This window comes from Limnospira fusiformis SAG 85.79 (assembly GCF_012516315.1).
Taxonomy (GTDB): Bacteria; Cyanobacteriota; Cyanobacteriia; order Cyanobacteriales; family Microcoleaceae; genus Limnospira; species Limnospira fusiformis.
In genome coordinates, this window is record NZ_CP051185.1 from 2361254 (window position 1) to 2476596 (window position 115343).

Annotated in this window: 101 protein-coding genes and 6 pseudogenes (2 of these 107 running past the window's edge); 43 read left to right on the forward strand and 64 right to left on the reverse strand. The window is 43.8% G+C overall.

Going from position 1 to position 115343, the window contains the following annotated elements; genetic code table 11:
* The 9 genes from HFV01_RS11210 to HFV01_RS11250 all read left to right on the forward strand — a co-directional run.
* Positions 1-223, forward strand: partial view of a tetratricopeptide repeat protein gene (locus HFV01_RS11210; protein WP_193521091.1) — the 3' portion only. The gene continues 215 nt to the left of window position 1, outside the view; the window shows 223 of its 438 coding nt (coding positions 216-438); the start codon falls outside the window, past its left edge; its stop codon occupies positions 221-223.
* A gap of 17 nt (positions 224-240) precedes the next feature.
* Positions 241-708: a DUF29 domain-containing protein gene (locus tag HFV01_RS11215; RefSeq protein WP_193521092.1), complete on the forward strand. Its 468-nt coding sequence runs from the start codon at positions 241-243 to the stop codon at positions 706-708.
* Between the two features lie 37 nt (positions 709-745).
* The gene (locus HFV01_RS11220; protein WP_006625236.1) at positions 746-1216 is read left to right on the forward strand and encodes a DUF29 domain-containing protein; all 471 of its coding nucleotides are present in this window, start codon (positions 746-748) and stop codon (positions 1214-1216) included.
* 37 nt (positions 1217-1253) lie between these two features.
* Entirely contained in the window at positions 1254-1712 is a 459-nt protein-coding gene (locus HFV01_RS11225) for a DUF29 domain-containing protein (RefSeq protein ID WP_006670756.1), read from the forward strand.
* 34 nt (positions 1713-1746) lie between these two features.
* Positions 1747-2121: a nucleotidyltransferase family protein gene (locus tag HFV01_RS11230; RefSeq protein ID WP_006625238.1), complete on the forward strand. Its 375-nt coding sequence runs from the start codon at positions 1747-1749 to the stop codon at positions 2119-2121.
* Positions 2108-2614: a ribonuclease toxin HepT-like protein gene (locus HFV01_RS11235; protein WP_006625239.1), complete on the forward strand. Its 507-nt coding sequence runs from the start codon at positions 2108-2110 to the stop codon at positions 2612-2614. Before HFV01_RS11230 ends, HFV01_RS11235 begins: the two co-directional genes overlap by 14 nt.
* 208 nt (positions 2615-2822) lie before the next feature.
* Positions 2823-3125: a hypothetical protein gene (locus HFV01_RS11240; RefSeq protein WP_008051350.1), complete on the forward strand. Its 303-nt coding sequence runs from the start codon at positions 2823-2825 to the stop codon at positions 3123-3125.
* Entirely contained in the window at positions 3122-6790 is a 3669-nt protein-coding gene (locus HFV01_RS11245) for a TylF/MycF/NovP-related O-methyltransferase (protein WP_193521093.1), read from the forward strand. Before HFV01_RS11240 ends, HFV01_RS11245 begins: the two co-directional genes overlap by 4 nt.
* 11 nt (positions 6791-6801) lie before the next feature.
* Entirely contained in the window at positions 6802-9219 is a 2418-nt protein-coding gene (locus tag HFV01_RS11250) for a glycosyltransferase family 4 protein (protein WP_008051345.1), read from the forward strand.
* A 1596-nt stretch (positions 9220-10815) separates the two neighbouring features.
* On the opposite strand, the gene HFV01_RS11260 is transcribed toward HFV01_RS11250, so the two are convergent.
* The 4 genes from HFV01_RS11260 to HFV01_RS11275 form a co-directional block, all read right to left on the reverse strand.
* Positions 10816-12144: a class I SAM-dependent methyltransferase gene (locus HFV01_RS11260; protein WP_193521094.1), complete on the reverse strand. Its 1329-nt coding sequence runs from the start codon at positions 12142-12144 to the stop codon at positions 10816-10818.
* Positions 12145-12194: 50 nt separating this feature from the next.
* Positions 12195-14429, reverse strand: a complete 2235-nt coding sequence (locus HFV01_RS11265) for an O-linked N-acetylglucosamine transferase, SPINDLY family protein (RefSeq protein WP_193521095.1) — start codon at positions 14427-14429, stop codon at positions 12195-12197.
* A gap of 84 nt (positions 14430-14513) precedes the next feature.
* Entirely contained in the window at positions 14514-16742 is a 2229-nt protein-coding gene (locus HFV01_RS11270; protein ID WP_193521277.1) for an O-linked N-acetylglucosamine transferase, SPINDLY family protein, read from the reverse strand.
* Between the two features lie 231 nt (positions 16743-16973).
* On the reverse strand, positions 16974-17477 hold the full coding sequence (locus HFV01_RS11275; protein ID WP_193521096.1) for a type IV pilin-like G/H family protein: 504 nt from the start codon (positions 17475-17477) through the stop codon (positions 16974-16976).
* Positions 17478-17753: 276 nt separating this feature from the next.
* Here HFV01_RS11275 and HFV01_RS11280 point away from each other — a divergent pair, with 276 nt between their 5' ends.
* The gene (locus HFV01_RS11280; protein ID WP_235720273.1) at positions 17754-17918 is read left to right on the forward strand and encodes a hypothetical protein; all 165 of its coding nucleotides are present in this window, start codon (positions 17754-17756) and stop codon (positions 17916-17918) included.
* Positions 17919-17934: 16 nt separating this feature from the next.
* Here HFV01_RS11280 and HFV01_RS11285 read toward each other — a convergent pair whose 3' ends face one another.
* Both HFV01_RS11285 and HFV01_RS11290 read right to left on the reverse strand, forming a co-directional pair.
* On the reverse strand, positions 17935-18363 hold the full coding sequence (locus HFV01_RS11285; RefSeq protein ID WP_006670389.1) for a hypothetical protein: 429 nt from the start codon (positions 18361-18363) through the stop codon (positions 17935-17937).
* Positions 18363-18572 carry a hypothetical protein gene (locus HFV01_RS11290; protein ID WP_006625248.1) on the reverse strand — a complete coding sequence of 70 codons (210 nt, stop codon included), beginning with the start codon at positions 18570-18572 and terminating at the stop codon, positions 18363-18365. The genes HFV01_RS11285 and HFV01_RS11290 overlap by 1 nt, the downstream gene beginning before the upstream one ends.
* Before the next feature lie 112 nt (positions 18573-18684).
* Here HFV01_RS11290 and HFV01_RS11295 point away from each other — a divergent pair, with 112 nt between their 5' ends.
* A complete protein-coding gene (locus tag HFV01_RS11295; RefSeq protein WP_006625250.1) occupies positions 18685-19833 on the forward strand; it encodes an AI-2E family transporter in 1149 nt (382 codons plus the stop codon).
* Positions 19830-21005 (forward strand): homocysteine biosynthesis protein, encoded by a 1176-nt coding sequence (locus HFV01_RS11300; protein WP_006625251.1) that lies wholly within the window; start codon positions 19830-19832, stop codon positions 21003-21005. Before HFV01_RS11295 ends, HFV01_RS11300 begins: the two co-directional genes overlap by 4 nt.
* Positions 21006-21074: 69 nt before the next feature.
* On the opposite strand, the gene HFV01_RS11305 is transcribed toward HFV01_RS11300, so the two are convergent.
* The 10 genes from HFV01_RS11305 to patR form a co-directional block, all read right to left on the reverse strand.
* Entirely contained in the window at positions 21075-21257 is a 183-nt protein-coding gene (locus HFV01_RS11305; RefSeq protein WP_193521097.1) for a hypothetical protein, read from the reverse strand.
* A gap of 18 nt (positions 21258-21275) precedes the next feature.
* Positions 21276-21407 carry a hypothetical protein gene (locus HFV01_RS30480; protein ID WP_318286240.1) on the reverse strand — a complete coding sequence of 44 codons (132 nt, stop codon included), beginning with the start codon at positions 21405-21407 and terminating at the stop codon, positions 21276-21278.
* Positions 21408-21425: 18 nt separating this feature from the next.
* Complete coding sequence (locus tag HFV01_RS11310) at positions 21426-21608, reverse strand: hypothetical protein (RefSeq protein ID WP_108614861.1); 183 nt, start codon at positions 21606-21608, stop codon at positions 21426-21428.
* 168 nt (positions 21609-21776) lie between these two features.
* Entirely contained in the window at positions 21777-21959 is a 183-nt protein-coding gene (locus HFV01_RS11315) for a hypothetical protein (protein WP_072053698.1), read from the reverse strand.
* A 168-nt stretch (positions 21960-22127) separates the two neighbouring features.
* Positions 22128-22310, reverse strand: a complete 183-nt coding sequence (locus tag HFV01_RS11320; RefSeq protein ID WP_072053698.1) for a hypothetical protein — start codon at positions 22308-22310, stop codon at positions 22128-22130.
* Between the two features lie 280 nt (positions 22311-22590).
* On the reverse strand, positions 22591-22767 hold the full coding sequence (locus tag HFV01_RS11325; protein ID WP_193521098.1) for a hypothetical protein: 177 nt from the start codon (positions 22765-22767) through the stop codon (positions 22591-22593).
* Between the two features lie 168 nt (positions 22768-22935).
* Positions 22936-23118, reverse strand: coding sequence for a hypothetical protein (locus HFV01_RS11330; RefSeq protein WP_108614862.1), 183 nt, complete (start codon positions 23116-23118; stop codon positions 22936-22938).
* Positions 23119-23136: 18 nt separating this feature from the next.
* Complete coding sequence (locus tag HFV01_RS30485) at positions 23137-23268, reverse strand: hypothetical protein (RefSeq protein ID WP_318286241.1); 132 nt, start codon at positions 23266-23268, stop codon at positions 23137-23139.
* Positions 23269-23286: 18 nt separating this feature from the next.
* Positions 23287-23469 carry a hypothetical protein gene (locus HFV01_RS11335; RefSeq protein ID WP_108614862.1) on the reverse strand — a complete coding sequence of 61 codons (183 nt, stop codon included), beginning with the start codon at positions 23467-23469 and terminating at the stop codon, positions 23287-23289.
* Positions 23470-23661: 192 nt separating this feature from the next.
* The gene (gene patR / locus HFV01_RS11340; protein ID WP_006625255.1) at positions 23662-24597 is read right to left on the reverse strand and encodes a heterocyst master regulator PatR; all 936 of its coding nucleotides are present in this window, start codon (positions 24595-24597) and stop codon (positions 23662-23664) included.
* Between the two features lie 349 nt (positions 24598-24946).
* Here patR and HFV01_RS11345 point away from each other — a divergent pair, with 349 nt between their 5' ends.
* From HFV01_RS11345 to HFV01_RS11360, 4 genes are all read left to right on the forward strand, one after another.
* Positions 24947-25849, forward strand: coding sequence for a tetratricopeptide repeat protein (locus tag HFV01_RS11345; RefSeq protein ID WP_006625256.1), 903 nt, complete (start codon positions 24947-24949; stop codon positions 25847-25849).
* 3 nt (positions 25850-25852) lie between these two features.
* The gene (lgt, locus tag HFV01_RS11350; RefSeq protein ID WP_006625257.1) at positions 25853-26701 is read left to right on the forward strand and encodes a prolipoprotein diacylglyceryl transferase; all 849 of its coding nucleotides are present in this window, start codon (positions 25853-25855) and stop codon (positions 26699-26701) included.
* A 215-nt stretch (positions 26702-26916) separates the two neighbouring features.
* Positions 26917-27714 (forward strand): precorrin-4 C(11)-methyltransferase, encoded by a 798-nt coding sequence (gene cobM, locus HFV01_RS11355; protein ID WP_187758577.1) that lies wholly within the window; start codon positions 26917-26919, stop codon positions 27712-27714.
* A 1406-nt stretch (positions 27715-29120) separates the two neighbouring features.
* The gene (locus tag HFV01_RS11360) at positions 29121-30416 is read left to right on the forward strand and encodes an SDR family NAD(P)-dependent oxidoreductase (RefSeq protein ID WP_318286242.1); all 1296 of its coding nucleotides are present in this window, start codon (positions 29121-29123) and stop codon (positions 30414-30416) included.
* A 158-nt stretch (positions 30417-30574) separates the two neighbouring features.
* Here the strand turns inward: HFV01_RS11360 and feoB are convergent, their stop codons facing one another.
* The 6 genes from feoB to HFV01_RS11390 form a co-directional block, all read right to left on the reverse strand.
* A complete protein-coding gene (feoB, locus tag HFV01_RS11365; RefSeq protein WP_006670393.1) occupies positions 30575-32962 on the reverse strand; it encodes a Fe(2+) transporter permease subunit FeoB in 2388 nt (795 codons plus the stop codon).
* A 71-nt stretch (positions 32963-33033) separates the two neighbouring features.
* Positions 33034-34821 carry a sensor domain-containing diguanylate cyclase gene (locus HFV01_RS11370; RefSeq protein ID WP_006625264.1) on the reverse strand — a complete coding sequence of 596 codons (1788 nt, stop codon included), beginning with the start codon at positions 34819-34821 and terminating at the stop codon, positions 33034-33036.
* A 116-nt stretch (positions 34822-34937) separates the two neighbouring features.
* Complete coding sequence (locus tag HFV01_RS11375) at positions 34938-36605, reverse strand: ATP-binding protein (RefSeq protein ID WP_006625265.1); 1668 nt, start codon at positions 36603-36605, stop codon at positions 34938-34940.
* A gap of 323 nt (positions 36606-36928) precedes the next feature.
* Positions 36929-37687 carry a M23 family metallopeptidase gene (locus HFV01_RS11380; RefSeq protein ID WP_006625266.1) on the reverse strand — a complete coding sequence of 253 codons (759 nt, stop codon included), beginning with the start codon at positions 37685-37687 and terminating at the stop codon, positions 36929-36931.
* A 106-nt stretch (positions 37688-37793) separates the two neighbouring features.
* Entirely contained in the window at positions 37794-39407 is a 1614-nt protein-coding gene (locus HFV01_RS11385; protein WP_193521099.1) for an NAD(P)H-hydrate dehydratase, read from the reverse strand.
* Positions 39408-39433: 26 nt separating this feature from the next.
* Complete coding sequence (locus HFV01_RS11390; protein ID WP_231296372.1) at positions 39434-40411, reverse strand: hypothetical protein; 978 nt, start codon at positions 40409-40411, stop codon at positions 39434-39436.
* A gap of 142 nt (positions 40412-40553) precedes the next feature.
* Here HFV01_RS11390 and ctpA point away from each other — a divergent pair, with 142 nt between their 5' ends.
* A complete protein-coding gene (ctpA, locus tag HFV01_RS11395) occupies positions 40554-41774 on the forward strand; it encodes a carboxyl-terminal processing protease CtpA (RefSeq protein WP_046319500.1) in 1221 nt (406 codons plus the stop codon).
* 59 nt (positions 41775-41833) lie between these two features.
* Here ctpA and hisB read toward each other — a convergent pair whose 3' ends face one another.
* The 3 genes and pseudogenes from hisB to fabI all read right to left on the reverse strand — a co-directional run bounded on the left by hisB (position 41834) and on the right by fabI (position 43927).
* Entirely contained in the window at positions 41834-42481 is a 648-nt protein-coding gene (hisB, locus tag HFV01_RS11400) for an imidazoleglycerol-phosphate dehydratase HisB (protein ID WP_006625270.1), read from the reverse strand.
* Between the two features lie 26 nt (positions 42482-42507).
* Positions 42508-42900, reverse strand: a pseudogene (locus HFV01_RS11405) (zinc ribbon domain-containing protein); the annotation flags it as partial.
* Positions 42901-43150: 250 nt separating this feature from the next.
* Positions 43151-43927, reverse strand: a complete 777-nt coding sequence (gene fabI / locus HFV01_RS11410) for an enoyl-ACP reductase FabI (RefSeq protein ID WP_006670396.1) — start codon at positions 43925-43927, stop codon at positions 43151-43153.
* A gap of 462 nt (positions 43928-44389) precedes the next feature.
* On the opposite strand from fabI, the gene ntcA reads away from it, so the two are divergent.
* The 4 genes from ntcA (at position 44390) to HFV01_RS11430 (ending at position 47857) form a co-directional block, all read left to right on the forward strand.
* Complete coding sequence (ntcA, locus tag HFV01_RS11415; protein ID WP_006670397.1) at positions 44390-45055, forward strand: global nitrogen regulator NtcA; 666 nt, start codon at positions 44390-44392, stop codon at positions 45053-45055.
* Between the two features lie 509 nt (positions 45056-45564).
* Positions 45565-47040 carry a DUF3084 family protein gene (locus tag HFV01_RS11420; protein WP_187758586.1) on the forward strand — a complete coding sequence of 492 codons (1476 nt, stop codon included), beginning with the start codon at positions 45565-45567 and terminating at the stop codon, positions 47038-47040.
* Positions 47034-47432 (forward strand): pre-16S rRNA-processing nuclease YqgF, encoded by a 399-nt coding sequence (locus tag HFV01_RS11425; RefSeq protein WP_008051305.1) that lies wholly within the window; start codon positions 47034-47036, stop codon positions 47430-47432. The genes HFV01_RS11420 and HFV01_RS11425 overlap by 7 nt, the downstream gene beginning before the upstream one ends.
* Before the next feature lie 101 nt (positions 47433-47533).
* The gene (locus tag HFV01_RS11430; protein WP_006625277.1) at positions 47534-47857 is read left to right on the forward strand and encodes a DUF760 domain-containing protein; all 324 of its coding nucleotides are present in this window, start codon (positions 47534-47536) and stop codon (positions 47855-47857) included.
* Positions 47858-48333: 476 nt separating this feature from the next.
* On the opposite strand, the pseudogene HFV01_RS11435 reads toward HFV01_RS11430, so the two are convergent.
* Positions 48334-49211, reverse strand: a pseudogene (locus HFV01_RS11435) (IS630-like element ISAtsp1 family transposase).
* Between the two features lie 50 nt (positions 49212-49261).
* Here HFV01_RS11435 and HFV01_RS11440 point away from each other — a divergent pair.
* Entirely contained in the window at positions 49262-49495 is a 234-nt protein-coding gene (locus HFV01_RS11440) for a hypothetical protein (protein ID WP_035759725.1), read from the forward strand.
* Between the two features lie 225 nt (positions 49496-49720).
* Here HFV01_RS11440 and HFV01_RS11445 read toward each other — a convergent pair whose 3' ends face one another.
* Positions 49721-50056 carry an antibiotic biosynthesis monooxygenase gene (locus tag HFV01_RS11445; protein WP_006615878.1) on the reverse strand — a complete coding sequence of 112 codons (336 nt, stop codon included), beginning with the start codon at positions 50054-50056 and terminating at the stop codon, positions 49721-49723.
* Between the two features lie 655 nt (positions 50057-50711).
* Here HFV01_RS11445 and HFV01_RS30490 point away from each other — a divergent pair.
* Positions 50712-50864 (forward strand): annotated as a pseudogene (locus HFV01_RS30490) (ISKra4 family transposase); the annotation flags it as partial.
* A 63-nt stretch (positions 50865-50927) separates the two neighbouring features.
* A pseudogene (locus HFV01_RS11450) lies at positions 50928-51803 on the forward strand (IS630 family transposase).
* A gap of 186 nt (positions 51804-51989) precedes the next feature.
* On the opposite strand, the gene HFV01_RS11455 reads toward HFV01_RS11450, so the two are convergent.
* Complete coding sequence (locus HFV01_RS11455) at positions 51990-52238, reverse strand: tetratricopeptide repeat protein (RefSeq protein ID WP_006625279.1); 249 nt, start codon at positions 52236-52238, stop codon at positions 51990-51992.
* Between the two features lie 150 nt (positions 52239-52388).
* Here HFV01_RS11455 and HFV01_RS11460 point away from each other — a divergent pair.
* From HFV01_RS11460 to HFV01_RS11470, 3 genes and pseudogenes are all read left to right on the forward strand, one after another.
* Positions 52389-52780: pseudogene (locus HFV01_RS11460) on the forward strand (zinc ribbon domain-containing protein); the annotation flags it as partial.
* 86 nt (positions 52781-52866) lie between these two features.
* A complete protein-coding gene (locus HFV01_RS11465) occupies positions 52867-54003 on the forward strand; it encodes an AAA family ATPase (RefSeq protein ID WP_006625280.1) in 1137 nt (378 codons plus the stop codon).
* The gene (locus HFV01_RS11470) at positions 53994-54830 is read left to right on the forward strand and encodes a hypothetical protein (protein WP_193521100.1); all 837 of its coding nucleotides are present in this window, start codon (positions 53994-53996) and stop codon (positions 54828-54830) included. Before HFV01_RS11465 ends, HFV01_RS11470 begins: the two co-directional genes overlap by 10 nt.
* Positions 54831-54920: 90 nt before the next feature.
* On the opposite strand, the gene HFV01_RS11475 is transcribed toward HFV01_RS11470, so the two are convergent.
* The 3 genes from HFV01_RS11475 to HFV01_RS11485 all read right to left on the reverse strand — a co-directional run bounded on the left by HFV01_RS11475 (position 54921) and on the right by HFV01_RS11485 (position 58188).
* Complete coding sequence (locus HFV01_RS11475; RefSeq protein ID WP_006625282.1) at positions 54921-56483, reverse strand: tetratricopeptide repeat-containing S1 family peptidase; 1563 nt, start codon at positions 56481-56483, stop codon at positions 54921-54923.
* A 93-nt stretch (positions 56484-56576) separates the two neighbouring features.
* The gene (locus HFV01_RS11480) at positions 56577-56834 is read right to left on the reverse strand and encodes a hypothetical protein (RefSeq protein ID WP_006625283.1); all 258 of its coding nucleotides are present in this window, start codon (positions 56832-56834) and stop codon (positions 56577-56579) included.
* 157 nt (positions 56835-56991) lie between these two features.
* Complete coding sequence (locus HFV01_RS11485) at positions 56992-58188, reverse strand: GNAT family N-acetyltransferase (protein ID WP_006625284.1); 1197 nt, start codon at positions 58186-58188, stop codon at positions 56992-56994.
* Positions 58189-58397: 209 nt separating this feature from the next.
* On the opposite strand from HFV01_RS11485, the gene HFV01_RS11490 reads away from it, so the two are divergent.
* Positions 58398-59525, forward strand: coding sequence for an RNA-guided endonuclease InsQ/TnpB family protein (locus HFV01_RS11490; RefSeq protein WP_006670465.1), 1128 nt, complete (start codon positions 58398-58400; stop codon positions 59523-59525).
* Positions 59526-59562: 37 nt separating this feature from the next.
* On the opposite strand, the gene HFV01_RS11495 is transcribed toward HFV01_RS11490, so the two are convergent.
* Complete coding sequence (locus HFV01_RS11495; protein WP_006625286.1) at positions 59563-60267, reverse strand: RibD family protein; 705 nt, start codon at positions 60265-60267, stop codon at positions 59563-59565.
* A gap of 147 nt (positions 60268-60414) precedes the next feature.
* Here HFV01_RS11495 and HFV01_RS11500 point away from each other — a divergent pair, with 147 nt between their 5' ends.
* Positions 60415-61263, forward strand: a complete 849-nt coding sequence (locus tag HFV01_RS11500) for an alpha/beta hydrolase (RefSeq protein WP_006670466.1) — start codon at positions 60415-60417, stop codon at positions 61261-61263.
* Between the two features lie 55 nt (positions 61264-61318).
* Here HFV01_RS11500 and HFV01_RS11505 read toward each other — a convergent pair whose 3' ends face one another.
* Both HFV01_RS11505 and HFV01_RS11510 read right to left on the reverse strand, forming a co-directional pair.
* Complete coding sequence (locus HFV01_RS11505; protein WP_006625288.1) at positions 61319-63271, reverse strand: methyl-accepting chemotaxis protein; 1953 nt, start codon at positions 63269-63271, stop codon at positions 61319-61321.
* Positions 63272-63520: 249 nt separating this feature from the next.
* Positions 63521-64669, reverse strand: a complete 1149-nt coding sequence (locus HFV01_RS11510; protein WP_006625289.1) for an AAA family ATPase — start codon at positions 64667-64669, stop codon at positions 63521-63523.
* Positions 64670-64808: 139 nt separating this feature from the next.
* On the opposite strand from HFV01_RS11510, the gene HFV01_RS11515 reads away from it, so the two are divergent.
* Together HFV01_RS11515 and rpmF are read left to right on the forward strand one after the other, a co-directional pair.
* Positions 64809-65312, forward strand: a complete 504-nt coding sequence (locus tag HFV01_RS11515) for a 2TM domain-containing protein (protein ID WP_008051289.1) — start codon at positions 64809-64811, stop codon at positions 65310-65312.
* Positions 65313-65445: 133 nt separating this feature from the next.
* The gene (gene rpmF, locus HFV01_RS11520; RefSeq protein ID WP_006618712.1) at positions 65446-65622 is read left to right on the forward strand and encodes a 50S ribosomal protein L32; all 177 of its coding nucleotides are present in this window, start codon (positions 65446-65448) and stop codon (positions 65620-65622) included.
* Between the two features lie 58 nt (positions 65623-65680).
* On the opposite strand, the gene queA is transcribed toward rpmF, so the two are convergent.
* Entirely contained in the window at positions 65681-66808 is a 1128-nt protein-coding gene (gene queA, locus HFV01_RS11525) for a tRNA preQ1(34) S-adenosylmethionine ribosyltransferase-isomerase QueA (RefSeq protein WP_006625292.1), read from the reverse strand.
* A gap of 327 nt (positions 66809-67135) precedes the next feature.
* Between queA and HFV01_RS11530 the strand changes: the two genes are divergently transcribed.
* Positions 67136-67525, forward strand: a complete 390-nt coding sequence (locus HFV01_RS11530) for a hypothetical protein (protein WP_006670471.1) — start codon at positions 67136-67138, stop codon at positions 67523-67525.
* 42 nt (positions 67526-67567) lie between these two features.
* On the opposite strand, the gene HFV01_RS11535 is transcribed toward HFV01_RS11530, so the two are convergent.
* A complete protein-coding gene (locus HFV01_RS11535; RefSeq protein ID WP_006625295.1) occupies positions 67568-68158 on the reverse strand; it encodes a YraN family protein in 591 nt (196 codons plus the stop codon).
* Between the two features lie 7 nt (positions 68159-68165).
* Between HFV01_RS11535 and HFV01_RS11540 the strand changes: the two genes are divergently transcribed.
* Positions 68166-68579, forward strand: coding sequence for a pentapeptide repeat-containing protein (locus HFV01_RS11540; protein WP_006670473.1), 414 nt, complete (start codon positions 68166-68168; stop codon positions 68577-68579).
* A gap of 20 nt (positions 68580-68599) precedes the next feature.
* Here HFV01_RS11540 and HFV01_RS11545 read toward each other — a convergent pair whose 3' ends face one another.
* The gene (locus tag HFV01_RS11545) at positions 68600-68746 is read right to left on the reverse strand and encodes a hypothetical protein (RefSeq protein ID WP_193521101.1); all 147 of its coding nucleotides are present in this window, start codon (positions 68744-68746) and stop codon (positions 68600-68602) included.
* Between the two features lie 430 nt (positions 68747-69176).
* Between HFV01_RS11545 and HFV01_RS11550 the strand changes: the two genes are divergently transcribed.
* Positions 69177-69377, forward strand: a complete 201-nt coding sequence (locus HFV01_RS11550; RefSeq protein WP_071533550.1) for a hypothetical protein — start codon at positions 69177-69179, stop codon at positions 69375-69377.
* A gap of 204 nt (positions 69378-69581) precedes the next feature.
* Here HFV01_RS11550 and HFV01_RS11555 read toward each other — a convergent pair whose 3' ends face one another.
* The 4 genes from HFV01_RS11555 to HFV01_RS11570 all read right to left on the reverse strand — a co-directional run bounded on the left by HFV01_RS11555 (position 69582) and on the right by HFV01_RS11570 (position 72673).
* A complete protein-coding gene (locus HFV01_RS11555) occupies positions 69582-70682 on the reverse strand; it encodes an RNA-guided endonuclease InsQ/TnpB family protein (RefSeq protein WP_008051281.1) in 1101 nt (366 codons plus the stop codon).
* A gap of 167 nt (positions 70683-70849) precedes the next feature.
* Positions 70850-71023: a hypothetical protein gene (locus HFV01_RS11560; protein WP_006670474.1), complete on the reverse strand. Its 174-nt coding sequence runs from the start codon at positions 71021-71023 to the stop codon at positions 70850-70852.
* Positions 71024-71280: 257 nt separating this feature from the next.
* Complete coding sequence (locus tag HFV01_RS11565; protein WP_193521102.1) at positions 71281-72324, reverse strand: glycerate kinase; 1044 nt, start codon at positions 72322-72324, stop codon at positions 71281-71283.
* 13 nt (positions 72325-72337) lie between these two features.
* Positions 72338-72673, reverse strand: coding sequence for a DUF565 domain-containing protein (locus HFV01_RS11570; protein ID WP_006625300.1), 336 nt, complete (start codon positions 72671-72673; stop codon positions 72338-72340).
* A gap of 193 nt (positions 72674-72866) precedes the next feature.
* Here HFV01_RS11570 and menD point away from each other — a divergent pair, with 193 nt between their 5' ends.
* Positions 72867-74609, forward strand: coding sequence for a 2-succinyl-5-enolpyruvyl-6-hydroxy-3-cyclohexene-1-carboxylic-acid synthase (menD, locus tag HFV01_RS11575; protein WP_193521103.1), 1743 nt, complete (start codon positions 72867-72869; stop codon positions 74607-74609).
* Here the strand turns inward: menD and HFV01_RS11580 are convergent.
* Positions 74606-74794, reverse strand: coding sequence for a CPXCG motif-containing cysteine-rich protein (locus HFV01_RS11580; RefSeq protein ID WP_035759523.1), 189 nt, complete (start codon positions 74792-74794; stop codon positions 74606-74608). The two genes, menD and HFV01_RS11580, sit on opposite strands and share 4 nt — an antisense overlap.
* Positions 74778-75239: an SRPBCC family protein gene (locus tag HFV01_RS11585; protein WP_006670478.1), complete on the reverse strand. Its 462-nt coding sequence runs from the start codon at positions 75237-75239 to the stop codon at positions 74778-74780. Before HFV01_RS11585 ends, HFV01_RS11580 begins: the two co-directional genes overlap by 17 nt.
* A gap of 109 nt (positions 75240-75348) precedes the next feature.
* Between HFV01_RS11585 and HFV01_RS11590 the strand changes: the two genes are divergently transcribed.
* Entirely contained in the window at positions 75349-76344 is a 996-nt protein-coding gene (locus HFV01_RS11590; protein WP_006625304.1) for a LysR family transcriptional regulator, read from the forward strand.
* Between the two features lie 85 nt (positions 76345-76429).
* Complete coding sequence (locus tag HFV01_RS11595) at positions 76430-77479, forward strand: anthranilate phosphoribosyltransferase family protein (protein ID WP_006625305.1); 1050 nt, start codon at positions 76430-76432, stop codon at positions 77477-77479.
* A gap of 54 nt (positions 77480-77533) precedes the next feature.
* Here the strand turns inward: HFV01_RS11595 and pruA are convergent, their stop codons facing one another.
* Positions 77534-80512 carry an L-glutamate gamma-semialdehyde dehydrogenase gene (pruA, locus tag HFV01_RS11600; protein ID WP_006670479.1) on the reverse strand — a complete coding sequence of 993 codons (2979 nt, stop codon included), beginning with the start codon at positions 80510-80512 and terminating at the stop codon, positions 77534-77536.
* Between the two features lie 432 nt (positions 80513-80944).
* Between pruA and HFV01_RS11605 the strand changes: the two genes are divergently transcribed.
* Entirely contained in the window at positions 80945-81133 is a 189-nt protein-coding gene (locus HFV01_RS11605) for a hypothetical protein (protein ID WP_155839156.1), read from the forward strand.
* Between the two features lie 202 nt (positions 81134-81335).
* Positions 81336-81830, forward strand: coding sequence for an SgcJ/EcaC family oxidoreductase (locus HFV01_RS11610; protein ID WP_006625308.1), 495 nt, complete (start codon positions 81336-81338; stop codon positions 81828-81830).
* A 198-nt stretch (positions 81831-82028) separates the two neighbouring features.
* On the opposite strand, the gene HFV01_RS11615 is transcribed toward HFV01_RS11610, so the two are convergent.
* Complete coding sequence (locus HFV01_RS11615; protein ID WP_193521104.1) at positions 82029-84164, reverse strand: HEAT repeat domain-containing protein; 2136 nt, start codon at positions 84162-84164, stop codon at positions 82029-82031.
* A 108-nt stretch (positions 84165-84272) separates the two neighbouring features.
* On the opposite strand from HFV01_RS11615, the gene HFV01_RS11620 reads away from it, so the two are divergent.
* On the forward strand, positions 84273-84575 hold the full coding sequence (locus HFV01_RS11620) for an acylphosphatase (protein ID WP_006670482.1): 303 nt from the start codon (positions 84273-84275) through the stop codon (positions 84573-84575).
* Between the two features lie 34 nt (positions 84576-84609).
* On the opposite strand, the gene HFV01_RS11625 is transcribed toward HFV01_RS11620, so the two are convergent.
* Entirely contained in the window at positions 84610-85797 is a 1188-nt protein-coding gene (locus HFV01_RS11625) for a pyridoxal phosphate-dependent aminotransferase (protein ID WP_046319524.1), read from the reverse strand.
* A 273-nt stretch (positions 85798-86070) separates the two neighbouring features.
* Between HFV01_RS11625 and HFV01_RS11630 the strand changes: the two genes are divergently transcribed.
* A complete protein-coding gene (locus HFV01_RS11630) occupies positions 86071-88689 on the forward strand; it encodes a M1 family metallopeptidase (RefSeq protein WP_035760173.1) in 2619 nt (872 codons plus the stop codon).
* 58 nt (positions 88690-88747) lie between these two features.
* Here HFV01_RS11630 and HFV01_RS11635 read toward each other — a convergent pair.
* From HFV01_RS11635 to HFV01_RS11675, 9 genes and pseudogenes are all read right to left on the reverse strand, one after another.
* Positions 88748-89278, reverse strand: a pseudogene (locus HFV01_RS11635) (Rpn family recombination-promoting nuclease/putative transposase); the annotation flags it as partial.
* Entirely contained in the window at positions 89253-89759 is a 507-nt protein-coding gene (locus tag HFV01_RS11640) for a DUF4351 domain-containing protein (protein WP_193521106.1), read from the reverse strand. The pseudogene HFV01_RS11635 and the gene HFV01_RS11640, both read right to left, overlap by 26 nt.
* 34 nt (positions 89760-89793) lie before the next feature.
* Complete coding sequence (locus HFV01_RS11645; RefSeq protein WP_006670195.1) at positions 89794-90732, reverse strand: Rpn family recombination-promoting nuclease/putative transposase; 939 nt, start codon at positions 90730-90732, stop codon at positions 89794-89796.
* Positions 90733-90883: 151 nt separating this feature from the next.
* A complete protein-coding gene (locus HFV01_RS11650; protein ID WP_193521107.1) occupies positions 90884-91402 on the reverse strand; it encodes a DUF4351 domain-containing protein in 519 nt (172 codons plus the stop codon).
* Positions 91403-91436: 34 nt separating this feature from the next.
* Complete coding sequence (locus HFV01_RS11655) at positions 91437-92387, reverse strand: Rpn family recombination-promoting nuclease/putative transposase (RefSeq protein ID WP_193521108.1); 951 nt, start codon at positions 92385-92387, stop codon at positions 91437-91439.
* A gap of 151 nt (positions 92388-92538) precedes the next feature.
* On the reverse strand, positions 92539-93393 hold the full coding sequence (locus HFV01_RS11660) for an Rpn family recombination-promoting nuclease/putative transposase (RefSeq protein ID WP_193521109.1): 855 nt from the start codon (positions 93391-93393) through the stop codon (positions 92539-92541).
* Positions 93394-93544: 151 nt separating this feature from the next.
* Positions 93545-93991, reverse strand: a complete 447-nt coding sequence (locus tag HFV01_RS11665; protein ID WP_193521110.1) for a DUF4351 domain-containing protein — start codon at positions 93989-93991, stop codon at positions 93545-93547.
* 34 nt (positions 93992-94025) lie between these two features.
* Positions 94026-94940, reverse strand: a complete 915-nt coding sequence (locus HFV01_RS11670; RefSeq protein WP_193521111.1) for an Rpn family recombination-promoting nuclease/putative transposase — start codon at positions 94938-94940, stop codon at positions 94026-94028.
* A gap of 19 nt (positions 94941-94959) precedes the next feature.
* Positions 94960-95679, reverse strand: a complete 720-nt coding sequence (locus tag HFV01_RS11675; protein WP_006625314.1) for a lysophospholipid acyltransferase family protein — start codon at positions 95677-95679, stop codon at positions 94960-94962.
* Positions 95680-95892: 213 nt separating this feature from the next.
* Between HFV01_RS11675 and HFV01_RS11680 the strand changes: the two genes are divergently transcribed.
* The gene (locus tag HFV01_RS11680; protein WP_008051258.1) at positions 95893-96531 is read left to right on the forward strand and encodes a pentapeptide repeat-containing protein; all 639 of its coding nucleotides are present in this window, start codon (positions 95893-95895) and stop codon (positions 96529-96531) included.
* A 67-nt stretch (positions 96532-96598) separates the two neighbouring features.
* On the opposite strand, the gene HFV01_RS11685 is transcribed toward HFV01_RS11680, so the two are convergent.
* The 9 genes from HFV01_RS11685 to HFV01_RS11725 all read right to left on the reverse strand — a co-directional run bounded on the left by HFV01_RS11685 (position 96599) and on the right by HFV01_RS11725 (position 114049).
* A complete protein-coding gene (locus HFV01_RS11685) occupies positions 96599-98701 on the reverse strand; it encodes a M3 family metallopeptidase (RefSeq protein WP_006670200.1) in 2103 nt (700 codons plus the stop codon).
* Positions 98702-98879: 178 nt separating this feature from the next.
* Positions 98880-100940: a single-stranded-DNA-specific exonuclease RecJ gene (gene recJ, locus HFV01_RS11690; protein WP_006625317.1), complete on the reverse strand. Its 2061-nt coding sequence runs from the start codon at positions 100938-100940 to the stop codon at positions 98880-98882.
* Positions 100941-101012: 72 nt separating this feature from the next.
* Positions 101013-102254, reverse strand: coding sequence for an MFS transporter (locus HFV01_RS11695; RefSeq protein WP_006625318.1), 1242 nt, complete (start codon positions 102252-102254; stop codon positions 101013-101015).
* A gap of 94 nt (positions 102255-102348) precedes the next feature.
* A complete protein-coding gene (locus HFV01_RS11700) occupies positions 102349-105552 on the reverse strand; it encodes a PAS domain S-box protein (protein WP_193521112.1) in 3204 nt (1067 codons plus the stop codon).
* 58 nt (positions 105553-105610) lie between these two features.
* Entirely contained in the window at positions 105611-111448 is a 5838-nt protein-coding gene (locus tag HFV01_RS11705) for an AAA family ATPase (RefSeq protein WP_187758367.1), read from the reverse strand.
* Between the two features lie 4 nt (positions 111449-111452).
* Positions 111453-111602: a hypothetical protein gene (locus HFV01_RS11710; protein WP_193521113.1), complete on the reverse strand. Its 150-nt coding sequence runs from the start codon at positions 111600-111602 to the stop codon at positions 111453-111455.
* A gap of 118 nt (positions 111603-111720) precedes the next feature.
* The gene (locus HFV01_RS11715; RefSeq protein ID WP_006670204.1) at positions 111721-112668 is read right to left on the reverse strand and encodes a glycosyltransferase family 2 protein; all 948 of its coding nucleotides are present in this window, start codon (positions 112666-112668) and stop codon (positions 111721-111723) included.
* A gap of 58 nt (positions 112669-112726) precedes the next feature.
* Positions 112727-113557 (reverse strand): hypothetical protein, encoded by an 831-nt coding sequence (locus HFV01_RS30495; protein ID WP_318286243.1) that lies wholly within the window; start codon positions 113555-113557, stop codon positions 112727-112729.
* Between the two features lie 60 nt (positions 113558-113617).
* The gene (locus tag HFV01_RS11725) at positions 113618-114049 is read right to left on the reverse strand and encodes a nucleotide-diphospho-sugar transferase superfamily (protein ID WP_006670206.1); all 432 of its coding nucleotides are present in this window, start codon (positions 114047-114049) and stop codon (positions 113618-113620) included.
* Positions 114050-114132: 83 nt separating this feature from the next.
* Between HFV01_RS11725 and HFV01_RS11730 the strand changes: the two genes are divergently transcribed.
* Positions 114133-115343 carry the 5' portion of a glycosyltransferase family 4 protein gene (locus HFV01_RS11730; protein WP_006670207.1) on the forward strand. The gene runs 4 nt beyond the window's last position, so 1211 of the gene's 1215 nt are visible here — the first part of the coding sequence; its start codon is at positions 114133-114135; the stop codon falls past the right edge of the window.

The window sequence follows — 115343 nt, forward strand, 5'->3', positions numbered from 1 at the left end:
ACAGTTAGAACGCCAAGAACAGGGTTATCAGTCGGTTTTGCAACGGGAACCGGAAAATCAAACAGCTTTGGAAGGGTTGGTGATGGTTCGCTTACAACAAAATAAACTGGAAGAGGCGATCGCACCTTTGGAAAAGTTGGTGAGTTTATATCCCGATATTGAGGATTATCAAAATCTCTTGAAACAGTTAAAAGCTGATACACAGACAGCGGTTGAAGATTAGTTAATATCTGGCTACTCATGAATCAACTCAGCGAGGAAGCGAGCTTATATGATAGGGATTATCATCTCTGGGTTCTGGAAACGGTTAAACATCTAGAAACAAGCGATTTCGAGGCTCTGGATTTGGAGAACTTAATCGCGGAAATTCTAGGCTGGGCTGCGATGGACAAAAGAGAGTTAAGGAATCTTTTAAGGCTGTCATTTGAGCATTTGCTAATGTGGCAATACGGGGAGGCGGAAAGGTCTAATAATTACGGACATTGGCGGGGAGAAGTTACTAATTTTCGCAAGCAGATTAAAGATGAATTAGAAGATAGTCCGAGTCTGAAACCTTATTTACAACAAATATTTGAGCAGTGTTATCAAGATGGTCGGGAAATTGCCTCAATGCGATCGCAACTTCCCCTAGAGACTTTCCCGGAAAAGGCGATCGCCAACTTAGACCAGGTATTAGATGAAAATTGGTTTCCTCGGGTGAGTAAGTAGTGATTAAAGGCTGAGATAATGGAGGCATAACTTAACGATGCAACAGTTAAGCGAATCACTGAAAAGTCTATATGATACGGATTATAATCTCTGGGTTCTGGAAACGGTTAAACACCTAAAAAAAGGTGATTTTGAGGCGGTGGATTTAGAGAACCTGATCGAAGAGGTGCTAGACTTGAGTAAAAGGGATAAAAGAAAGTTAGCCAGTCTGTTGACTCTTTTATTTGAGCATTTGCTAATGTGGCAATACTGGGAGGCGGAAACGGAAAGAAATCGAGGACATTGGGAAAGAGAAATAACTAATTTTAGATTGCAGATCGTCAGACTGTTAGAAGATAGTCCTAGCCTGAGAAATTACCTAGATGAGCAACTCAGCCAATGTTATCAAGATGGTTGTAAATTGGCGAGTAGACATTCGCAACTTCCCCTAGAGACTTTCCCGGAAAAGGCGATCGCCAACTTAGACCAGGTATTAGATGAAAATTGGTTTCCTCGGGTGAGTAAGTAGTGATTAAAGGCTGATATAATGGAGGCATAACTTAACGATGCAACAGTTAAGCGAATCACGGAAAAGTCTATATGATACGGATTATAATCTCTGGGTTCTGGAAACGGTTAAACACCTAAAAAAAGGTGATTTTGAGGCGGTGGATTTAGAGAACCTGATCGAAGAGGTGCTAGACTTGAGTAAAAGGGATAAAAGAAAGTTAGCCAGTCTGTTGACTCTTTTATTTGAGCATTTACTCAAACTCAAATATTGGCATTCTGAAACAGACAATAATCAAAATCACTGGCGGCGAGAAATCCGTAATTTCAGGAAACAGATTAAGCGACATTTAAAGGATAGTCCCAGCCTCGAAAATTACCTATCCCAGGAATTAGTTGATATCTACGAAGATGCGCGAGAGTTGGTTTCTGAGATTTCGGGTTTATCGGTGAGCGATTTTCCCACGACTCCGATCGCCAACTTAGACGAGGTATTAGATGAAAATTGGTTTCCGTAAATCAAGGATATTAGGGTAGAATTGTGGGGGAAAGATGATGAATCAGGAATTTGTGAATAGCGATCGCCTAGCCTATTGGAAACAACGAATGACGCAGCAGGCGGCGCAAAATAAAAAATTAGTCAACCAGGCGCGATCGGATGTGGATACAATTGTAGAAATGCTGGTGAGTCAGTTTGGAGTGAGGCGGGTTATCCTATTCGGGTCGTTAGTTAGGGGGAGGTTTAGGGAAACTTCTGATATTGATTTGGCGGTGGAAGGGTTGAGAAAAAAAGATTATTTTTTGGCGGTGGCGGAGGCGAATGACTTAACGCGGCGATGGGTGGATTTGAAACCTTTTGAGGATTTAGAGCCACATTTTCGCGATCGAGTATTGCAAACAGGGGAATGTGTTTATGAGGCAGGTTAGTCCCAGTGAGTTACAGGAGTTAGCGACGGATATTGAACTAGAGTTAGCGCGTTTGGGAGAGTTGGAAAATGCGATCGTTCAAGTGCGCCAGGAAATCGATCGCTATCCGACACTATCGGGGGTTTTTTATGAGAGTTTAGCACTGAAATTGCATAATTTTTATACAGGCTGCGAGAGGATTTTTCAATTGATTGTTTCTGAACTCAATGGCGCGTTACCTTCGAGTTTTGATTGGCACAAGCGACTGCTCAACCGCATGAGTGTGGAACGAGAAGGACTCCCCCCAGTTCTGAGTTCGGAAACGGTGCAGAGTCTCCGGGAGTATCTCGGTTTTCGTCATATCGTCCGCAATATCTACGGTTTTGAACTGGAGACGGAACGGGTGGAAGATCTTGTGCAAGGCTATTCTCAAGTCTGGCATTGTTTCGAGTCGGAAGTGCGGCAGTTTGTCCAGGGGTTACGAGAGTTGGCGGAAAGGTTGGAGGAATGTTAAGTGTTGTTTCAGTGGCGGGAAGGCGATCGCTTTTTTGCCATGGTGTGGTAGAATAGCCAGGTATGTGATTTTAGCTACTCAAGGTAGTGAAAGCAGTCATAGTTAAGGAGGAATAATTTTCGTGGTATAATTTGTAACAGCTATTCTGACTAGCTATATCATAAAGAAAGACTATAACCAGTTTATGTAGAATCATAAAATGTAACAAATGATCCATAAATTAACTGAATCTAACATTGCTGAATGTCAAGCTAAGTTTAATCTTAGTTATCACGTTTCTTTTGCTCACATATGCCAAAATATAGTTGGTTTTGAAGGTAAAGATGTTCTGGAAGTGGGAGGGAGCTTACCAGAAGAGTTTGTGTTTAATTATCTAGGTGTTAAATCTTGGTCAGCCATAGAAACTCCAGATTACGAAAAGTCCCTAAAGGAAGCTGGAGGACTATCTCATAAAGGAACAATTATTCCTCATCACAGCAACATCAAAGTAAACAGGAACAAAAAATTATGAATTATTCTGAGGAATCAAAAATGTCAGAGGATCGAGTATTAGGTGAATTAGAAAAAGCTCAAGAATTATTTAAGCAAGGCAAATTTAAAGAAGCAGCGCAATTATATAAAGAATTAATTACTAATCACTCTGATTTACTCAAGAGTGGAATGGGTATTAACCTAGCCCATAGTATTATTTTGTCTGTAGATTGGTCTGAAGTTTCAAAAAACTTACCTTCAGGTATAAATTATTTAGAATCATCAGGCTGGATCAAGTCTTTAGCGACTGGCGTTCCTATCAATTTTGATTCGCAACCTATTCCTTGGTACACCTATCCGGCGATAGAGTTTATAGAAAACAAGATTTCATCAGATTTTAAAGTTTTTGAATACGGCAGCGGGCAATCAACATTGTGGTGGGCTGAAAGAGTATTAAAGGTAATTTCGGTTGAAAGCGATCGCAATTGGTTTTCTTATATTCAAGAAAAAATGCCTAAAAATGTAGAATTAAGTCTCAGCGCTCAAGAAGAAGAATACGCAGCCGAAATCAGTAGATATTCAAATAACTACTTTGACGTAATTATTATAGATGGTAAGAATAGAAATAAATGTGTAGAATTAAGCTTAAGCAAGCTGAAAGATACGGGGTTTATTATTTTTGACAATACTGATGATTACAGCTACGATCGAGGAATCGAGTTCTTGGCATTTAATGGATATAAAAGAATAGATTTCTACGGCACCATCGCGGGCTACACTTACAAAAACTGTACTTCAGTATTTTTTAAAGATACTCAGTTATTAGAGAGAGGAGAATTACCTAGCGAGAAGGAGTCTTGTTTGGGACCTGCCTGTTTTCAAGTGACTCATCCTAGACCTAAAAATAATTATACAAGTATGGATAAGAAATGGCAGTTAAATAGACCAGTGTGCTTAATCCTATTCAATAGACCGGAGACCACAGAGAAAGTCTTTGAAGCAATACGGGAGGTTAAACCTCCTAAGTTATTTGTTATTGCCGATGGCCCGCGTCCAGAAAAAACTGGGGAAGCTGAGAAATGTGCGGCAGCGAGGGCTATCATTAATCGCGTTGACTGGGATTGCGAAGTTTTCACTAACTATTCTACGGTGAATTTAGGGGTAAGGAAACGAATATCGAGCGGTTTGACATGGCTATTTAACAATGTAGAGGAAGCCATTGTTTTAGAAGATGATTGTTTACCCCACCCCACCTTCTTTCGCTTTTGTCAGGAATTGTTAGAACGATATCGCGACGACGAGCGAGTAATGTTTATTTCGGGTGACAATTTTCAGTTTGGACAAAATCAAACTGAATATAGTTACTATTTTTCTTACTATGCCCATTGTTGGGGTTGGGCAAGTTGGCGACGGGCGTGGCAGAAGTATGATAGTGAAATGAGCTTGTGGCCACAGGTAAAAAATGCTGATTTGCTTTCTAACATTTTACAAGATAATGATGCCCAAAGATTTTGGTCTAATATTTTTCAACAGGTTTACGAAGGATTTAACACTTGGGATTATGTTTGGCAATTTACTTGCTTAGTTAATAATGGTCTAAGCATTCTTCCAAATGCTAACTTAGTTTCTAATATTGGCTTTACTTCTGATGCTTCCCATACCAGAGACGTAGGAAGTAAATTGGCGAATATGCCCACAGAAGCCATGAATTTTCCTCTCAAACATCCTCCATTTATAATCCGCAATACTAAAGCAGATAATTTTACCGAAAAAACTATTTTCGGTGGTAAAGCTTCTCAGCAAAAACCGCAAGAATCTAAAGAAATTTTAATAGAAGAAGCTGTTAAAGAATTAAATGCTAACAACAATCAACAGGCTTTGATGTTGTTTGAAGAAGCGATCGTTAGTTTTCCAGACAGGTTGTATATTAACTATGGGAAAGCAGTTGCTCTAGCTAAACTAGGACAACCTAATCAAGCCGTCGGCATCCTGGAACGTTTGTTAGCTGTCATACCTGACCACAGAAAAGCTAAATTGTTACTCCAAGAAATTAGACCTGGAAAAGTGGGAGATTTAATGCAACAAGCGGTTCAGGCGATCAATAATGATGAAGTGGTTCTAGCTTTTAATTTATTGAACCAAGCAAAATCATTAAAGCAACCAACAGTAGGACTAGATTATTTACGGGCTACCTGCTTCATCAAAATGAATCAACCAGCAGCAGCGTGGCAATCTTTATATGAAGAACTACGATATTTCCCAAATAATACTGAAGCTCAAAATCTTCGCAACCAAATTCAGGAACAATACCCGCAAATCCTTTCAAGCCGGGTAGGAGATACAGAATTTCAGGAATTATTGGGATTAATCCGTCCCTACACTATGTTAAGCGAAGCACGCTTATATTCTTTGTTCTGTTTAACAAAGCGTGTATGCTTAGAAAACATTCCGGGTAACTTTGCCGAATGTGGCGTGGCGGCTGGAGGTTCCACTGCATTAATGGCTGCAGTTATCAAACGATATACCAAACAACCCCGTTGGTTATATGCTTTTGATTCTTTTGAAGGGATGCCTAGCCCCACAGCAGAAGATAAGTCTTATGGCGTGTCTGCTGAGTTAACGGGTTGGGGAACAGGAACTTGTGCGGCTCCAGAAGCTAGTACGCGAGAAATTTGTTCTAAACTGGGGGTGGGAAATCTTGTACAAACTGTGAAAGGGTATTTCCAAGATACTCTGCCCATTATGCGAAACAGAGTCGGTATGCTTGCTCTTTTGCACATGGATGGTGATTGGTACGAATCGACAAAAGCAATTCTCCATAACTTATACGATCGCGTTTCTGATAATGGGTTCATCCAAGTAGATGACTACGGTCACTGGGAAGGTTGCCGCCAGGCATTCCATGAATTTGAAAGCGATCGCCAACTTAAGTTTAACATTAACCCAATTGATGGTACAGGGGTTTGGTTCCAGTGTCCCAACAAGTACCCGGTCAATCCAGTATTTCAACCTTTGTTGGTGGAAGAGTTTAAGGAAGACGATCCGGTGGTATATGGAATTCAAAGTCAAATGTCGCGCAACGAGCGCTTTCAACTGTACTATTCCCTACGCCAACTGCTGCCAGAAACGTCATCTCCTTTACGGTTTATTGAAATTGGGTCTTTTGCTGGCAGTTCCTTATTTTTAAATTACAGGGCATTGAAGCGGTCTCATACTGAAATACAAGGTTTTGCGATCGAGCCGGGACTACATCCACAGTTGCAACAAGTTCTCCAACAGTTGCAAAATGAAGTTACTCACCTACGGATGTTTTCTCACCAAGCTGTAGATCAACTGAGACAACTGTGCGAGATAGATGGTAATTTTCCGCCTTTTATCTTTGTAGATGGCGATCATACTTATGAAGGAGTACGACAAGATATTGCCAATTACTTTACCATCCTAGCACCAGGTGGAATCATGGTTTTTCACGACTATTTACCCCCTCTTAATGAGGAAAATCGTGAGGCTATCTTGTTTCATCATGGCGGCAAGGAACCGGGCATCAGGCAAGCCTGTCAGGAATTAATGGAAGATGAATATGGTTGCGAAAAGATTGAAATTCCATTATTATATCCGACAGACCCAACCCAAAGTCAAGCTTATTTGCCGATTATTCCACGAGTATTTTCGACAGTCAAAGTCTATCGCAAACCTTATAATTAAATTTTCAAAGTATGGAACCTATTAAAGTCCTTCATATCATTCCCTGGCTATGCAATGGTGGTGCTTCTCGCGCCACTATTGCAACGGCTAAATATTCCTTGAAACTAGCTAATTTTCAACACAGTGTAGCTTCTCTAACTGAAGCCGATCCATTTATGGCTGACATGGCTATAAAAGAAGGGCTAAGTGTGGTCAATACAACCAAGCGAGAAGAAATTTGTTCGGAAATGGAAAAAGCAGATATCGTACATATTCATTATTGGAATAATCCCCAAATGTGCGAGTTTCTGCGCTCGGAATTGCCCGCAACGCGCTTATTAATTTGGTTTCATATTGCCGGAGAACACCCACCGCAAGTTATTACTAGGGATTTAGTAGATTATGCAGATTTTGCCATACCTTGCAATCCCTACTCGCGCAAACTGCCAGTATTCGAGAACTTACCCCCCGAAGTGAAATTAAAAAAAGTGGGTATGGTTTATGATGCTGCCGATTTTGCTAGAGTTGCTGACGTGCAGCCCAAACCACACGATACCTTTAATGTTGGCTACATAGGTAGTGTCAGTTTTAGCAAAATGCACCGCAATTATGTCTCAATGAGTGCGGCTGCTAACATTCCTCATGTGAAGTTTGTAGTATGTGGCGGAGGTATTCACAACTTCTTGAAACAAGAAGCGGAGCAACTCGGTGCTTCGGAAAAATTTAATTTCCGTGGCTTTGTTGAAGATATCAAATCAGAAATAGAAAAGTTTGATGTTTATGGGTATCCTCTTTGCGAAGATACTTATGCAGCGGCTGAATTAAATTTGCAGGAAGTAATGTATGGGGGAGTGCCACCTGTAGTATTTCCTCATGGTGGCATCAGAAGTTTGGTCATGAATAATTATACAGGTTTAGTGGTTGATAGCGAATTAGAATATAGCCAAGCACTTGAATATTTATATCATCATCCAGAAGAACGATCTAGATTGGGAGATAACGCCAGAGAGTATGCCAAGCAAATTTTTGGTGCTGAAAATGCTGCCAAGGAACTCAATCCCATTTACGAAAAACTAATGGAATTACCTAAGCAAACTAGGCAGTGGGGGTTTCCCAGAGAATATAGTTTTCTGGATAAACCTGTTTCTATTTTAGATGTAGTGGGAGTTGACCAGAAGTTTTTAGGGTCCCAATTATTTGTCGAATCTATTGATGAAATAGTTACTGATTTTAGCATCAGTATGACATCACAAAACATTCAAAGGCTATTTAAGGCAGAAAAAAATATTGCCCAATCTTCAACATTGCTTTCCAGAGGTGAGGGGAGTTTTTCTCAATATGCAGATCATTACCCAGAAGATGGTTATTTAAGATTATGGCGCGGATTAGTTATGCACGCTCTTAGTCTCAATCAACAGGCAATTTCAGAATTTGCGGCAGCTATTGAGAACGGATGCAATCATTGGCGTGTGTTTTGGTATTTAGCACAGGTAGCAGCCAAAATAGACGCTCTGGATTTAGCCCAACGCGCTTTATTTGATGTCTTAAATTTTGCACCCGATTTTGCACCTGCCCAACAAATGCTGCAAGGCATAGAAGCTGCTATATCAGAGCAATCTCAGGCACTTGATCACCTCAATCTTAAAGATATTAACTTAATTGTCTTTCCAGATTGGAATCAACCAGAAGATTCTGTGGCGGAAGATTTGGCTCAAGTCATTAAGGCGATCGCCACTCATCCAGATAAAAGTCAGATGTGTCTTTTGATAGACAATAGCAACATTTCCGATGAGCAGGCAGATATAGCCCTATCTAGCATAATTATGGGTCTTCTTATGGAGGAAGATTTACAGGTTGAAGGGGGACCAGAGATTCAATTGTTAGGAAAGTTAACTAAAACGCAGTGGGTATCTTTGATAAATTGTTTGGATGCTAAAATCACGCTGGAGTCTGAGAATAAAGAAATAACTCAACAAGTTTCACTAGAAGGTATCCAAGAGTTCCAAATTGATTATATTAAACATTGTCAAGCAGTTGAGCTAGAGAATGGTACTTGGGAACTCTTCAAACTTAGTAATCTGAATTTTATCATTTTCCCCGACTGGTCACAACCAGAAGAAACTGTCGGATTAGAATTACAAGCGGTGATTAAAACCCTGGTTAATCATCCCGATAAAGCCGAGATGACCCTATTGATAGATAACAGCAACATTACCCCAGAAGAGGCTGATTTAGTGTTATCTAGTGTGGCTATGAACTTGTTAATGGAGGAGGAAATAGAATTTGATGGCGGGCCAGAAATTTTGTTAATTGGCGAGTTGAGTCCCATGCAGTGGTCGGCTTTAATGTCTAAGTTACAGGGTCGGATTAAATTAGACCATGAAAATCAGGAAGTAATTAATAACCTCAAGGCTGATATTATTCCGGTAGTTGAACCGGATAATAATTAATAATTAATAATTAATAATTAATAATTAATAATTAATTGTAGGGGCGGGTTCTGCCGTCAATTATCAATTCCCCACGACTATATTCATAAACCCGCCCCACCGTTTATATTGTAGGGGCGGGTTCTGCCGTCAATTATCAATTCCCCACGACCATATTCATAAACCCGCCCTACCGTTTGGCTGAGAAACCCGGTTTCTTTGAGAAACCGGGTTTCTTGACCTCTGGGGGAGAAAGCGGTGCGTCTACGATATGTGTAATAATTAATAATGAATAATTAATAATTAATTGTAGGGGCGGGTTCTGCCGTCAATTATCAATTCCCCACGACTATATTAATAAACCCGCCCTACCGTTTATATTGTAGGGGCGGGTTCTGCCGTCAATTATCAATTCCCCACGACCATATTCATAAACCCGCCCTACCGTTTGGCTGAGAAACCCGGTTTCTCAAAGAAACCGGGTTTCTTGACCTCTGGGGGAGAAAGCGGTGCGTCTACGATATGTGTAATAATTAATAATGAATAATTAATAATTAATTGTAGGGGCGGGTTCTGCCGTCAATTATCAATTCCCCACGACTATATTAATAAACCCGCCCTACCGTTTATATTGTAGGGGCGGGTTCTGCCGTCAATTATCAATTCCCGACGACTATATTCATAAACCCGCCCTACCGTTTCGGCTGAGAAACCCGGTTTCTTTGAGAAACCGGGTTTCTTGACCTCTGGGGGAGAAAGCGGTGCGTCTACGATATGTGTAATAATTAATAATGAATAATTAATAATTAATTGTAGGGGCGGGTTCTGCCGTCAATTATCAATTCCCCACGACTATATTCATAAACCCGCCCCACCGTTTATATTGTAGGGGCGGGTTCTGCCGTCAATTATCAATTCCCCACGACCATATTCATAAACCCGCCCTACCGTTTGGCTGAGAAACCCGGTTTCTTTGAGAAACCGGGTTTCTTGACCTCTGGGGGAGAAAGCGGTGCGTCTACGATATGTGTAATAATTAATAATGAATAATTAATAATTAATTGTAGGGGCGGGTTCTGCCGTCAATTATCAATTCCCCACGACCATATTCATAAACCCGCCCTACCGTTTGGCTGAGAAACCCGGTTTCTTTGAGAAACCGGGTTTCTTGACCTCTGGGGGAGAAAGCGGTGCGTCTACGATATGTGTAATAATTAATAATGAATAATTAATAATTAATTGTAGGGGCGGGTTCTGCCGTCAATTATCAATTCCCGACGACTATATTCATAAACCCGCCCTACCGTTTCGGCTGAGAAACCCGGTTTCTTTGAGAAACCGGGTTTCTTGACCTCTGGGGGAGAAAGGGGCGGGTTCTGCTGTCAATTATCAATTCCCGACGACTATATTCATAAACCCGCCCTACCGTTTCGGCTGAGAAACCGGGTTTCTTGACCTCTGGGGGAGAAAGGGGCGGGTTCTGCTGTCAATTATCAATTCCCGACGACTATATTCATAAACCCGCCCCACCGTTTCGGCTGAGAAACCCGGTTTCTTCACCAGTTGATATGATGTTGGGTTTCACTGCGTTTCACCCAACCTACGGTTTGTAAGAGTTTAGCCACAACGTTCTAACAGCACATATAAAAATGGGTCTAGGGTGTCTAATAACTCCTTAATTTCATCCCTGGCTTTTTCCTGGCTAACAGGTTCTAGGGTAATGGGGTCTATGGGTCGAATTTGCTGCCACCGCTGCACTAACTCCTCAATAGTGCAAACCCTCTCCCACAGTGGCAATAAACAAGCTGCTATGCCACTATCCAGATGAATTGGTAGAAAAACAGGTAACCTGATATACTTGCTAATCTCAAAGGGTTTGTGGTTGGTAATGCAATTAATTAAATCTTCCCGGGACTGGGGGTTAGCTAACTGAGGATGTAGGCTGACTCTGGCGGTTTCCCAGTCCGAATCACTCCATTCCGACACGGGGATAAAATCTTTACCCTGGTGAGGATGACCACACCAAAAATCTAATAAACGGTGCATGGGTTGCAGGAGTTCAAATAAATGTAACCTGTCTTCCGTAGACATTTCCGCTAAACCCAACCCGAGAAAAACAGGTAAATCATCTTCATCCTTAAACAAATCCATAATTTCCCAATGTCGCCAATTTAACATACTGATAAACTCTAAATCAGCAGCTTTCAAAGCCGCAAAAACATCCGGGATAGTGAAACCTTTATCACCCAGCAATAGATGATTACTTAAAAGACATTCTTCGGATTCTGTATTTTGTGTATTCCAGGCTTGCTGTTTAAGCAATACCTGGTCTTTCAGAGATTTCATGGTTTCTCGCGCCATTTCCATCTGCATTTCTCCGGGTTGTTCATCCATTAACCCAATCATTTTAAAAAATTCCTGGAATTTCAAATAGTTTTGGCGTTGGAAAGCACTGTGTAGATTGGTTCTAATAATACCATCGGGTTTCAGCACCGATTTCATGGCTTGCAACCCTTCTACGATATCCGGTAGTAAGTAGAGAACTTCATCGTTATTGATATAGTCAAACTCCCAACCCAAGCTGGGTAGTTCCTCAATATACATAGCATGAAATTCGGCATTTTCTATGCCATGATATTTCAATCTATCGCGGGAGGCTTCTACGGACTTTTCGGAGATGTCAATACCCACGATTTTCGCACCAGGATTAGCTAATGCTAATGCCAACGCCTTATATCCACTACCACAGCCAGCATCTAAAATAACTTTACCTTCGGTTTGAATAACCTGTTGGTTTCTCAGATAATAGGGAGTCAGCAAGTTATGAATATAAAGGCGTTCATAATCAGTCTTGGGGGATGTCTCTATAGGGATTCTAGGATACAGGGTAAAGTCGAACTGCTCGCGAATTTTCCGTTGTAGGTCCGATTCATTTATGGTTGACATTGGGATTGAATCTCCATATAATTTAACAGAGAGCTATAATAGCGTATATGCTAACAACTGCCACCGTCAATATACCGCTGCCACATTTCCTGATAGGCTTTTTCCATGTCGCGGGTAAACTGCTTGCCATTCCACAAAGGAGCAGTCCGCCTAGACTTGCGTAGTTTCCAGGAGATATCTTGGCGCAACCTTTCATCCGTTCCCAGACGAACCCCCCACTCCACATATTCCTCATCAGTCCAAGCAATACCCTCGGTGATACCAGCATTCATCATCATGGTATAACTATTGCGGGCTGCAAACTGTTCCCCTACCCTAGTCACCAGAGGAATACCCATCCACAGGGTTTCCATGGTGGTGGTTGCGCCGTTGTAGGGGTAGGTATCCAGCACCACATCTGCTATAAGTAAATTAGCACGATGTTCTTCTTCCAATTTTACGGGCGTAATAAATTTAATTCTCTCCCTAGTTATTCCTTGTTGATTGGCGATGTCAAAAAAGAACTGATTTAAAGAATCTTGTTGACCAAATCCCTTGACCAGAAAATAACTATTGGGAACTTCCCTTAAAATCTCCAATTGCAACTTGGCGATGTGGGGATTGTACTTAGGGCCTCTTTGCAACCCTAGATAAACTATTGCATCATCAGGAATTTCTAAATCAGCACGGGTCATGGTGGGTACAGATACTTCAAAACCATCCACAGCTAAATAGGTTTGAGGTAGCCTCCAGATAGTTTCCTGATAATATTCTTGAGCATTTTCTGGCAACACATAGGGATCAGCAATAAAATAATCAACTGTTGGCACTGCTGAAGCATCCCAACCGAGCCAAGTCACTTGTATGGGAGCTGGTTTGAGTGCCATTATCGCACTCATATTGGAAGTGGTCAAGCTATCCATATCCACTAGGATATCTATTTGATCAGCATAAATTTGCTCGGCTAAGTCTATCTTGACAGAACTATATTTATGTATGTGGTCAGAGTTAGCAATATACCATTCTTGAATCGGATCGTAAAAAACTCTGTATTCGGTCATGTAAGTGTAAATTTCAAAGTTATGGCGATCGCCATATTTCCATAAACTACGAGCCAGCCAACCGACCGAGTGCCTCCTCAAACAAGATGAAACATACCCAATCTTTAGTTTCCTTGGGGATGGTTGTACCCCCTGCCGCAAACTTGTATGGCGACCCCGAAATTTGGTAATTAGCTGCGGAAAGGCTATTTCCACGTTAGATTGACATACCTGACAAATTTGTTTTCTCATCGAGAGATTTTCCCGAGGATTATCGACTATATAGGGAAAATAAAAAGAGGTTGTATAAAGACCAACCCCCATTGATGAAGTTCCCAGATTCTTAGGATGTTCAACAATCAATTGGTCAATTAATAACTTGTGTTGTTCAACAACATCCCACAGTTCATCCCAGTATCCACCCGCAGTGAGTAGGGCTTTGAGAATGGTGAAACTTTGGCACAGTTTTTCCGGTATAGTTTCCACCACTGAATAGGCACGTTTAGCATATTCTATGCCTTGGGGATAGTCCCCTATATCAGTAAATAGTGCAGCAAGAGAATTCAGTAATTCTCTACTTCTTGGTGCTAACTGTAAACCTATCTGGCATAACTCTATGGCTTTTAAATGTTGATGTGCGGTACGGGCTAAATCAAAGGTCATATCTATAATGACTCTGATAAATTTTTCCTCACTAGTAACATAAGGTATCATCGCTGTTAGCAACTCTAAAGATGAGGGTTCTAGGGTGGCAACCTGCAAGACTTTTTCGGTAACTCTGATTAATAACTCCTGATTAATATTTGCACTCAAGGAGCTATTTTGTAAGATGTCAATAATTCCATAGTCTTTGATGATATCTGGGGTATAGGCATTAATGGCAATTGACAAATCAATTAAAGCCAGCAAATTATGAATGTCTGTGGGATTCAGTTCTCTAAGATGTTGGCGAATCACCCAGGCTAATTGATGATTTTCTAATTGGGCTTGCCGATTAGCTTCTTGGTAGAGAATATTACTTAATTCATTACTCCAATACTCAACCGGTTCTATATCTTCCTCATTGATAGCTAACAACCAGGTGATTTGGGCTTCTTCCTCTTGACCTTCTAGCAGCAACATCAAACCCAGATAAAAATAATAATACTTATTATTAGGTTCTGCCTCAATAGCTGCTTCATAATATCTAATCGCCTGCTGGTATTGGCAATTATGGAGATACTTTTCGGCTTGCTGACGAATCTCGGCTACTAAATCACTGGTCATTTTCACAATACCTATTATCCTTGAATTCAATTGATGCTGGCTCATCAACTCCTGGGAGTCATTAGCCCATGAAAAATTGATAATTTATGATTGTCCGCTAGTATATATTGTCCACATTTCCTGATAGGCTTTTTCCATCTCCCGCGTGAACTGCTTACTATTCCACAAAGGAGCAGTCCGCCTAGACTTGCGTAATTTCCATGAGATATCCTGGCGCAGTCTTTCATCGGTTCCCAGACGAACCCCCCACTCCACATATTCCTCATCAGTCCAAGCAATACCCTCGGTGATGCCAGCATTCATCATCATTGTATAACTATTGCGGGCTGCAAACTGTTCCCCTACCCTAGTCACGAGAGGAATACCCATCCACAGGGTTTCCAGGGTGGTGGTTGCGCCGTTGTAGGGGTAGCTATCCAGCACCACATCTGCTATAAGTAAATTAGCGCGATGGGTTTGCTCCAGCCACACTGGACTTGTCAGTCGCAACTGTTCTCGACTAACTCCCTGTTCTTCTGCTAACTCAAAAAACAGACCAGCGATGGATTGCTCTTTATCGAATCCCTTAATCATTAGATAACTATTGGGTACTTGTTTCAGAATTTGCATTTGCAGTTGGGCGAGTTCTGGGTTGTATTTCGGCCCCCTTTGGGCGGTAAAATAAACAATGGCATTTTCGGGAATATTGATATCCTGTCTTCGCAAACTGGGAATGCCGACCTCGAAGCCACCGACCGCCACATAGGTTTGAGGCAGTCGCCAGATGGTTTCTGAGTAATAATCCTGGGCATTTTCTGGCAAAACATAGGGGTCGGCAATAAAATAGTCAACGGTGGGTATAGCAGAGGCATCCCATCCCAACCAGGTGACTTGTACTGGTGCGGGTTTCAGTGCCATAATGGCGCAGGTATTGGTTAATGTCAGGCTATCTAAATCAACGAGAATATCAATCTGGTCTTCAGAAATTTGCTCGGCAACTTCTGTACTGACGATTCCATATTGATAAGACTTGGTGGCTTGTTCTGCATACCAGTTTTGCAGAGCATCTTGTCGATTTTCTGCCCCAATCATATAGGCATAAATTTCAAATTGATGGCGATCGTGATGTTGAAATAACCAGCGAGATATCCAACCCACAGAATGCCGCCGGAAACAATAAGATATATAACCAATCTTTAGGGTTTTATTGGTCGCGGATTGATGGCGTTTCTGTAAATTCCGGGCTTGATATGTGGCGATATTTTCTGCCAGAGCAGTTTCTAAGTTGGCTTGGCAAATTTGAGCAACTTGAGTCTTTGTTTGTGAGTTTACGGCAGGGCAATCTCTCACATAAGGAAAGAAAAAGTTGGTATTATATAACTGCATAACCCCAGTCCCCAAGTTTAGGGGCGGGTCTTTCAGCATAGCATCCAGCAATGATTCCTGATGTTTTACCACCTCTCGCACTTGCTTTGTGCATCCCCCCTGAGACATCAGACCACTGATCATAAAATTGCTATCCAGGGCTTGCTGATCTGGGGATTCAGTGAGATGATAGGAACGTCTGGCATATTCAATGCCATCGTCATACTCGGTTAATTGAATACAAAATTGAGCCAAAGCCCTCAGCAACTCTTGATGATTCGGTGCCAGGTTCAACAATAACTCTCCATAGCCCTTGGCTATACTTGTTTTCGCAAAGGAATAGGCAATATCGTATAATTTAGGGATTAGGCTAGTGACAAACTCCGGTTGCTCACCAACATGGTTAATCAGCGCCTGTCCCAATTCCATAGATAGGGGATTAATTGCATCTACAACTAAGAGTTTTTTCCACAGGTGCAGGAGTAAATCTGGATTGACATTGATGGACTCCTGTTGCAGTAACGGAACCAGTCCATATTCTGCGATCTCATTTACGGTATAGGTTTTCAGGGTAATTGATAAATCAATTAACTGTAATATATTATTAATATCATCGGGATTTATTTGCTGGATGTGTTGGCGAATCCCCCAAGCCACGGAATAGTCTTCGGCGACGGTTCGTGCGTCGGCTTCTGATGATAGCACCTGGAGTAAATCTATCGTCCACAGGTCAATCTGTTCTGGTTCTCCATCGCTCATGGCTACCAGCCAGGTGGTCTGGGCTTCTTCCTCCCGCTCCTGTAGCAGTAGGGTTAGCCCCAGTTTCCAGTAATTATATTTGTAGTCTGGATTTAGATTGATGGCTTGTTCATATAAAATGGCTGCTTGTTGATAATCCCTTTTCTGCAAGCAAATATCAGCTTCTGCTGATAAACTCTTATGCTTTTCCAATATCTGATTATCAATCATAGTCCCAGCCATAAACTCAATTAACTATTATAAAACAAAATAGGTAGCACTAATGTACTACCTATTTTTCCTGATTTCAAGTTGTGTCAGTTTCTGATTTCATCATCAACAAGGGCAATATAGTTATTGCTTCAACAGTCCCACCGTATGCCATCGCTAAATGCTATAGTTGACAATGGGGTTAAAGACCCTAGCTGACTCCATCTGAAACCTAAACTGCTGGATTATCTATTAAATTCCTCTAAAATTAGCTCCACAGTCACTATTACCCGCAGCAAAGCTTGCTTCGGTGTCTGCAGCTTTCGCTTCGCACAGTTTAGCCAAAGTGGTACTTTCGTTTCCTATGGTTTTACCTACCCAGACCAGGCCACCAAAGTCCCGGAGATTAGGAGCACCTTTGGCATTAACCACCGCACCAACAGTAGCATTAGCAAGTAGATTATAAGTGTAGTTTTCTGTAACGCTGCTGATACCCAAACCCAATTGAGTTAAATCGGTAGTAAACTCGCCAGCTTCCATCAAACGTGCTTGTTGAGCCCGGTTGACGGAACCAACGTATGTTCTGGCTTCGGACTCCCTGGCTTTGTTAGCTTGGTTTAAGAAGGAAGGCAGAGCGATCGCCGACAAAATACCGATAATGATGATTACAACTAACAGTTCGATTAAGGTGAAACCACCGTCTCTTTTTTTCTGAGAGATATGTTGCAGGAATTTGGCTTTAAGTTCAGTCTTCATAATTCGTTCTCCTCGGGGTGAAAGAGGTTATTTGTTTTCTGTAGTTCTAACTTACCCACTTCGATCGCAAATCATATCACCTGCCGCAAAATTTTTTTTAATTTCTTCCGGAAAATCGTGTATCGCCCTCCCAGTGGGGAATACCGACTAAGGCGGTTAGGGTGGCTGGGTGTCAGACTCTATGGCCTTCGGGTGTAAGGCGGCCACCAATTGGTAAAATATAGGCGATCGCATCCCATGGCATTCTATATATAAATGGACAACAAACTGTTATTTGTGACCAAAATCCTGATCCTATCCCTAGGGCTATCCTTACTGATCAAATATGTCGGGCCAAATTTAGCCATTCCCGAAACCAATGCGATCGCTCTTTTCGCGGTTCTCTTCCCCTCTTCCCTGCTGGCGGTTCTGTTTTCGTGGCGAATGTGGCTAGACAGATAAGCAGATCCGAGAGGTGCTAAACCTCAGTCGGTTTCTTTTGGGACTCGTGCCATTGCTCCAGCCCTTTCTCATCCCCAGCGAAACTATCTATAGAGACTCGACGCTCTGGCATAGGTTGCACAGGACCATTAACAGGGCTATACTTGCAAAAGCAGATCACGATCATATCAAACTCAGCCGTAGAGACATCAGGAGTGTAACTTTCCACCCTAGTTACTTCCCAGTCCCCCTGGCGATAATGGGTGCTGTAGCCATGTTCAGTGGGATTATGCAACCCATCAATACGAACAAACTCCCTCGGTCGATATCCCAACTCAGGAATAGGTTGATCAGAAGAGTCGAAATGTTCAGCCAAAATTCTAGTTAAACCCTGGGTATGCTGGAGTTTACGTTCTTTCCAACCAGGTTCACCCTTATCAGCCCGAAAAATGATGTATTTTCGCATCAATCTTCCTCCTTCTCAGTTTCATTATAACGCCGAGGAAACTCCGTTTTCCCCAGAAATACGCAATCAACCTCAAGGATAGGATCTGAGGTTACCTCAATTCGCACAAGATTCCACCCATATTTTCGTTCCATATCTTCGCAGCATCCTTCATCTACCGCTGCGTGGCGAGATATATCTTCCTGTTCATCATATCTGGGTTTGGTCATCGGTGGCGGGCTGGCTTTAGTGGAATCGCACTACATAATCTAATATCATAGATCACTATTCTATAGGCGATCGCCTGTAGAAAAGCAAATTCTCTCACCCTGAACAGTCGCAATGACCCTAGGTACATGGATAGGCTTCACAGCTTTCTTAATCGCTATATATATCCTGTGGCGGATTAAACAAGCCCTGCTGATGATTTTCGCCGCCGTCGTCCTAGCCACCGCCTTAAACCGTCTCACCCGCCAATTCCAGCGTCTGAAACTACCGCGATCGCTTGCCGTTTTTCTGTCGATTAGTCTATTCTTCTTAGGGATTATCATCGGCTTTTTATTGGTCGTCCCCCCCCTAATCAACCAATTAGAACAACTAGCCAAACAGGTCCCCGCTGGTCTCGAACAAGGTCTAAAGCTGCTGAACCTGTTAATTGACTATTTACGCACCGACCTCAACGGACCCCTGCGGGAATATCTATCAGAAGTCAGTCGCGACCTGAGACAGATCCGCATCGAACAAATTATCCAACAAGCCCAAGCCCTGAGTAATCAACTAATCGGCGGTTTTGGTGTCGTGGTGGGAACCACAGTAGAAGGATTAGTCAGCATATTATTAATCCTCGTCCTGACCATGATGCTTTTAGCCGACCCCCAAGCCTACCGTCGCAGTAGCTTACAACTAATTCCCGCCTTTTACCGAAGGCGAATGAACCACATACTAGACACTTGCGAAATAGCCCTAGGTCGTTGGCTAATCGGTGCGCTACTCAACATGATTTGTGTCACCCTGCTAACAGTAATCGGCTTGTGGATACTGAGAGTCCCCTTAATTTTCGCCAATGCCATTCTCGCGGGACTGCTGAACCTAATTCCCAATATAGGTCCTGCTGTTAGCGTCATTCCCCCAATGGCGATCGCCCTTTTAGACTCTCCCTGGAAAGCCACATTAGTAGTGATGTTATATATCATCATCCAGCAAATCGAAACCGCCGTAATCATGCCCTCGTTAATGGCTTACCAAGTCTCCCTACTACCAGCCATCACCCTTCTCGCCCAAGGATTTTTCCTAACCTTCTTCGGATTTGGCGGACTCGTGTTAGCCTTTCCCCTCGCGGTAGTCGGTCAAGTTTTGATCAAAGAAATCCTGATCCGAGATATCCTAGATATTTGGGATAATCCCCCTCCCCTTAAACCCGTCGCCGACCAACCCTCACTTTTAACCAGTGAAACCCTCCCAGAGCATAATCCCAGGAATAATCACCAGTGAAAACCATAGCCGAAATCAACCACAAAATCAATCAGCAGCAAGCCATTGTCTGCACCATCGAAGAACTCAAAGCCAGAGTCAAAGAAACCAGCATCAGCCAAGTCGCCGAAGAAGTCGATGTCATCACCACCGGAACCTTTGAACCCATGGAATCTTCCGGCGCAATTATCAACCTCGGACATACAGACCCCCCCATCAATATTCGCACCTGCTGGCTTAACGGTGTACCCGCCTACAGTGGTTTTGGGGCAGTAGATATATATATTGGCGCTACCCAAATGGTGAAAGAAGGAGATGAACCAAGCGATCGCGGTGGCGGTCATGTTATCGAAGATTTAATCGCTGGAAAAACCGTCCATCTTCAAGCTGTTGGGACTCCCTCCGACTGCTACCCCCGTAGTTCCCTAGAAACCTCGATTAACAAAGATACAATTAACCAGTTTTATCTATTTAATCCCCGCAATTTATACCAGAATTTTATCATTGGCGTTAATGGTGGCGATCGGCCTTTATTTACCTACCTCGGACCCCTACAACCATTTTTAGGTAATGCAGTTTACTCCAACTCTGGCGCGATATCTCCCCTATTCAATGACCCCGACCTACAATTAATCGGCATAGGAACTCGCATTTTTTTAGGGGGAGGAATTGGTTATATCACATGGGAAGGAACCCAACATTTCCCCATCCAAAAAAGATTACCTAACCGCACACCCATAGGACCCGCCGCCACCCTAGCCGTTATCGGTGATGCTAAAAAAATGAACCCCTATTGGGTGCGAGGCTGCTATTTTAAACAACACGGACCCTCTCTCATGTTAGGCATTGGCATTCCTTTACCTGTGCTTAATGAAGAAGTGGTTTTGCGCGCTGCTATTGCTGATGAGGATATTGTTGCGCCAGTCGTCGATTTTGCTATCCCCCGCCGGGTTCGCCCGACCTTCGGTTTGGTAACATACGCTCAACTCAAAAGCGGTCGTATCCAAATTGAGGGTAAAACCGTCCGCACCGCCCCCCTCGCCAGTATTTCCCGCTCTCGACAGGTCGCGGAGGAACTCAAGGAATGGATAGAGTCTGGCAATTTTACCCTCACTGAACCTGTCGCTCCTATCCCTATGGACAGGTCTTTTATCCCCCAAGATATTTGGGGTTCTCAAATACGTTTAGATTGATTTTATCCCCTACTCCGACAATAGCCATCACTTATCGATTTAGGCAGACAATTTTAAATATTGAATCAGTCACCACAAATTTCCGGGTAAATAGTCATCATTTGCGTCACGAGAGAATCGGCACTTGACACCGTTTTGGGTTTCTGATAACATGAGGTTATATGTGAAAATACCTTTGTTGTATCTATAGGGACTCTGTAGCCGATTTCCGGTAGAAAGCGATCGCCTCAAACCTGCATTTTCTCGCTTCACCTACCCCACCCATAACCCTCACTCTGATTCGTGAATTTGCTGGCGATGCACGAGTTTTTTTTGGGCGTTTTGAGTGGGGGTTGACAAAATTACCAAAATGTGCATATCTGCCAGTTGCCATAGCCGTGACTTATTTATTTCGGGAGACAATTTTAAACATTGAATCAGTCACCACAAATTTCCGGGGAAATAGCCATCATTTGCGTCACGAGAGAATCGGCACTTGACACCGTTTTGGGTTTCTGATAACATGAGGTTATATGTGAAAATACCTTTGTTGTATCTATAGGGACTCTGTAGCGGATTTCCGGTAGAAAGCGATCGCCTCAAACCTGCATTTTCTCGCTTCACCTACCCCACCCATAACCCTCACTCTGATTCGTGAATTTGCTGGCGATGCACGAGTTTTTTGTCGGCGTTTTGAGGGGGGGTTGACAAAATTACTCAAATGTGCATAACCGCCAGTTGCCATAGCCGTGACTTATCGATTTCGGGAGACAATTTTAAACATTGAATCAGTCACCACAAATTTCCGTGAAAATAGTCATCATTTTCGCCACGAGAGAATCGGCACTTGACAGGGTTTTGGGGTTCTGATAACATGAGGTTATATGTGAAAATACCTTTGTTGTATCTATAGGGACTCTGTAGCCGATTTCCGGTAGAAAGCGATCGCCTCAAACCTGCATTTTCTCGCTTCACCTACCCCACCCATAACCCTCACTCTGATTCGTGAATTTGCTGGCGATGCACGAGTTTTTTTTCGGCGTTTTGAGGGGGGATTGACAAAATTACTCAAATGTGCATATCTGCCAGTTGCCATAGCCGTGACTTATTTATTTCGGGAGACCATTTTAAACATTGAATCAGTCACCACAAATTTCCGTGAAAATAGTCATCATTTTCGCCACGAGAGAATCGGCACTTGACAGGGTTTTGGGGTTCTGATAACATGAGGTTATATGTGAAAATACCTTTGTTGTATCTATAGGGACTCTGTAGCCGATTTCCGGTAGAAAGCGATCGCCTCAAACCTGCATTTTCTCGCTTCACCTACCCCACCCATAACCCTCACTCTGATTCGTGAATTTGCTGGCGATGCACGAGTTTTTTTTCGGCGTTTTGAGGGGGGGTTGACAAAATTACTCAAATGTGCATAACCGCCAGTTGCCATAGCCGTGACTTATTTATTTCGGGAGACAATTTTAAACATTGAATCAGTCACCACAAATTTCCGGGTAAATAGTCATCATTTGCGCCACGAGAGAATCGGCACTTGACAGGGTTTTGGGGTTCTGATAACTAATGGTTATACAGCTTGTTCACCAGTCGCTTAATACATTGCCCTCACCCTAAATCCCTCTCCCAGAGAGGGAGAGGGACTTTGAGAGGTGATCAGATGATTTCTGAACAGGCTGTATGTGAAAATACCTTTTTTGTATCTATAGGGACTCTGTAGCCGATTTCCGGTAGAAAGCGATCGCCTCAAACCTGCATTTTCTCGCTTCACCTACCCCACCCATAACCCTCACTCTGATTCGTGAATTTGCTGGCGATGCACGAGTTTTTTTTCGGCGTTTTGAGGGGGGGTTGACAAAATTACTCAAATGTGAATAACCGCCAGTTGCCATAGCCGTGACTTATCGATTTCGGGAGACAATTTTAAACATTGAATCAGTCACCACAAATTTCCGTGAAAATAGTCATCATTTTCGCCACGAGAGAATCGGCACTTGACACCGTTTTGGGGTTCTGATAACATGAGGTTATATGTGAAAATACCTTTGTTGTATCTATAGGGACTCTGTAGCCGATTTCCGGTAGAAAGCGATCGCCTCAAACCTGCATTTTCTCGCTTCACCTACCCCACCCATAACCCTCACTCTGATTCGTGAATTTGCTGGCGATGCACGAGTTTTTTGTCGGCGTTTTGAGGGGGGGTTGACAAAATTACCAAAATGTGCATAACCGCCAGTTGCCATAGCCGTGACTTATCGATTTCGGGAGACAATTTTAAACATTGAATCAGTCACCACAAATTTCCGTGAAAATAGTCATCATTTTCGCCACGAGAGAATCGGCACTTGACACCGTTTTGGGGTTCTGATAACATGAGGTTATATGTGAAAATACCTTTGTTGTATCTATAGGGACTCTGTAGCCGATTTCCGGTAGAAAGCGATCGCCTCAAACCTGCATTTTCTCGCTTCACCTACCCCACCCATAACCCTCACTCTGATTCGTGAATTTGCTGGCGATGCACGAGTTTTTTTTCGGCGTTTTGAGGGGGGGTTGACAAAATTACCAAAATGTGCATCAGGGACAATCAAGGAATTGTCCCTGAGTATGTTAGACAGACCGAGAGGACTGTTAACTGTGAGTGCTAAGGGGTTAGCGGGTCTAACTAATCTTGAGTTTTAGGAGGTTTTCGGGGAATAGGTTTTGGCGTGGGAGTGCGGCGGGGCTTAGTATCAGGACGAGGCGATCGCGGGAAACTGTCCCTGGGTTTACCGGGTTTAAAAGGTCTTTTACCCTTAATAGGTAAAGCCCCGATATCGTGGCTTTCCTCAACCACTAAATCATTACCCATCAGACGGGCATGAAGGTCTATAAAATGTCCGACAGGTCGGAGACCGACCATCCCCAGTAATTTTAATTTAAAGAACTTGGGTTTTTCGTTTTCATGGCGAGAGGATTGTCGGATTTTGACGATCGCATATTGAGGTTCATCCTGAGACTGATAAACAATCTCACCTCGAATGGAGAAATAACCATGTTCGATATCCGGTAAAGCCTGAGACTGCGGGGAAATATCGAGGGATATGTTATCTATCTCCGTAGAGTCATCATCAGATTGAGTCAAAGTTTGAGGCTCCCAAACTCCCATAATTTGCACGTGCAGATCATCTTGCTTCTGGCGAGTGCGAGGATAAACCACCCAAAGATGTTCAGCCTCCAGGTCAATATGTTTTTTAACTAAACTCATGACCCGTCCCAACAGAACCGCATCAATTTCCGCCCCCTCGACAGTGCGAAGAACGCCTTGGGTAAACTGTTCACCGGAAGCATGATAACACCCGCGCACCAAACCGATCGCCCTATATTGGCGAGGCTCACTAGGGGGAGGTATAGGGTGAACTAAGCGATCGCTATCATCTGATAGCTGTTTAACATCATTATCGGGGGTAGGTAACGGCGTATTTTCAGACAACTTAGGCGCTGTGGCATCATCTATCTGTTGAACTTGAGAACTTTCCACCTCTGGTTGCTCAACACCTGGTTGAGGTGGGATAGGGGGGGAAGCGGGGACTTGGGGAAATTTATTCGGAGAAGGACTCATAAAACCTCAAAGTGGAAGAAACATACCATACCGAAAACGGCATGATTTTCTAGGTGATACACTACCATCAGAATCTCCTCTGCGTTAATCAAGTCAGATATTAGGGTGGATAATACCCCGAGAAACCGACTCCACATCCACAGAACTAGACCTATCGGTGGCTAGGATAGATCAGAACTCATCAGGTATAACTATGGCGATCGCCTATTTAACAGCAATTACGCCGATATGCTTATTGTACTAAATCCCATTAGACAAAAGCGAAATCCGTAACCCATTCCGGTGATCCATTCTGCTACCATGTGATTAGCAGTGGTATTAGCTGGGAGAAAGCAGGAATTTAGAAGTTATGGTAGATAAACGTCGTGGCGTGGTTGGGGTAATTTTAGTGCTATCCCTAATCGCATTTGTGGGATTTTCCATGGCCCCCTTGCTGGGAGGACTGTTCAGAAACGATTCATCCGAGTCCGCCGGGAATCAGACCGCCGTTTCCAATATTAGCGGCGCTCAACTCCAAGACCTCCAAGACCAAGCCAGGGGCTATCAATTGGTTTTACAAAGGGAACCCGATAACGAGACAGCCTTGCGGGGATTTCTGCAAGCTAAATTTGAGTTAATCAGTCAAGATCAAGGACAGGTCGCAGATGTTGTTGAACCTTTACAGCGACTCGCGCAATTACACCCGGAAACTCCAGAATATGGGATTCTATTAGCTCAAGCTCAAGAGTATACAGGCAATCCGGAAGGTGCGGCTCAAAGCTATCGAAGGATTTTAGAACAGCGACCCGGAGAAGTTCAAGCCCTACAGGGACTCGTCAGCCTCCTGATTTCCCAAAACCGACCCGAAGCAGCTATTGGCTTATTAGAAGACACCCTCAAATCAGCACCACAGATTAATCAAGCCCAAGCCGGAAGTATTGACGAAATCTCCATCCAACTAATCTTAGGGCAGGTTTACGCCGAACAGCAACGTTACCAAGAAGCGATCGCCGTTTATGATGAAGCCATCAAAAATAGCGAGTCAGACTTCCGCCCCGTCCTAGCTAAAGCTATCATACTCAGACAACAGGGTAATCCTGAAGATGCCGAGTTACTATTTGCGGAAGCCATAGACTTAGCCCCCGCCGGCTTTAGAGATCAAATTAAACTACAGGCAGGAATGACACCCACTTCCCCAACTATGGAAACTTCCCCCGAAGCTACCACAGAAACCGAGGCTGTGGAAACTGATGGTACAGGACTACCCGAATAATCCATGCTCATTCAATATCTCCCTGTCGGGTTTCAATTTACCTCTCCCGGACCGACCATCTTAGAAGTCGGTCCCATATCAATTCGCTGGTATGGTTTACTAATTGCTTCGGCGGTGTTAATTGGTGTCACCCTCTGTCAATATCTCGCCAGTCGCCGCCATGTCAACCCAGAGTTAATGGGGGATTTGGTGATTTGGTTGATAATTGGTGCAATTCCCGCCGCCCGACTTTACTATGTTGCCTTTCAATGGCAGAATTATGCTAACGACCCCGCTAGTATTATTGCCATTTGGAAAGGTGGCATCGCTATTCATGGCGCAATTATCGGGGGTATCCTCGCGGCGCTCATTTTTGCCAAAATTAATCAGGTCTCCTTTTGGCTGTTAGCTGATTTGGTCGCACCTGCCTTGATTTTAGGTCAAGCTATCGGACGCTGGGGAAATTTCTTTAACTCCGAAGCCTTTGGCGGTCCGACAGACTTACCCTGGAAGTTATACATATCTCCCCCCTACCGACTTCTCGGTTATCAGGACTATCAGTATTTTCATCCCACTTTCCTCTATGAGTCAATCTGGAATTTCCTCGTCTTTGGCTTACTGCTAACCCTGTTTTTCCGAGACCTCCAACAAAAGCCTCCCCTCAAGTTAGGCAGCATTTTTTTAGTTTATGCGATCGCCTACAGTTCTGGACGAATTTGGATTGAAGCACTCCGAACTGATAGCCTTATGTTAGGACCCTTTAGAATAGCCCAATTGATTAGCTTCGGCGGTATCCTATTGGGAATGGCAGGTCTACTATGGCTATATGTTTTCCAACGCCATTTACCTGATGTCGTCAAATCTGATTTCTAGCCATCAACCCACCCCAACCAAAGTCCCCTAGGTTGCCATTGGTTGCCATTGGTTGCCATTGGTTGACAACAGCCTCCCAGAATGATAAAAGAAAAAAAGACCCCGGAGTTTGTTTTTCTCCAGGGCATCTACCAGGGTGCATCTACCATACCTAGTTACCATCTAACTCTGATATAATCCGGAATGAAATTACTGGGATGGCAAAAATTTTTGCTATGAATGGCACAACCCGAGAATCATTGCCACCAATGGTGTACATTGTAGGGGCAGGACCAGGCGACCCAGAATTGCTCACAGTTAAAGCCCAAAAACTTTTGACTCAAGCTGATGTGATTCTGTTTGCTGATTCCTTGATACCCCCGCAAATGTTAGTCGGTGTGCGTCAGGATGCAGAAATTATCCCCACGGCTAATCTGACCCTTGAGGATATCCTACCTGTTATGATAGATAGAGTCCAAAAAGGGCGATCGGTTGTCCGTCTACATTCGGGAGACCCTAGCCTATATGGGGCTATTTATGAACAGATACGCCAACTCTTAGAGATGGGTATTGATTTGGAAATAGTCCCCGGTATTAGTGCTTTTCAAGATGCCGCCGCTAAACTCAAGCTGGAGTTAACTATTCCTGAGTTAGTCCAGACTATCATTTTAACCCGCGTCAGTGGACGTGCTACGGGTGTTCCTCCCTCAGAAGAGTTGGCGAGTTTAGCAGCCCATCAAGCTAGTTTATGTCTCTATCTCAGTGCGCGTCATGTCGCTACCGCCCAAGATAAGTTAATCGCACATTATCCCCCCCAAACACAGGTCGCTATTTGTTATCGTCTGGGATGGCCTGATGAGAAAATTAGGGTAGTTCCCCTACATCAAATGGCTGAAGTTACTCAACAAGAAAATTTGACACGCACCACACTCTATCTCATAACTCCCGCATTGGGTGCTAACCCTACCGCCAGGTCTAGCCTTTATCACCCGCAACACTCCCACTTATTTCGCCAAAATGTTAAGTTTTGTTAAGTTTTGTCAAAAAAATCCCTTTTTTTGGGGGGAGGGGTTGCTTTTCGGTCGCGTCCGTGATAGTCTATATCATAATGGAGATATTGACTATAATTTCAAAAAAGCATGAATTTCAATTATAAACTTTATACTTATATATTACCATGAGTTGCCGAGACTTGTCAATTGGCGATCGCCTATAACCCCAAAAATTCCCCAACCAGAGGGTAGGGTGTGTCATTCGGACACCACCACATCAACACCCAGCCACTGACTGACTGACGCACCTTCAATGCTTCAGAGGGTAGGGTGTGTCAGGCGATCGCCTATAACCCCAAAAATTCCCCAACCAGAGGGTAGGGTGTGTCATTCGGACACCACCACATCAACACCCAGCCACTGACTGACTGACGCACCTTCAATGCTTCAGAGGGTAGGGTGTGTCAGGCGATCGCCTATAACCCCAAAAATTCCCCAACCAGAGGGTAGGGTGTGTCATTCGGACACCACCACATCAACACCCAGCCACTGACTGACTGACGCACCTTCAATGCTTCAGAGGGTAGGGTGTGTCAGGCGATCGCCTATAACCCCAAAAATTCCCCAACCAGAGGGTAGGGTGTGTCATTCGGACACCACCACATCAACACCCAGCCACTGACTGACGCACCTTCCATCAATCTCATTGTGTTAAGTTTTGTTAAGTTTTGTCAAAAAAATCCCTTTTTTTGGGGGGAGGGGTTGCTTTTCGGTCGCGTCCGTGATAGTCTATATCATAATGGAGATATTGACTATAATTTCAAAAAAGCATGAATTTCAATTATAAACTTTATACTTATATATTACCATGAGTTGCCGAGACTTGTCAATTGGCGATCGCCTATAACCCCAAAAATTCCCCAACCAGAGGGTAGGGTGTGTCATTCGGACACCACCACATCAACACCCAGCCACTGACTGACTGACGCACCTTCAATGCTTCAGAGGGTAGGGTGTGTCAGGCGATCGCCTATAACCCCAAAAATTCCCCAACCAGAGGGTAGGGTGTGTCATTCGGACACCACCACATCAACACCCAGCCACTGACTGACTGACGCACCTTCAATGCTTCAGAGGGTAGGGTGTGTCAGGCGATCGCCTATAACCCCAAAAATTCCCCAACCAGAGGGTAGGGTGTGTCATTCGGACACCACCACATCAACACCCAGCCACTGACTGACTGACGCACCTTCCATCAATCTCATTGTGTTAAGTTTTGTTAAGTTTTGTCAAAAAAATCCCTTTTTTTGGGGGGAGGGGTTGCTTTTCGGTCGCGCCCGTGATAGTCTATGTGATAATGGAAATATTGACTATAATTGTAAAAAAGCATAGGTTTCAATTGTAAACTTTATACTTATATATTACCATGAGTTGCCGAGAGTTGTCAATTGGCGATCGCCTCTGTGGATAGATTCAAGATGAAAGCAGAACATGGGATAATCACGGGTGGTTCTAGTGGGATAGGCTTAGAGATAGCGAAACTGCTGATTCAGACAGGGGCGAATATTACCCTAATTGCGCGTGATGGTGAAAAATTAGAAAAGGCGGCGAGGGAACTAGAGAAGTTGTGCCCTGAGCGAGAGGTGTTAACCTTGGCGGCGGACGTGAGCGATCGCCTGGAGATAGAAGCTGCTATGATGAACTCATGCGATCGGCTAGGTACACCGGATATATTGGTGACATCAGCGGGCATAGCTTATCCTGGTTATTTCCTAGAAATACCGATAACAGTCTTTGAACAAACAATGTCAGTGAACTATTTTGGGGCGCTATACTCAGTAAAGGCAATAGTTCCGCTGATGGTGAAACGGGGGAAAGGGACAGTAGTTCTGATCTCCTCCGGGGCGGGTTTAATCGGGCTGTATGGCTATGCCGCCTACTCTCCTAGTAAATTTGCCTTACGGGGGTTAGCCGAGGCTTTACGGGGCGAATTAAAGCCATTGGGGATAAAGATAGCGGTAGTATACCCACCCGACACAGATACGCCACAACTGAGGACAGAAAACTTGACTAAACCGCCAGAAACGCAACAGATAACCGCGACGGCTGGAATTTGGAAACCAGAAGATGTCGCCGAGGCTATTGTGCGAGGTCTGGAAAAGGGGGAGTTTGCAATCACTCCGGGAATGGAAATGACGCTACTGAACCGCCTTCACAGCTTGGTATCACCGGGACTTAACTGGTACTTTGACCGCCTAGTGGCTAAAATCTCCAAACACCATAGAAGCCATGGGGGCCGGATTATGAACAAATCTACTCGAGAAGTAGCGATCGCCATTTTGTACCAGTCTGACAAAATTCTCCTACAGCTAAGGGACGATATCCCCACCATAGTTTATCCTGGGGTTTGGGGGATGTTTGGCGGTCATATAGAACCAATGGAAACCCCCCTAGAAACCATGAAAAGGGAATTACTCGAAGAAATTGGCTATGTCCCGACCTCCCTATATGAGTTTGGCACTTATGCGACAGAAGAGGTAGTGCGCCATGTATTTCACGGACCCTTAGAAGTAGGTCTTGAGCAACTGATTTTAGGGGAGGGGTGGGATATGGAACTGGTAACCCGCGCGGATATTATAGCCGGACAAGCCTATTCTAAGCAAGCGGGAATGTTGAAAGCGATCGGCGAACCCCACCGCCTAATTTTAGTAGATTTTCTGGAAGCGAGAATCAACATGGGTTAAAAACGGGTTGTGCTATGTTGACACTCTGCGGGATGAAGCTGCGCTGATTCTTCAGTTCGCACTTGAAAGGGTCTGTCAAAAGGCATTTTGTCCACCGATCCTCTACTCTGTTGCTTTCGCTTGAGGCTACTTGTTTTTTGCTTTCTGGGGGCTGGCACTTAACTTCCAGATGCTCCCGAACTTTTTCGGTGTTTTTTTCCACTTGCCTTCATCACCGAAATAACACCCGCCATCACCATAGCCAAAAATCCGATCCACAACGTAGAAGCAAGGGGATGTCGCGCAAAAGTCGCGATTTGATAGAACATCACCGCCACCCAATAAGCCAAACCGGTAGTCCACCCGGCGGCGAATAGAGTCCAACCCAAATTGGTCTCTCGGTAAACGGCTGCGGTGGCAGAAACGCAAGGAAAGTAGAGTAAGACAAACAGCAAATAAGCAAAAGCCCCCGCTTTACCGTCAAACTGCCTCACCATCTCCCCAAAAGTGCCGATCGCCACTGGCTGTTCTGATGCCGGTTGGTCATAGACCTGTACAGAACTGATATTCAGTCCGAGGGGGTCTAACAACGCGCCCGGTACTTCCGCCAAATTTCCGGGGATAGTGGCGAAGGCGTTACGGATACCTCCCCAGAAGTCGAACCCGATTTCAAAAGGACTGTAGACGGAAGCGGGAATGGATTTTTCCTGAGCTATTTGACTGTAGATATTATCCAGAGTGCCGACCATCACTTCTTTGGCAAAAATACCCGTAAAGATACCGACGGTAGCCGGCCAGTTTTCCTGCCGAATGCCCATCGGCGCGAAGGCGGGGGCGATCGCTTTGGCAGTGGCGCTCAATACCGACTCTTCGCTATCCTGGTTGCCGAAAGAACCGTCGGTGCCGAGGGAATTTAACAAACCCAACACCATTACCATTAAAACGATCGCTTTTCCCGCCCTCAACAAAAACGCTTTCAGCCGGTCCCAGGTTCGCAACAACACAGAATTAAATTGGGGAATGTGATAGGGGGGCAGTTCCATAATTAAATATCCCGACTTTCCTCGCAGCAAGGTGTTTTTCAAGACCAAACCGCTAAATATTGCCGCCGCGATGCCGATCAAATACAAACCAAATACCATGTTCTGGCCGGCTACGGGAAAAAAGGCAGCAGCAAAGAGAGCGTAAACCGGCAGTCGCGCCCCACAAGACATAAACGGGTTCATGATGATTGTCATGATGCGATCGCGAGGATTTTCTAAAGTCCGGGTTGCCATAATGGCGGGCACGTTGCAGCCAAAACCCAATAACATCGGCACGAAAGATTTTCCCGGCAGCCCCACGAACCGCATTAACCTATCCATGACGAAGGCTGCCCGCGCCATATAACCGGAGTCTTCCAAAAACGACAGGAACAAAAACATAAATCCGATAACCGGGATAAAGGTGGTAACGGTTTGGATGCCGCCCCCAGCACCATCTGCCAGCAAAGCGATCGCCCATCCCGGCCAACCCAGATTTTCCAGCAATACCCCGAAACCGTCAACAAAAATCGTGCCGGCGGCGATATCGAAGAAATCGATGAACGCGCCGCCAATATTGATGGTAAATAGGAAGGCTAGATACATCACTGTCAGAAAAATCGGAATCCCTAGCCAGCGGTTCAAGACAACTAAATCGATTTGGTCAGAAATGTTCGCTCCTGCCTTACTATTGGTTTGTGCCACACCCAAAAGCAGTTGCCGGACAAAACTGTAGCGACTGTCGGCAATAATGATATCGATATCTTCCCCCAAAGTTTGGTGGATTTTTCGCCGCTCTGTGACCACTCGTTTTTCGAGGGCGGTTAGCCGCGGGTTAATAAAATGGGCTGGTGTGGTGGCGCGCAGAGCGGAACCCGCCCCATAAGGGGTGGCATCGTCTCTATATTCGAGGAGTTTAACTGCCGTCCAACGGGGAGCGACATGGGTATCGCCATAGTATTCGATCACCCCGGACATTAATCGAGCGATCGCCTCTTCGACCACTGCCGGGTAAATTACATAACATTTAGGCACTGGCGGACGTTCGAGAGCGATAGCGATCGCAGAGCGCAGCTCGGTCGTTCCCACACCCGCCGCCGCCACTGCCTGCAATACCGGACATCCCAAACGCTCCGACAGCAGCTCGGGATTTATCTGCAAGCCCCCGCTTTCTGCTAAATCCATCATATTCAGGAGGGCGATCACGGGCAATCCCATCTCTATCAGTTGGGTAGTTAGATACAAATTCCGTTCTAAGTTAGAAGCATCGATAACGTTAACGATTAAATCCCGCACGGCGAGCAGATAATCCCGCGCTATCTTTTCGTCGAGGCTAGTTTCCGAGTCTTCGGCATCAAGGGAATAAACCCCCGGCAGGTCGATAACCGCTATTTTTTGACCGTTGTAGCTGTAGTAACCTTCTTTGCGATCGACAGTCACCCCCGGCCAGTTCCCAGTCGTCTGGTGAGAACCTGTCAGGTTATTGAAGACTGTAGTTTTCCCGCAGTTGGGGTTGCCGATGAGAGCGATAGTTGGTTTTTTCATTTTCAGTTTTCCTTTTGACGATCATCTGATTTGGTTTTCAGTAGATGCGTTTTCCAGTGCTTATTACCTATCTAAGAGGTATTGGCGATCGCGTTAATGGAAGCGCAAATTACGCGATCGCGACCTTCGCGTTTTGCCCTATACAAAGCGGCATCGGCAGCTTCCACGACAGCCTCTCCCGTCAGGCCGTGTTCCGGGAAAGTCGCCACTCCGATAGAGAAACTCACAACCCCCAAAGACTGGCCGCGATGCTGAATGTTGAGATGCTTCACCCCCTCTCGAATTTGTTCGGCGCGAGAACGACAGACATCCAAAGGTGTGTCCGGCAGAATCAAAGTAATCTCCTCGCCTCCATAACGACAGGCAATATCTGACCCCCGAATCTGTTTTTGCAAAAACAAGCCAATCTCCCTAAGTACCGTATCGCCCGCATCGTGACCGAAAGTATCGTTAAATTGCTTAAAACGATCTAAATCCAGCATTAAAATACCCAAAGGCAGGCCGCCCAGTTGGGCGCGACGCAACTCCCTTTCTAAGCAAGTTTCCATATAGCGTCGATTAAACAAATTAGTCAGGGGATCCCGAATGCTTTGATGTTGCAAGCTCTCTCGCAGCTTCAAATTGGCTAGGGATAGCGCTACCTGTTTGGCAACAGTAGTTCCCAACTCTTGCTTGGACTGAGTTAATTTCGCTCCTTCTGGGGAACTCAAATGTAGCAAACCAATAGTTTCTCCCTGGGCCGCCATCGGGATGCAGCAATGCTGTGAGGGATGGGGGCGATTCACATTTTTACAAAGTGCCCCGCAGCGATCGCTTCCCAGCACTGATGGCTGACCCATCCGTAGCGCCATGCAGTCATGGGGGCAGAAAAGTTTCTGGATGGAACTTCCCTCCCCCCAACTCGACATCTCTTCGAGAAAGTTTTTCGATTCGCTAATGGCAAATATCCCCCCCGGGAAATCGGGGAATAACTGTTCCATATATAAAGAAATAATCGCGTAAGCTTGTTCCAGGGTGTAGCAAGCCAGTAGGCCATCGTTCATTTCGTTGAGCAAGCGAATCTCTTTGAGAGTTTGTTGCAGTTGCGAGTTGGTCTGTTGCAGTCGTTCGTTGCTTTCTTGGAGTTCCCCAGTGCGCTCTTCTACTTGCGCCTCCACTCGATTTGTATAGCGCTGTAAGGCCAGCAAATAGCTGGTCAAGATACTGGTTAAAACTAAACCGCCACCAAGCACCGACCAAGTTCGCCAATATTTGTGAGCGGCGAAGTAGTCTGATGTTGGCAGGAGTAATAATGAGAAGTAGGTATCGGTCCCAATTTTCACTTCCCGCGTACAAGGTTTTGCCAGCAGATGGGTTCGCCTCAGTTTTCCGAAAGCTTTGCCACCCGAAGAAGTCGAAATCGGACTGAACTCTGGACAAAGCCATCCTCTCCCCGCCAGCTTCGGTTGGTGTTGGGAAACATCGACATAAGTGTGAGTTTTAGGTTCATAAAATACCAAGGGACGAATTTCGCCATCTAAGGAAGTTGTGTAGAGGTAAATATTGAATTTATCCAAGGTTTGACCTGGCAAAGTTGCGTTCAAAATTTCTCTAGTTTTCAGCTCATCTATCGCGCTACTTATAACATTTTTATCATCGATAGTTTCTTCTAAAGCTCTCTTGAGATTATCCGAATCTTCGTGGATAAAATTTTGGAGTTTTTCGGTATCCCACTGCCATGCGACTATACTTGCTAACACCGACAGGCAGATGCCGCCCACAGCTACTATTTTAGCCGACTCATTTCGACATTTGGCAAATTGGACGCGATCGCCAAAATACAGGTTGGGTATTTTTGATTTACAATTACAGTATTTCATTACTTATTTTAATTCCTGCTAATTGTCGATTGTGTTTAGTGGAAATTAATCCACTAAAATTCATACTGTAATCCTCGTTTTTTTGTGATTTTTTACAGTTAATTTTTTCCTGTATTTTAAGCTACACATATCTCCATTAAATTGGGTTTTTGGTTGGTAGATATTTGTCGGATAGGAAGGTTGATTGTAAACTCAGTTCCCTGACCTACTGACGACCGACACCGAATCGTGCCACCATGTCCTTCTACCACAATTTTGTAGGCAATAGACATTCCCAAACCGGTGCCTTTGCCCACAGGTTTGGTCGTAAAAAATGGGTCAAAAATTTTCTTTTGAATATCGGCGGGAATCCCCGGTCCATTATCCGCAATTGTCACCGTCACATAATCATAACCGCCCCGAATGTCAGAAGCATTACCCACAGATGTCTGAATAGCAATCCAACTGGGATTGGCTTTTTTCTCTTCCTGGGAGCGTTGTTTATCGTAGCTTTCTATGGCATCTATGGCGTTAGCAACGATATTCATAAACACCTGATTCAGTTGACCTGCATTGCATTCTACTAAAGGCAATTCCCCGTATGTTTTAATAAGTTTAATCCCATAAATACCCGCTTTTGCCGTCAAGCGATTGTTTAAAATTAACAAGGTACTATCAATGCCTTCGTGCAAATTTACCGCCTGCATTTCCGCCCGATCTAAACGAGAAAAATTTCGCATAGAAAGAACTATTTGAGAGATTCTATTTACTCCCACTTGCATCGAATTTAAAATCTTGGGCAAATCCTCAGCCAAGAAATCTAAATCGATTTCTGAACTAAATTCCTCAATATCTGGGTCGGGATTTGGATAATGACTTTGATAAACTTCAATCAGCTTCAACAAATCTTGCACGTATTCTTTCGTGCAGGAAATATTCCCCGAAATAAAGTTGACGGGATTGTTGATTTCGTGGGCGATACCTGCTACCATTTGACCCAGGCTAGACATTTTTTCGCTGTGAACCAGCATCCCTTGAGTTTCCTGTAATTCTTCTAGGGCTTTTTGCAATTGTTGCGCTTTAATCGTCCGTTCTTCTACTAATTCCTCTACCTGTTTGGTATAGCGCCCCGACACTAGCAAATAGGTAGCCAGCAAACTGGTTAAAATTGAACCGCCCAGGAATATTCCCCAGCTTTGCCAATATTTGTAAGGGGCTAGATATGCCGAGGTTGGCAATAATAAGAGAAACCATTGGCGATCGCCCACCGATAGCGTCCGCTGGCAAGGTTTCCCCGTCGTCTGAGTTTGTCTGAGTTGCCGAAAGGCTTGACCTGTCGAAGAACTCGAAGGAACGCTAAATTCTGGACAAAGCCATCCCCTCCCAGACAGTTTCGGTGGGTCCAGGCGATCCACAATCAGAGTATGGGCGTTAAATTCGTAAAATGCCAGGGGTTCAAATTCACCATCTACACTCTCTTGGTATAGGTAAATATTGAGATTCTCTAGCACTTGTCCCGGTAAAGTCGCCTTCAGCAGTTCTCCGGCTGAGAAATTACCCCCAGTTAAATCTGAGTTGCCATCAATTTGCTCTTGTAGGGCGCTTCTCAAATTCTCTGTACTTTCCCGCAACTCGATCGCTAGGGTTTCTCGTTCTCGCTGCCACACCGCGATCGCCGCCACCGTAGATAAACAAAGACCTAAAACTACTGCCACCTTGACTGGCATATTCCCAGAAGCCTTTTTCTTGGGGCTTTGAGAAGCTGACTGCCAAAGACTGTCTCTCTTCTCCGACTCTTTTCTCATTTTTTTCAGCTTTATTAGAAATAACTATCAATTATACAGCCGTGAATTACACGATTTTCTAGATTTTACAATCTTTTTACAATTGATAACTCTCGATTAAGCTTGTATATCGCACCCACCAAATAAGAATTTTTGTTAATTAGCGCCTCAGTGCAGGCTGGGGATAATGGCTATGGGGGCGCAGCTAGTGGAAGGAAGTTGTGTCAAACCGCATAGCTGCTGTTCAACCCACGCGCTTCAGAGGGAGGGGGAATCAATTATCAATTATCTTGTAGAGGCGGGCTTGATATATCGGAAGCGATCGCGTGCCGCCACTTTGTAGATCATCCGACAATAGGGACACTACCATCATTAGGAAGAAATAGGCGGGGGTCTACCGGAGTTCCGTCAGGTCGGCGAATTTCAAAATGGAGATGGATAGAATAGCCGCCGCCATCAATTTCTCGTCCTTCGTACCCAAAACCAGAACCGCCTCTAATACCGATTAATTGTCCTTGGGAAACGTTATCATTTACCTTGACTCTAATTGACCGTAAATGCAAATATCGGTGTTCCCAACCATCAGGGCGGCGAATATGAATAGACCGACCATCTGCGCCGCTGGTATTATTTTTTACATACTCCACCACCCCATTACTAGCAGCATAACATTCATCAGGAGTATATCCGCCAATATCAACCCCAGCATGAAGTCTTCCCCTCGCATAACCAAACTCAGTTCTGGGTCCCATGCTAGTGCCGCGCATCGGCCATTTCCAACTACTGGAAACAGTAGATGCTGGTTTGGGACTGCTGGCTGGGCTGTTAATATCTGCGGGAGTATTAATGTTTACCGGCTGATTAATGCTGCCTATTTTATCATCTATAATTTGAACGTGAGGGGCGAATATATACCAGGTTTCCCGTTGTCCAGGATGGGGAGGTCTAAATTTAATTTCTAAGTGTCCATATCCGGCTGCTTTATAGTCGGTAATTTCGTATTGGTTGCCAGAATAGATAGAAATTTTATCGGCGGAAGTTAGTTCATGGGCTTGCACAGGTTTCTGTTTTAAGACGGTGTTCTGTTGTATGATAATTTTCATGATTAGTTATCCCGTATTTGGCTAAGTTTAAGTTAAGGAACTAATTATATAGCCCTATGGAGACAGGGAAAGATAGGGAGTAGGGGGGCAAACCCGAATTAACTTGTTAGTTGTTGTATCTGGGTATATTGCCATTAGGAGTAAACTGGGGGAAATGGCTTAACAACTGCTTTAAATTGAGATACTGAGTTAAGGTGAAAGCATCAACTCCCAATTCAGTGCGATCGCTTGCTGCCACTATACCAGCGAGTGAGTGCCACCAAACAGCGACTTGGGCGCTTAATTCTGGGGGCTGTGACCGTAGAGACTGAATAGCGAGTATCCCCCCTAACAAGCCAGTGAGAACGTCGCCACTGCCTCCACGGGCTAGGGCTGGGGTACTTTCTGGGTTAATGATTACTGACTCAGCGGTAGCAATACAGGTTCTTGCGCCCTTTAAAATGACGACAGCGCCAGTTAAACGGGCTGCTTCCCTACTCCCCTCGATAGAGGTATGTGATTCATGATTTAACTGGGGAAACAGGCGTTTAAACTCTCGACGGTGGGGGGTGAGAATGGTTGCAGCCTGACGGTTAGATAGGGTAGTCACGGGGTCTAGTTTGGCTAACAGGTTCAGGCCATCAGCGTCTAAAACTAGGGGTCTATGGCTATTTAATACTGTCTGAATGACGGATACATTGTCAGCGGTTAAACCGGGACCACAGGCGATCGCATCATAACTATCCAAGTTTATATGGTCAGCAATAGAGGCGATCGCACCGTTATCCGTTTCTGGACAACCAATAATCAAGGCTTCCGGTAGTGGAAAACTCAATAAGGGTTTGATCGACTCTGGGACAGCTATTGATAGCATTCCCACTCCACTAGCCCGCGCCCCCAGACCTGATAATAGCGCCGCCCCGGTATAACGACGCGATCCGGCAATAATTAATAAATGCCCCTGTTTATACTTATGGGTATTCTGAGGGAGGGGGATAGGTAAATGAGATCTCGCCAATTCCGGAGTTAGTCGCCTTAGGTCGGGAGACACCCCCAGGACAGCATGAATATCAGTTACAGGGATATCAAAATCAATTAACTCGGAAGTTCCCAACCATGGTAAGGCTTCTTCCCGCAAAAAGGCTAATTTCCATAACCCCAAACAGAAAGTTTTGGTTGCTCTAATAGCTGTTCCCAGGACTAATCCTGTGTCAGTATGGATACCTGATGGGATATCAATGCTAAAAACGGGCTTATTCCACCAGCTATTGACAGTTTCGACTATTTGTGCTAAGTATCCCTGAATGGGACGTTCTAAGCCAAAGCCAAACATCCCATCAATAATTAGATCACAATCTGCTAATTGTGCGATCGCCTCTACAATTTCAATACCCAAACTAGCAGCATATCGAAAATGGTCTGCGGTGAGTGGCTTGTGTTTGCTAAAGGGGGAATATAGCAGGACGCGATAACCGCGATATAATAATTCCCGCGCCACCACCAACGCATCACCCCCATTATGCCCCGGTCCCACCAAAACCCCAATTAAGTTTACTGGTGTGCTGGTATACTCAGAGTGTAAAATCGACAATAGGTGGCGAGTAATATTGAGGGCGACCTTTTCCATTAAAGCTGCCACAGGCATTCCCGCGTCAAAAATGCGAGTTTCTATGGCTTGCATTTGGGCAGCGGTCACAGCAAACTGTTGAATAAGTTGGAAACGATTAGGAGTGCCTGCCATTATTAATCATGCTAAGGGTTTAGGGACTATCTGCCAAAATATATTTGAGCCGAGCCAATTCCCGAATCTGTGAGATAATTTTCCCATTCTTGGGCGAGTCCCAAATTGGCAAAAGGTCCAACGGCTACCAAGGGGTCAGCGAAGTGGTCGCGAATGATAATGCTATTTTGAGGTACACCTAAAGCTATGGCATTTTCAGCAGTCCTAGACAGTTCGGCGGCGGGTGTGGGAATTAATACAAAATAGCCATCAGTATCACTTAGTCCCAGGTTAATACCTGACGCTGCAGGAAGAGGAGTTGGGGTATGAATAGGTAAACCGAGTAACATTTCCAATTGTGTGCGAGAGGCTATGACTTCTCCTCGAATGCGTCTGAGAATTAGTTGACTCAGCAGTTGTTCAGCGTTGGACAGGTTGACAAAACTACCGGCTTGAATTACGGGGACACCCTGATATTGAACAATTTGTGCATTGGGAGATACCTGTCGCACTTGGTCTAGGGATGCTGCCCCAGGTCTGACGTAAACTTGATAAAGTCCTAGGTCAGTGGTGGGGCGAATAAGATTTGGTCTAATATTGGTTTGAATGGGTGCGGTTAACCGTCGCTGGGGGGGGACTACCAGGGGGCTGACATTTATGGAGTTCTGAAATTCGGGAGTATTTCGGAAATCGGTAATTTGGGCTTGAATTCCCCATTGTCTGAGACTGGATACCAGTTGTTGGGCTTGGGTCTGATTGAAATAAATGCCAGCATCAATTACAATGCGATCGCCATATCTTTTAATTATGGCTCCTGGTTGTACCTGTTGGACTATTTCCAGGAGTAAGGGGTTATCCCCTGACACATAGACCCCGTAGCGTTGTTGTTGTGCTAGGGCGGGTAGGGGTGTTAAGGTTAAGTATCCCCCCAGGAGCAATAATGATATCCAGGGCTTCCTCCCCGCCCATCGAAAGGTAAACTGGAACGGGGACTTGTTTTGATTTTCAAGAGAAGTTACAGTCAATTTCAGTTCCTCCATGGGGGGGTGAGCTTACCCAGCCTGAAACAATTATAGCCATATATGGCGGCGTTTCGGATCATTTATATTTGATCAAATTGATAACATCTCATCATCAATGTTGGAAAAGAACATAAAATTTGCCATTATGCCGAGACGACTGGTTTCTTGTGTCCTCGCCGCCTTCCTACCGATTATCCTAGTTTGGGGAGTAGTTGTGCGACCCGCCTGGGCGCTGACGGATGAACAGAAGCTCCTGAGCGAGAGTTGGGGTATTGTGAACCGCGCCTATGTTGATGAGAGTTTTAATCATCAAAATTGGTGGTTATTGCGGGAAAAACAAATTAAGAAACCTCTCAGAAATCGGGAGGAAACTTATCTGGCTATTGAGGAAATGTTGGCGAGTCTTGATGATCCGTTTACACGATTATTGAGACCGGAACAATATCGCAGTCTCCGAGTTAGTACCTCTGGAGAATTGACGGGAGTGGGGTTACAAATTGCTAAGGAGGCTGAGACGGGGGCGCTGGTGGTGGTGACTCCCCTTGATGGTTCTCCGGCTGATGATGCGGGGATTAAGCCGCGCGATCGCATTCTGAAAATTGATGGTTTATCTACTGATAATATGACCTTGGATGAGGCGGCGGCGAAGATGCGAGGCAACCCCGGAACCGAGGTAATTTTAACTGTAAAATCCGCCGAAAATCAGTTAACTAAGGATTTCACATTACTAAGAGATTACATTACACTAAATCCGGTTTTTTACGAACTGAGAAAAACTGAGGATAATCTGGCTTTTGGTTATCTGCGCCTGCGACAGTTTAGCGCGAATGCGACCAGTGAGGTGACTAATGGGATTAATAACCTCATCAATGCTGGGGCGAAGGGTTTTATTTTGGATTTGCGAAATAACCCCGGTGGACTGCTACAGTCGGGGGTGGAAATTGCTCGGTTGTGGTTAAATCAAGGTGCGATCGTGTATACTGTAGATAGGCGAGGGTCTTTAGGAGGTTTTGATTCTACGAAATCGGCTTTAACTGATGCGCCGTTGGTGGTATTAGTTAATGGTGGTACAGCCAGCGCCAGCGAAATTCTAGCGGGTGCGCTTCAGGACAACCACCGCGCTTTATTAGTGGGTGAAAAAACGTTCGGGAAAGGCTTAATTCAATCCCTATTTGATTTGTCTGATGGTTCGGGGTTAGCGGTGACAGTCGCCCATTATGAAACCCCTAACCATACTGATATTAACAAACAGGGAATTAAGCCCGATCGCATTGTAAAAAGCCCTAATTTAATGCGATCGCAATTAGCAACAGAAGCCGACCCCCAATATCAAGAAGCCGTTGATTTATTGAGGTATCAAATGTAGACCTTCTGTTTCTCCCCGGTGTAGGGTGGGTCGCCTTCCCACCCTAAGTTTTCGATGAGTTATAAAACGCCTTTGGAACTGGGAATAGTACCCGCACGACGTGGATCGATTTCTAGGGCCATTCTGAGCGATCGCGCAAAGGCTTTAAATGCGGCTTCAATAATATGGTGAGAATTAATCCCGTCCAACTGGCGAATATGAAGGGTCATCAAACTGTTATTAGCCACAGCCACAAAAAATTCGCGCACTAACTGGGTATCATAGTTTCCTACCCGGAGAGTGGGGATTTCCAAGCCATAACTGAGGTGAGGACGACCGGAAAAATCTAGGGATACTTGGACTAAGGCTTCATCAAGGGGGGCGACAAAATGACCAAACCGGACAATTCCTTTGCGATCGCCTGTAGCCTTAGCCAAAGCCTGACCCAAAGTAATCCCCACATCCTCATTAGTATGATGATCGTCAATATGAGTATCTCCGACGGCTTTAATCTCCAAATCTAATAAACCGTGGGAGGCAATTTGGTGCAACATATGGTCTAAAAAAGGCACTCCGGTAGCCACATCACAGCTACCTGTACCGTCCAAATTCACCGTCACAGAAACATCAGTTTCCCCGGTAGTACGCTTGACAGTAGCAATGCGGTTATCGGTGATATTAGGGTTAGTTGCGGTGGTGGAAGTTGAAGTGCGATCGCGAGTTTGCATAGTCAATAATTAGGGAACTGATACATTTACGCGACATTTTTCCGGTTGTTCCCGGACAATGCGACGATAACACTATTACCCGTTAAGGTAACAGAGGCGGTATCCCGCAAAGCTTTTAGAAAGATTCCAAAAGCACCGTTCCAGTCCCGTGGTAGAGTGAACCCGCACTCAGGACATCGGAACACTTTTGAGCCACCTAGCTGGGAATGGACATGACCACAGTGAGTACAGGTTTTGCTGGTGTATTCTTCGGTCACATCTACAACTGTTCAGTTATTTCCGCGCTTATGTCTCAGGGTTAGTTTGAATCGATAATGCGCCCATGTCAGCATGGCGCGGGCAGTCTTAGACCTGATTAGACGCTTCACCTTGGCAACCATATTGGAAGTCTCGAAGGTAGGCCAAAAAATCAGGCTGTGTTATGGGATGGTCGGGGATGCGACCCAATCAACCAAGAGGTTGAAGTCCTCACCGGGTAGTTATTTCGCCCATTTCAGCTCTATTTCATACCCGAAGGTCTCGCACCATACTTGGTATTATACCGTATTGCCGTCAAATGTTAACCTAATTTGAGATTAAATCATGCTCTTAACAGGGAACAGGGAACAGTTAATTTCACCGCTCCCCGAGTCCCATGATAGATATTGTGGGCTGTCGATATATTTGTGGTTACATTCCCATGATGCAGTAACCAGAATCGACATAAATTATCTGGCCAGTAATCCCACTAGAGAGATCACTGCATAGGAAAGCAGCCGTATTTCCCACTTCAGTCTGAGTTACAGTCCGCTTGAGGGGGGCAATTTCCTCCACATGATGAATCATATCTAAAATGCCGCCAACCGCTGAGGAAGCCAAAGTCCGAATCGGTCCAGAGGAGATACCATTAACCCTAATCCCCAAGGGGCCCAATTCAGCAGCCAAATAACGGACATTCATTTCTAGGGCAGCTTTAGCAATTCCCATGACATTATAATTGGGAACCACCCTGACTCCCCCTAAATAGGTGAGGGTGACAATACTACCACCAGAGGTCATCAAGGGTTTAGCAGCCCCACTCAACTGTACCAGGGAGTAGGAACTAATATCCAAGGCGCGAGTAAAACCCTCACGGGAAACGGTGCTAAAGTCTCCCGATAGTTCCTCCTTACCAGCAAAAGCCAGACAGTGGATGAGGATATCGAGTTTCCCCCATTGGTCTCGGATGGTATCAAATAGGGATGTTACCAGTGCATCATCCTGAACATTACAGGGCATGATGATACTGGGATTAAGTGGTTCAACTAGACTGCGAACCTTTTTTTCAAACCGTCCCTTGTCATCGGGTAGATAGGTGACTCCTAGGTTAGCACCGCAGGAGTGGAGTTGTTGGGCAATACCCCAAGCGATGGATCGCTCGTTAGCAATGCCAGTGACCAGTGCGTTTTTTCCGTTTAAATCCAACATAGTAGATTATTGTATTTGAAAAGGGGACGATCAAACTCCCACAATTGGGGGTTGAAAAAAAGACATTGGGTGGTAAAATCCCTTTGGCGTGCCTAGATGACTCAGGAGCAGGCGGGCATAGTATGCACCCAGTTCACGATCGCAGGTTGCTAATTTCAGGTCAAAATCTTTCCCATCGCCAAAATATGGCAATTTAGTCGTTTTTTCGACACAAACTCCGTTGGCTTAGATATACTCTGGGTAGACATGAAACCAATGACCTGTATAAATGGACTTCCTGAGATACTCACAATTTTGATTCCAGGTCAGGGTAAAAACCTTTGTGCCAGGGAATCACTCTAGGTGAGTGTTAGGGGATCTCCCGTTATAATCTTTCGCTTAACGAGGGAGTCGGTGAACATTTGAAGTCGGATAAAGTCAGAGTCAAACTAGCGCAGTGGTTAAGTGGAAGGAATCGGGTCAGTGACGTATGATAGACCGTTAGCATCAGTGTTCCGTCAAATTGGTGGCGGAGCGTTTCCCCCTGTGGTGGAGAGTTTTGACCGTGGTAAAACTATATTTTTCCCCGGTGATCCAGCCGAGCGGGTTTATGTCTTAATTAAGGGAGCCGTGAAGCTGTCTCGGGTTTATGAGGCGGGAGAGGAAATCACTGTGGCTCTACTTAGGGAAAATAGTGTCTTTGGTGTCCTCTCGCTGATTACGGGTCATAAGTCTGATCGGTTTTACCATGCGGTGGCTTTTACCCAGGTGGAATTGCTTTCTGTTCCCATTGAACAGGTGGAAAAGGCTCTGAAAAGTGATCCCGAATTGTCTATGGTGATGTTGCGGGGTCTGTCGTCTCGCATTCTGCAAACGGAGATGATGATCGAAACTTTGGCGCATCGGGATATGGGATCGCGATTGGTCAGTTTTTTATTGATTTTGTGTCGAGATTTTGGGGTTCCCGGTCGAGATGGGATTCGTATTGATCTCAAATTGTCCCATCAGGCGATCGCTGAAGCTATTGGCTCAACGCGAGTGACTGTAACTCGACTTTTGGGAGACTTACGAGAGAAAAATATGATCTCCATTTATAAAAAGAAAATTACTGTTCATAATCCTGTTACCCTCAGCCAACAATTTACTTGAAAAATTCCGAGCGTGAGTCTGGCGGTCACAGACTGACCAGCAGTTGCTCCCGCCTTGAACTCAAACACAATCGCATACCGGGAGGTTTTGGGGATGATATCGATTCGGTAGTCCCCAGGCTTGCTGTTTTTTTTAGCCTGGAGGTAGGGGTCAGATTTAGCCAATATTCGGTAGGGAAACCTGATTTTTGTGCTAGAATTGGGTTGGGTTTGGCGGTATGGCAAGGGGTGGACAAAAATTCCTCCCCCAATTTGGGCAGAACCTCTCAACCCCAAATAAAAACCTGTAAAATCCTCCGCAGTGGGTTGATATCCGTCGGACTCTAGGTAAAAGCTTGTCTTCGTTAACAGCCCCGAAATGGGGACTAACTCCGGTAAAGGTTCTGGGTGTTCCGCGACGGCTGCCGCCACTAGCCTAGGATAAATCCTTGTAATTTGAAGATACTACCACTTCCCGCCATCAAGTGGGGGCTCGTGAACGAGCATTGATCTAGTCGCCTGGAAATTGATATGACCGCTGCTGTTATTTTTGTTATTGCTATTCTAACTCTCGGAGGGGTGATCGCGGTGGTGAGCGATCGCCTCGGGACTAAGGTGGGTAAGGCTCGCCTGAGTTTATTTAAAATGCGCCCCAAAAAAACGGCGGCGGTGGTGACTATGGCTACGGGAACTATGCTTTCCGCCTTGACTCTAGTGATTTTATTCGCGACCAGCAAACCTCTGCGCCGGGGTGTGTTTACTATTGACCAAATTCAGGATAGACTTAACCAAGCTCGGAGGGATTTGACCCATGCTCAGGTGGAAAAACATCGGGTAGAATCAGAGTTAATACAGGCTCAAAATGAACTACAAGCAGCGGTTGATTACTTAAACGAAATTAATTCTTCTCTTAATAATGCTAAGGTAGAAGTTTTGGAACGTGAGCAAGAATTGAAAAGGGCTCAAAGTCGCCTGCAAAATACGGAGAGTGAATTGCATCAACTTCAGAATCAACTCAGCCAAATGGAAGCGGCTAAAACCGAGATTGAGGAGGAACTTGATAGCATAGAATATCAATTAAGTCAAGTATCTCAGCAAAAACAAGATCTAGAAACTGAAATAGATCAACTGCAAGTAGAACGTCAAGATTTAATCGATCAGCGGGAGAGGGTTTCGGCTCAGATAGAAGAGCGCGATCGCCAAATTGCTGACCAAGATATGGTGATTGCTGAACGGGAAGAACGCCTAGCGGAATTGGAAATAGCTCAACAGCAATTGGAACAACAAAAAGCTAATGCCCAACGGGGTTTTCAAATGCTGCGAGAGGGTAGTGTGGCTCTAAAAAGGGGTGAGATTTTGGCGAGTGGATTGGTGAGAATTAGCGATAAAAATAGTTCTATAGAAACGGTAAATAGACTGCTACAAGAAGCGAACAGGAAGGCCCTAAAATTTGTGCAAATGGGTAATCAAAGTGCTAACCAAGATATGGTGGTGATGATTACTAAAGCGGAGGTGGAAGAACTGATTGAGGAAATTAATAATGGTGGAGAGTATGTGGTGCAAATAATCGCGGCTGCTAATTATTTGGTGGGTGAAAAACGGGTGGCGGTTTATACCATGGCGGAACCGAATCGATTGTTATTTAGCAGCGGTGAAGTAGTGGCAGGAACTTCTTTAAATCCGGCTACGATGAGTTCGGAAAGACTGCAACAGCAATTAGAACAGCTTTTAGATGCTTCGAGTTTTAGGGCTCGTTTTGTGGGGGTGGTAAATGGTTCTATAGAAATGAGTGACGATCGCATAGATACTCTGATTTATTTTATTCAGCAGTTGGAGGGGTATAATCAAACCCTGGAACTACAAGCGGTGGCGGCGGAAGATATTTATACTATCGGTCCCCTGCGCTTGGATTTGTTTGCGCGTCATAATGGGGAAGTGTTGATTAGCACTCGTCAACCGACCCGAAAACTGGATGATATTGATTGGGCGGAGGTTTGGCGATGGTGATTTTGGGTTTTGACCCGGGTCGGGATAAATGCGGGGTGGCGGTGGTAGGGGACAATCAACAAGTTTATTATCATCAGGTAGTGGCGGCGAATGATGCGATCGCTACGGTAAAATCACTCTGTAGTCAGTTTTCGGTGCAAATGGTGGTGATGGGAAATCAAACCACTTCCCAGACCTGGAAACAACAAATGCGTGCGGTTCTTCCCAAGTCTATTCACATAGCCGAAGTTGATGAGCGTTATAGTTCTTTGGAAGCACGCGATCGCTATTGGGAAATGTATCCCCCCCAGGGTCTTTCTCGTCTGTTACCCCAGGGGATGCGGGTTCCCCCTAGACCCATTGATGATATCGTGGCAATTATCCTAGTGGAACGTTATCAGGCGGGAAATTAGTTACGGTAGCCGTCTGCTGAGGTTCGGTTTTAATCACTGTCGATGGTGCTAGTGATATGGCTATAGTATAGTTAAAGATAGATTATTACAGGATCTGGCAAATGAATAACAAGTCAAATGGAGTTCCTGAGTTTTGTGGCGATCGCCTTTCCGGCAGTAATGGATTGTGGCAATATGTGAAATCAATGCCCCCGGAAACAATAGCCCAACTCTCCCAACCTGATCCCGATGTAGCCCAATTGATGGAACATAATCTACTGCAAATACTTGGTGGATTGCCTTCTGGGCATTTTGATGTCACAATTACTACTAGCCGTGAAAATCTTGGTCGCCTTCTAGCTTCTGCGATGATGAATGGATATTTTCTCAACAAAGCTAAACAGCGCATGGAGTTTGAAAAATCCGTTTCTAATATTTACAGTTAACCAGAAAAATTTAGCAGGTCTGGGGAGTCAGTAGAATTGGCTCCCATCAAGTTTTTTGCCTCTTCAGAAAAACTGCCAATTTTGATAGTTACTCCCGCCGACCATAGCGCTAACTAGGTATAAGTTTATAGTAATTGAGAATTGAGATGATCAGTGGTTATCCCCCTGATGGGTTACTGCCCACTACCCAAACCTATAGGTTTGTAAGACAATGTAAACCTAGGATCGAAGCAGTAATTAGTTAACAAGTCTCTGGTGAGAGGACTGCCTCTGTCCAGGGTTATGAGTTGATTAATTTTGCTGTCGGGTGGGAGATAGCTATAACCCACTTTGGGCTGCCCAGCCAAGTCGCACTGGGTAAGTAGAGAATCAGGGTGCATCAAAAAATGAAGAGAATAATTGTGTTACTCGGGCTAGTGGCTTCGACGGGTGGGGGCTTTGCTTTGGTTTCTGATGTATAGCACTAGTCAATGCGGTTAGGACGCAGCCTTGAGAACGGAATCCATGGCATCATGGAGAGAATCAAACTGCTCACGTGCAGTTGCGAATACGGGCTTTCAGCCACGACCAACATTTCTCTATCTTGTTGAGGTCTGGCGAATAAGGCGGAAGATAGAGTAAACGGCATTGAGCTGCCTCCACCAGTTCAGCAATCCGTCCCCCTTTATGAAACGTTGCATTGTCCAATACTAGAGTCTGACCTGGCTTCAATGTTGGAATTAAGATGAACTCCAACCACAACTCAAACACTGTCCGATGACAACAACCCTCAAAGCTAAAGGGAGCTAAGAGTTGTTGATGACACCATGCGGCTATCATACTTACCCTGCCCTGCCTCTTCCCTGATTTGAGTGCATGGAAGCGTTTTCCTTCCTCGCAGTAACCATAAGGGTAATCCGAGTCCTGACTATTCATGCCGGCTTCATCGAGGTAGACCACTTCTTCCGGCTCCATCTGTTCAATCTGAGCCATAAACTCCTCTCGCTGTTGCTCATCACGTTCTTGGTAGCCGTAAGTTTTTTTTTCTGGTGAAGCCAATTTTCTTCAAGGCTCTGGATATGGTGCGAGGAGAGATGTCGTCATCCCAAAGTTCAGCCATTTGAGCTGCTGTTTTGTGGCCATGCTCTTGGGCAAAAGCCTTGAATTTTTGCCAGTCGGTAATTTTGTGGTTATTGCCAGGTCGGTGATGAGGTTTAGGGAGGAAGTCTCCGGTCTGTGCTTTTCTTTGCAGCCAGAGATTAATGGTGTTCCTGCTGACATGGAAAACTTGACTGGCTTCTGTTTTGGGCATACCGTCTAGTTCAATGGCATCAATAACTTTTTGTCTGAGGTCGTAACTATAGGGGGCTGGCATTTTTGGTCTTCTTAGTCATCTCGTCCTCTCCATTATACGTCCTAACTTTCCTGTCTGGTGCTATATTACCTGAGATAGTCAAACTGGGAACTGATGGCATTACCGTTTTTTTAGTCTGGCAGTTAATGAAGCAAAATCAGAAACTGATATCAGAGGTTAACTCCAGAGACAACGAATTAATGAAGCTGATTTACACAATCCTAAATCAATATAGGCAGTACCCAACAGGATTAAGCGATCGCACTAGCCGAATTAACCATCCTAGGGAAAAAGCCAAGGAGTAATTAATCAGACTGACCCAATGGAGGACAACCTACTGGGAAGATGGACAAAATAAGTACAAATTCCCAGCTAGGGCAAAAAAGCGATCGCATTAAGTCCCTTGACACCAATCTGGACTTCTACAATTCCAAGACAACGGTAAACGCTTCTGTTTAACTCAACTCGACCAGGGTGATGATTAATCAAGGTTCATTATCTGCTTTTGAGTTACCAGCCCCAAGTTTTGATTAAACTAGAGATTCGGCGGCGGCACGAATTTCGCTGCGAACTTCGTAGAATGAAGTAGTCGGGGCTTTGGCGAATAGGGGTGTCATTTGATCTAGCAAAGCCTGATATGCTTCACTTTGATTGGCTTCCATGTCTTGGATATTTTCCCAGAAGATAATGGCAATACCACGATCAGTTCCCGGTTCCTGTAGCAAATAAGACCCTTTGAACCCGGTACTGTAGGTTGAAACTGCTTGTTCAAACAGTTCTCGGGCTTCTTCAAATTTACCAGGCTTAAACTCCCCGATCGCAATATAGGCGTGTTTGTGTTTCAGAAAATCAAAAAATTCGGACATAACTAACCACCGGTTATGAGTTGAGAACATTGGACTCCTGGTGCTAGACCAACCGATACATTTTGGCTAACCAACATTCACAAATGCCAGATGCTGAGGTACTTTACGCGCTCTATAGGAAACAAGTCTTGACACCCCCTCTTTTCCGCCACACGGAGAGGAACTGAGCCCAAAACCCATATTAACCCATATAGGTCAATTTTTATCAATTATTCGCTGTTAATTTCCCCTTAATTATCTATACAGCCTTTACCCAAAACACAAAGTACAGTATAATGTATGGGTAGAGTCGAGAATGGAGTCGCCCCCATCCCCTCCCTTTCCCAACCGTACTTGAGACTTTCGCCTCATACGGCTCCTGATGTGGTTGCCCAATTGTTATTGGTATAGTGTTGATTTCACCGCTTGGTCCTTCTTCGTTCAGAGCTATATGCACCACGTAGTCTTTCAACTCGCTCTCGCCGTAAAACTCCTACTTATTGCCGGATTTACATCTACACCGTGGCACGTCTGGTAGGGGTCGAGAATGGAGTCGCCTCCATCCCCTCCCATTCAAAGGGTGCATCTCAGTTAAGAAATGAGTAATTGTACTTAGTGCAACCTTCACCCACAGCCCTACATAATGAGCGAAGCACCACTCACCCTCCCTCTACTCATGGATTCTCAGAAACCAGCTCAACTCCAGCAACACCTTGACGCGATTGCGGCCATTCTCTACAGCGAAGCTAACCCTACTGAACTGACCACCCTTGAAGCCAATGAGAAGAGTGTTCGTGCTCTTACTCAAGAACACGTCTTGCCTCAACTATAGCATAAGACAGGAAAGTTAGGACGTATAATGGAGAGGACGAGATGACTAAGAAGACCAAAAATGCCAGCCCCCTACAGTTACGACCTTAGACAAAAAGTTATCAATGCAATTGAACTATACGGTATGTCCAAAACCAAAGCCAGTCAATTTTTCCATCTCAGCCGGAACACTATCAATCTCTGGCTCCAAAGAAAAGAACACACCGGAGACTTCCTCCCTAAACCTAATCGCCCACCTGGTCATAACCACAAAATTACCGACTGGCACAAATTCAAGGCTTTTGCCTAAGAGCATGGCCACAAAACCTCCGCTCAAATGGCTGAACTTTGGGATGACGACATCTCTCCTCGCACCATATCCAGAGCCTTGAAGAAAATTGGCTTCACCAGAAAAAAAACTTACGGCTACCAAGAACGTTGGAAGCAACAGCGAGAGGAGTTGATTGCTCAGATTGAACAGATGGAGCCGGAAGGGTTGGTTTACCTCGATGAAGCTGGCATGAATAGTCAAGACTCGGATTATCCTTATGGTTACTGCGAGGAAGGACAACGCTTCCATGCCCTCAAATCAGGGAAGAGGCAGGGCAGGGTGAGCTATATGGCCCCATGGTGTGATCAACAACTCTTAGCCCCCTTTAGCTTTGAGGGTTGTTGTAATCGGACAGTGTTTGAGTTGTGGTTGGAGTTCATCTTAATTCCAACACTGAAGCCAGGTCAGACTCTAGTGCTAGACAATGCAACGTTTCATAAAGGGGGGCGGATTGCTGAACTGGTGGAGGCAGCTCAATGCCGTTTACTCTATCTTCCGCCTTATTCGCCAGACCTCAACAAGATAGAGAAATGTTGGTCGTGGCTGAAAGCCCGTATTCGCCACGGTATTGAGCAGTTTGATTCTCTCCATGATGCCATGGATTCCGTTCTCCAATCTGCGTCCTAACCACCTTGACTAATGCTATAGCTGCCACCTCCTCGCCTAATTCGCCTGCCTGGAAAAGCTTCAACAACCACGGTCTAGTTGTTCAAAGTGGTTATGAAGGCACGAATGAGGATGGCGATCGCGAAAGTGTAGGTACATCAATGTAGTTTGGTCTTAGGGGCGGCGGAAAGCTGCCCCTACTGATTTTTAGGGGAGTGTTTGCAGAAATTGTTTAATTTCTAGGTCGCCAGGATTAATTTCTAATGCCCTTTGGGCTGCATCTTTAGCCTCTTGGTCGCGGTTGAGTCGCAGATATGCGATCGCCTCTGCATAGTCTCCCAGGTGAAATAGGGCTTGGGCTTTAGCGGTCAAAGCGGGGATAAAATCAGGTTTGATATTGATCGCGCCAGTATAAGCGATCGCCGCCTCAAATTTGGGAGCATGATTTAATCTCAAATTAGGTTAACATTTTACGGCAATACGGTATAATACCAAGTATGGTGCGAGACCTTCGGGTATGAAATCGAGCTGAAATGGGCGTGGGGACTACCCGGTGAGGACTTCAACCCCTTGGTTGATTGGGTCGCATCCCTGACCATCCCATAACACAGCCGGATTTTTTGGCCCACCTTCGAGACTTCCAATATGGTTGCCAAGGTGAAGCGTCTAATCAGGTCTAAGACTGCCCGCGCCATGCTGAAATGGGCGCATTATCGATTCAAACTAACCCTGAGACATCAAGGGGAAATAACTGAACAGTTGTAGATGTGACCGAAGAATACACCAGCAAAACCTGTACTCACTGTGGTCATGTCCATTCCCAGCTAGGTAGCTCAAAAGTGTTCCGATGTCCGGAGTGCGGGTTCACTCTACCACGGGACTGGAACGGTGCTTTGGGAATCTTTCTAAAAGCTTTGCGGGATACCGCCTCTGTTACCTTAACGGGTAATAGTGCTATCGTTGCATTGTCCGGGAACAACCGGAAAAATGTCGCGTAAATGTATCAGATCCACATAGGCGATCTGTTCCGGTTAAAATTGGTGACGGGAGAAGGGGGTAGCCATCTCCGAGATACCGATCTAGGATGCACGCACAGAAAAAATTTAATTATATGAAAGTAGAATCGATTAAAATCGAAAACTTCAAACGATTTCAGGACCTAGAAATTTCATTCAAGAATAATATTCTGGACGAGGTGAGCGATCGCTATCTGATCCTCGGCGATAACGGAACAGGTAAAACGACCCTCTTACAGGCGATCGCCCTTCCTTTAGCCTTAGCAACTGGTCGGATTCGAGATGTAGCAGATTTTAACTGGATCGGTTTCCTTCCCGGTCGCCATTTTAGGTGGGGATCGCCAAAGATTGAGATGCAGATTTTATTTGAGGAGGAAGAATTAAAAACCACTTCTGAACTGGCAAAAAAATGGTACGATGCTCAACCTGACGAATTCAAAGAAATGCGGGAATTTGTCGAACCGGGAGATAGCCGGAGAGTGAGTCTTCTGTTAAACGGTGATTTTTGGAAAGCTGGAGATACTCCCGCAGAACGCGCCCAATTTAGAGGAAGATATTATGCTCAATGGTTTATCAATAGGAGAGAACAATCTGTCCGACATTATTTTGCCAAACTTCCCGGAGTTTTTTGGTTTGACCAGTTCAGGAACTTAGGTTCCCATTCCAAGCCAGACAGTAGCAGAGACAATCTCAACGAAAGTAGTAGTCAAGCATCCTTTGATGTGGGAGTCGGCATTTTACGACAATACCTGATTGATTGGCACAGAAACCAAGAATCAGGAATTGGCGATTATTCAAATAGTTATTTATTGCAGATAGAAAGACTTTATCAAAAAGTTTTTCCCGATCGCTCATTTGCTGGGATAGAAAAACTGCCCACTCAAAATGATCCGACAGGTTCAGAAACTTATTTTCTGCTGAATGATGGATATCGAACCTATGACGTTCAAGAAATGTCAGCCGGAGAACAGTCTGTTTTTCCTTTGTTATATGAATTTGTGAGGCAACAAATTGCTTATTCGGTGGTCTTAATCGATGAAATAGATTTGAACTTACATCCTCCGGCTGCTCAATATTTTGTATCCCAACTGATGAAAATTGAACCGACCTGTCAATTTATTATTACCACTCACTCTGACTCGGTGAGCAATGTTGTTGGAGAAAGTGAAACCTACCGTTTACCGGGAGGAACGCTGTGTCTGTAACCAATCTCTACTGCGAAGGAGGTCCTAAAAGCATTGATATTCGAGTCATTCGTCAGTTATTACCCAAATGTGAAATTCACCCTCTCGGTGGCAAAACTTCCAGCTTTCTGAGTAGTATTATCGCCGACCGTGACCGACAACCAAATTTAGCTTGTTTGGTCGATCATGATTTCGATTGTCAAGATTGGCCAATAACCAATGAACCCATTCGATGTGTATATGACCAAATATGGGTCGGTTGGGCGTGGGAGAGAAAAGAGATTGAAAACTATTTAATCGATCCGGTAGTCGTCCGAGAGGCATTAGGAAAGAAAGCACCATCAGACTCTGAGTATCAGAATGCTTTAGACCAAGCAGCCCAGAAAATTGCTGCATATTCGGCGGCAAGAACTGCTTTGGCTTGCGAAAAATTCAAGAATTTGTGGGGTGACAAAGTTCGACAAGGACATTCATTCCCGCCCAAACTCGGCGAAGATTACTGCGAAGTAAGGATAGCTGAAATTGTTAGAAAATATAAGGGCGAGAGAATTGTGTCAGAGAAAGATGTGCAAGGGAAATTCAGGGATTTACTTCCTAAATTCAAATCAGCAGGATCTCGTTTTCAAAATTATCTCCATTATTTTGCGGGGAAGGATTTACTCTACGCCATGAGAGACAAACTCGGTGATTGGGGATTTGAAGATAGTTCAAATAAAAAGCACCCAGAGGAAGTATTCATTGAAAGAGTTGTGACTAGAATTGAACGCACAGATGGGGTTTGGGAGTGGTTACCAGAATGGAAGAAACTCCGTCAGTTGATTGAGGAGACTGATTTTTCGGAAAGTTGAAATCAATTGGGGGAAATGGCGATCGCGAAAGTGTAGGTACATCAATGTAGTTTGGTCTTAGGGGCGGCGGAAAGCTGCCCCTACTGATTTTTAGGGGAGTGTTTGTAGAAATTGTTGAATTTCTAGGTCGCCAGGATTAATTTCTAATGCCCTTTGGGCTGCATCTTTAGCCTCTTGGTCGCGGTTGAGTCGCAGATATGCGATCGCCTTACCTAACCAACTTTGAGAGTGGTTACTATCAAGATTAACAGCGCGATTATAGGCATTAAGGGCTTGTGCGTAACGTTGAATTGCCATAAAGATTTGACCCCTTAAAACCCAGGCTTCCCTTTGGTGAGAATTTTGATGGAGAGACTCATCTAGCCATGCGATCGCCTCTCCATAGTCTCCCAGGCGAAATAGGGCTTGGGCTTTAGCGGTGAAAGCGGGGGTAAAATCAGGTTTGATATTGATCACGCGAGCATAAGATCTCGCCGCCTCTGGGTAGTCATCTAGGTGATTCATTAAAATATTGCCGCGTAAATACCAAATCCCATAATCATCAGGTTGAATTTGTAGGAGGCGGTCAAAGGCTTGTAAGGCTTCCTCGTGGCGACCGAGAGACATTAATAGCGCCCCACGATCGCGCCATGCGGGATGAAAATTAGGTTGGAGTTGGGTAGCGCGATCATAGGATGCGATCGCCTCATCGTATTGACTCAGGGAGGATAACGCATTGGCGCGACCATACCAAGCCGGATAAAAATTAGACTGTATGTTAATCGCCCTTTCAAAGGCTTCTAAGGAGTCTCGCCATCTTTCGTGGCGATAAAGCTGATTTCCGCGATTGGTCCAGTCGATCGCGCTAAAGCGATCGCTAACTGGGGGAACCTGCATATAAGCCGAAATAGATTGTAATTGGCGGGGGGTAGGGGGGTCTGGTTGGCGATCGCTGATATTGAGGTTAAGGGGAATCCCTGATTGCAAAAATCGGTTGACGGGAATACCTGCACTGTAGCCTACTGTAACTCGATTGCTGGTTCCGGTGATCTGGTCTATGAGGATTTGACCTTCTGACATTCCATGAATACCAATTACCTGACCTTGGGTGTCTAAAATCGGCCCCCCACTCATACCTACCTGGGTGAAATTGGTATAAAATAGGTCATAACCACGGGTGGTGGGTTCTTTGACAAAGGCGAGTTTGTAGGCTTGGCTAATTAGTAACCCGGCGGTAAATAGGCGGGGCTGAAATTCTGGCCAGCCGGAAATGAAAATATGTCTGGATTCAGCATCATAATCATAATCGGCAATTTGCGCCAGAGGGTAGGTGCGATCGCTACTAAAGGCTAAAACTGCTAAGTCGATTCCCGGTAGTCTAATGACGCGATCGTAGTCTAGGGGGTATTTTTCGCCGTCATGGGTGATAATTATGTATTCATCGGGACTGCGGACAACATGGTTAGCTGTCAGTACATAATACAGGTCTCCCTCACGGGCGATAATTACTCCTGAACCGGGGTTGATACCGTTGATCGAGACGGTGATTTTTTCACTTATGCGATCGATTTCTTCTGCCATTAGGGCGATCGCATTACTGACCGATAACAGGGTGATTACTCCGGCTGCTATGATAGCTTGCACCGGACGCAAACAATTTTTAACTAGACTCATGGCGCACCTATGGAAGTATTGACTGGGTAGGAGTCTGAACCTATCCCATTCCTTACTTCTGAGGATTTCGGATTGATCCGGTTGAGTTAGCAGTTATAGGGAACTCGCACTGTCGGGGGCAATTTCAACGCCTCCTTGCTGTACTATCTTTTGGCGATCGGTAATTAGATCGCTGAGGGTTTCAACATTCTTGATTCCCATATCATGACAAGCCTTTTTTAAGCTGCTAGTAAAGGCTTCTATATCTTCTCCATATCCACAATTGCGGGCGGCTTCCTCTAGTCCCTGTTTCGCACTGGATTTGGCACAATCTACTAGATCAGTTCCTTGTAATCTGGGGGGATTTGACATAACTATTGTATATATATTTGCACACCATCTCAATTATAGCAAATTGTATCTGAATTATTATCTATCTGTGGGGGGATATTTTCTAACTAACTATGAAGACTAGGCTATGGCGGGTTAAGACCATGACCACAGCCAGTCTGGGAACTCGTGGCTATATCTAAAAATCAGTTAAGCTGTTATCGGTGAATGGTAAATCTTGATTAAGGTAGTTAATTTCCTGTTTTTCCATGTCATTAATGCGGTGAATATAGTTGCGGAGAATTTGAGAGAGACGACCATCATAAAAACGATGGAGACTGTAGTTAGGTCTGGCTGGAAAACCGCGACGCTGTTTATGTCGTCCTCCCGCCCCGGGGTCAAAGGATTTAATCCCATGATTAATCCCCCATTCAATAGGGGAATAATAACAAGCATTAAAGTGTAAACAATCGACATCTTGTAAACTTCCCCAATAGCGACCATATAGGCGATCGCCTTTAGTCAAACAGAATGACATCCCCATAGGTTGGCGATCGTCTAATTCAGTATATGCAGCTACAAAAACCACCCGGTGACGATAATCATGGTGTAACTGTTCAAAAAATTTCCGAGTCAGATATTTACTTCCCCACCAGCCAAATTTATCGCAGGTACTCGCATAAAAATCATACATCAGCGAAAACATAGATTTAGGGATATCATCACCCGTCAAAATCCGCATTTCCAGCCCCACTTTGTCTAAGGCTTTTCGTTCTCGTTTGATATTACGGCGTTGATTAGCATTAAATATTTTTAAGTAATCATCAAAACTATTATATCCTTGATTTTGCCAGATATAACTATGATGCAACCAAGGGGTAAATCCCTGTTTTTCCAGAGTAGACTGCCATTGACGATCTACATAAAGAAAATGGCAGCCCGAAATTTTATGGTTAATACAAAAGCGATCTATTTCATGCACCATTAACCCAGTAATTTCCTCCTCATCCTCCGAGGGTGCAATTAAAAATCGATAGCCTTCTGCTGGTGTAAAAGGTGACATCCCCAACATTTTGGGATAGTATTCAATCCCCAATTGATAAGCCAAATCAGCCCATTGGTGGTCAAAAACAAATTCACCGCGACTGTGACCTTTGAGATATAATGGTGCGGCCGCGACTAATTGAGAATCTCGCCACACTGTCAGATGATTGGGCAGCCAACCCGCCTGTCCCGTGGCACTACCAGAAGCCTCCAAATTATGCAGCCAGTCCCATTCAAAAAAGGGAGTTTTCAGGGGTTGGGCGAGTTGATCCCACTCCGACTGAGGGACTTCCGAAATTTGACTAATCCAAGCTACCGAATACGGCGATTGATTTGAGTGTAAGGTATTCATGCTGAAAATTAAAAGCGCTATGATATTCTAGCGATTTTAATCGGGAGCAAGAATTTAATCCAAGATTTGCTTTACATCTTAGGACAATAAGGTACAATACCCAAAAAGATTCGCAACTCAATAATGAATATACGGTCAAACCCCAGACCATGCCAAATTTCCCTGACGACATACTCATCAAGTTGGATTCTTCATGGTAAAATCCAATCATGCCTTACAAAGCTTTCCGGACAAAACTAAAACTCAATGACCGTCAAGCCACCTTGATGGCCAAACACGCGGGTTATGCTCGGTTCGTGTTTAATTGGGGATTACACTTATGGAGGTCAGCTTATGAAGAGGGACTCAAGCCTAATATCAACTCCATTAAAAAGGTTTTTACGAATTATGTGAAACCTGAATATCCTTGGATGTCCGAATTGTCTTCTAAAGTTTATCAATATGCCTTCATTAATCTAGGGGATGCCTTTAAGCGCTTCTTCAAGGGAATAAGTAGTTATCCTAAATTTAAGAAGAAAGGCTACCATGATAGCTTTACCCTTGACAATTCCGGAAAGCCATTCAATCTGTCAGGAACTCGCCATAAGCTGCCTTTTGTGGGCTGGGTTTCTACATTTGAGGCTCTACCACCCAGTCTAGTTAAGAAAGTCACTATAACGCGCCAAGCAGGTGACTGGTATATGAGCTTTTTTGTAGAAACCACACCAGAAATCACACCGAAATTCCGAGAGAGAATCGGGGTAGACCTAGGAATTAACAATTTGGCGACTTGCTCCGATGGGACAAAATTCTCTAATCCCAAGGCTTATAAAGCAGCGACCAAAAAACTAGCCAGATTACAACGCCATTTAAGTCGCAAAGTCAAAGGCTCAAAAAATCGGGCTAAATGTCTCTTAAAAGTTCAAAAGCTACATCAAAGAGTAGCTAATATTCGCCGTGACACGATTCATAAAATAACTACTTTTTTGGCTAAAAACCACAGCCAAGTAGTCATTGAAGATTTGAATGTGTCTGGAATGCTGAAAAATCATGGTTTGGCGGGTTCTATCGCTGATGCTTCATTTTATGAGTTCCGTCGTCAACTAGGTTACAAGGCAGAACGTTATGGTTCAAAGTTGATTATTGCCGATAGATTTTATCCATCCAGTCAACTTTGTTCTAACTGTGGCCATCGTCAAAAAATGCCCCTAGTCCGTCGGACTTTTGAATGTCCAAACTGTGGCCTGAAGATTGATAGAGATTTGAACGCCAGTATAAATTTAGAAAAATCGCCTGGTTCCGACGATTACACTTGTGGACGGGGTGCTGCCGACAGTCCCGGACGAAGCCAGAAATAAACATCAATATCGGGCTATGTCCGGTTTTGTTTAAGTTTTATAGAGCAGATTTAACCCGATAGTGCAGAAATACCTCATCATCTACCTGTTGGACACTCAACAATTGTAAATGGGGTGCGAAGCGAGATAAAAATCCTTCTCCGTCCACCGGAGTGGGTGATGTGGTTCCCCCCAAAATTAGGGGACAGACTGTGAGTTGAAACTCATCGATCGCATGGTAAGCCATTAAAGATGCCACTAGCTGACCACCACCTAAGACCGCTAGTTTCTGTATACCTCGGTCTCTCAGTTGCTGTAACGCTTCTGACCAGGTGATCACTCCATTGGAGTCGTCAGCGACGATCACTTCGTCGAAGTGGTCGGAAAATCGTTTCCAAGGCTGACCCCCTAAGAATGTGGTCAGTAACCATTTGGGAACAGGCTGTTGAAAAAATTTGAGGGTTGGGTTAATTTTTCCTGATGCGGAACAGACTATTTGAGCTGGTTGGGGGGGTTTTCCGTTTTTTTCCCGCGCGCCTAACAATTCTGTTGAAGACACCCTTAAAACTGTTCCATAGGCGGCGAGAGTGCCGTTTCCGAACAGTACAGCGTCGGCTTGGGCAATTTGTCGTTCTAGGTGAATTATATCGGCATTAGAGCCAAATCTGGCAGGCGATCGCATCGGATCAGCAATTTTGCCATCCGCACTCATGGCTAAAATAACAGTAGTGTAGGGTCGGGTGGTTGGAATTATCTCATCCATAAGCGCCTAGTTTTGGCTCTCAACTTGCCATTAGTGATCTTAAAACAGGGTCTCACCAGATGCAAGACAGTAGATCTAGTTTAGATATACTAGCCATGATCTACAGATCGGCATTAATTTCCGAAAATAGACATCAGATTTAATTCTATGATTTCATTGTTCCCTAAAGCTATCTTAATTATCACTGTCCTGACTATAGTTAGCTATCTCGTTATCTGTGTTGGGTTACTTTGGTTTCAAAATCGGTTGATTTTTTTCCCATCTAAGACCATTGAAAAAACTCCCGATTTGTTAGGTATGCCATATCAAGAGGTTTGGTTAAAATTCCCCGATTCCACATCAGAAAGTGAACAGATTAATGGTTGGTGGATTCCTGGCGATTCCGACATGGTGATTTTTGATTTGCATGGAAACAGTAGTAATATTGGTGGTAATTTAGGCTATGCCAAACAATTTCATAATCTGGGATTTTCCGTGTGGTTGATAGATTATCGAGGTTATGGTTGTAGTAGCGATCGCTTTCCCTGTGAAAAACAAGTTTATGAAGATGCCGAGTTAGCTTTTAATTATTTGGTTAATGAGCGGCAAATTTCCCCCAATAAAATTGTCGTATTTGGGCATTCTTTGGGAGGTGCGATCGCTATTGAATTGGCGACCAAACACCCAGAAATTGCCGGATTGATTATCGAAAGTTCCTTTACTTCTATCCTCGATATGGTCAAGGTAAAGAAACAATATGGAATTTTTCCAATTAATTGGTTATTGCATCAAAAATTTGATTCTATTGCGAAAGTTCGGGAATTGAAAATGCCGATTTTATTCACACACGGGACCGCTGATGAGTTGGTTCCCGCCAGTATGAGTGAGAAGTTATACCAGGCTTGTCCTGAACCCAAACAATTGCTGATGATTCCTGATGCTGATCACAATCATGTCAAAGAAATGGGAGGCGATCGCTATCAGGAAACCATCAAGAAATTTTTGGAAAGTCTGTAAAACAATTTTATCTATCATGGGTCTAAAAGCGATCGCCCCATCAATTTAACCCGATTTATCTGGGAATTTCATAATTGACATTTAAATCATTCATCATCTCTAAAACCTGTTCAATAGCTACTGATTGCTGATTAATATTGAGAGAAATAGTCTGAGAATTTTCTACTATACTGTTAATCCCATTAACCACCTCATTAAATCCGGTTTGACTTTCCTCTGTGACTCGGACTGTAGAACTCATCGCTTTTTTAAGATCATGTACTAAATTGTTAATTTCTGCCGCTGAGGATTTACTTTGATCAGCCAGTTTACGAATCTCATTCGCGATTACATTAAATCCTTGTCCACTATTATGGTCAGCTTGTACCGCCTCAACCGCAGCATTTAAAGCCAATATATTAGTTTGATTCGCGAAATTACTGACCATAGTAGATATTAAGCCAATTTGGACAATCTTATTGTTTAAATCCGAGATTTTATCGGCAAGTTTATTCACCGTTTCTTGTAAACAATCATGGTAATAACTATCCGCATATTCGTGATCACCTTTAATCAAATATAATACCTGTTTAGCTGCTACTGCTGCCTTAGAAGCCTGTTCAGCCGAACCCCTAGCTGAACTGTTTAACTCATTCATAGTTATCGTGACTTCATGCACTAACATTTTTTGATTTTGTAATGTTCCTTGTAATTCTTTGTTTCTATTAGATATCTCCGCAGCCATTAAGTTAAAAGAGTGAGCCAAAAAACCTAGTTCATCCTCTCTATCATCTGCAAGAGACACATTATAATCACCTGCGGAAATTTTCTGAGTCGCATTAATTAGTTGTTGCAATGGTGCCGATACTTGTCGTTTTAAAACCACCCAAACTAAGACCATTAATGATAATAGTAAAATCACTTCAATCAGGATATTTGTCAGCACAAAATTTAGGGATTGTTTTCTTAAAATAGACCGAGGAAAAACCGTAACAAAATACCAGTTAAGACCAGGCATTTGGCGAAAAACTAGGTATTGATCATCTTGATAATTAGGTATGATAAATTGATTTGGGGGAGCATTTTTCACTAATTTAAATATATTCATTAAGTTACTATCCTGCAAGTTTTGGATCTTAACTGTAGTAGTGCTATCTTGAATTTTATCTATGAGGTCGGGATGAGCGATTAACTGACCATCTCCTCTAAAAATTAGGTTATATCCTCCTTCAATATGATTATTAACTGTTCTTTCGATTAACTGATTTAGGGTGATGTCATGACCAAGAGTTCCTATGGTTTGACCATTATAATCAACGGGGGTTGAAGCCGTGACTAACCAAAGCTGACTGACTGGTTCATAATAGGGTGTAGTCCAAACGGTTTTTCTTTGAGGATTATTCTCAGGAGTGGCGACTAAATACTCTGGTTTTTGGGGCATATAAAAGTTAGCATCAGCTTCTTGAACATAATTAGGAACTTGCGGCCAATAAACAATAGTAATATTCTCCGGGGTCATAATGAAGGTACTATCAAAACGATTATGCCACGCACTACCGTAGGATTCGATTAACCTTTGTAAATCAATGACTTTACGACGAATTTCTGGGGTGATTTCTAAGGATTTATCAATATACACTCCCGCCTGTCGTTGACCATCAAAATTGGCGGGGTTGTTACGGATAACGCCGTCCGGGTATCGGATCAATAAATTATTAAATTCCTCTTCTAAATTGGCGGGGGCTGGTTGTGCAAATTTCCTCAGAATTTCCGATTTCAGGATAGCATGATTATCCGCCGCTAAATCAAAGATTTGCTGTTCTCTGGCTACTCTTTCCACCACAGACTCTTCTAGTTGCGTTAATTTCTGATTTCTCAATGCTGATATCGCTTGCATATAATTAGCGATCGCACTAACTGTCACGATTAAAGCTGTACATACAGTAATCTGAAATAAGGTTTTTTGACTTAGAGAACCTTTGGGGGTCAACTGGGAGTTTGGTTTATTTGGGCGAGGGTGGTTTAACATAATTATATGAATTGATTAAGGATTGAGGGTTCTGTGATGATTTGCTGTGATTATAGCATAACCATTATGTTGGCTTTATCCCAGTGCTTATTTAATATGTAAAGTTTTGGTAAAATTTGCTCACCCCAGTGATGGGTTTGTATTAAGTCCATGTAGGCTGAAACGCTATGATTACATCCATAGCCCGCCTTAGACTAGGAGAATTAACCTTAGCCCCTTCTATTTGCCATTATTTTTGCACAAACTTAATCATGAGAATAAACTTAGTTGTTGAATTTGAGGGGGGACGGTCTGAGGTAATGCAGCATCTGCTATAGTTAAACCTCCTTCTAATAACAGTCTAATGTTGTCATCATGAGAAGCAATTTTAACTTCGGTTCCCTCCGGCTTAGGTATCATTAAGATAACTTCTTCGCCACCAATACCCTGGTCTGAAAGTAAATCGGCACTATGGGTAGTAATAATAACTTGCCGTTTTTTAGACCTTTGTAGTCGATATATTAGGGCAGGTAGCTGGTTGATAATTCCCGAATTTAATGATAATTCTGGCTCCTCTAGTAATAATAAGGAATCCGATTCTAACAAAGACCAGAGTAGTCCAATTAGTCTTAATGTACCATCAGAAAATTGGTCTTCCCTTTGTTTTCCGGCTTGGGGTTGCCAATGTTCATAAATCGCCTCTAAATGAGGGACACCCATTTCATCTTTAGTATCAGTTAAATTTTTTAACTGGGGGACAGCTAACTTGAGGGCTTCTTCAATTTTTTTGAGTCGTGATCTGCGAGTTTTTTCGGGTGTCTTGGCTACCCTTTCTAAAAAATTTCTGCCAAAGGGATCTTCGGAAAGTCCGGGGGTAGCAAATGCTTCGGGGTGGCGAACTAATTGGGGAATTATATGTAGGTATAAAATCGATTCTAAAAATTTGGCAATGTCTCTAAATTGGGCATTGGCATTAATTTGCTCTAAATATGTTTGGGTAAGTCTTAACTCATCTCGTTGATCATCTTGATCAGGTCGGTTGATAATTTGTTGGTGGTGATGCCAGACTTTTTCATAAGCAATAATGGGTTCATTTTTCCCACCTTTCCTCTGTTTAAATCCTATGGCGTATTTCCAAAGGGGTGCTGTCCCATTGGCTGGGGATAGATGGATTTCGATTTCTACATGAGGATAACGACGGGCGGAAAGACTCCGAATTTGAGAAACTCCACCTCGATCGCTTACCGCTTTTTGCAGACCGCCGCCGGGTTTGGCTAAATCCCTTAAAAATCTGAAAGCATCGAGAAAGTTAGACTTACCACAGGCATTTGGACCTACTATAAATATGCGATCGCATAAGTCCACCTCAACCGCACGAAAGTTGCGCCAATTTTTCAGGATTATGTGTGATATAATCATCTAAATGACCATAATTTTGGCTATAGTATAACTGAATATATCTGCGGTGACTGGATAATCGGAGACGGTGGCGACTGCTCAAGTTTAGTCAAAACTTGCTAAAATCGCAGTTATGAGAACAGTTATACAGACATTGGCTATGGAAAATAATCTAAATACCAACATCAGTCCCACTTATATTCAACAAGAAGATGCCCAGGAAATTTTACAAATTGCCATGGCACGCGGTCAAGAAACTGGGGAACTCACCCGGACCCAGTTGGAGGAAATGGCAATAGAGTTGGGAATTAGCCCCGAAAATTTACAGGCGGCAGAATTGGAATGGCAGACTCGGAAAGTCGAGTTAACCGAAAAACAGGTATTTAATCAGGAACGTCGGCAAAAATTACGGCAAGATGCTGTTAAATATGCGATCGTTAACTCTTTCCTGATTTTATTAAATCTGGTGACTACCCAGGGTATGGCTTTTGCTTTAACGATCGCTTTACTATGGGGTCTAGGATTGAGTTTGCAAGCCTGGAAAGCCTATCAAACTCAGGGAGAAGCATACGATAAAGACTTTGCCAAATGGCGGCTGAAAAAGCAGTTAGGCAACTCCCTAGGAATGATTGCCGATCGCGTCATTAAGGGCATTCAATCATAATAGTTATCAATGAATTGGGTATTGGGGTTTAGCTGACGGGTTGGGGTTGGGGGTTCCGGGTAGCCGATGCCATATTGTCGCCGAATATGATACAATCAGAGTTTGTCTTGTTAAATTTGAGTTTAATCTGGTCATGGCTGTTCCAAAGAAACGAACCTCTAAATCAAAGCGGAATATGCGAAAAGCGACTTGGAAGCGCAAAGCTAGAGTCCAAGCCGAAAAAGCCTTATCCCTAGGTAAATCGGTCCTTACAGGTCGATCCGCAAGTTTCGTCTATCCGACAGATGATGAGGAGGGCGACGAGGAATAACCCCGGGATGTTGGTTCAAAAGCCGGATGTCAGTTTGTGTTGATGTCCGGCTTTGGGGTTATTTTTGAACGGCTGATGGCAGAATCAACATAGCATCACCAAAAGAGTAAAAGCGATATCGGTTCCCGAAATCATTGGGCGGTTGTTCTAAGGCATCCTGATATAATTTCATCAGTCTTTCGCGACCAATTAAAGCGGATACCAACATCAGTAAACTCGATCGCGGTAGGTGAAAATTAGTAATCAGTCCATCAATGACCCGCCACCGATAGCCAGGATAAATAAATAGGTTAATTTCCCCGCAGTAGGGTTGAATGCAGCCATCGAGAGAATTTTGGGCGGCTGCTATGCCTTCCAAGGTCCGCACTACCGTAGTTCCCACGGCAATGATGCGACCACCACGGGCGCGGGTTTGATTAATTTTATCGACGGTTTCCGGGCGCAATTCCACCCATTCGGCGTGCATTTGGTGGGTGGTAATATCCTCAACTTCTACGGGGCGAAAAGTCCCTAACCCCACATGAAGGGTGAGGAAAGCATGATCAATGTGGTGGTCTGAAAGTCGTTGGAATAGTTCTTCTGTAAAGTGTAACCCGGCGGTGGGTGCAGCTACCGCCCCAGGGCGCGTCCCATAAATAGTTTGATACTGTTCCGCCACAGCCTGAGAATCAGTAACATAGGGAGGAAAAGGGATTTCGCCAAATTGATCTAAAATGGAAACCAAAGATTGACCTTGGGGAACCTCAAACTTGAGCAACCTTCCGCCCGTACCGGGGTTGGTATCAATAACAGTAGCATAGAGTATTTCGCGGCCAGATTTGGAGGGAAACTCTAGGCGATCGCCTATCTTAAACCGTTTTCCGGGCTTGACCAAAGCTAACCAACAGTTTGGGGCTTGTTCCTGTAGCAATAAAATCTCGATCGCCGCCGAGGTACTCTTGCGACCGTAGAGACGGGCGGGGAGTACACGGGTATTATTGAGAATCAGTAAATCCTCTGGTTGCAATAAATCGGGTAAATCCCGAAATAAACGGTGTTGATGGGACGGCGGCGAATCCACCACTAACAGGCGGGATGAGTCCCTAGGGATTACTGGATTTTGGGCGATGCGATCGGGAGGTAATTCATAGTCATACCCCTGCAAAGTTCTATCTAATTTGTCCACTACTTCTGTCAATCCCAACACTAAAATCGCTGATCTGGGGTAAACTTGGGTAGAATCCCCCAGATCAGATTGGGTGTTTTCCCCCTATTAAAAGGGGTAAGATCCCGCAATGATATAAGTATAGCCTTGTCAAAACAGGAAATACAGAACAGGGAATAGGGAACACCAGAACGGGGAGTAAGGAATTTTTCTGAAAGCCTCTGGCTGAGACCTAACACCCGACACTCGAAACCTAGTAACCGATACCCTAATAACTATTGCACTGTCGCAGCAGTGGGTAACAAGTCCTTGACCATTGAGGAGTTGCAAGCGGGTGGGGGAGACAGCAAGACGCGGGAGAAAAACGGAATGGAATATCTATATTACCTTGCCAATACGAGTTTAACACTGAGAGTTGTTGATTTTCTTAGGGGTGAAACTCAGCTTCCGGTCAAGTTTATGACCGTGATTCATCAAATTGACGGCTGGATCGTCAAAGTTAAGATGAGTGAATATTTAACGCCCCACCAACACGGTGATTTTAGGGCTTTTATGTACGAATTGGGGATTCCCTATGAACCCGACATTCGCATTCAGATGGCTTTGTGGGCCTTGGAAACGGGACAATCTCCCTTGAGTGTGATGCGTCGCTACCAGGTGGCGGTGGTTTCTCATGGTAGCCCAAACCGAGAGGATATTGAAACATTCCGCACTCAGTTTGTTAGGGGTCTGGGGTATTGTCCAGAGGCTTTAGCCTGATCTTTAACTTGATTTTTGGGCTGGAAGTTGCGCCGATTTCGCTCAGGGAAAAGCTGATTCGATATAGTCTTCTAGGGTAAGCTGATAGGCTTCTATGTCGATGGGTTTACCGGGTGTCACAATCTGAGATGATTCTTTAGTCGGGTTCTGTGCTGCTGGGTTCTGGTGTTTACATCTAACTAGGGCGACATCGAATCGACAAGGATGATTGCTGAAATGGGGATGGGTGCTTAAAAAGTGTTCTGCAGTTCGGATCAGTTTGGCTTGTTTGGTCGCCGTAATGGCTAAAGCACCGTTTGCGTCCCAGTTTCCGCGACTGCGGGTTTTGACTTCTACAAAAATTATGGTGGTTTCTCGATGACCAATCAGGTCGATTTCTCCCCAACGACAATGATATTGATGGTATGAAATCCGCCAGCCTGTTTGTTGTAACCATTGCGCGACGAGTTGTTCTCCCAGTGTTCCTATATGACGCGACATTACAGTAAACTCAATTATAGATTTTTGGATAGATAGATCAAAAGGTATGGGTTTCTCGTTTACCAGGATAATCAATAGGACAATTCTCTCGCGTATAGCTGCGATCGCTTTAATTTTAGGGATGGGTTGGGCAATAATAGCTACTATTACCATACCTACTGTGGCGATCGCGGAAAACTACGAAAAACGCAATCTGATAGGCGTGGACTTCTCAGGACAGGACCTCAAGGACTCCGAGTTTGATTTTGCTAACCTACAGGGTAGCAATTTCAGTCATACCGACCTACGGGGAGTTAGCCTATTTGGGGCGAAAATGCAGGATATTAACCTAGAGTCTGCTGATTTACGTCTTGCTACCCTAGACACGGCGCGGTTAGTTAGGGCTAATCTCACTAATGCTTTGCTGGAGGAAGCCTACGCCTACAATGCGGATTTCCGTGGGGCGATTATTACTGGGGCTGATTTTACTGATGTCATGTTGCGTCGAGATCAGCAACAACTGCTTTGTGAAGTGGCGGACGGTACAAATCCAGTCACGGGACGCGATACCCGCGAGACTCTCTACTGCGATTAAATTAAACTGCTCTATAAAACTTAAACAAAACCGGACATAGCCGGATCTTGATGTTTATTTCTTGCTTCGTCCGGGACTGTCGGCAGCACCCCGTCCACAAGTGTAATCGTCGGAACCCGGCGATTTTGGTAGGGGTCGAAAGGAAAGTCACCTTTCCCAACTCCCATTCAAAACCGTGCTTGATACTTTCACATCACACGGCTCCTGATGTAGACACCCTATTGTCAGTAGGAACAGGGTTACGACCCCCTGCTTTGTGACTTCAACTTTAGGAGCTATATACACCACGTAGTCTTTAAACTCGCTCTCGGTCATAAGCACTCTTACATCATCGCAGTCTCTATGTCCACACCGTGACTAGTGGGCATATCCCAACCATTACAGTTAGGCATTGGCTTTCAGTCACATCCTTTCCCCTTATGGGCATACGCTTACACTTTTCACTACTCTACAAGATGTACTCGTAGAGAGCCCAACAGGGGTTTAAACGTTCCATATATATGGGCATTCCATCTTTAGATTTGTCCTATCCACCGGGGTACATTTAAAGGTCTGTGTAGGTGATGCTAAAATTACCCTACTTTTCCCCTTGCTCTTTTGAACGCAGCGTATCAACCTATTTCGCTGCTGTATAATGACGATGGTTCAAGCCGGACATTCGGTTTCCCTAATCATGGATGGTTGGCAGTGGTCGCCTATAGTAGTAGGTTCTACATCACGCCTTCCGTTCCCCGCTTCAATCCCAGATTTGTGATTTCTGAAACTGGGGGTGGCTACCGCCTTTACTCTTTCCCATAATCGCCCCAAGTGGGTTAAATACTCCTCCTTGTAGTATACTTGGATGGAACATTGCGATTTCTTAGAATGGGATTGACCCTGAGTTCCCTGCCTTGCTTAGTGTCATAACTCACTAAGCGTCGGGACATATATATATTTAAGGGGTAAACTAATAATCTAGTTATAGTAGCAGCCGGATTGACTAGTTTAACTCCCTCTAGGAGGTTATTTCAGGCATTGCAGCCTTATTTCACTCCTAAACGTCTCGCACTCTAGGTTTATACTGGCATTCAAGTCACGATCTATCGCCAGACCGCAGTTTGGACATTCAAAAGTCCGACGGACTAGGGGCATTTTTTGACGATAACCGCAATTAGAACACAGTTGACTGGATGGATAAAATCTATCGGCAATAATCAACTTTGAACCATAACGTTCTGCCTTGTAACCTAGTTGACGACGGAACTCATAAAATGAGGCGTCCGCGATAGAACCCGCCAAACCATGATTTTTCAACATTCCAGACACATTCAAATCTTCAATGACTACTTGGCTGTGGTTTTTAGCCAAGAAAGTAGTTATTTTATGAATCGTGTCCCGCCGAATGTTTGCTACTCTTTGATGTAGCTTTTGAACTTTTAAGAGACATTTGGCCCAATTTTTCGAGCCTTTGACTTTGCGACTTAAATGACGTTGTAATCGAGCTAGTTTTTTGGTCGTTGCTTTATAAGCCTTGGGATTAGAGAATTGGGTCCCATCGGAGCAAGTCGCCAAATTGTTAATTCCTAGGTCAACCCCGATTCTCTCTCGGAATTTCGGTGTAATTTCTGGCGTGATTTCTACGAAAAAGCTAATATACCAGTCACCTGCTTGGCGCGTTAGGGTGACTTTCTTAACCCAACTTTCGGGTTGTGCCTCAAATGTAGAAACCCAGCCCACAAAAGGCAGCTTATGGCGAGTTCCTGACAACTTGAATGGTTTGCCGCAATTGTCAAGGGTAAAGCTATCATGGTGGCCTTTCTTCTTAAATTTAGGATAACTGCTTATTCCTTTGAAGAAGCGCTTAAAGGCATCCCCTAGATTAATGAAGGCATATTGATAAACTCTAGAAGACAATTCGGACATCCAAGGATATTGAGGTTTCACATAATTCGTAAAAACCTTTTTGATGGAGTTGACGTTAGGCTTGAGTCCCTGTTGATAAGCTGACATCCATAAGTGTAATCCCCAATTGAACACAAATCGAGCATACCCCGCGTGTTTGGCCATCAAGGTGGCTTGACGGTCATTGAGTTTGAGTTTTGTCCGGAAAGCTTTGTAAGGCATGATTGGATTTTACCATGAAGAATCCAACTTGATGAGTATGTCGTCAGGGAAATTTGGCATGGTCTGGGGTTTGACCGTATACTCATTATTGAGTTGCGAATCTTTGGGGGTATTGTACCTTATTGTCCTAAGATATAAAGCAAATCTTGGATTAAATTCTTGCTCTCCTAGTTGGCTTCCTGAGACAATAGTTCTTTCAGGTTGATTGTGGCGGCGACATCATCTGGGGTGGCTTGGGAATGGCTTTTCCGCTTGGTGTAAGATATCAACGCTGGGATGGAGATGCAGATAGCGCCGTTTACCAAAGCTAACAAAAGTCCGTAAGCCATATAATGATCCATTAATACACGCTCCTAACACATCTGGTTGATATATTTTCAATCATTATCACATTATGGATAGTGAAAAAGCAATGGTTTGAGGTAAGAATTACTTGTCACTCTCATAAGTTATCTCAATCAATCAATCAATGGTTAGAGGGTGAGTATTTATACTTATTAATTGGGGTTGATTTCCGAGGATTTGAGTTAAATTAGCGACTACTAAGATGCACTCAGTTTAGCTAAATTTCACTATAGCACAGATGGCTGTAAAAATATCACCTTAATCTGGGGACAGGTTTATAAACTCTCCCAACGGAATGATCTGGCTGAATATCGACTACTAAATCAACTCGATCGCTATCTGTTAGTAGAGGATTAATAAACAATTCGGGATGTAAGGACTTCCAAAAGTATTCGACAAATTGATTGATTTCTGTGTCGGTCATTCCCGACTTACCCGATGCTTTCATCTCCTGTTCAGCTTGTGCGCGCCACTGTTTGGATAAGCGATAATCAACGGGGTTGAGAACTATTAATCTATCCAAACGTTCCCAGAGGGGTAAATACTCTTTTAATTGGTGGTTAATTTCTCGCGCAAATTGGCGATCGCTATCAGTACTAATAGGGGGTGGTGGATGATTAAACGCCTGGTCTTCTACGGGTTTACATCCCACAAACCAGCCCTCAAATAAGATGATATCAGGTGCTTCTATCTGTTGGGGTTCTATGCGATCGCCTTCTCCATTCCAGAGAGACTTATCAAACCGGGGAATAGTTATTTTTTGTCCGGGTGTAGGGTTTCGGAGTTGGTCAAGAAGTTGTATTCCGATGTCAATATCATGAGTGCCGGGGGGACCTCGCCAGATTAAACGGGGATCTTGTTCTCGCAGCCTTTGACGATCGGCGTAAGTCTTATATAAATCATCAATAGAAATACTAATGGCTTGATAGTTAAGTAGATTTAGAATCCGAGAAATGACAGTTGTAGTGGTAGTTTTTCCGGTTCCCTGTCCGCCTAAGATTCCCTGTACTAAAGGACGATTAAGAATTTGTCTTAACTGAGATAATTGCATGGCTAATGGTAGCCAAAATTCCCACAATGTGGGTAGCTGTTCCCAGAGAATCGGTAAATCTGGATTATGTTTAAGGAGCGATCGCCCTAATTGATAACGTTGTCTAATTGTAGTTTCTAGCTGTTCGTGAGTGATACCAAAAGCCGCCATGTGTGCGGGATTATTTAATTCGTGTCTCAGCAGTTGTTGCCAATGTTCGGGGGGCGGTTCGCTACCAGTTGCCAAAGATTGTAAAATTTCTATCATGATTGAATAATCTCTAAGAACCCAGTAAAAATGCCAGCAAAAATAAACTATAAGTCATGCCAATTTTCAGACTATTAAGGAGGTCTAGCCATAAAGAATTGATTTCACTGCGAGGGACTTTGCGGTAAGATAACCAACTAATCCATTCGGTGACTAGGAGGGTGATAAATGCGACGGTGACATCCCAACTTCCGGCTTGTCCAACTATTGTGGCGATCGCCACTCCCAGGAAGAAGCCAAAAAGTAGGCTAATCAATAATACGGATATCCGCCGCCAGGGGTTACGAAACCATTGCAAGGTTTGCTGGGCGATCGCATCAGTAAATCTGTTTAAACGAGTGTTTTGCATAGAAGATTATAGGCAGCGATATGTAAAATATACTGTAGGATGAAAGTATTATAACGGCGGTTGTGGCATCAACTCCCGGCATCAGCTATATTTGTTAGTCTACAGGTGTCCCAACTTGCTACCAGTCGGCTATAACACTTGTCCCAGATAACGGATTTTATGATCACTTTGACAATTTACTGAGGTTTGACCATTGAATTTGTTTGACGCACCCAATATTAATATACTTTGGGGAAACCTAATTGTCGAGGAGTTAATTCGCAATGGGGCGAGTTATTTTATTGTATCTCCTGGTTCCAGATCCACTCCTTTAACTGTGGCGATCGCTCGTTATTCCCAAGCGCAACGGCGAGTTTTTTTAGACGAAAGGGGTGCGGCGTTTCATGCGATCGGCTACGCGAGGGCGACAGGAAAGCCAGCGGTTTTGGTCTCTACTTCTGGGTCGGCTGCTGCTAACTATTTCCCGGCTGTGATTGAGGCGGCTACGGATAATTTGCCGATGATTATTATCTCGGCTGACCGCCCCCCAGAATTGCGAAAAACGGGGGCTAATCAAACTATTGATCAGGTCAATCTTTATGGTGATTATGTACGTTGGAAATTTGATATACCCTGTCCTGATGAAAAGATTTCGCCGACGTTTGTTTTAACGACTATTGATCAAGCTGTTTATCGTGCCAAGCGATCGCACGGACCTGTTCACCTTAATTGTATGTTCCGCGAACCCCTCGCCCCGACTAATTCAGCGATTACATTGGGTTATACTCTCCCCCTAAAACCTTGGTTAAATAGTGGTAGGGCTTGGACAGATTACCCGATACCTATGGTCATGCAAACTGACGACAATATTCATGAAATATCGGCAATTTTAAACAACACAAAAAGAGGAATTTTAGCCCTGGGAAGATTAAACACCATGGCACAAATTCGCGGAGTTGAAAAATTTGCCCACAAGCTACAATTCCCGATTTTTGCTGATATTCGTTCAGGTTTAAGGCTGGGAAATACCATTGATAATCAGTTATTTGTAACGGATATAAGACTGAGTGACGACCCCCTGGAAACGGTGATACAAATAGGCGATCGCATTTTATCAAAACGGTTTTTAGAGTATTTACCAACCCACCCACCCCGTTACTATATTATGATAACGGACTCCCCCAGCCGCCACGACCCCGCCCATATTGTTTCCCATCGCATTGAAAGTAATATAGAAAAATTATGTGAGTCATTATTACCTCTTTTAGCGCCGAATCTTTCGGAAGATTGGCAGGATAAATTATGGCTTAAATCCCTCAAAATTCGCGAAACTATTGACAGCTATTTAACTAAAGATTCCACCTTAAATGAAATGGCGATCGCCCATTTAGTCTCCCAGCATATCCCCGCCGACAGTGGCTTATTTTTAGCCAATAGTATGCCGATTAGAGATATGGATGAATATGGAATTTATGGGGGAAATTCAGTCAGAATAGCAGCCAACCGAGGGACTAGCGGCATTGATGGAATTATCGCCTCTGCTGCTGGGTTTTGTCAGGGTTTAAATACTCCCACAACTCTGCTAATTGGCGATTTGGCATTCCTCCATGACCTCAACTCTTTATCTATGGTTAATTCCCTGAATCATCCCCTGTGGATTATAGTGATTAATAATAATGGGGGCGGGATATTTTCATTTTTACCCATTGCTAAATTTAATGATGTATTTGAAAACTACTTCGCCACTCCCCACAATCTCCAATTTGACCAGGCTGCCAAATTATTTAATCTCAACTATTTCTCACCCCCAACACCAGAGGAATTTGTGAAAGATTATCAACAGGCGATCGCCTCCCAAACTTCGGCGATTATTGAAGTGCAGACTAACCGCAAACAAAATCAAGAATTGCACCAAGAATTGGCGGACAAAATCCGCGAAATATCATGGAGGTTTTAGCCGTCGTATTCGGTGAAAATTTCTATCTCTAATGTATCTTCGTCTATGCTGATATAAAGAAGATTCGGGCGACAACAAACCTGGCAATCTTCAATATAAGACTGTTGACCTCCCGCACTAAAATCGATAAATGTGACATTACTTTCGCCACAATAGGCGCAGGTAAATTCAGCGGTATTTTGCATAATTTTCACACTCAAGTTTAGTAACATCGTGGCGATAGCGGAACATATCTTGAAGACGGGAATAAACCCACCAACTCAAGGTATTGTCAAACACGGAGCCACCTGGTAAACTAAAAGCGATCGCATCAGTTAACCGAGTGCGATTATTCACCTCCGAAAATTGGTGTCGGTGTACCCAAATAGCCATGGGACCCTGTTGCTGTTCATCAGTAAACAGTTGGTAAGGAATGCACTCAGTATGCACCGCCACCCATGGCACCGAAACTGGACCAAGAGATAGCAGAAATTCCGATCTAGCCCCCACCTGTAAACCCCCTTCCCGGCGGATAATTTCCACAGGTTGCCAAGGTGGGGTCAGCAACTCCAGGATATCAGATCGGCCGTGAAAATTCCAAACCACATCAACGGGGGCGTTAATTAGGGACGAGTATTGAAAGTGCAGCATAAAAACACCATACCAAATCAAAAGTTGTAGCAATTTTTACCAAATTATATCGAGAAATTGGTTAAGATGAAACCCATGCTATCGTTGCCATATTAAAACCCCAATTTCTATGCGTTTAGAGCAACTTCAAGCCTTTTTATCTGTTGCCGAAACCGGAAGTTTTCAAAAAGCAGCAGTCCAGTGCAACGTGACGCAATCAACGATTAGTCGCCAGGTACAGGGACTAGAAACGGAACTGGGTTTACCCCTATTTCACCGTAGCAACCAAGCTAAATTGACGGTAGGAGGTGAAAGGTTTTGGCCCTATGCGCGGAAAATTTGTCAGGCTTGGGAAAATGCCCAACAGGAATTAGCGTCATTATTAGCGGGACAGCAGGCGGAATTATGCGTGGCGGCTATTCACTCCCTTTGTGCGTCTTATCTCCCCCCAGTTTTGCAAAAGTTTTGCTATGCTTATCCTGATGTACAATTGCGGGTAACATCATTAGGAAGCGATCGCGCTTTAAAAGTGCTAAAAGATGGATTGGTTGATGTGGCACTTGTCATGAATAATCGGGCTTTTACGGCTAGTTCCGATTTATTGGTGGATATTCTCTATAAAGAACCGATACAAGTATTAATGGCAAAAAATCACCCCCTGGCGCGATATAATCATGTTCCTTGGAAGGAGTTAATTATCTATCCTCAAGTGGTATTTAAAGATGGCTATGGAATGCAGCGTTTAGTACAGGAAAGATTTGCTCAAGCTGGCGCTACTCTCAAGGCGGTTTTAGAGTTAAATACACTGGATGCTTTTCGGGGTGTAGTCCGTCAGGGAGAAGTAATTGCACTGTTACCACGTTCAGCATTAGTAGAAGCGGCGACGGATAGCAGTTTAGCGATTAGAACGATCGCACCTTTTGAAGGGACTATAAATACTAAATCAGGTTCCTTTTATAGTGGTGGATCTGACTTGAGTTGGACTCGGGAGGTTGCCATTGTCACCAGTCGCGATCGCCTGCAAATTCCCCCCATACAATATTTCTGGAAATTGGTACACGAATTAATCCCCCCAGAGGTAGACTCAGAGTTGGAAGAATTGGGGATAAAATGCTTAATTGGTTAACATCAAATAGCTAACAATTCCTAAAGGTATCCGCTTTCGATTATACTGGTTTTCTCTTCTGTTCACTACCACAACAGCAACTTAAATGAGCGATCGCTTTAGAACATTACTGAAAAAAGTGGGAAGCGGAACCCACACCAGCGCAGCCCTAACTCGCGAAGAAGCCGCCGAAGCCTTACGCATGATGTTACAGCAAGAAGCAACACCCGTACAGGTAGGGGCTTTTTTAATCGCCCACCGCATTCGGCGACCCACGGGAGAAGAATTGGCGGGAATGCTAGATGTTTATGCAGAATTAGGACCTCATTTAACTAATGCTGTGCGTCCTCCGATGATTTTAACTCATCCCTATGATGGGCGATCGCGTACTGTTCCCATGGCTATTCTCACCGGGTTAATTCTCAGCGCCGCCGGAGTCCCAACCATTTTACATGGAGGCGATCGAATGCCGACCAAAGAGGGTATTTGTTTACATGAAATTTGGCAACAATTAGGCATAAATTGGGAAGGAATTAGCCTAATTAGAATGCAGGAAATCTTCCAGACGACAGATTTAGGATTTATTCATCTTCCCACCCATTTTCCCCTAGCCATGAACCTAGTTGGACCCCGCCGAGAAATTGGGAAACGTCCGCCTATTGCTACATTAGAGTTAATGTGGTCTCCCTATTTAGGAGATGCAACTATCGCCTGTGGCTATGTTCACCCCCCCACGGAATCAATGTTCCGAACCGCCCTAGAATTGCGAAATCAGCGGCAATTTATCACGGTTAAGGGATTAGAAGGTAGTTGCGATTTACCCCGCGATCGCACCTGTATTATCGGCATCAACCGCCCCAGTATAGACAACCCGGAAACCTCGATTTTTGAACGTCTGTTATTGCATCCCCATGATTATGGTTATGGGGGGAAAGAAGTTGCTCTTAATTCCCTAGATGAACTGATTAATAATATCAAGGCTGTCTTGGAGGGGGAACCGGGAGAGTTAATGCAGGCTGCCATTTGGAATGGGGGTTTTTATCTGTGGTGTGCGGGAGTTTGTGCGGACATAGAAACAGGTCTGAAACACGCGCAGGAGTTACTAACTCAAGGGATGGTAGCCCAGAAATTAGAAGCGATCGCCAACAGTTTATAACCACCCATACCAATGGTTTAATTATGGGGCATAATGCCCCATTTGTCAAGGTAATTAATCCACCCCTTGAATAGGTGCAAAACCTTGTCGCTGGATGTTCTCGGTAATAGTGCGAGGTTCCAAGAATTGCAGGAGATAATCAGGTCCCCCCGCCTTGGAACCGACACCAGAGAGTTTAAAGCCACCGAAGGGTTGACGGGAAACGATCGCCCCGGTAATTCCCCGGTTAATATAGAGATTTCCCACTTCAAAATCAGCCTTAGCCTTCTGAATATGAGAAGGGGTGCGAGAATACAAACCCCCAGTCAAAGCATAATTAGTCCCGTTAGCAATATCGATCGCCTCATCAAAATTTGAGGCTTTAATCACCGCCAAAACCGGACCAAAAATCTCCTCTTGGGCAATTTTCGCAGTAGGAGAAACATTAACAAACACGGTCGGACCGACAAAATACCCGGTAGATGGTGCATCTAATGCGATCGCCATTTCTGCTTCTTGTTTACCCATCTCAATGTATTCTTTAATCTTGGTTTGGGCGTTATGATCAATCACCGGACCCACAAAGGTACTAGGATCAGCCGGATCACCCACATTAAGCGATCGCACCGCTTCCACCAACCGCGACACAAACACATCATAAACAGGTTCTAAAACCACCACCCGCGAACAAGCAGAACATTTTTGACCCGTATAACCAAAAGCGGAATAAACAACTCCCCCGACCGCTTGATCAAGGTCTGCACTTTCATCAACAATAATGGCATTTTTGCCACCCATTTCCGCCACTACTCGTTTAAGGTGTTTTTGTCCGGGTCGCAAAATCGCCGCCTCTGCATATATCCAACAACCCACTTCCTGAGAACCTGTAAAGGTAATCATCTGAACATCAGGATGTTTAACTAAATGAGCCCCCACGGTTGAACCCTTACTAGGGATAAATTGAAACACGCCATCAGGAACCCCAGCTTCCACCAAAATCTGGGCAATTTTCGCACCAATAATAGCAGAAGTTTCCGCAGGTTTTAACAGGGTACAATTTCCCGTGACTAAGGAAGCGACAGTCATCCCCACCGGAATAGCTAGGGGGAAATTCCAGGGAGAAATGACTAACGAGATACCACGAGGTTGATAGGAATAGCGATCGCTTTCCCCGGCTGTATCATAAATATAACCCTGGTCTAGCCGTTCCATTTCCGCCGCATAAAAAAGGCAAAAATCAATAGCTTCCGACACTTCCGCATCACACTGAGATAGGGCTTTCCCCACCTCAAACACCATCCAGGCGCATAATTCATGGCGACGTTGTTCTAGCAATTCTGCCGCCTTCCGTAATACAGCCGCGCGTCGGCTAACGGGGGTCTTTTTCCAGCTAGGAAATGTAGCTTTAGCAGCAGCGATCGCTTTTTCCGCTTGTTCAATATTAGCCAAACCAATTTTGCCGACTATTTCCGTAGGTTGAGCCGGGTTAACGGAATCCACAAAATTCTCTGTATTTTCCCATTTACCATTAATCAGAGGTAAGTAGGTTTTACCCAACTGCGATCGCACATTTCCCAAGGCAGCCAAAGCGCGATCGCGAATAATTGCATCCGCATAATCACTATCCGCCGCATTAGGAAATACAGGTTTCCAAGTCTGGTGAATTGTGCTATCATTATCACCAACAGGAGGCGCTAATAGTTCTTCTAAAGGTCGCTGTTCTGAACTTTGGCGAATAAAAGAGGAATTAGCCGTATTTTCTAACAGTCGCCGAATTAGATAAGACATCCCTGGTAGTAGTTCACCATAGGGACAATACATCCGCACTCGATAACCTTTAGCCGCCAATTGTTTGGCGAGTTGGTCTCCCATACCATAGAGAACTTGCATCTCAAAGGCGCGTTGGGGTACTTTGAGGGTTTCCGCTATAGCGATCGCTTTCGCCTGGGAACGGACGTTATGGCTACCGATAGCAGAATAAATATAGGCGTGATTTTCCAACATTAATTGGGTCAGCCTTTCGTAATTAGCATCAGTCGCAGCCTTATCATTAAATACTGGTTGCGGCCAGTCATTTTGCATCGCCTTGATAGTTTCCTGGTCCCAATAAGCACCTTTTACCAGTCTAACCGTCACCGGATATCCCCGCAATTTTGCCCATTCAATAATGCCTTCTAGGTCTTTGGCGCTATCGCGTAGGTAGGCTTGAACCGTGACACCGATATCAGTGCGATCGCGGAATTCCTCTTCCATTAACAGATTTTTGAGGATGCTTAAAGTTAGGTCCTTATAGGCGTATTGTTCCATATCAAAATGCACCGCCGCCCCAACTTCTTTCGCCCGTCTTAATAAAGTGCGGATGCGATCGCTTACTTTCTCCTCACTTCCCTTAGCATCAAGCGGGTCAAACTGCGAATAAAAAGCCGTCAATTTCACCGAAACCTGTACTCTAGGAATAGGGTTTCCGTCCGCTTCATCAATTTGGGGAACTGTTGACCACCGCTGCGCCGCCGCCGACAGTTTTTCCATTAATTCCAAGTAACTATTCAGATACGATTCCGCTTCCGTTTCCGTAATCACCGCCTCTCCTAGCAGGTCTACAGTAAAGCCTAGTTTATCTTTACGCAACCTTTCCAGAGTTTTGATAATTTGCGGAATATCCGCCCCCGCGATATATTTCTGAGCCAGCGTTTCTACAGCAGGGGCTACTGTCGTAGCTGCCATTTTCCCAGCTACCGAGTCAGGGTTAGCAAAATTAAGCAGCTTTTTCAGCGAGTCCGGGAGTTCCACCTCTTCCGCCGTCAGGTATTCCTGAAGGTGAGCCGCAATTTCCGGTTTACTCCGCAGCGCCGGTAAACAGTCGATAAAATGAAACAATTGCACCCGCAAACCGGGGTTAGACATCGCCCAGTCCAGGATTTTGTCATCAATACGCATCTGGTCCTGGATTTTACCAAACAGAGATTGTTTTTTCTGTTGGGTCGCCGCTAGAAGTTCTCGGGCGATTTCTTGGGTTTTGGGTTCGTAGGTATTATTAGATAGTTGTGCAACCACAGGTTATTGAGTATCAGAAATGGTGAACATTGATATCAGACCCGCCCTCAAACGGACGGGGACTCCCAAACCTCACGATTTGGGTTACGGCGATCTACCCCCAAAGGGACAGATTTAATCTTCTGGGGTCTAGCCGAGCCTCAACTCCTAGGGCGAGAAGCGCCGCCAAAATCTTCATGATCTTCCCCCATTTTTCGTAAAATCCCCCCTCTGCCCACTAATTTTATCATGAATCAGGAGCCACCATTCACCCGCCTTTATCCCTGGTTTGGGGCGACTGAGAGATTCCCCAACCCCTCCCCCTCTTAACTCCATTTAAATCTGCCGTTTGACATCCGCCCCAAATCGCCCAACCCTGATTAAGCTAAGGTTTCTCACCAATTCAGCGCCTCTCTACCCACACCGCCATAGTCACCCTTACTCATGCGAATCATGCGAATCATGCGAATCATGCGATCGCCACTAAATCAGTCCCAAACCCCCGCCTTAGTCATCAAATTTTCCCCAATCTCCAAATCTATGATAAAATCAAAACCATTGATTTTTATCTGGATTCCATCCCTCCCAGAAGTTCCCACTATTGCATTAATGGGACTAACTTTTGGGATACGTCTGTTATAAAAATGCTCATGTACCCCCAAAATCACCCTTATTCTAAAATTAGGGTCGGGGGCACCTTACCCTATTTTGAGGAAAACCAGATGAAATTAGCCGTAAAATAGCTTGTCATAAAAAATTTGGTTTTTTATTCCAAATCAGTAATTTTGTGTTATCATCAATTAGTTTATTGTTATCTTTCTTTAAGATATCTGGTGATTAACCGATGATAAAAAAACTTTTTTGTTCCACCCTGTCTGCTAGTTTTTTAGCAGCTACCATGTCAGGTTGCGCTCCAGTGGCTGAAACCGGGGAAGTTGCCTGCGCTGAAGTCACCGAAGCCGACATTGCAGCATTGTTCGATCGCTGGAATAGTTCCCTAGCTACCCTAGATCCTGATCAAGTAGTAGCTAACTATACCCCCACAGCCGTATTACTGCCAACTGTTTCCAACACTCCCCGCACCGACCATGAAAGCATTAGAGAATATTTTGTGGACTTTCTGCCAAATAACCCCCAAGGAGTGATTAACAGCAGGACTATTGCCATTGGTTGTAACAAGGCTCATGACGTGGGAGTTTATACCTTTACATTTACAGATGACCAAGGACAAACCACCGAAGCAGTAGCCCGCTTTTCCTATGTTTATGTCTATAAGGATGGTGAATGGTTAATTGATCATCACCATTCATCCTTAATGCCAGAAACTGTCGCTAATTAGGCTTCCCATCAAATTGCCTTCTACATTCTGGTGTATCTAGCCATCCCTTGATAATCATCGATATCACACCCATAAAAGATGGCTAAATATGAGCTTTTGATAGCCGATGCTCCAGAAATTTAACCCTCTGAGAGTGTACAGGCAAGGCAGGCCTTGTCTGTACAGCCTTTGAGTCAACCTCCCATGTATCGGGAACTATCAACCTTTCGAGCCATCCTCCGGTTTCTGAAAAACAGACGCGATCGGTTTGGCTTGCTTATCCGTTTGGGGATAAAACTTAAATTTCTCCATAGCCATACTAGCCGCTTGCACTACAGACGGATCGGGGTCTCGCAAACCCTGTTTAAGTATGGGAATCACGCGATCGCTTTTAATCATACCCAGAGCATAAATTGCCTCTTGACGCACTTGAGCGCTACTATCTTGGCTGAGTTGAGTTAAAGTAGGAATCGCTTGTTGGATTTCTGGACGTAAGCCATGGGTGCTTGCTAGTCTACCCAGAGTCGCGGCCAATTGAGTGCGTATTTCTGTATCTGCGTGTCGAGTATAGCCAACCAGGTTAGCAATAGCTGACAGGTTTTGTGACTCTCCTACTTTAGCGATCGCTATCAGCAAGTCTTCCTTTTCATGGCTGCCATGTCCAGTAACTTTCGGATTTAGGGGAGGCTTAACCGAATCTACTGCCATTAAACCATCAGCCATCACTGATTCTTCTACCTCTTCCACATCTTCAGAAACTTCCGACACCTCTGCCGCCACTTCCGTTTCTTCTGGTGTCTCTTCTGGTGTAGCAGCTTCTGTCGGTGTCTCCGAGACCATTAAACCATCAGCCATCACTGATTCTTCTACTTCTTCTACATCTTCAGAAACTTCCGCCGCCACTTCCGTTTCTTCTGGTGTCTCTTCTAGTGTAGCCGCTTCTGTCGGTATCTCCGAGACCATTAAACCATCAGCCATCACTGATTCTTCTACTTCTTCAGAAACTTCCGACACCTCTGCCGCCACTTCCGTTTCTTCTGGTGTCTCCTCTTCTGTAGCCGCTTCTGTCGGTATCTCCGAGACCATTAAACCATCAGCCATCACTGATTCTTCTACCTCTTCAGAAACTTCCGACACCTCTGCCACCACTTCCGTCTCTTCTGGTGTCTCTTCTGGTGTAGCAGCTTCTGTCGGTATCTCCGAGACCATTAAACCATCAGCCATCACTGATTCTTCTACCTCTTCCGACACCTCTGCCACCACTTCCGTCTCTTCTGGTGTCTCTTCTGGTGTAGCAGCTTCTGTAGGTGTCTCCGAGACCATTAAATCATCAGCCATCACTGATTCTTCTACCTCTTCCGACACCTCTGCCACCACTTCCGTCTCTTCTGGTGTCTCCTCTTCTGTAGCAGCTTCTGTAGCCTCTTCCGCTTCACTTTCTGCCAACAAATCAGGCAAAAATTCCAAACGCTCATGCAGCGACTCTATCATCTGCTCAGTTTGAGACTGCATAGCTCGCACGAGTTGTTCAGTTCCCGCGCGAATTTCATCATTATATTGTTCTTCCAGGTTATCAATAGCATTTTGAATCCGAGTCTCCTGATCTTGTTCAAGATCAGCGCGTAGCTTCTGAATTTCTTGTTCACTGTGCTGTCGGATATTTTCGATAGTTTGGCGAATTTCCTCTCTGGTAGTATAGTTGTCCTGCTCAAGTTGTTGCAGTTGGTTCTCATAGCCCGCGATATATTCTGCCATCTGCTGAGTGCGGTCTTGACTTTCGCTAATATCCCCATCCATATCATGAAGTTGAGTTTCATAGCCTGTTAAAGACTCACCCATTTCATTGATGCGACTTTGGCTGGCTTGTAAGTCTTGATTGACCTCTTCCAATTGAGTCTGATATGAAGTCAAAAACTCATTCAATTCCTCAACCTGGCGTTCACGGCTATGTAATTCCTCATTCAACTTTCCCAGGCGTTGCTGATACTCCCTCAACTGCTGGTTAGCTTCTTGAAGTTCCTCCTCACGGCTTTGTACCTGGTTGGTAAGCTGCTCAATATGGGACTGATAATATTGAGTTAAAGATTCATTGCTTTTTGTCAATTCAGCTTCATGTTCTTGTTTGAGCGTTTCTTTGCTCTCTCGCAGTTGGCGATCGTAATCATCTCTTAGGGACTGGACCATTTCCTGAATCCTGACTTGATGGGCTTTTTCTAATTCCTCAGCCGAGAGGCGAATTTGTCGCTCATATTCTTCTCTCTGCTCGGTCAGGCGACGCTCCAACACAGTATAGCTGACCCCCAACCCAGCCAAACTGCCAATAATTAACATAATCAGTAAACTAATCAGGTCCATAGGTAATCTCCCAATTTTTGGTAAAGTTATAGAGCCATCATCTAATCAACCCAGTTTTTAATAACTCTGTGTCCCCAGAGTATCTAAATACGTTACCAGATTATAATCGTGTCTAACACAACCCATGAAAAACCTGACCTCCTTCGCGCCCATTTACTGATCTCTGGACGGGTGCAGGGTGTCGGTTATCGATACTATACTCGCCAAGTCGCCATTCAAAAGGGAGCTAACGGCTGGGTGAAAAATTTGCCCGATGGTCGGGTCGAGGCTGTTTTTGAGGGTAGTCAAGCCCAAGTGGAGGCCATGATTAAATGGTGTTACCAAGGACCGCCCTCCGCTCAACCTACACAGGTTAAGGTAGAGTATCAGCGAGCCGAAGGACTCTACAGCTTTGATATTCTCTACCATTAGCCTCGAAATCATCCCTAGCGCGGTCTAGATCAAATTAGATCCTACTTTCAACAAATTCTTCTAGGCGCTTGAGTCCAGTTTCAATATTTTTTAAACTCGTGGCGTAGGATAGGCGAATGTGATCATCTGTTCCAAAAGCCAAGCCAGGAACTGTAGCCATTTGCTTTTCTTCTAACAAGGCATTGCAGAAGTCTACCGACCCTAAGCCGATTTTCCCGATATTGACGTACATATAAAATGCGCCGTAGGGTTTAACACAGCTAATTCCGGGAATAGCGTTCAGTAGTTCATACATCACCTGTCGGCGTTCTGCAAAGGCTTGTCGCATTGTTTCTACACAGTCGAGGGAACCTTCCAGAGCGGCGATCGCTCCATATTGAGCAAACGTGCAGACATTAGATGTACTATGGCTTTGAATCCGGGTCATCGCCCCAATAATAGTTTTATCCCCAGCCAGATAACCTAAACGCCATCCAGTCATAGCAAAGGACTTAGCGAAACCGCTACTAATCAGCGTCTGTTTATGGACTTCTGGGTGAGCGGCCGCTATACTCAGATGTTGCGCCCCATCATAGAGAATTTGGGAGTAAATCTCATCAGAGACTACCAGAATCCCCGACTCCACCACCACTTCCGCTAACGCTTTCAGTTCATCCGGGGTGTAAACCATCCCCGTCGGGTTTGACGGCGAGTTAAGGACAAATAGTTTAGTTTTCGGGGTAATCGCTTGTCGCAGTAATTCTGGGGTAATCTTATACTCGGTAGTCGCATCGGTGGGGACAATGACCGGAGTGCCATCAGCTAGTTTGACCATTTCTGGGTAGCTTAACCAGTAGGGGGAAGGTATAATCACTTCATCCCCAGCCTCGATGATCGCCATCATCAACCCGGACAGGGAATGTTTCCCGCCATTGGTGACAATGATATTTTCGGCGCTATAATTTATATTTTCCGCGCTATAATTAACACCCACCTCTTGAGTCAGACTGCGAGCGATTAATTCCCTCAGTTTGGGCTCTCCCGCTGCTGGACCGTACCGTGTCTTTCCTTCATCGAGTGCCTTTTTAGCCGCAGCGACTATGTGTTGGGGTGTGTCAAAGTCCGGTTCACCAACGCTGAAGTTGAGAACGTCGAGTCCCTCGGCTTTCATGGCCTTGGCCTTGGCTGATATCGCTAGGGTGACAGATTGGGGAACCTGTTCTACACGGGCTGCCAGCTTCATATCAAATTACTCTTTTTAGTAGTCTTAAACTAGAGATTCTACGGCGGGTGATGAATGTCTGCAACCCTAATTGTTGGGCAATGATGACATTTTTTCATTTGATTCAGGGTTTATTATCACAGATCCCGTTATTTGTCAACTATGTGAACTACAGTTGCGCTGAAAATCTAGGTCTCATTGTTCCATAAGTCTGTCATCGCATAAAGTCCGGTTGACATGATCTCAAAAAAGGTAAACCATCAAATGTTAGACTTCCGAGCTATAGATTCATTAATGTTGTATTCCTATTTCGATTCAGACACCAACGATTCTAAATCCTTCGAGTTACCAGGGGCACGCCCTCACTATAACCCCGATCGCCCTGGTCAGGTTGAGCATATTTTTCTCGACCTAGTTTTGGATATTCCCGCCCAAAGTTTTCAGGGAACTTGTACTATTACCCTAAATCCGATCCGCAGTGGTATTAATACCCTCACCCTCGATGCGGTAGATCTGGAAATTAATCAAGTTAAAATTGGTAAGCATGAGGTAGATTTTGACCATGATGGTCAGCAATTATACGTTCATCTGAACCAACCCACAGAGGTTAATCAAACCCTGAAAATAGCGATCGACTATACTGTTGATCATCCTCAACGAGGTCTATATTTTATCGGACCAAATTCAGATTATCCTGATAAACCGATTCAAGTTTGGACTCAAGGGGAAGATGAAGATTCCCGTTTCTGGTTTCCCTGCTTTGACTATCCGGGACAGTTAGCCACCTCAGAAATTAAAGTCCGGGTTCCCCAGGATTTTTTGGCGATCGCTAATGGTGAATTAATCGCCACCAAAACTAAGGGCGATCAGCAAATTTATCATTGGTTACAAAAGCAGGTTCACCCCAGTTATTTGATAGCGTTAGCGGTGGGTAAATTTGCCGAAATCAAAGAGGAGTATAATCAGATTCCGGTGGTTTATTATGTCGAAAAAAATCGCCAGGAAGATGCTCTACGGAGTATGGGAAAAACTCCAGCTATGATTGAGTTTCTCTCTCAAACTTTTGGCTATGATTATCCCTATCCGAAATATGCTCAAGTCTGTGTTGATGATTTCATTTTTGGAGGTATGGAAAATACCTCGACAACTCTGTTAACCGATCGCTGTTTGTTGGACGAACGCGCTACCCTAGATAACCGCAATACAGAAAGCTTGGTAGTCCATGAACTCGCCCATCAATGGTTTGGTGATTTGGTGGTAATTGCCCATTGGTCTCATGCTTGGATTAAGGAGGGAATGGCGACTTATTCTGAGGTACTCTGGACTGAACATGAATATGGGGCGGACGAGGCAGCTTATTACCGATTAAATGAAGCCCGTAGCTATTTTTCGGAGGATTCTTCCCGCTATAGTCGTCCGATTGTAACTCACGTTTACCGAGAAGCGATTGAACTTTATGATCGCCATCTTTATGAAAAAGGCGCTTGTGTTTATCACATGATTCGCGCCGAATTGGGAGATGAGTTATTTGCCAAAGCTATTCATACTTTTGTGCAGGATAACGCCCATAAAACTGTGGAAACGGTGGATTTATTGAGGGCGATCGAAAAGGCAACGGGACGGAATTTGCTGTTTTTGTTTGATCAATATGTCTATCGTGGGGGACATCCTAAATATAAGGTTTCCTATTCCTGGGATAATGATAGCAAAATTGCGAAGGTGACTATTAAACAAACCCAGGCGAAAGACAGTGATAAACTCAGTGAGGCTAATTTGTTTAATCTGAAAATACCTATAGGTTTTGGCTACACGAAAAAATCTAAGGGTAAATCCAAAAAGAAATCGACTCCAGTGGAGTTGAAAACGGTGACTGTACAAGTTAGCGATCGCGAACAGAGTTTTTACTTTCCTTTGGAAGAGAAACCTAACTTTATCAGTTTTGATGTGGGTAATAATTTGCTCAAAACTGTGACTTTAGATTATCCAGTAGCTGAGTTAAAAGCACAGCTTCAGTTTGACCCAGACCCGATTTCCCGGATTTATGCCGCCCAAGCCTTGGCTAAAAAAGGGAATTTGGCATCGGCTAAAGCCTTGGGTGAGGCGATGGTTTCTGAACCTTTCTGGGGAGTCCGGGTTGAAGTGGCGAAACAGTTGGTAAAGGTTAAACTGGATCAGTCTTTTGATGGCTTGGTGGCTGGCTTGAAAGATGAAAATCCACGAGTGCGGCGGGCGGTGGTTAATGCTTTGGCAGAAATTCACACGGCTGCAAGTTATCAGGCGATTAAACCTCTGGTGGAAAATGGTGATCCGAGTTATTATGTGGAGGCTAGTGCTATACAGGCGATCGCCAAAATAGCAGCGGGAAATACCGAGGATGAACCTACAGAAGCTGAGGCGATCGCTTTGTTAGAAATGGTGTTACAAGAAAGGGCTGGTTGGAATGAGGTAGTCCGGTCTGGGGCGATTTTGGGTTTGAGTCAAATGAAAACTTCGGAAATGGCTTTAAATCTGATTTTGAAATATACCGCTAATGGTGTTCCTCAAGCCCTGCGTTTAAATGCTATTTCTAGTCTAGGTCGCATTTCCACAGGTCAAAATAACATCAATCTTGAACGTATTATGCAACGGATTCAAGAACTAGCTAAAGAAGATTTCTTCTTAACTCAAATATCTGTGGTAATGGCTTTAAGCCAAATGGAAACTCCCAAGGCGATCGCTGTTTTGAATGACCTAGCAGAACAGACCATGGATGGACGGGTCAGGCGCAGGGCGGAAGAGGCTGTGCAAAAAGTCCAAAAAAATCTGGGTTCAGACAAAGCTATTAAGCAGTTACGGGAGGAACTGGACAAAATCAAAAAGGAAAATCAAGAACTACGAAGTCGCCTAGAAAACTTAGAGGCTAAAACTAAGTAATCCGCATCATATTGGGGTAATTAGTAAATTACCCCAAGGCGTAAATTCTGGTTGATATTTATTCGTGCTGATGGCTTTGTAGCCATCCCAGCAAATCATCTATCTCCGAAAAGTCTAGTAATGCTTCTCCTAACTCCTCTAATGCGGGTAATGGTAACTGATTGATTTGACCGATGACCGTTTCTGGTAAACTGCCTAATCTCCTATTGAGCAGCCGGACAATTAAGGTCTTTTCACCTTCAGTTGCCCCTTGTTGTAATCCTTGTTGTAATCCCTGTTGTAATCCTTTTTCAAGGGCTTCTTCCCAAATGTCTTGATAAATTACTGATTCTTGCATAATTTCTTGCCTCAACAATCGTTTAATCAACACTTTTTCTAAGACCAAACCCGCCAGAATTGCTGTGGATGCTGCCACGTTATTTTGGGTTCTCCGGTCAGCGATCGCATCAATTTTAGCTGCTACCTGCTCTAATAACTTTTGGCGATCGCCCGTTTTGGCTAGTACCGCAAAAGGTAATAATCCCGGCACATTTATAAACGTATCTACGGATTCTTCCCAGAGTCTAATTATCTGAAATTGATGGCGAGTTGGAGACTAGCCATACCCGCAAATCATCTATCTCAGAAAAGTCTAGTAATGCTTCTCCTAACTCCTCTAATGCGGGTAATGGTAACTGATTGATTTGACCGATGACCGTTTCTGGCAAACTGCCTAATCTCCTATTGAGCAGCCGGACAATTAAGGTCTTTTCACCTTCAGTTACCCCTTGTTGTAATCCCTGTTGTAATCCCTGTTGTAATCCTTCTTCTAAACCTTGTTGTAATCCTTTTTCAAGGGCTTCTTCCCAAATGTCTTGATAAATTACTGATTCTTGCATAATTTCTTGCCTCAACAATCGTTTAATCAACACTTTTTCTAAGACCAAACCCGCCAGAATTGCTGTGGATGCTGCCACGTTATTTTGGGTTCTCCGGTCAGCGATCGCATCAATTTTAGCTGCTACCTGCTCTAATAACTTTTGGCGATCGCCCGTTTGAGCTAGTACCGCAAAAGGTAATAATCCCGGCACATTTATAAACGTATCTACGGATTCTTCCCAGAGTCTAATTACCTGAAATTGATGGCGAGTTGGAGACTAGCCATACCCGCAAATCATTGATCTCAGAAAAGTCTAGTAATGCTTCTCCTAACTCCTCTAATGCGGGTAATGGTAACTGATTGATTTGACCGATGACCGTTTCTGGCAAACTGCCTAATCTCCTATTGAGCAGCCGGACAATTAAGGTCTTTTCACCTTCAGTTACCCCTTGTTGTAATCCCTGTTGTAATCCCTGTTGTAATCCCTGTTGTAATCCCTGTTGTAATCCCTGTTGTAATCCTTCTTCTAAACCTTGTTGTAATCCTTTTTCAAGGGCTTCTTCCCAAATGTCTTGATAAATTACTGATTCTTGCATAATTTCTTGCCTCAACAATCGTTTAATCAACACTTTGTCTAAGACCAAACCCGCCAGAATCGCTGTGGATGCTGCCACGTTATTTTGGGTTCTCCGGTCTGCGATCGCATCAATTTTAGCTGCTACCTGCTCTAATAACTTTTGGCGATCGCCCGTTTGAGCTAGTACCGCAAAAGGTAATAATCCCGGCACATTTATAAACGTATCTACGGATTCTTCCCAGAGTCTAATTACCTGAAATTGATGGCGAGTTTGAGCTATTTCTAGCTGGGTTTGGTAGACTAAATCCGAGGAACTTTCCCTTAAATAAATTACCACTTGCTGCATGGAGCATTCTGGGAACCGACGATAGACCCGCACCCAATAATCTAACATCCTAAACGGAATAGTTGGGTCCGGTTGGGTCTGAAATTCCAGATGCAGGATGACTCCCTCTGATTTCAGCAAGATGAGACTATCAGCCCGAATTGGCTCTAGGGAAAGTTCCGACGGGCTGAGTTCAGTCAGGGGAATGGGTTCTCCCAATAACCACTGGGCTAAATCCGCCGGAAACGTCTCAGCCAGGAACTTGCAAACATTGTCAAACATATTAGTATTATACCCCAATCTACGGGCGGTTGTGGGGAGTCTGTAAGGAGTCAGAAAAGAGTATTTTTAAAGCCTGTTCTAAATTAGCTGTAATCCTGATAATGTTGGGGTAATTAGTAAATTACCCCAAGGCGGAAATTCCGGTTGATATTTATTCGGGCTGATGGCTTTCTAGCCATACCCGCAAATCATTGATCTCAGAAAAGTCTAGTAATGCTTCTCCTAACTCCTCTAATGCGGGTAATGGTAACTGATTGATTTGACCGATGACCGTTTCTGGCAAACTGCCTAATCTCCTATTGAGCAGCCGGAAAATTAAGGTCTTTTCACCTTCAGTTACCCCTTGTTGTAATCCCTGTTGTAATCCCTGTTGTAATCCCTGTTGTAATCCCTGTTGTAATCCTTCTTCTAAACCTTGTTGTAATCCTTTTTCAAGGGCTTCTTCCCAAATGTCTTGATAAATTACTGATTCTTGCATAATTTCTTGCCTCAACAATCGTTTAATCAACACTTTGTCTAAGACCAAACCCGCCAGAATCGCTGTGGATGCTGCCACGTTATTTTGGGTTCTCCGGTCAGCGATCGCATCAATTTTAGCTGCTACCTGCTCTAATAACTTTTGGCGATCGCCCGTTTTGGCTAGTACCGCAAAAGGTAATAATCCCGGCACATTTATAAACGTATCTACGGATTCTTCCCAGAGTCTAATTATCTGAAATTGATGGCGAGTTGGAGACTAGCCATACCCGCAAATCATTGATCTCAGAAAAGTCTAGTAATGCTTCTCCTAACTCCTCTAATGCGGGTAATGGTAACTGATTGATTTGACCGATGACCGTTTCTGGCAAACTGCCTAATCTCCTATTGAGCAGCCGGACAATTAAGGTCTTTTCACCTTCAGTTACCCCTTGTTGTAATCCCTGTTGTAATCCCTGTTGTAATCCCTGTTGTAATCCCTGTTGTAATCCCTGTTGTAATCCCTGTTGTAATCCTTCTTCTAAACCTTGTTGTAATCCTTTTTCAAGGGCTTCTTCCCAAATGTCTTGATAAATTACTGATTCTTGCATAATTTCTTGCCTCAACAATCGTTTAATCAACACTTTGTCTAAGACCAAACCCGCCAGAATCGCTGTGGATGCTGCCACGTTATTTTGGGTTCTCCGGTCTGCGATCGCATCAATTTTAGCTGCTACCTGCTCTAATAACTTTTGGCGATCGCCCGTTTGAGCTAGTACCGCAAAAGGTAATAATCCCGGCACATTTATAAACGTATCTACGGATTCTTCCCAGAGTCTAATTACCTGAAATTGATGGCGAGTTTGAGCTATTTCTAGCTGGGTTTGGTAGACTAAATCCGAGGAACTTTCCCTTAAATAAATTACCACTTGCTGCATGGAGCATTCTGGGAACCGACGATAGACCCGCACCCAATAATCTAACATCCTAAACGGAATAGTTGGGTCCGGTTGGGTCTGAAATTCCAGATGCAGGATGACTCCCTCTGATTTCAGCAAGATGAGACTATCAGCCCGAATTGGCTCTAGGGAAAGTTCCGACGGGCTGAGTTCAGTCAGGGGAATGGGTTCTCCCAATAACCACTGGGCTAAATCCGCCGGAAACGTCTCAGCCAGGAACTTGCAAACATTGTCAAACATATTAGTATTATACCCCAATCTACGGGCGGTTGTGGGGAGTCTGTAAGGAGTCAGAAAAGAGTATTTTTAAAGCCTGTTCTCAATTAGCTGTAATCGTGATCATGTTGGGGTAATTAGTAAATTACCCCAAGGCGGAAATTCCGGTTGATATTTATTCGGGCTGATGCCTTTCTAGCCATCCCAACAAATCATCTATCTCCGAAAAGTCTAGTAATGCTTCTCCTAACTCCTCTAATGCGGGTAATGGTAACTGATTGATTTGACCGATGACCGTTTCTGGTAAACTGCCTAATCTCCTATTGAGCAGCCGGAAAATTAAGGTCTTTTCACCTTCAGTTACCCCCTGTTGTAATCCCTGTTGTAATCCTTTTTCAAGGGCTTCTTCCCAAATGTCTTGATAAATTACTGATTCTTGCATAATTTCTTGCCTCAACAATCGTTTAATCAACACTTTGTCTAAGACCAAACCCGCCAGAATCGCTGTGGATGCTGCCACGTTATTTTGGGTTCTCCGGTCAGCGATCGCATCAATTTTAGCTGCTACCTGCTCTAATAACTTTTGGCGATCGCCCGTTTGAGCTAGTACCGCAAAAGGTAATAATCCCGGCACATTTATAAACGTATCTACGGATTCTTCCCAGAGTCTAATTACCTGAAATTGATGGCGAGTTTGAGCTATTTCTAGCTGGGTTTGGTAGACTAAATCCGAGGAACTTTCCCTTAAATAAATTACCACTTGCTGCATGGAGCATTCTGGGAACCGACGATAGACCCGCACCCAATAATCTAACATCCTAAACGGAATAGTTGGGTCCGGTTGGGTCTGAAATTCCAGATGCAGGATGACTCCCTCTGATTTCAGCAAGATGAGACTATCAGCCCGAATTGGCTCTAGGGAAAGTTCCGACGGGCTGAGTTCAGTCAGGGGAATGGGTTCTCCCAATAACCACTGGGCTAAATCCGCCGGAAACGTCTCAGCCAGGAACTTGCAAACATTGTCAAACATATTAGTATTATACCCCAATCTACGGGCGGTTGTGGGGAGTCTGTAAGGAGTCAGAAAAGAGTATTTTTAAAGCCTGTTCTAAATTAGCTGTAATCCTGATAATGTTGGGGTAATTAGTAAATTACCCCAAGGCGGAAATTCCGGTTGATATTTATTCGGGCTGATGGCTTTCTAGCCATCCCAGCAAATCATCTATCTCCGAAAAGTCTAGTAATGCTTCTCCTAACTCCTCTAATGCGGGTAATGGTAACTGATTGATTTGACCGATGACCGTTTCTGGCAAACTACCTAATCTCCTATTGAGCAGCCGGAAAATTAAGGTCTTTTCACCTTCAGTTACCCCCTGTTGTAATCCTTTTTCAAGGGCTTCTTCCCAAATGTCTTGATAAATTACTGATTCTTGCATAATTTCTTGCCTCAACAATCGTTTAATCAACACTTTGTCTAAGACCAAACCCGCCAGAATCGCTGTGGATGCTGCCACGTTATTTTGGGTTCTCCGGTCTGCGATCGCATCAATTTTAGCTGCTACCTGCTCTAATAACTTTTGGCGATCGCCCGTTTGAGCTAGTACCGCAAAAGGTAATAATCCCGGCACATTTATAAACGTATCTACGGATTCTTCCCAGAGTCTAATTATCTGAAATTGATGGCGAGTTGGAGACTAGCCATACCCGCAAATCATCTATCTCAGAAAAGTCTAGTAATGCTTCTCCTAACTCCTCTAATGCGGGTAATGGTAACTGATTGATTTGACCGATGACCGTTTCTGGCAAACTGCCTAATCTCCTATTGAGCAGCCGGAAAATTAAGGTCTTTTCACCTTCAGTTACCCCTTGTTGTAATCCCTGTTGTAATCCCTGTTGTAATCCCTGTTGTAATCCTTCTTCTAAACCTTGTTGTAATCCTTTTTCAAGGGCTTCTTCCCAAATGTCTTGATAAATTACTGATTCTTGCATAATTTCTTGCCTCAACAATCGTTTAATCAACACTTTGTCTAAGACCAAACCCGCCAGAATCGCTGTGGATGCTGCCACGTTATTTTGGGTTCTCCGGTCAGCGATCGCATCAATTTTAGCTGCTACCTGCTCTAATAACTTTTGGCGATCGCCCGTTTGAGCTAGTACCGCAAAAGGTAATAATCCCGGCACATTTATAAACGTATCTACGGATTCTTCCCAGAGTCTAATTACCTGAAATTGATGGCGAGTTTGAGCTATTTCTAGCTGGGTTTGGTAGACTAAATCCGAGGAACTTTCCCTTAAATAAATTACCACTTGCTGCATGGAGCATTCTGGGAACCGACGATAGACCCGCACCCAATAATCTAACATCCTAAACGGAATAGTTGGGTCCGGTTGGGTCTGAAATTCCAGATGCAGGATGACTCCCTCTGATTTCAGCAAGATGAGACTATCAGCCCGAATTGGCTCTAGGGAAAGTTCCGACGGGCTGAGTTCAGTCAGGGGAATGGGTTCTCCCAATAACCACTGGGCTAAATCCGCCGGAAACGTCTCAGCCAGGAACTTGCAAACATTGTCAAACATATTAGTATTATACCCCAATCTACGGGCGGTTGTGGGGAGTCTGTAAGGAGTCAGAAAAGAGTATTTTTAAAGCCTGTTCTAAATTAGCTGTAATCCTTTTGGTGGCTGTTTTTTTTGACTCACCATCTTCTGTGTCAACCGGAATGGGAGCGCCAATGTTTACCTTAACCCGCGTTCCTTTAGAAATGGGAGGTTGTCGATCATAACAAATGGCGATGGGAATAATTGGTAACTTGAAATCGGGTTGATTGGCGATCGCTTGTAGTGCAATTCTGGCTACACCTGATTTAATCGGGTGAATTTGATTATCTTGAAAAATATGTCCCTCTGGAAACAGTACCAACATTTCCTGATTTTGGAGAAGTTCGACACTATATCTAATGCTGGCGGTTCCTGGATTTTCGCGATTAACGGGAAATCCTCCCAACTTTTTGACAAACCACCCCTGGAGTCCTTGGGTTTGTTCCCATAAAACCATGTATCGCAAATCCCTCCCCGTAACTGACCTTCCAGCAACGTAGCCTAAGATAAGGGGGTCCCATCGCGAACGGTGGGTGGGGGCTAAAATTACCGGTCCTTCCCGTGGAATATACTCTTGACCCTCTACTTCAATTTGTTGAAAATATAGAGGCATGAAAATTCGACCCATCAGCCAGTAAGTGAGGGGGGTTAACCATGGGGAAACCTCGGATTCAAAGGAGTTTGAAGAGTTGCAACTAGGGGATGTTTGGTTTGACATTAGTATAGACACCTGAAATTTAGCTTTCCTTAATCATAACCCCTCTGAGTTTATTAATAATTATGATAATTATGGCGATCGCACTTCCGGTTATGTTATACATATAAAGGTTATCATAAAATGTGATGAGCTATTTAATGGGAAGGATAATTAATTAAAATGCTCAAATTGGCAATATCGATTGTACTCTGTATTGCACTTGGCTGGGGATTGATGACCCCGGTTAATGCTGCCAATTTATCCGATCGCGATCGCTTACTTAAACAAAATATCTGTGTCTCATTTTTGTGGAAAGTGTGTGATCTACAGGGTGCTGATCTCCGAGAACTTGATCTAACTGGCGCTAACCTAACTAGGGCAAATTTACAAGGAGCCAATTTACAAAATGCTATATTACAGAAAGCGCGACTAGGTGGAGCCAAATTACAGGGAGCTAATTTACAGGGAGCCAAACTTTTTGAAGCTGACCTAAATCATGCTAATTTGATGAGTGCTAATCTCAATGATTCGGAACTATTAAAAGCTAATTTAACCTTAGCTAATTTACAGGGCGCTTATCTACAAAGTGCTAATTTAATCGAAGCTATACTCTGGGGTGCTAACCTAATTGGTGCTGATTTACAGCAGGCTAGTTTACAAAGTGCTAACTTAGAATATGCTAACTTAGCTGATAGTAATTTGAGGGAAGCTGACCTGCATAGTTTTTCTTTCCGAGAATTTCAAAAACCTACTAATCTGAGTCATGCTAACTTGGAAGGGGCTAATTTAGTTAATGCTAATGTGCGGGGTGTTATTTTAGAGGGGACAATTATGCCAGATGGGTCTATTTACCAGGAAAATACAGCCCTATAGATATTGTTAGTGTTCAGTTGTTCGGGAGGTGCGTCATAGGTATCTGACGCACCAATTTTCCCTGAGACTAAGCTCTAAGAGCTGGAACTAACCCCGAATGAATCAGTAATGGTTTGGTACTAGGTTCTCGTCCTCGGAAAGATTTAAACACCTCCATAGGGTGCAAACTGCCGCCTAGGGCTAATACGGTATGGCGGAATTTTTCCCCAATAGAAACCACGGCGGAATCATTATCTAATCCAGCTTCCTCAAAGGCGGCAAAAGCGTCGGCGCTGAGAACTTCCGCCCATTTGTAGCTGTAATATCCGGCGGCATATCCTCCGGCAAAAATATGACCGAAACTACATAAAAATGCGTCTTCTGGAAGAGGTGGTAAAACGGTGGTTTCAGCAGCAAGACGTTGACGCACATCATTGACAGTTTCTTTACCTCCGGGTTGGTAACGGTGGTGTAATTCCAAATCGACCAAGGAAAAATGAATTTGTCGTAACATGGCTGTACCACTCATATAATTGCGGGAGGCAAGTATTTTTTGGTAATAGTGTTCTGGGAGAGTTTCCCCGGTTTCGTAATGTTTAGCCATCCCAAATAATGTAGAGCGATCATAACACCAGTTTTCCATAAATTGGCTGGGTAATTCCACGGCATCCCACTCTACATTATTAATACCAGATGCGCCAGGATAATCCACGGTGGTCAGCATATGTTGTAAACCATGACCAAATTCGTGGAATAGGGTTTCTACCTCGGAGAAGGTCATTAAACTCGGTTTTCCGTCTACAGGTGGGGTCTGATTGCATTGTAAATAGGCGACGGGAAGGCGAATTTTAGTGATACCATCTTCGATGATTTTGGCGCGGTTAATGCAGTCAGCCATCCAAGCGCCGCCTCGTTTTTCGGCGGGACGACTGTAGGGGTCTAGGTAAAAATAGGCGATCGCATTTTTATGTTCATCAGCTACTTGAAAATAGCGGACATCAGGATGCCAAATTGGGGCCAAACCATCGGCGGGCGTAATGGTAACATTAAAGATGCGCCGCACCAGTTCAAACAAGCCATCCAGAACTTGATTTAGGGGAAAATAGGGGCGCAGTTCTTCATCTGTATAGGCAAATTTTTCTGACCTTTGGCGTTCCGACCAAAAGCTAATATCCCAATGTTTCAGATCGGATTTTTCCCCTTGGGATTTAGCATAGGCTTTCAGTTCTTCAAATTCCTGAACTCCTGCTTCATAGCTAACTGTTCGCAGTTCTTCTAGGAGTTGTTCAACGGCGGCGACATCGGGAGCCATTTTACTGGCTAAACTCAGTTCTGCGTAACTAGAAAAACCGAGAATTTCTGCTTTCTCTTTACGCAGTTTTAAAATGCGTTCAATTAAGGGAAAATTGTTGAGTTCTCCCTCGGAGGCGCGACTGATATAAGCGCGATATACGGTTTCGCGTAAATCTCGGCGGGTGCTATATTTAAGAAACGGTCCAAAACTGGGAAAGTCTAAAGTAATTCGCCAGGGTCCGTTTTCTGGGGTGGCGTTTTCTTCCCCGGCTTCTCTGGCTGCTTGGGCTGCTAGACTGAGTAAGCTGGGGGGTAAGCCGTCTATTTCTTCTGGGGTGGTTAGGGTGAGGCTAAAGGCTTTGGTTGCGTCAATTACTTGGTTAGAAAATTGGGTAGAAAGTTCGGCTAATTCTAGTTCAATAGCGTTAAAGCGATCGCATATTTCTCCGGTTAATCCTACCCCAGATAATTCCGCATCTCTAATGGTGGCTTCTACAATCCGTTTTTGAGCAGGTTCTAGGGATTCCCAATCGGGTGATTCTGCTAACGCTTTAAATGCCTTGTATAGGGGTTGGCTTTGGTTCAGACGGTTGATAAATTGAACCACTTGGGGCTGTACTGTTTGATGGGCTTCTCGCAGTTCTGGGCTATTTTTAACACCCATCAGATGATTAATTATACCCCAACTCCAGACTAGACGTTCTTGGAGTTCCTGGAGAGGTTCAACTAATCCTGACCAGGTGGGTTCGGCGTTTTCTTCTAATTTACTAAGGGTGGTTTCTAGTTCCTCTAAAAGTTGGGTGATTCCTGGGACTACATTATCTGTAGTAATATCTGCAAAGGGGGGAAGTCCTTTTCCGATTAAAAGTGGATTCTGGGTCATAGTGTTATGATTCATCAATTGACATCAATGCTATCGCTACTTTTGGTATAGCATAATAATATAATCTCTGCTTGAATAGTTATCAACTGATAATTAACTATCTGGTTGGGTGGGGCGAGTTGAGTAATGTTGGTGGTGGTGAATTTAATTGACAGTGGAACCCGACCCTACAGGATTCCTTGATTTGAGGTGGTTAATTGTTCAAAAAGGGTAATTTTACACCCAGGGCGGCTTGGGCGGCTTCGATTAATTTCATAAAAAAGGGGTGAGAAATATCAACAGTTTTGGCTGCGGATCGACTAATTCCTAATAACCCGGTTTTTTGTCCAGGTTGAATAGCTAGAACCTCTCCCTTTTGGTTACGAATTCTTAATTCCCAGTTGTCTCCAATAGGAGTAATATTACACTTGTAAGTCCGATCGCAATAATTAAATTCAGCTAGGCGGCGATGTAGAGGAACAAAGGTTTCTGGAAGTCGCACACCCACAATTTCTAACTCGATCGCCGTTTGATTATTCCAGGTATTTTTCCGTAATTTATAAGCAAAATCCAGGGGGGAAGGGAGGGGGAAATAATCAGCCCACCGCCAGGCGATCGCAGATATAGTAGGTAAAACAGCCATGGTGATTTCCGGTGGTAAATCTTGAGATAAAGTTAGTTTAATATGACTTTTGCCGACTATTTTTTGATGGACAATTCGCAGCTTAGGAGTCCAAAAAACTGGCTCACTATTGGCAATCCCACAGGGTTGTATTTTATCAATTTGGTCATATAATTTATAGTTAATATCTCTCAAATTTATGCTCACATCAACATTAATTAAAGGTCGGAGATGTTCTACTTGCAGACATTGATGAGCAAATTCACTCAAGCGCTGTTTAAACTTAGGCAAATTAGCCGCCGGTAAAGAAAAGCCACCAGCCGCTTTATGTCCGCCAAATTTACCGAGGAGATCTTGACAAAATTGCAGTGCTTCAAACACATGAAATTCTGGAATCCCCCGCGCCGAACCCCGCAGATTTTCCTCGTCTTCATAAGTACAAATAAATACCGGAACTCCGTAGCGTTCCACCAGTCGGGAAGCCACAATTCCAATAACTCCATGATGCCATTTTTTTTGACAGGGAACTAAAACCCGTTCTTGTTCAAGGTTAATATTACTATTTTCATACCAAGCAATAGCTTCCTGTTCAATATCCGCACAAAGCTGTTTCCGTAGTAGGTTAGTTTCTTCGCACTCTTTCGCCTGTTCTAACGCGGTTCCCATGTGGTCAGTAGTTAACAGTTCAATCACCACCTGGGGATGTCCAATGCGTCCGATCGCATTAATCCGAGGTCCGAGGCGAAAGCCGATATCTTCTGGTTTCATCGAAGTAGTAGAATTAGTTAAATTAGGCTGTTGGTTAGCCAATCCTGCTATTTGAATTAATGCTTGGACTCCCGCAATTTTAGACTCCGGCAGAATTTTTAACCCCCGTTTAACCCAACGGCGATTCACTCCATTTAAGGGAGCCATATCAGCTATAGTCCCTAGGGTAAATAGTTCCAATAACTGCCAGCGCAAACTCTCCCATTCTCCTCTAAGTTTCGCTAAGGATAGGGCTAATATATAAGCGACACCAACTCCAGCCAAGCCATAATAGGGGGAAGTTTTGGGCAGTAATTTGGGATTGAGAATAGCATCAGCGTTAGGGAGTTGGGGAGGCAGATCATGGTGGTCGGTGATAATCACAGTTAGCCCCAATTCTTTCGCCCTAGCCACCGGAGCGATCGCCGAAATACCATTATCCACAGTGATAATTATGGAGATACCCTGATCGTGAAATTCCTCGACAATGCGATTATTGATACCATAGCCTTCTTGCATCCGACTAGGAATTGCTGATGTAATATCTGCGCCTAATTGAGAAATGGCTCTAATTAATAACGCTGTACTGGTCATCCCATCAGCATCATAGTCCCCACAGATGGCAATTTTTTGTTGATTATCAATGGCATTTTGCAGCAATTGGACAGTTTTGGGTAAGTCGGGGAACTCCTCCATAGGTTCCGGGAGAGTTTGGGATTGGGGGTTAAGGAAGGCTTCGGCTTGTTCTTTGGTTTCGATTCCCCGGTTGATCAGGATTTGGGCAATAATAGGGTGAACCCCGGTGGTTTCAGATAGACTCTGGGCAATTTCGGGGCGTTCTGGGAAAATATACCAGCGCTGTTTTGGTAGTAGTGGTTCTGTGGTGATGGGAGGTTTGTCTTCCACGGTGACTCAAATTGCCAATGTTTTCATCCTTGATCGTAATAATTATATCAGGGGTTCGCTATTGAGGAAGTATCAGTTAATGGCATAACTATCTTTACCACGACCAACAGCAAATCGGAAAGATTCGCGCAGGTTGCGACTAGACTGGGTGATAAATAATAGTAGGGCGACGGCGGCTAAACCTGTGTTGATGGTGAATAGGTTACGATATCCTACCACATCGGCGATGGAACCGAAAATCGGTCCGGCGAGGGCTAATCCTAAATCAAATCCCCCTAAACAAATTGAGAAAAATTGGCCTCTTTCCTGGGGTAAACAGCGATCGGCGATTAGGGTTAACATCATCGGAATGGTAATTCCTGCGGCGGTACCTTCAAATAAACCAGCCAGCAAGACATCAAAATTGTTATTGGCGATCGCTAGGATGAACATCGAAACTAGATAACATATCAGACCTGTGGTGATAAAAATACCCCGACCATAGCGGTCAGAGGCGCGACCCATGGGTAGACGGACGGCAAAACTGGCGATCGCTTTCATGCTATAAAATAGCCCCGGATTGAGATTTAGCCCAGAATCTTGGATATATAGGGGGATAAAAGTTACTAAAGTGCCGAAAATTAGCCCCACCATCAACAGAACTAAGGCTGGGATTTTCAATGCTGGACTTCCCAGACGCTGGAGATAATTAGCTATGGGTGATCCCTTTGTTTGTGACTGGTCGCTGGTTTCTGGGTTTCTTGAGGCTTCTAATACCTGAGAAATTGCCAAAAGTGATAATAGCCCAAAAACAGTACCACTGATAAACAGAGGACCATAACCCATTCCCGCCTGGATAAAACCGCCTAAAGCTGGACCAATAGCCATACCAATGGGGGCTACCAGACTCATATAACCGACTATTTCCCCGCGACGGTTTTCTGGGGCTAAATCTGTGACTAGGGCTGTGTAGCCAATGGTAAAGGCTGCTATGCTGATGCCATGAAAAGCCCTTAATAAAGCCATTAACGGCATCGAATCAGCGAATAAATAGCCAAGGGGTGCTACGGTCGCGACTATTGTCCCGATCAGCAATACTAGCTTTCTGCCTCGTTTATCTGCTAGGGGACCCAGGAAGACGCGGGAGGGTAGCAGTCCTAGGGCAAAAGCCCCCATAACTAAGCCTATTTGTTGCTTAGTCCCCCCCAGATAGGCAATATACAGGGGGAGGGTAGGTAGCAATGTAGTAATGGCAGACCAGAAACATAGACCCGCTATAAACAGCATCAGCAGGCTGCGTCGCTGTCGGGTTTTAATTATAAATAGGATATTCAAGGGAAAACTCCATAAGCAATGGTGATTAGTATAGAGTCTTCACTGGGGGATTGAGGGGGATTAAGGGGATCTGAGACTTTTGATAGAGGCTATCTCAACTCAGGGGTAGCTTAATCATAAATTCGCTTCCTTCCCCCAACACTGAGGTAAAATTTAACTCGCCTCGGTGATTTTGGGTGATAATTTGATAGCTGGTGGGTAATCCCATACCTGTGCCTTGACCAATGGGTTTAGTGGTGAAAAATGGGTTAAAAATTTTGCCTTGAACTTCTGGACTCATACCGATGCCATTATCTTTAATGGCAATGAATATAGCCAGTGAATCTAAAGATGTAGTAATGGTGATTTTACCACTATAGTCAGCGTCTGTTTGATGATTGTGTCGCTCCTCAATAGCCTGTATGGCATTGGCTAATACATTCAAAAATACCTGATTTAACAAGCCAATATAACACTCATAATCTGGCAAATCACCATAATCTTTAATCACTTCTATGGGGGGATTTCCGGCTCTACCATTTAACCGATTTTGTAAAATGACTAGGGTGCTTTCTAAATTTTCATGGAGGTCTACTGCTTTTAATTTGGCTTCGTCTAAGCGCGAGAAGGTTCGCAGGGATTTGACAATATCACGAATGCGCTCGGCTCCGGTTTTCATTGAATTAATGATTTGGGGTAAATCTTCTTTCATAAAATCTAAATCAATCTCTTCGATAAAATCTGCAATATTGGGGGCAGGTTCTGGATAATATTGTTTATATAATTTGATTAGATGTAATAAATCTTCCGTATATTGGGATGTGTGGCTTAAGTTACCATAAATAAAACTAACCGGGTTGTTAATTTCATGGGCAACCCCGGCAACTAATTGACCCAGACTTGACATTTTTTCTGATTGGATTAACTGCATTTGGGTGTCTTGGAGTTCTCGGTAAGCACGTTCAATTTCTTGGCTTTTGGCTTGGGATTCTTGATAAAGTTGGGCTTGTTGAATAGCGATCGCAACTTGATTAGCAATGTTTTTTAAGAGGTCAATTTCATCATCTTGCCAAGGTGCATCTCCCTGGCTACGACCTAATTCAAAAGCCCCAATTTTGCTTTCTGTATGAATGGGTAAGGCTAAATAAAGTGTAATCCCCATTCCCTGACAAAAATCTACTTCTTTTTGGTCTTCTGATGTCCTAATATCCAAACTATAAAATTCTTCCCTAAATATTTTTTCAAATAACCGGGGAAAATCATTCAATTGATAAGGACCAAGCCAACTGGTAAATCCTGGCTTTTTCTGCTCTGTCACTACTTCCCATATACCGGAATCATCATGATGGTTATACCAACCAAAGCTACAAATATCTACTTTGAGTTCCGCAAAAATTGCATTAACTGCATTTTGTAAAATTGTATCTAAGTCGAGGGAATTGCGAATTTCTGTGCTAATATGACTTAACAGTTGAGTGCGGGTGAGTAGAGAACGTAAGGCTTCTTCTGTTTGGCGATCGGTTATATCTATGACAATGCCAAACATCCGCACCAGTTGACCATCTCTAAACTCTAATTCAATGCGACTATTAATATAGCGAATTTCTCCATTAGGACGGATAATACGCGCATCAAAGTTTTGAGGAATACCTTGGTTAGCTTCACCAACTCTCTGTAAAAAGAAGTCACGATCTTCGGGGTGATAAAGTTGGAGATTTTGCTCAAAATTTGGCTCTCCTTGGTCGGGGTCTAAGCCAAAAATGTGAAAAACTTCTTCCGACCAACTAATTTTTTGGGTGGTAATATCAAAAGACCAGTAACCTAAATGGGCAACTTCTTGGGCTTTTTTTAATTGTTTACTAAGTTCGGAAAGGGTGATTTCATTGGCTTTGCGTTCGGTAATTACTTCTGTATACATCAGTAAGCCACCAATGTTACCATTCCCATCAATCCAAGGACGAATTTCCCAACATACCCAGTCTGAACCTCCATCATCACGCATCCATAAATCGGCTTCTGATTTCTCGGTTACTCCTGTTAAACAACGGCTATGAATATCTTTCCAACGTTGGGGAATATCGGGGAAAATTTCATAGTGCGATCGCCCGATAATTTCTTGATTTTCTAAGCCATATTGTTGATACCAAGCCCGGTTAGCGACTAGGTATCGCATCTGGGTATCAAACATGGCGATCGCAGCGGGAGTCACATCACATAGAGTGCGCCAAATTCCCTCACTCTCACGCAATTTATTTTCAGCTTCTTGGCGATCGGAAATATCATAATTAATGCCAATAAACCTGATGGGTTTTCCTTGTTGATCCCACTCTACCACTTTACCCCTGGCAAAATTCCATCTATAGGAACCATCTTTGCAGCGCAGGCGATGTTCATTTTCATAAATTGGTATTTCACCTCGGATGTGTTTTTGGATTTGTTCATGAACTAACTCTATATCCTCTGGATGTACACGACTTTCCCATGATTCTAGGGAATCCTTAATTTCATCACTTTGGTAGCCTAATATGGTTTTCCAACGACTATCAAAATATACTTGTTGGGTTTGTGGGTTCCATTCCCAAGTGGCAATATTTGCAGATTCTAAAGCTAATTGTAGTCGTTCGCGTTCAGCTTGGTTAGCTATTTCCTGACGGGCGATCGCTCGACTGAGAAGCATTCCGGCTAGGGATGCGATCGCCACTGATAATAGCAGGCTATTGGTAGCAATATAATTCCGCATTTTTTGGGCTTTTGCTAACTCTAATTCTGCCAGTTTTAGCTGTTTTCTAGTACGATTGGTTACCTCAGTTAGCTGGTCGGGTAATTCGATAAAATTAGCAAATTCTGGGCTTTGGATAAGTGCAATTAACTCTTGCTGTGCAGCTTGTATTTGGTCATCGGCAAAATTTAATCCTTCTACTGCTGTAGCAAATCTGTTTAATCTTTCGGCAAAAATCCCCACAGTTTCCTGATATTCAGAAAATAGTAATTGCAGTTCAGGCGTTTTTTTATCTTGATCAAGTTGTTCATATTCTGTTAGCAGATCATCAATTTCATCTAACCTTTGCATAAAGGCATTAACAGATTGCCGAAAACCCTCTGGTTCGGACAGATATGGAGATAGTTGTTTACTAGGTCGGTTGTATAATATCTTAACTTGTAAATGGTTGAGCAGTGCGTATTGGTTAACTACAGCATCCCGGTTGATTATAGCCGGTTTTTCATAGTAATTACCTACCAGTAAACCGATAGTAGTTCCGGTGATAGCAATTCCTAGGGTGGCAATATAGGTAGCCGCGATTTTTTGCTTTAATTTCATGGGAAAATATGTCTGATATAGGAACCTAATATTGGCAATCATTAACCATCTGACACGATTAACAAGGAATAGAAATCACAAATTCTGTACCCTCACCTAAAGTTGAATTTACTTCTAGCATACCTGAGTGTTTATCAACCACAATTTGTCTAGCGATCGCTAATCCTAAACCCGTACCTTTACCCACATTTTTGGTAGTAAATAAATGCTCAAATATTTTAAATTTGACATCATCACTGATACCCACGCCATTATCTTTAATCCGAATCCTGGCATAGTTGCCGTCACCAGATAACTCAGTTTTTACCAAAATATGATTATTAATTTCCCCATAATCTCGCCCTTTATTTGATTCATCTAAAGCATCAATAGCATTACTTAAAATATTCATAAATACCTGATTTAACTGTCCAGCATAACACTTAATATGGGGTAGATTACCGTATTCCTTAATTACTTGAATTTCTGGGCGCATCTGGTTAGCTTTTAGGCGATGCTTCAGAATCATCAATGTACTATCAATGCCATCGTGAATATGGCAAGCAACCGGGCGATCAGTATCGGCGCGGGAGAAAGTTCTTAAACTTACACTTAGATCTTGAATGCGTCCGACTGCCTCCCGCATTGCTCTAATTAATTTGGGCAAATCTTCTCGGATATAATCCAGTTCTATGGATTCTATTTTATCTTGAATCTCATCATCAGTCACAGAATATTTTTCTTGGTATAAATCAATCAAACCCAACAAGTCTTTAATATAATTAATCACCGGGGGAATATTGCACTTAATACAGCCCACGGGATTGTTAATTTCATGGGCAACACCTGCCACTAAATTTCCTAAAGCTGACATTTTTTCATTCTGCACCAGTTGCAGTTGCATAGTTTGCAGTTCCTGTAAAGTTTGCTCCAACTGCTGAGATTTTTCACGCAGTTTATTTTCAGCACGTCTGCGCGCATCAATATCAGTGCAAGTGCCAATCCATTCTTTCACACTACCATCTTTGGCGAAAATAGGGACTCCTTGAACAGCAAAATAACGGTAAATACCATCAGCGCCACGAATGCGGTATTCGGTCTTATATAAACTCTTAGTTTCCACTGCTTTTTGCCAAACTTTAGTAGTGTGAGGGAGATCATCAGGATGCAAGGCATTTAGCCATCCCCTTCCCTTGACTTCTTCTAGGGTTTGTCCAGTATATGCAATCCAATGAACTGTATCTAGGTTTTCTCCTTCAGGACTAGCCAGCCAAATAATTTGAGATGTAGCAGTGGCTAAATAACGATAACGTGCTTCACTTAATTCTAGTTTTTCTACATATTGTTTTAGTTTGTGATTATAAGTCTGTGATTCCTCATAAAGTCGCCCGTTTTCCAGAGAAATGGCAGCTTGAGAACAGAGAAATTTGAGCAACTCAACGCGATCGCTCGTAAAGGCTCCTATAGTTAAATTATTTTCCAAATATAAAATACCCATCAACTGACCTTGGTTGATAATCGGGATACAGATAACACTTTTAGGATGGTTATTTTGGATATAAGTATCAGCATAAAACCTGGGATTTATTCTGGCATCTGCCAGCACTAAATACTTGCCAGTACGGCGAACATTATTAACTACACTAATCGGCAAATCTTGACTAGCTTCTAGGGGAATTGATGGTAATATCTCCGGTGATTTTCCGGGTTCTAATATGGCAACTACATTAAATTTATCATCTTGTTTAAGCACCAATATACACTTATTAGCTCCCGCATTATTAATCACTATTTTTAACAAGTTACTAATCAGCTTGTCTAATTCAATTTCACTAGAAATAGCTTGAGATGCTTGCAGCAAAGTTGTTAAATCCAGGATTTCGGAAATGCTACTAGAAGTATGAGTAGAAGTCATCATACCCCTGGCAATAGTTTCCTTGAATAAATTAGTAGCACGAGGTCGGTGTAAAATCGGGTTCAACAGTTTAGGATAGCGTTTTTCTAAATCCGCCACCTTAGCTTTTGCACCCCATTTAGCATAACCATAATAGGCATCTTGCATATACCCAGCGGCAACTTTAGCTTTACCCCAATTTAGGTAAAATTTAGCCGCTAGTTCATTAGCTAAGGCTTCTTCTTGGATATATTTGTTGTCTTTGGCTCCGGTAATAGCGCGATCGTATAAATCAATAGCCTCTGCTTTTTCTCCAAAGAATCGACATTTTTCAGCCGCTAACAAATCAACTTTATGCTGATGATTATTGGGGGAAGACTCTGCCCATTCCGCTAATTTTTTCTGATGACTTTTAACCATATCCAGACTATAATCTTGGTCAATTTTTGACGTGGAGCATAAAGCTAAATAGGTTAAACCAGCATAGAAATGGAAAACCGGAATATAAATTGTTCCTCCCACTGCCATCAAATATTGATCAGCTTTGGCAATATATTCCCCAGCATGATGATATTCACCAAATAGATAAGCAAGAATCAATTTATAGATATAGACCACAGCCAGAGCAGTTAATTCATTATCATGATGATGCTTAGGAATCATCACTATTTCATTGTAGTCGTTCCCCTTCAATAAATATGGTGAATCGACAATTTCCCGAAAATTATACACCATCTGCTTTTTAATCTTCAGGTAGGTTAGGGGAGAATCTTGTTTGGCTTTCTCTAAAACTACACAGTAATTGTCAATTTCTCCTTCCCAATTATCTAGACGCACTCCCGCGAAGAAATTATCATAAAAGTAGTTAAAAATGTTATAACCAGCATAGAGAATTTGACCAGTTTCTATGGCTGCCATATAACCATTTTTGAGGGTAGGAATAGCGGATCTTAATGGTTCTTGGCGATGCTGAAGAAAAGTACCAAATAGCAGTAATGTCAGAGCTTTTAGTTTTCGGACATTAAACTTATCCAGTAAAATCAAGGCGACTCGCCCAAATTTATAACCTTTTTTAACCTCTCCTAAAAAGGCAGAAAGTACCATACCATAAATTGCATAACCAATGGTTGATGTAGGTGCATTACCAAACCTCAGAGATAAACTAACCATAGTGAACCCCAACAGAGGTAGTATAGTAGGATTTCCTAGAAAAATAGGAGCAAACAAAATCCCTAATAGTTCCATAGCCGCCAAGGTTTCTGGATCTTCCATAACTGGAAAGTTCACTAAATCCTCAATTTTTTTGCCTTCTAGTTGCTGAGAAATAGTTTCTAATGTTTTCGCGGTCAAGGCTTCATCTGGTTGGGACGAAAACTCAACTCCTAGTTCTTTAAGTGCATTTTCGGCTACAGCGATCGCTTCTAACATCCGACTCTGAGCAGTTAGGGCATTTATTTGAATCTCGTAAATTTTGACTTTATCAAGGATATTTTTAGATGATTTTTGCACCAAATTTGATAGGGTTTCCATGGTGTCAAAATCAGCATTTAAGTAGGCAGTTTCTGTCGCAGTAACATACATATTTAAAGCCAGTTGATACTGACTTTCCCAGCAGTCATCCGCCAGCAACTCTAGTCCAGTTTCCACCAAATTTCTCGCCGCCACATAAGCTGTAGAATTTCTGGCTTTTTGTGCTGCTGATAAGTTGAGTTGGGCTAAAGTTTCTCGTTCTTGGGTATCAGTTATTAAACCATGACCTAAATTCAAATGACCCACAATATCAAACAATTTTTCTTCTACTTCTGTCGGTGATAAGTTGTGCTGTAGCAATTGTCCAATTTGCAGATGAGTGGCTTGTTTTTGGTGGTCAGGAATTAAAGAATAACTGGCTTGTTGAATGCGATCGTGCAAAAATCGATAGGTGGGATTAGCTGCACTATTAAAAACCTCTTGATTGTCTGATTCAGTAAAAAATTTATAAATTTTAGTGGTCGGAATAATTAAGCCTTCTTGTAATGCTTTCCATAAAGCTACAGCGGTTACATGGGTTGGCTTCTGACTAACAATTGCTAAAGTATTTAAATCAAAATCTGCCCCAATACAAGCAGCCAACTTTAAAATATCTTGAGTATCTTTAGGCAATTTCTGCAATTGTAATGCCATGAACTCTACCACATCATCAGTTAGGGTTAAAGCCTGCACTTTCGCCATATCACACTGCCATCCCCCTTGACTTGAGCCGGCTGGAAAGGGTGACTTTGGTGGCTCAAATACAATTAAATTTTCATCATGTAAAGCCTTGAGTAACTGGGTAGCAAAAAAAGGATTACCATGGGTTTTTTGGTAAACTAACTTAGCCAAGGATTTAGCCATAGATAGTTTACAATTCAGGGTATCTGCTACTAACTGATTTATATCTAATTCTGGCAGAGGTGACAAGGTAATTGTATTAACTGTGGCTCCGCTTTGGATTATCTCATCAACGGTTAAAATAAACGGATGTACTGGTGAAACTTCATGATCTCGATAGGCTCCTAAGATTAACAAATATCCTTGAGTCTCTTGCATCAATAGTTTTAGTAAATTTAATGATGCTGAATCTGACCATTGCCAATCATCTAAAAATATCACGAGGGGATGTTCTTGGCTGGTGAAAACTTGCAGGAATTTTTGAAACAGTAGATTAAAGCGATTTTGGGCAGCATTACCTGATAATTCTACGGCTGGTGGTTGCGGACCAATAATCTCTTCTAACTCGGGGATAACATCAATCAAAACTTGACCATTCTCTCCCACTGCTTCCAGAATCTCGGTTTTCCAGGTTTGAATTTTAGCATCAGATTCTGATAAAATTTGACCCATTAAATCCCGGAATGCTTGCACGAAGGCAGCCAAAGGTATATGACGATTAAATTGGTCATATTTACCTTTAATAAAATAGCCTCTTTGTCGGACTATGGGTTTATGAACTTCATTGATAACTGCAGTTTTACCAATTCCGGAAAAACCCGCCACTAGCATCATTTCGGTTTGATTCATATTGACTCTATCAAAGGCGGCTAATAGTTGCTGAACTTCGGCTTCTCGACCATAGAGTTTTTCGGGAATCATAAAGCGATCGCTTATGTCTTGTTGTGCGATCGCAAAGCTATCAATATTACCGGTTTCTTGTAATTGATGTAAACACTCCTCTAAATCATATTTAATTCCCAAGGCACTCTGATAGCGATCTTCGGCATTTTTCGCCATCAGTTTACTAACAATTTCTGATATCACTATAGGAATATTCGGGTTAATTTCGTGAATTGGTGGGGGCTGTTTGGCGAGATGACAATGTACCAACTCCATCACATCTGACGATTGAAACGGTAGTTTTCCGGTCAGCAATTCATAGCAGGTAACTCCCAGGGAATAGAAATCGCTTCGATAATCTATCCCTCGATTCATTCGACCTGTTTGTTCTGGAGAAATATAGCATAATGTCCCCTCTAAAATATGAGGATTTTTAACTTCTGGTGCTTCCCGTGGTAGTAAGGATGAAATACTAAAATCAATTAATTTAACTTGTTGATGATCAGGATTAATCAAAAGGTTGGCAGGTTTAATATCTTTGTGAATTACCCTGTTTTGGTGAAGATAATGTAGAGTGTCGGCAATTTGAATGGCAATTTTTAGAAAATCTTCCACATGAAAATAGTGATATTTGGTATGTTTATTTCTGGCTGATTCTAAATATTGGTATAGGGCAACTCCCCCACAATCTTCCATAATTAAAGCATAGCTATTACCATATACTTCTAAACTCAAGGGTTTAACAATATTGGGAAAGTCGAGATTTTTGGCAATAGTATATTGATGGCGAAATTGGACAAGTTCGTTAAAACTAGGGTATTCGTGTCGTAAAATTTTGATAACTACAGGTTGCTGGTCACTGCTACGAATGCCTCGATAAACTAGGGTTCTACTCCCTGTGTATAACTCTTCTGTGATTTTATAACCGGGTAAGTTGGCAATAATATTCATAACCTTAATGCTTCTGTTGTTTCTCGATTTTTATGGTTTTATGAATAGTCAAATAGTTAAAATGGCGATCGATATCTATGCTGCCACAGAAAAAAGGCCTGAAGCCCCCTAACTCCATGGCAACGTACTGACTCCTGCTTAGGTTATCAGCCACGCTTTTTGGGGCCGTAACACTTTAATTATAACCATACCATCTCTTATAGCTGTTGGGTTTGGGCTGGTGGCGTAGATTTACCCAAAACCCATCACAGCCTCAACTCCTAGGCAGGATTTTAGCTTTTAGCCCGCCGCAGAAGAGTAAAGATTTGTTTCCGTACAGGTTGAGGAAGCACAGAAATAGCCAACCCTGTCCAGGCTTTGGGGAGAGATGCTGATTGTCCGGCTACAATTAAGACTCGTCCGGCTTGTGTATCGCCAGTTTCTACCATTCGCAACCCTAATAAAAGTTGAGATTCAGCCAGGCGCGATCGCCTAATTGTTTCCAGCTTTTCTGATGGGAATTGGAAATTTTCTAAATAAGTGATTTGATCGCGTAAATAAGGAATAGCCCGGTTTAACCCTTGTTGTTCAGCATGAACCCGATATTCCATCAACCTTTGGGGAATATAATATCCCTGCTTTCCGGCTAAGGCGAGACGCACTAATAAATCATTATCTTCGCAGTTTTGAATATTCGGGCGCATATACCCCACATCAATTAAGGCTTGGCGACGACAGAGGGTAGCTCCTATTTGAAAACTTTGCTGAATAAATACTACTTCTAGGAGATTTTCAACTATACCTTCTGGGAGTTGGCTGCGTCCCCATTTGACCGAGTTAATATCTGTGGCGGTTTGGTCTCGGTTATTGTTAATATCAATTATCCAGTGGTCAGTCCCTACAAAATCAACGGTAGGGTTTTGCTCTAAAATGGCACTGGTTTTTTCGAGAAATTCTGGAGTCAGGCGATCGTCATCATCAAATTTAATAAAATATTCCCCCGTAGCCGCATCAAAACCCGATCGCATATTATTACTTTTGCCAATATTTTTTTGATGGCGAATATAGCGCAATCGCGGGTCTTCATAGCGAGACATAATCTCCACGGTTCCATCAGTCGAACCGTCATCACAGACAATTAACTCGAAATCTTGTTCGGTTTGTTCCAGAACACTGGCGATGGCGATCGGTAACAGGTTAACCCGGTTATAAGTAGGAATACAAACAGTAATTTTAGCCACAGAATCAGCTTAACTTTCACTCGACATGATCAAGTTTAATATGTCCTCGTCTTTTCTACTAGGGATTGATTAGTTCAATATCATAAAGACCAAATTCTTCTCGAATCTTCGGGGTTAATTTTCGGTAATCGAATAGACTAGCTTTCAGGTTTAGCAGTCTAACTTTCAGAGACATATTTTTCCGTTTTTCAATATTAACGAAATCTTCCGAAGATAGATTTTCACTATTTCCTAAAATATAAATAGACCCCACAAAAGGAAGTCGCTCAAGGTGGGATCCTTTCGACTCTACACCCCTCGTAAAATAATTATGACAATAGTAGAAATGATGAATATCTTTAGGAATTTGACTAGGGGATGTGATCGACTCAGGAATTCTTGCTAAAGTTTCCTCTGAGGCATCATATAAATCACTTCTAATAATATGAGTTGTGCCACAATAAAGATGGAACCCTTTACGCATGACTTTCATAACATTGCTATTATGATTATAGACATACCCTTTTTTGAAGAAGTAGCCATCAACCGATTTATTTTGGGCTACCAAATCAGCTAAACATCGGCTTACACAATCATCACCATCAGCCTGCATAATGTGAGAACATCCCATTTCCTTGGCTAAACGAACTCCGGCGATAACTTTATACATTTTATCCACCCGTTTTTCGACTATTGTTGTCGGTACAGGCAAACTTAAATCCACCGTCAGGTAGTGTAAATTCGGATGTTCAAACTTAATATTAGGTTTTTCTTGACAGACTACAATCATCCGAAAATCAGGATGAGTCTGATTGCACATTGACCTAGCAGTTCTTTCCAGTAGGAGAGAAAGATTATCCCAAGATTTAGATATCTTACGACTTTTAATCGGTACGACAAAACCCAACATAAATGATTAACCTGTTTGAGATTTTCAACAATCAAAAAATTACCACCCTTTAGCAGTTAACTAAGTGATGATACGTTTGCTTGTTTTGTAGGTATCTAGTTTCAGAAACATATCATCTACCGGTTTCATCGCTAAAGTATCAGCATCATAAAATAAAAACTTATCAAAGTATCCTTGAAAAGCCGCCATTTTTCTCTGAAAACGCATTCTTGATTCAATGAGGCGAGCATTACTTTTCTGAAATGCTAGGGGATGGTTCATCCACACTTCTTTAGCAAAATCTTCCCATCGCTGGATCTCTTGCTGATCTTCATAAATGCTAACATTGGGGCGATCGCCAATTTCCTTTTTTACCTGCTCCATACGGTCATCATAGGGAATAATACAAATAGGTATATCTGGACTCACATTAACCTCTACGCTATTTAAAAAAGCTACCAGTTGATCGAAAACCACATCATTTGCTAAAGTGTATATACCACAAGATGCCATGGGGTCAACTCCTTAATCAGATCTAATTTGAATTAACAATTACCCAGTTAATTACTGAGACTTTCCCATCAACTTAAATGCCGATGAAAATTTTAATGATTTCTTCCACATTCCCCTATCCTCCTACCAAAGGTGGAACCCAAGTCCGTACCTTTAACCTACTCAAATTTTTGAGCCAGACACACCCTATTACTCTTGTAACACAACGCACCTCTGATGTCACTGATGATGACATTGAAGAACTCAGTCAGTGCGTAGATCGGCTCCAGGTGTTTCCCAGAAGTGAACCCGCAGAAGCAAACTGGGGCATTTTCGGCAAAATCTCTCGATTTGGCCAATTCCTACTCAGTGGCACTCCTCCCAATGTTAGAGCAACCTACTCGGTGGATATGCAGGAGTGGATTGATCAAGTAGTTGAAGACGAAGGCTATGATGTCATCACCTGCGAACATAGCATTAATGAGAGTTATGTGCGCCCCGAATGGAAAGACCGCTTAAAAACAGTCGTTAATGTCCACAGTTCAGTTTATGCAACCTGTCGGCAGCAGCTAGAGACTCAAACGGCAGAGAAACCCCTACGCGATCGCCTTAACCTTCCCCTACTTTATCGTTATGAGCAACAATATTGTACCAAATTTTCCTCCATTGTTGCCACCACTCCCGAAGACGGGGAACAGATGCAACACTTTAACCCCATAGCGAAGGTGGAAATTATCCCAAATGGCGTAAACTTTGAGCAGTTTCCCTATCGAACTTTCGACCCAGGTGGACATCAACTCATCTTTGTCGGAGCCATGGACAACATAGCCAACATTGACGCGGCTAGATTTCTCGCCCTAGAGATATTACCCCAGATCCAAAAACGCGCTTCAGATACCACCATTACTATCGTAGGAGCCAGACCCGTACCAGAAGTGTTAGAACTAGCCTATTGTCCAGGGGTAAACGTAACGGGTCGTGTACCTTCAATGGCAGAATATTTACATAAAGCCACAGTCTGTGTAATCCCAATGCGAACCGGGTTCGGCATCAAAAATAAAACCCTAGAGACTATGGCTGCCGGAGTTCCCTTGGTAGCGAGCGATCGCGGTTTAGAAGGTTTAGCCGTCGATGGTGAAGGAGTCGAACTGCGGGCTTTACGAGCTAACACAGTTGAGGAATATGTCCAACAGATAGCCAGGCTGTTTGAAAACCCAGATCTCAGACAAGAACTTTCTCAAAAAGCGCGATCGCTCATCGAAACTGAATATACTTGGGAACGAGCAGGTCAGCGCTATGAACAAGTCCTCATCGG

What these genes read in the sequence shown, in the direction of transcription:
- HFV01_RS11215 (WP_193521092.1), top strand. Translation starts at nt 241, where the DNA reads ATGAATCAACTCAGCGAGGAAGCGAGCTTATATGATAGGGATTATCAT.
- HFV01_RS11220 (WP_006625236.1), top strand. Translation starts at nt 746, where the DNA reads ATGCAACAGTTAAGCGAATCACTGAAAAGTCTATATGATACGGATTAT.
- HFV01_RS11225 (WP_006670756.1), top strand. Translation starts at nt 1,254, where the DNA reads ATGCAACAGTTAAGCGAATCACGGAAAAGTCTATATGATACGGATTAT.
- HFV01_RS11230 (WP_006625238.1), top strand. Translation starts at nt 1,747, where the DNA reads ATGATGAATCAGGAATTTGTGAATAGCGATCGCCTAGCCTATTGGAAA.
- HFV01_RS11235 (WP_006625239.1), top strand. Translation starts at nt 2,108, where the DNA reads ATGAGGCAGGTTAGTCCCAGTGAGTTACAGGAGTTAGCGACGGATATT.
- HFV01_RS11240 (WP_008051350.1), top strand. Translation starts at nt 2,823, where the DNA reads ATGATCCATAAATTAACTGAATCTAACATTGCTGAATGTCAAGCTAAG.
- HFV01_RS11245 (WP_193521093.1), top strand. Translation starts at nt 3,122, where the DNA reads ATGAATTATTCTGAGGAATCAAAAATGTCAGAGGATCGAGTATTAGGT.
- HFV01_RS11250 (WP_008051345.1), top strand. Translation starts at nt 6,802, where the DNA reads ATGGAACCTATTAAAGTCCTTCATATCATTCCCTGGCTATGCAATGGT.
- HFV01_RS11260 (WP_193521094.1), bottom strand. Translation starts at nt 12,144, where the DNA reads ATGTCAACCATAAATGAATCGGACCTACAACGGAAAATTCGCGAGCAG.
- HFV01_RS11265 (WP_193521095.1), bottom strand. Translation starts at nt 14,429, where the DNA reads ATGACCAGTGATTTAGTAGCCGAGATTCGTCAGCAAGCCGAAAAGTAT.
- HFV01_RS11270 (WP_193521277.1), bottom strand. Translation starts at nt 16,742, where the DNA reads ATGATTGATAATCAGATATTGGAAAAGCATAAGAGTTTATCAGCAGAA.
- HFV01_RS11275 (WP_193521096.1), bottom strand. Translation starts at nt 17,477, where the DNA reads ATGAAGACTGAACTTAAAGCCAAATTCCTGCAACATATCTCTCAGAAA.
- HFV01_RS11285 (WP_006670389.1), bottom strand. Translation starts at nt 18,363, where the DNA reads ATGCGAAAATACATCATTTTTCGGGCTGATAAGGGTGAACCTGGTTGG.
- HFV01_RS11290 (WP_006625248.1), bottom strand. Translation starts at nt 18,572, where the DNA reads ATGACCAAACCCAGATATGATGAACAGGAAGATATATCTCGCCACGCA.
- HFV01_RS11295 (WP_006625250.1), top strand. Translation starts at nt 18,685, where the DNA reads ATGACCCTAGGTACATGGATAGGCTTCACAGCTTTCTTAATCGCTATA.
- patR (WP_006625255.1), bottom strand. Translation starts at nt 24,597, where the DNA reads ATGAGTCCTTCTCCGAATAAATTTCCCCAAGTCCCCGCTTCCCCCCCT.
- HFV01_RS11345 (WP_006625256.1), top strand. Translation starts at nt 24,947, where the DNA reads ATGGTAGATAAACGTCGTGGCGTGGTTGGGGTAATTTTAGTGCTATCC.
- lgt (WP_006625257.1), top strand. Translation starts at nt 25,853, where the DNA reads ATGCTCATTCAATATCTCCCTGTCGGGTTTCAATTTACCTCTCCCGGA.
- cobM (WP_187758577.1), top strand. Translation starts at nt 26,917, where the DNA reads ATGAATGGCACAACCCGAGAATCATTGCCACCAATGGTGTACATTGTA.
- feoB (WP_006670393.1), bottom strand. Translation starts at nt 32,962, where the DNA reads ATGAAAAAACCAACTATCGCTCTCATCGGCAACCCCAACTGCGGGAAA.
- HFV01_RS11370 (WP_006625264.1), bottom strand. Translation starts at nt 34,821, where the DNA reads ATGAAATACTGTAATTGTAAATCAAAAATACCCAACCTGTATTTTGGC.
- HFV01_RS11375 (WP_006625265.1), bottom strand. Translation starts at nt 36,605, where the DNA reads ATGAGAAAAGAGTCGGAGAAGAGAGACAGTCTTTGGCAGTCAGCTTCT.
- HFV01_RS11380 (WP_006625266.1), bottom strand. Translation starts at nt 37,687, where the DNA reads ATGAAAATTATCATACAACAGAACACCGTCTTAAAACAGAAACCTGTG.
- HFV01_RS11385 (WP_193521099.1), bottom strand. Translation starts at nt 39,407, where the DNA reads ATGGCAGGCACTCCTAATCGTTTCCAACTTATTCAACAGTTTGCTGTG.
- ctpA (WP_046319500.1), top strand. Translation starts at nt 40,554, where the DNA reads ATGCCGAGACGACTGGTTTCTTGTGTCCTCGCCGCCTTCCTACCGATT.
- hisB (WP_006625270.1), bottom strand. Translation starts at nt 42,481, where the DNA reads ATGCAAACTCGCGATCGCACTTCAACTTCCACCACCGCAACTAACCCT.
- fabI (WP_006670396.1), bottom strand. Translation starts at nt 43,927, where the DNA reads ATGTTGGATTTAAACGGAAAAAACGCACTGGTCACTGGCATTGCTAAC.
- HFV01_RS11420 (WP_187758586.1), top strand. Translation starts at nt 45,565, where the DNA reads ATGACCGCTGCTGTTATTTTTGTTATTGCTATTCTAACTCTCGGAGGG.
- HFV01_RS11425 (WP_008051305.1), top strand. Translation starts at nt 47,034, where the DNA reads ATGGTGATTTTGGGTTTTGACCCGGGTCGGGATAAATGCGGGGTGGCG.
- HFV01_RS11430 (WP_006625277.1), top strand. Translation starts at nt 47,534, where the DNA reads ATGAATAACAAGTCAAATGGAGTTCCTGAGTTTTGTGGCGATCGCCTT.
- HFV01_RS11445 (WP_006615878.1), bottom strand. Translation starts at nt 50,056, where the DNA reads ATGTCCGAATTTTTTGATTTTCTGAAACACAAACACGCCTATATTGCG.
- HFV01_RS11465 (WP_006625280.1), top strand. Translation starts at nt 52,867, where the DNA reads ATGCACGCACAGAAAAAATTTAATTATATGAAAGTAGAATCGATTAAA.
- HFV01_RS11475 (WP_006625282.1), bottom strand. Translation starts at nt 56,483, where the DNA reads ATGAGTCTAGTTAAAAATTGTTTGCGTCCGGTGCAAGCTATCATAGCA.
- HFV01_RS11480 (WP_006625283.1), bottom strand. Translation starts at nt 56,834, where the DNA reads ATGTCAAATCCCCCCAGATTACAAGGAACTGATCTAGTAGATTGTGCC.
- HFV01_RS11485 (WP_006625284.1), bottom strand. Translation starts at nt 58,188, where the DNA reads ATGAATACCTTACACTCAAATCAATCGCCGTATTCGGTAGCTTGGATT.
- HFV01_RS11490 (WP_006670465.1), top strand. Translation starts at nt 58,398, where the DNA reads ATGCCTTACAAAGCTTTCCGGACAAAACTAAAACTCAATGACCGTCAA.
- HFV01_RS11495 (WP_006625286.1), bottom strand. Translation starts at nt 60,267, where the DNA reads ATGGATGAGATAATTCCAACCACCCGACCCTACACTACTGTTATTTTA.
- HFV01_RS11500 (WP_006670466.1), top strand. Translation starts at nt 60,415, where the DNA reads ATGATTTCATTGTTCCCTAAAGCTATCTTAATTATCACTGTCCTGACT.
- HFV01_RS11505 (WP_006625288.1), bottom strand. Translation starts at nt 63,271, where the DNA reads ATGTTAAACCACCCTCGCCCAAATAAACCAAACTCCCAGTTGACCCCC.
- HFV01_RS11510 (WP_006625289.1), bottom strand. Translation starts at nt 64,669, where the DNA reads ATGATTATATCACACATAATCCTGAAAAATTGGCGCAACTTTCGTGCG.
- HFV01_RS11515 (WP_008051289.1), top strand. Translation starts at nt 64,809, where the DNA reads ATGGAAAATAATCTAAATACCAACATCAGTCCCACTTATATTCAACAA.
- rpmF (WP_006618712.1), top strand. Translation starts at nt 65,446, where the DNA reads ATGGCTGTTCCAAAGAAACGAACCTCTAAATCAAAGCGGAATATGCGA.
- HFV01_RS11530 (WP_006670471.1), top strand. Translation starts at nt 67,136, where the DNA reads ATGGAATATCTATATTACCTTGCCAATACGAGTTTAACACTGAGAGTT.
- HFV01_RS11535 (WP_006625295.1), bottom strand. Translation starts at nt 68,158, where the DNA reads ATGGTAATAGTAGCTATTATTGCCCAACCCATCCCTAAAATTAAAGCG.
- HFV01_RS11545 (WP_193521101.1), bottom strand. Translation starts at nt 68,746, where the DNA reads ATGGGAGTTGGGAAAGGTGACTTTCCTTTCGACCCCTACCAAAATCGC.
- HFV01_RS11555 (WP_008051281.1), bottom strand. Translation starts at nt 70,682, where the DNA reads ATGCCTTACAAAGCTTTCCGGACAAAACTCAAACTCAATGACCGTCAA.
- HFV01_RS11560 (WP_006670474.1), bottom strand. Translation starts at nt 71,023, where the DNA reads ATGGATCATTATATGGCTTACGGACTTTTGTTAGCTTTGGTAAACGGC.
- HFV01_RS11565 (WP_193521102.1), bottom strand. Translation starts at nt 72,324, where the DNA reads ATGATAGAAATTTTACAATCTTTGGCAACTGGTAGCGAACCGCCCCCC.
- HFV01_RS11570 (WP_006625300.1), bottom strand. Translation starts at nt 72,673, where the DNA reads ATGCAAAACACTCGTTTAAACAGATTTACTGATGCGATCGCCCAGCAA.
- HFV01_RS11580 (WP_035759523.1), bottom strand. Translation starts at nt 74,794, where the DNA reads ATGCAAAATACCGCTGAATTTACCTGCGCCTATTGTGGCGAAAGTAAT.
- HFV01_RS11585 (WP_006670478.1), bottom strand. Translation starts at nt 75,239, where the DNA reads ATGCTGCACTTTCAATACTCGTCCCTAATTAACGCCCCCGTTGATGTG.
- HFV01_RS11590 (WP_006625304.1), top strand. Translation starts at nt 75,349, where the DNA reads ATGCGTTTAGAGCAACTTCAAGCCTTTTTATCTGTTGCCGAAACCGGA.
- HFV01_RS11595 (WP_006625305.1), top strand. Translation starts at nt 76,430, where the DNA reads ATGAGCGATCGCTTTAGAACATTACTGAAAAAAGTGGGAAGCGGAACC.
- HFV01_RS11605 (WP_155839156.1), top strand. Translation starts at nt 80,945, where the DNA reads ATGCGAATCATGCGAATCATGCGATCGCCACTAAATCAGTCCCAAACC.
- HFV01_RS11610 (WP_006625308.1), top strand. Translation starts at nt 81,336, where the DNA reads ATGATAAAAAAACTTTTTTGTTCCACCCTGTCTGCTAGTTTTTTAGCA.
- HFV01_RS11615 (WP_193521104.1), bottom strand. Translation starts at nt 84,164, where the DNA reads ATGGACCTGATTAGTTTACTGATTATGTTAATTATTGGCAGTTTGGCT.
- HFV01_RS11625 (WP_046319524.1), bottom strand. Translation starts at nt 85,797, where the DNA reads ATGAAGCTGGCAGCCCGTGTAGAACAGGTTCCCCAATCTGTCACCCTA.
- HFV01_RS11630 (WP_035760173.1), top strand. Translation starts at nt 86,071, where the DNA reads ATGTTGTATTCCTATTTCGATTCAGACACCAACGATTCTAAATCCTTC.
- HFV01_RS11645 (WP_006670195.1), bottom strand. Translation starts at nt 90,732, where the DNA reads ATGTTTGACAATGTTTGCAAGTTCCTGGCTGAGACGTTTCCGGCGGAT.
- HFV01_RS11655 (WP_193521108.1), bottom strand. Translation starts at nt 92,387, where the DNA reads ATGTTTGACAATGTTTGCAAGTTCCTGGCTGAGACGTTTCCGGCGGAT.
- HFV01_RS11660 (WP_193521109.1), bottom strand. Translation starts at nt 93,393, where the DNA reads ATGTTTGACAATGTTTGCAAGTTCCTGGCTGAGACGTTTCCGGCGGAT.
- HFV01_RS11670 (WP_193521111.1), bottom strand. Translation starts at nt 94,940, where the DNA reads ATGTTTGACAATGTTTGCAAGTTCCTGGCTGAGACGTTTCCGGCGGAT.
- HFV01_RS11675 (WP_006625314.1), bottom strand. Translation starts at nt 95,679, where the DNA reads ATGTCAAACCAAACATCCCCTAGTTGCAACTCTTCAAACTCCTTTGAA.
- HFV01_RS11680 (WP_008051258.1), top strand. Translation starts at nt 95,893, where the DNA reads ATGACCCCGGTTAATGCTGCCAATTTATCCGATCGCGATCGCTTACTT.
- HFV01_RS11685 (WP_006670200.1), bottom strand. Translation starts at nt 98,701, where the DNA reads ATGAATCATAACACTATGACCCAGAATCCACTTTTAATCGGAAAAGGA.
- HFV01_RS11700 (WP_193521112.1), bottom strand. Translation starts at nt 105,552, where the DNA reads ATGAAATTAAAGCAAAAAATCGCGGCTACCTATATTGCCACCCTAGGA.
- HFV01_RS11705 (WP_187758367.1), bottom strand. Translation starts at nt 111,448, where the DNA reads ATGAATATTATTGCCAACTTACCCGGTTATAAAATCACAGAAGAGTTA.
- HFV01_RS30495 (WP_318286243.1), bottom strand. Translation starts at nt 113,557, where the DNA reads ATGTTGGGTTTTGTCGTACCGATTAAAAGTCGTAAGATATCTAAATCT.
- HFV01_RS11725 (WP_006670206.1), bottom strand. Translation starts at nt 114,049, where the DNA reads ATGGCATCTTGTGGTATATACACTTTAGCAAATGATGTGGTTTTCGAT.